The 115343-nt window shown below is 64.5% G+C and carries 103 protein-coding genes, 3 tRNA genes, 3 pseudogenes and 2 other annotated features (1 of these 111 running past the window's edge); of the genes and pseudogenes, 66 read left to right on the forward strand and 43 right to left on the reverse strand.

What is annotated here, in order from left to right; genetic code table 11:
- The first annotated feature begins 100 nt into the window (after window positions 1–100).
- From dnaA to GR168_RS00050, 10 genes are all read left to right on the forward strand, one after another.
- Entirely contained in the window at window positions 101–1609 is a 1509-nt protein-coding gene (gene dnaA / locus GR168_RS00005; RefSeq protein WP_159369717.1) for a chromosomal replication initiator protein DnaA, read from the forward strand.
- Between the two features lie 654 nt (window positions 1610–2263).
- On the forward strand, window positions 2264–3433 hold the full coding sequence (gene dnaN / locus GR168_RS00010) for a DNA polymerase III subunit beta (RefSeq protein ID WP_058252995.1): 1170 nt from the start codon (window positions 2264–2266) through the stop codon (window positions 3431–3433).
- Window positions 3434–3475: 42 nt separating this feature from the next.
- Complete coding sequence (recF, locus tag GR168_RS00015) at window positions 3476–4675, forward strand: DNA replication/repair protein RecF (protein ID WP_159369718.1); 1200 nt, start codon at window positions 3476–3478, stop codon at window positions 4673–4675.
- Complete coding sequence (locus GR168_RS00020) at window positions 4668–5252, forward strand: DUF721 family protein (RefSeq protein WP_159369719.1); 585 nt, start codon at window positions 4668–4670, stop codon at window positions 5250–5252. Before recF ends, GR168_RS00020 begins: the two co-directional genes overlap by 8 nt.
- A gap of 342 nt (window positions 5253–5594) precedes the next feature.
- Entirely contained in the window at window positions 5595–7661 is a 2067-nt protein-coding gene (gene gyrB / locus GR168_RS00025) for a DNA topoisomerase (ATP-hydrolyzing) subunit B (RefSeq protein ID WP_068970742.1), read from the forward strand.
- Between the two features lie 44 nt (window positions 7662–7705).
- Window positions 7706–10195 carry a DNA gyrase subunit A gene (gene gyrA / locus GR168_RS00030; RefSeq protein ID WP_058252999.1) on the forward strand — a complete coding sequence of 830 codons (2490 nt, stop codon included), beginning with the start codon at window positions 7706–7708 and terminating at the stop codon, window positions 10193–10195.
- A 118-nt stretch (window positions 10196–10313) separates the two neighbouring features.
- A complete protein-coding gene (locus tag GR168_RS00035) occupies window positions 10314–11204 on the forward strand; it encodes a DUF3566 domain-containing protein (RefSeq protein ID WP_058253052.1) in 891 nt (296 codons plus the stop codon).
- 66 nt (window positions 11205–11270) lie between these two features.
- A tRNA-Ile gene (locus GR168_RS00040) sits at window positions 11271–11344 on the forward strand.
- Between the two features lie 61 nt (window positions 11345–11405).
- A tRNA-Ala gene (locus tag GR168_RS00045) sits at window positions 11406–11481 on the forward strand.
- A gap of 175 nt (window positions 11482–11656) precedes the next feature.
- Complete coding sequence (locus GR168_RS00050; RefSeq protein WP_159369720.1) at window positions 11657–12589, forward strand: saccharopine dehydrogenase; 933 nt, start codon at window positions 11657–11659, stop codon at window positions 12587–12589.
- An 8-nt stretch (window positions 12590–12597) separates the two neighbouring features.
- On the opposite strand, the gene GR168_RS00055 is transcribed toward GR168_RS00050, so the two are convergent.
- The gene (locus GR168_RS00055; protein WP_159369721.1) at window positions 12598–13164 is read right to left on the reverse strand and encodes a dihydrofolate reductase family protein; all 567 of its coding nucleotides are present in this window, start codon (window positions 13162–13164) and stop codon (window positions 12598–12600) included.
- Window positions 13165–13238: 74 nt separating this feature from the next.
- Between GR168_RS00055 and GR168_RS00060 the strand changes: the two genes are divergently transcribed.
- Both GR168_RS00060 and GR168_RS00065 read left to right on the forward strand, forming a co-directional pair.
- Complete coding sequence (locus tag GR168_RS00060) at window positions 13239–13808, forward strand: TetR/AcrR family transcriptional regulator (protein WP_137809129.1); 570 nt, start codon at window positions 13239–13241, stop codon at window positions 13806–13808.
- A 67-nt stretch (window positions 13809–13875) separates the two neighbouring features.
- On the forward strand, window positions 13876–15156 hold the full coding sequence (locus GR168_RS00065; RefSeq protein ID WP_159369722.1) for a serine/threonine-protein kinase: 1281 nt from the start codon (window positions 13876–13878) through the stop codon (window positions 15154–15156).
- Between the two features lie 19 nt (window positions 15157–15175).
- Here the strand turns inward: GR168_RS00065 and GR168_RS00070 are convergent, their stop codons facing one another.
- Window positions 15176–15436: a type B 50S ribosomal protein L31 gene (locus GR168_RS00070; RefSeq protein WP_058253002.1), complete on the reverse strand. Its 261-nt coding sequence runs from the start codon at window positions 15434–15436 to the stop codon at window positions 15176–15178.
- A gap of 37 nt (window positions 15437–15473) precedes the next feature.
- A complete protein-coding gene (locus GR168_RS00075; RefSeq protein ID WP_159369723.1) occupies window positions 15474–16823 on the reverse strand; it encodes a GTP-binding protein in 1350 nt (449 codons plus the stop codon).
- Window positions 16824–16927: 104 nt separating this feature from the next.
- Here GR168_RS00075 and rpmB point away from each other — a divergent pair, with 104 nt between their 5' ends.
- The 5 genes and pseudogenes from rpmB (at window position 16928) to GR168_RS00100 (ending at window position 19555) form a co-directional block, all read left to right on the forward strand.
- A complete protein-coding gene (rpmB, locus tag GR168_RS00080; RefSeq protein ID WP_004020952.1) occupies window positions 16928–17164 on the forward strand; it encodes a 50S ribosomal protein L28 in 237 nt (78 codons plus the stop codon).
- On the forward strand, window positions 17164–17328 hold the full coding sequence (gene rpmG, locus GR168_RS00085; RefSeq protein WP_159369724.1) for a 50S ribosomal protein L33: 165 nt from the start codon (window positions 17164–17166) through the stop codon (window positions 17326–17328). The genes rpmB and rpmG overlap by 1 nt, the downstream gene beginning before the upstream one ends.
- On the forward strand, window positions 17328–17633 hold the full coding sequence (gene rpsN, locus GR168_RS00090) for a 30S ribosomal protein S14 (RefSeq protein ID WP_159369725.1): 306 nt from the start codon (window positions 17328–17330) through the stop codon (window positions 17631–17633). Before rpmG ends, rpsN begins: the two co-directional genes overlap by 1 nt.
- 28 nt (window positions 17634–17661) lie before the next feature.
- Entirely contained in the window at window positions 17662–17925 is a 264-nt protein-coding gene (gene rpsR, locus GR168_RS00095) for a 30S ribosomal protein S18 (protein ID WP_058253006.1), read from the forward strand.
- A 411-nt stretch (window positions 17926–18336) separates the two neighbouring features.
- Window positions 18337–19555, forward strand: a pseudogene (locus tag GR168_RS00100) (IS110 family transposase).
- 151 nt (window positions 19556–19706) lie between these two features.
- Here the strand turns inward: GR168_RS00100 and GR168_RS00105 are convergent.
- From GR168_RS00105 to GR168_RS00115, 3 genes are all read right to left on the reverse strand, one after another.
- Window positions 19707–20426 (reverse strand): type 1 glutamine amidotransferase domain-containing protein, encoded by a 720-nt coding sequence (locus tag GR168_RS00105; protein ID WP_058253007.1) that lies wholly within the window; start codon window positions 20424–20426, stop codon window positions 19707–19709.
- Between the two features lie 107 nt (window positions 20427–20533).
- Entirely contained in the window at window positions 20534–21382 is an 849-nt protein-coding gene (locus GR168_RS00110) for an SDR family NAD(P)-dependent oxidoreductase (protein ID WP_159369726.1), read from the reverse strand.
- Window positions 21372–21623, reverse strand: a complete 252-nt coding sequence (locus GR168_RS00115) for a hypothetical protein (protein WP_068970751.1) — start codon at window positions 21621–21623, stop codon at window positions 21372–21374. Before GR168_RS00115 ends, GR168_RS00110 begins: the two co-directional genes overlap by 11 nt.
- Window positions 21624–21701: 78 nt before the next feature.
- Here GR168_RS00115 and GR168_RS00120 point away from each other — a divergent pair, with 78 nt between their 5' ends.
- Window positions 21702–23186 (forward strand): DHA2 family efflux MFS transporter permease subunit, encoded by a 1485-nt coding sequence (locus tag GR168_RS00120; RefSeq protein WP_159369727.1) that lies wholly within the window; start codon window positions 21702–21704, stop codon window positions 23184–23186.
- A gap of 131 nt (window positions 23187–23317) precedes the next feature.
- On the opposite strand, the gene GR168_RS00125 is transcribed toward GR168_RS00120, so the two are convergent.
- Window positions 23318–23689: a DUF4190 domain-containing protein gene (locus GR168_RS00125; RefSeq protein ID WP_238994980.1), complete on the reverse strand. Its 372-nt coding sequence runs from the start codon at window positions 23687–23689 to the stop codon at window positions 23318–23320.
- 791 nt (window positions 23690–24480) lie between these two features.
- Window positions 24481–24660: a hypothetical protein gene (locus tag GR168_RS23715; protein ID WP_171011560.1), complete on the reverse strand. Its 180-nt coding sequence runs from the start codon at window positions 24658–24660 to the stop codon at window positions 24481–24483.
- A 110-nt stretch (window positions 24661–24770) separates the two neighbouring features.
- Here GR168_RS23715 and GR168_RS00135 point away from each other — a divergent pair, with 110 nt between their 5' ends.
- Together GR168_RS00135 and GR168_RS00140 are read left to right on the forward strand one after the other, a co-directional pair.
- Window positions 24771–25292 (forward strand): peptidylprolyl isomerase, encoded by a 522-nt coding sequence (locus GR168_RS00135; RefSeq protein ID WP_058253011.1) that lies wholly within the window; start codon window positions 24771–24773, stop codon window positions 25290–25292.
- 209 nt (window positions 25293–25501) lie between these two features.
- A complete protein-coding gene (locus GR168_RS00140) occupies window positions 25502–26215 on the forward strand; it encodes a rhomboid family intramembrane serine protease (protein ID WP_159369728.1) in 714 nt (237 codons plus the stop codon).
- Between the two features lie 13 nt (window positions 26216–26228).
- Here GR168_RS00140 and GR168_RS00145 read toward each other — a convergent pair whose 3' ends face one another.
- Together GR168_RS00145 and crgA are read right to left on the reverse strand one after the other, a co-directional pair.
- Window positions 26229–26732: a PH domain-containing protein gene (locus GR168_RS00145; protein ID WP_159369729.1), complete on the reverse strand. Its 504-nt coding sequence runs from the start codon at window positions 26730–26732 to the stop codon at window positions 26229–26231.
- Between the two features lie 115 nt (window positions 26733–26847).
- Window positions 26848–27138, reverse strand: coding sequence for a cell division protein CrgA (gene crgA, locus GR168_RS00150; protein WP_010843022.1), 291 nt, complete (start codon window positions 27136–27138; stop codon window positions 26848–26850).
- Window positions 27139–27287: 149 nt separating this feature from the next.
- On the opposite strand from crgA, the gene GR168_RS00155 reads away from it, so the two are divergent.
- The gene (locus GR168_RS00155; RefSeq protein WP_159369730.1) at window positions 27288–27947 is read left to right on the forward strand and encodes an aminodeoxychorismate/anthranilate synthase component II; all 660 of its coding nucleotides are present in this window, start codon (window positions 27288–27290) and stop codon (window positions 27945–27947) included.
- 117 nt (window positions 27948–28064) lie between these two features.
- On the opposite strand, the gene pknB is transcribed toward GR168_RS00155, so the two are convergent.
- From pknB to GR168_RS00190, 7 genes are all read right to left on the reverse strand, one after another.
- Window positions 28065–30011: a Stk1 family PASTA domain-containing Ser/Thr kinase gene (gene pknB / locus GR168_RS00160; protein ID WP_159369731.1), complete on the reverse strand. Its 1947-nt coding sequence runs from the start codon at window positions 30009–30011 to the stop codon at window positions 28065–28067.
- Window positions 30012–30103: 92 nt separating this feature from the next.
- Window positions 30104–31474 (reverse strand): protein kinase, encoded by a 1371-nt coding sequence (locus GR168_RS00165; RefSeq protein WP_159369732.1) that lies wholly within the window; start codon window positions 31472–31474, stop codon window positions 30104–30106.
- The gene (locus tag GR168_RS00170) at window positions 31471–32970 is read right to left on the reverse strand and encodes a penicillin-binding protein 2 (RefSeq protein WP_159369733.1); all 1500 of its coding nucleotides are present in this window, start codon (window positions 32968–32970) and stop codon (window positions 31471–31473) included. Before GR168_RS00170 ends, GR168_RS00165 begins: the two co-directional genes overlap by 4 nt.
- A complete protein-coding gene (locus GR168_RS00175) occupies window positions 32967–34400 on the reverse strand; it encodes an FtsW/RodA/SpoVE family cell cycle protein (protein WP_065630650.1) in 1434 nt (477 codons plus the stop codon). The genes GR168_RS00170 and GR168_RS00175 overlap by 4 nt, the downstream gene beginning before the upstream one ends.
- A complete protein-coding gene (locus tag GR168_RS00180) occupies window positions 34397–35905 on the reverse strand; it encodes a PP2C family serine/threonine-protein phosphatase (protein ID WP_078114067.1) in 1509 nt (502 codons plus the stop codon). Before GR168_RS00180 ends, GR168_RS00175 begins: the two co-directional genes overlap by 4 nt.
- Complete coding sequence (locus GR168_RS00185; RefSeq protein ID WP_058253019.1) at window positions 35902–36366, reverse strand: FHA domain-containing protein; 465 nt, start codon at window positions 36364–36366, stop codon at window positions 35902–35904. Before GR168_RS00185 ends, GR168_RS00180 begins: the two co-directional genes overlap by 4 nt.
- A 222-nt stretch (window positions 36367–36588) precedes the next feature.
- Window positions 36589–37923 carry a DUF3662 and FHA domain-containing protein gene (locus GR168_RS00190; RefSeq protein ID WP_058253020.1) on the reverse strand — a complete coding sequence of 445 codons (1335 nt, stop codon included), beginning with the start codon at window positions 37921–37923 and terminating at the stop codon, window positions 36589–36591.
- A 277-nt stretch (window positions 37924–38200) separates the two neighbouring features.
- Between GR168_RS00190 and GR168_RS00195 the strand changes: the two genes are divergently transcribed.
- Window positions 38201–38286, forward strand: a tRNA-Leu gene (locus tag GR168_RS00195).
- 178 nt (window positions 38287–38464) lie between these two features.
- Here GR168_RS00195 and GR168_RS00200 read toward each other — a convergent pair.
- Window positions 38465–39250 carry an abortive infection family protein gene (locus GR168_RS00200; RefSeq protein ID WP_058253021.1) on the reverse strand — a complete coding sequence of 262 codons (786 nt, stop codon included), beginning with the start codon at window positions 39248–39250 and terminating at the stop codon, window positions 38465–38467.
- A 155-nt stretch (window positions 39251–39405) separates the two neighbouring features.
- Between GR168_RS00200 and GR168_RS00205 the strand changes: the two genes are divergently transcribed.
- Genes GR168_RS00205 through GR168_RS00215 form a run of 3 tightly spaced genes read left to right on the forward strand, consistent with a single transcriptional unit; the run spans window position 39406 to window position 48038 of the window.
- Complete coding sequence (locus GR168_RS00205; RefSeq protein ID WP_238994981.1) at window positions 39406–43467, forward strand: hypothetical protein; 4062 nt, start codon at window positions 39406–39408, stop codon at window positions 43465–43467.
- A gap of 12 nt (window positions 43468–43479) precedes the next feature.
- Window positions 43480–46941, forward strand: coding sequence for a helicase-related protein (locus GR168_RS00210; RefSeq protein ID WP_159369734.1), 3462 nt, complete (start codon window positions 43480–43482; stop codon window positions 46939–46941).
- A complete protein-coding gene (locus tag GR168_RS00215; RefSeq protein WP_058253023.1) occupies window positions 46938–48038 on the forward strand; it encodes a Swt1 family HEPN domain-containing protein in 1101 nt (366 codons plus the stop codon). Before GR168_RS00210 ends, GR168_RS00215 begins: the two co-directional genes overlap by 4 nt.
- An 18-nt stretch (window positions 48039–48056) precedes the next feature.
- Here the strand turns inward: GR168_RS00215 and GR168_RS00220 are convergent, their stop codons facing one another.
- The 4 genes from GR168_RS00220 to GR168_RS00235 form a co-directional block, all read right to left on the reverse strand.
- The gene (locus GR168_RS00220) at window positions 48057–50309 is read right to left on the reverse strand and encodes a hypothetical protein (RefSeq protein WP_058253024.1); all 2253 of its coding nucleotides are present in this window, start codon (window positions 50307–50309) and stop codon (window positions 48057–48059) included.
- Window positions 50310–50551: 242 nt separating this feature from the next.
- A complete protein-coding gene (locus GR168_RS00225) occupies window positions 50552–53098 on the reverse strand; it encodes a S8 family peptidase (RefSeq protein ID WP_058253025.1) in 2547 nt (848 codons plus the stop codon).
- Window positions 53091–54059 carry an ATP-binding protein gene (locus tag GR168_RS00230; protein WP_058253026.1) on the reverse strand — a complete coding sequence of 323 codons (969 nt, stop codon included), beginning with the start codon at window positions 54057–54059 and terminating at the stop codon, window positions 53091–53093. Before GR168_RS00230 ends, GR168_RS00225 begins: the two co-directional genes overlap by 8 nt.
- A 187-nt stretch (window positions 54060–54246) precedes the next feature.
- Window positions 54247–54975, reverse strand: coding sequence for a hypothetical protein (locus tag GR168_RS00235; RefSeq protein ID WP_231742561.1), 729 nt, complete (start codon window positions 54973–54975; stop codon window positions 54247–54249).
- A 205-nt stretch (window positions 54976–55180) separates the two neighbouring features.
- On the opposite strand from GR168_RS00235, the gene GR168_RS00240 reads away from it, so the two are divergent.
- On the forward strand, window positions 55181–56776 hold the full coding sequence (locus GR168_RS00240) for a hypothetical protein (protein ID WP_058253027.1): 1596 nt from the start codon (window positions 55181–55183) through the stop codon (window positions 56774–56776).
- 615 nt (window positions 56777–57391) lie between these two features.
- Window positions 57392–57826: a DUF309 domain-containing protein gene (locus GR168_RS00245; RefSeq protein ID WP_058253028.1), complete on the forward strand. Its 435-nt coding sequence runs from the start codon at window positions 57392–57394 to the stop codon at window positions 57824–57826.
- Between the two features lie 4 nt (window positions 57827–57830).
- Here GR168_RS00245 and GR168_RS00250 read toward each other — a convergent pair whose 3' ends face one another.
- Both GR168_RS00250 and GR168_RS00255 read right to left on the reverse strand, forming a co-directional pair.
- Window positions 57831–58379, reverse strand: coding sequence for a dihydrofolate reductase family protein (locus GR168_RS00250; protein ID WP_058253029.1), 549 nt, complete (start codon window positions 58377–58379; stop codon window positions 57831–57833).
- 61 nt (window positions 58380–58440) lie between these two features.
- Complete coding sequence (locus tag GR168_RS00255; protein ID WP_231742562.1) at window positions 58441–59010, reverse strand: TetR/AcrR family transcriptional regulator; 570 nt, start codon at window positions 59008–59010, stop codon at window positions 58441–58443.
- A gap of 37 nt (window positions 59011–59047) precedes the next feature.
- Here GR168_RS00255 and GR168_RS00260 point away from each other — a divergent pair, with 37 nt between their 5' ends.
- Window positions 59048–59740, forward strand: coding sequence for a lysophospholipid acyltransferase family protein (locus GR168_RS00260; protein ID WP_058253031.1), 693 nt, complete (start codon window positions 59048–59050; stop codon window positions 59738–59740).
- Between the two features lie 24 nt (window positions 59741–59764).
- On the opposite strand, the gene GR168_RS00265 is transcribed toward GR168_RS00260, so the two are convergent.
- The 3 genes from GR168_RS00265 to wrbA form a co-directional block, all read right to left on the reverse strand.
- Window positions 59765–60193, reverse strand: coding sequence for a nitroreductase family deazaflavin-dependent oxidoreductase (locus tag GR168_RS00265; protein WP_058253032.1), 429 nt, complete (start codon window positions 60191–60193; stop codon window positions 59765–59767).
- Window positions 60194–60480: 287 nt separating this feature from the next.
- The gene (locus GR168_RS00270) at window positions 60481–61005 is read right to left on the reverse strand and encodes an FBP domain-containing protein (RefSeq protein ID WP_159369735.1); all 525 of its coding nucleotides are present in this window, start codon (window positions 61003–61005) and stop codon (window positions 60481–60483) included.
- Window positions 61006–61291: 286 nt separating this feature from the next.
- Window positions 61292–61891, reverse strand: a complete 600-nt coding sequence (wrbA, locus tag GR168_RS00275) for an NAD(P)H:quinone oxidoreductase (protein WP_058253059.1) — start codon at window positions 61889–61891, stop codon at window positions 61292–61294.
- Between the two features lie 132 nt (window positions 61892–62023).
- Here wrbA and GR168_RS00280 point away from each other — a divergent pair.
- The 7 genes and pseudogenes from GR168_RS00280 to GR168_RS00310 all read left to right on the forward strand — a co-directional run bounded on the left by GR168_RS00280 (window position 62024) and on the right by GR168_RS00310 (window position 66847).
- A pseudogene (locus tag GR168_RS00280) lies at window positions 62024–62777 on the forward strand (DUF72 domain-containing protein).
- A gap of 80 nt (window positions 62778–62857) precedes the next feature.
- Window positions 62858–63112, forward strand: coding sequence for a DUF2510 domain-containing protein (locus GR168_RS00285; protein WP_058253034.1), 255 nt, complete (start codon window positions 62858–62860; stop codon window positions 63110–63112).
- 57 nt (window positions 63113–63169) lie between these two features.
- Window positions 63170–63664 carry an Rrf2 family transcriptional regulator gene (locus GR168_RS00290; protein ID WP_058253035.1) on the forward strand — a complete coding sequence of 165 codons (495 nt, stop codon included), beginning with the start codon at window positions 63170–63172 and terminating at the stop codon, window positions 63662–63664.
- A 160-nt stretch (window positions 63665–63824) separates the two neighbouring features.
- A complete protein-coding gene (locus GR168_RS00295; protein WP_058253036.1) occupies window positions 63825–65006 on the forward strand; it encodes a globin domain-containing protein in 1182 nt (393 codons plus the stop codon).
- Window positions 65003–65437, forward strand: a complete 435-nt coding sequence (locus GR168_RS00300; protein WP_058253037.1) for a hypothetical protein — start codon at window positions 65003–65005, stop codon at window positions 65435–65437. Before GR168_RS00295 ends, GR168_RS00300 begins: the two co-directional genes overlap by 4 nt.
- A 301-nt stretch (window positions 65438–65738) precedes the next feature.
- On the forward strand, window positions 65739–65993 hold the full coding sequence (locus GR168_RS00305; RefSeq protein ID WP_058253038.1) for a hypothetical protein: 255 nt from the start codon (window positions 65739–65741) through the stop codon (window positions 65991–65993).
- Between the two features lie 128 nt (window positions 65994–66121).
- A complete protein-coding gene (locus tag GR168_RS00310; RefSeq protein WP_058253039.1) occupies window positions 66122–66847 on the forward strand; it encodes an FCD domain-containing protein in 726 nt (241 codons plus the stop codon).
- A 21-nt stretch (window positions 66848–66868) separates the two neighbouring features.
- Here the strand turns inward: GR168_RS00310 and GR168_RS00315 are convergent, their stop codons facing one another.
- The 3 genes from GR168_RS00315 to GR168_RS00325 form a co-directional block, all read right to left on the reverse strand.
- The gene (locus GR168_RS00315; protein WP_231742563.1) at window positions 66869–68101 is read right to left on the reverse strand and encodes an amidase; all 1233 of its coding nucleotides are present in this window, start codon (window positions 68099–68101) and stop codon (window positions 66869–66871) included.
- A gap of 68 nt (window positions 68102–68169) precedes the next feature.
- The gene (locus GR168_RS00320) at window positions 68170–69990 is read right to left on the reverse strand and encodes a hydantoinase B/oxoprolinase family protein (protein ID WP_082652975.1); all 1821 of its coding nucleotides are present in this window, start codon (window positions 69988–69990) and stop codon (window positions 68170–68172) included.
- Between the two features lies 1 nt (window position 69991).
- On the reverse strand, window positions 69992–72070 hold the full coding sequence (locus GR168_RS00325) for a hydantoinase/oxoprolinase family protein (RefSeq protein WP_058253040.1): 2079 nt from the start codon (window positions 72068–72070) through the stop codon (window positions 69992–69994).
- A gap of 255 nt (window positions 72071–72325) precedes the next feature.
- Here GR168_RS00325 and GR168_RS00330 point away from each other — a divergent pair, with 255 nt between their 5' ends.
- The 8 genes from GR168_RS00330 (at window position 72326) to GR168_RS00360 (ending at window position 80431) form a co-directional block, all read left to right on the forward strand.
- Entirely contained in the window at window positions 72326–72880 is a 555-nt protein-coding gene (locus GR168_RS00330; protein ID WP_065632054.1) for a MaoC family dehydratase, read from the forward strand.
- On the forward strand, window positions 72877–74118 hold the full coding sequence (locus GR168_RS00335) for a CoA transferase (RefSeq protein WP_065632053.1): 1242 nt from the start codon (window positions 72877–72879) through the stop codon (window positions 74116–74118). Before GR168_RS00330 ends, GR168_RS00335 begins: the two co-directional genes overlap by 4 nt.
- Window positions 74115–75500: an MmgE/PrpD family protein gene (locus tag GR168_RS00340; RefSeq protein ID WP_065632052.1), complete on the forward strand. Its 1386-nt coding sequence runs from the start codon at window positions 74115–74117 to the stop codon at window positions 75498–75500. Before GR168_RS00335 ends, GR168_RS00340 begins: the two co-directional genes overlap by 4 nt.
- A 74-nt stretch (window positions 75501–75574) precedes the next feature.
- Window positions 75575–76738, forward strand: coding sequence for an acyl-CoA dehydrogenase family protein (locus GR168_RS00345; protein WP_004020855.1), 1164 nt, complete (start codon window positions 75575–75577; stop codon window positions 76736–76738).
- Window positions 76735–77574, forward strand: coding sequence for a CoA ester lyase (locus GR168_RS00350; protein WP_064572082.1), 840 nt, complete (start codon window positions 76735–76737; stop codon window positions 77572–77574). Before GR168_RS00345 ends, GR168_RS00350 begins: the two co-directional genes overlap by 4 nt.
- Window positions 77575–77617: 43 nt before the next feature.
- Window positions 77618–77749: a hypothetical protein gene (locus GR168_RS24120; protein ID WP_255220179.1), complete on the forward strand. Its 132-nt coding sequence runs from the start codon at window positions 77618–77620 to the stop codon at window positions 77747–77749.
- Window positions 77750–77906: 157 nt separating this feature from the next.
- Window positions 77907–79478 carry a hypothetical protein gene (locus GR168_RS00355; protein WP_159369736.1) on the forward strand — a complete coding sequence of 524 codons (1572 nt, stop codon included), beginning with the start codon at window positions 77907–77909 and terminating at the stop codon, window positions 79476–79478.
- Window positions 79475–80431, forward strand: coding sequence for a prolyl oligopeptidase family serine peptidase (locus GR168_RS00360; RefSeq protein ID WP_101820400.1), 957 nt, complete (start codon window positions 79475–79477; stop codon window positions 80429–80431). The genes GR168_RS00355 and GR168_RS00360 overlap by 4 nt, the downstream gene beginning before the upstream one ends.
- A gap of 41 nt (window positions 80432–80472) precedes the next feature.
- Here GR168_RS00360 and GR168_RS00365 read toward each other — a convergent pair whose 3' ends face one another.
- Entirely contained in the window at window positions 80473–81516 is a 1044-nt protein-coding gene (locus GR168_RS00365) for a 2Fe-2S iron-sulfur cluster-binding protein (RefSeq protein WP_065632050.1), read from the reverse strand.
- Window position 81517: 1 nt separating this feature from the next.
- The gene (locus GR168_RS00370) at window positions 81518–82729 is read right to left on the reverse strand and encodes a cytochrome P450 (RefSeq protein ID WP_004020850.1); all 1212 of its coding nucleotides are present in this window, start codon (window positions 82727–82729) and stop codon (window positions 81518–81520) included.
- 238 nt (window positions 82730–82967) lie between these two features.
- Here GR168_RS00370 and GR168_RS00375 point away from each other — a divergent pair, with 238 nt between their 5' ends.
- The 3 genes from GR168_RS00375 to GR168_RS00385 all read left to right on the forward strand — a co-directional run bounded on the left by GR168_RS00375 (window position 82968) and on the right by GR168_RS00385 (window position 85180).
- The gene (locus GR168_RS00375) at window positions 82968–83900 is read left to right on the forward strand and encodes an AraC family transcriptional regulator (RefSeq protein WP_058253049.1); all 933 of its coding nucleotides are present in this window, start codon (window positions 82968–82970) and stop codon (window positions 83898–83900) included.
- 120 nt (window positions 83901–84020) lie between these two features.
- The gene (locus GR168_RS00380) at window positions 84021–84734 is read left to right on the forward strand and encodes a TNT domain-containing protein (RefSeq protein ID WP_058253050.1); all 714 of its coding nucleotides are present in this window, start codon (window positions 84021–84023) and stop codon (window positions 84732–84734) included.
- Window positions 84731–85180, forward strand: a complete 450-nt coding sequence (locus GR168_RS00385) for an Imm63 family immunity protein (protein WP_058253051.1) — start codon at window positions 84731–84733, stop codon at window positions 85178–85180. The genes GR168_RS00380 and GR168_RS00385 overlap by 4 nt, the downstream gene beginning before the upstream one ends.
- 181 nt (window positions 85181–85361) lie before the next feature.
- Here the strand turns inward: GR168_RS00385 and GR168_RS00390 are convergent, their stop codons facing one another.
- From GR168_RS00390 to GR168_RS00400, 3 genes are all read right to left on the reverse strand, one after another.
- Window positions 85362–85907: a hypothetical protein gene (locus GR168_RS00390; protein ID WP_238994982.1), complete on the reverse strand. Its 546-nt coding sequence runs from the start codon at window positions 85905–85907 to the stop codon at window positions 85362–85364.
- A gap of 171 nt (window positions 85908–86078) precedes the next feature.
- Window positions 86079–86417 carry a hypothetical protein gene (locus tag GR168_RS00395; RefSeq protein WP_033204248.1) on the reverse strand — a complete coding sequence of 113 codons (339 nt, stop codon included), beginning with the start codon at window positions 86415–86417 and terminating at the stop codon, window positions 86079–86081.
- A 23-nt stretch (window positions 86418–86440) separates the two neighbouring features.
- Window positions 86441–87532: an IS630 family transposase gene (locus GR168_RS00400; RefSeq protein WP_068884350.1), complete on the reverse strand. Its 1092-nt coding sequence runs from the start codon at window positions 87530–87532 to the stop codon at window positions 86441–86443.
- A 135-nt stretch (window positions 87533–87667) separates the two neighbouring features.
- Here GR168_RS00400 and GR168_RS00405 point away from each other — a divergent pair, with 135 nt between their 5' ends.
- Window positions 87668–87931: a helicase associated domain-containing protein gene (locus GR168_RS00405; RefSeq protein WP_004022477.1), complete on the forward strand. Its 264-nt coding sequence runs from the start codon at window positions 87668–87670 to the stop codon at window positions 87929–87931.
- A gap of 133 nt (window positions 87932–88064) precedes the next feature.
- Here the strand turns inward: GR168_RS00405 and GR168_RS00410 are convergent.
- Window positions 88065–89347 (reverse strand): IS3 family transposase gene (locus tag GR168_RS00410; RefSeq protein WP_085949824.1). Its coding sequence is split into 2 segments (ribosomal slippage): window positions 88065–89059 and window positions 89059–89347, totalling 1284 coding nucleotides; the frame shifts between segments, so codons are not numbered across the junction.
- Window positions 88941–89069 (reverse strand) — a sequence feature (AL1L pseudoknot). (Overlaps the previous gene by 129 nt.)
- A 129-nt stretch (window positions 89348–89476) precedes the next feature.
- On the opposite strand from GR168_RS00410, the gene GR168_RS00415 reads away from it, so the two are divergent.
- The gene (locus GR168_RS00415) at window positions 89477–89617 is read left to right on the forward strand and encodes a hypothetical protein (RefSeq protein ID WP_156422439.1); all 141 of its coding nucleotides are present in this window, start codon (window positions 89477–89479) and stop codon (window positions 89615–89617) included.
- Window positions 89618–89752: 135 nt separating this feature from the next.
- On the opposite strand, the gene GR168_RS00420 is transcribed toward GR168_RS00415, so the two are convergent.
- A complete protein-coding gene (locus GR168_RS00420) occupies window positions 89753–90229 on the reverse strand; it encodes a PaaI family thioesterase (RefSeq protein WP_004023289.1) in 477 nt (158 codons plus the stop codon).
- A gap of 258 nt (window positions 90230–90487) precedes the next feature.
- Here GR168_RS00420 and GR168_RS00425 point away from each other — a divergent pair, with 258 nt between their 5' ends.
- From GR168_RS00425 to GR168_RS00470, 10 genes are read left to right on the forward strand one after another with little or no spacing between them, the layout of a single operon-like run.
- Window positions 90488–91222, forward strand: a complete 735-nt coding sequence (locus tag GR168_RS00425; RefSeq protein ID WP_033206584.1) for an ABC transporter permease — start codon at window positions 90488–90490, stop codon at window positions 91220–91222.
- Between the two features lie 10 nt (window positions 91223–91232).
- Window positions 91233–92096 carry an ABC transporter permease gene (locus tag GR168_RS00430; RefSeq protein WP_014928961.1) on the forward strand — a complete coding sequence of 288 codons (864 nt, stop codon included), beginning with the start codon at window positions 91233–91235 and terminating at the stop codon, window positions 92094–92096.
- Window positions 92097–92104: 8 nt separating this feature from the next.
- Complete coding sequence (locus GR168_RS00435) at window positions 92105–93142, forward strand: MlaD family protein (RefSeq protein WP_004023292.1); 1038 nt, start codon at window positions 92105–92107, stop codon at window positions 93140–93142.
- Window positions 93139–94152, forward strand: a complete 1014-nt coding sequence (locus tag GR168_RS00440; protein WP_004023293.1) for an MlaD family protein — start codon at window positions 93139–93141, stop codon at window positions 94150–94152. The genes GR168_RS00435 and GR168_RS00440 overlap by 4 nt, the downstream gene beginning before the upstream one ends.
- Window positions 94149–95144 carry an MlaD family protein gene (locus tag GR168_RS00445; protein WP_004023294.1) on the forward strand — a complete coding sequence of 332 codons (996 nt, stop codon included), beginning with the start codon at window positions 94149–94151 and terminating at the stop codon, window positions 95142–95144. Before GR168_RS00440 ends, GR168_RS00445 begins: the two co-directional genes overlap by 4 nt.
- On the forward strand, window positions 95138–96199 hold the full coding sequence (locus GR168_RS00450; RefSeq protein ID WP_004023295.1) for an MlaD family protein: 1062 nt from the start codon (window positions 95138–95140) through the stop codon (window positions 96197–96199). Before GR168_RS00445 ends, GR168_RS00450 begins: the two co-directional genes overlap by 7 nt.
- Window positions 96196–97239, forward strand: a complete 1044-nt coding sequence (locus GR168_RS00455; RefSeq protein ID WP_004023296.1) for an MlaD family protein — start codon at window positions 96196–96198, stop codon at window positions 97237–97239. Before GR168_RS00450 ends, GR168_RS00455 begins: the two co-directional genes overlap by 4 nt.
- Window positions 97236–98192, forward strand: coding sequence for an MlaD family protein (locus GR168_RS00460; protein WP_004023297.1), 957 nt, complete (start codon window positions 97236–97238; stop codon window positions 98190–98192). Before GR168_RS00455 ends, GR168_RS00460 begins: the two co-directional genes overlap by 4 nt.
- A 6-nt stretch (window positions 98193–98198) precedes the next feature.
- Window positions 98199–98927, forward strand: coding sequence for a hypothetical protein (locus GR168_RS00465; protein WP_223258800.1), 729 nt, complete (start codon window positions 98199–98201; stop codon window positions 98925–98927).
- Window positions 98928–98956: 29 nt separating this feature from the next.
- Window positions 98957–100597 (forward strand): long-chain fatty acid--CoA ligase, encoded by a 1641-nt coding sequence (locus GR168_RS00470; RefSeq protein WP_014928958.1) that lies wholly within the window; start codon window positions 98957–98959, stop codon window positions 100595–100597.
- A gap of 119 nt (window positions 100598–100716) precedes the next feature.
- On the opposite strand, the pseudogene GR168_RS23795 reads toward GR168_RS00470, so the two are convergent.
- The 6 genes and pseudogenes from GR168_RS23795 to GR168_RS00500 all read right to left on the reverse strand — a co-directional run.
- Window positions 100717–101106 (reverse strand): annotated as a pseudogene (locus tag GR168_RS23795) (IS3 family transposase); the annotation flags it as partial.
- Window positions 101012–102211: an IS30 family transposase gene (locus tag GR168_RS00480; protein ID WP_101819295.1), complete on the reverse strand. Its 1200-nt coding sequence runs from the start codon at window positions 102209–102211 to the stop codon at window positions 101012–101014. The gene GR168_RS00480 and the pseudogene GR168_RS23795, both read right to left, overlap by 95 nt.
- Window positions 102212–102380: 169 nt before the next feature.
- Window positions 102381–103121, reverse strand: coding sequence for an IS3 family transposase (locus tag GR168_RS00485; protein ID WP_014928955.1), 741 nt, complete (start codon window positions 103119–103121; stop codon window positions 102381–102383).
- Window positions 103035–103163: a sequence feature (AL1L pseudoknot), on the reverse strand. Its footprint overlaps the gene before it by 87 nt.
- Window positions 103124–103441, reverse strand: a complete 318-nt coding sequence (locus tag GR168_RS00490; protein WP_004022138.1) for a transposase — start codon at window positions 103439–103441, stop codon at window positions 103124–103126. (Overlaps the previous feature by 40 nt.)
- 239 nt (window positions 103442–103680) lie before the next feature.
- Entirely contained in the window at window positions 103681–106713 is a 3033-nt protein-coding gene (locus tag GR168_RS00495; RefSeq protein ID WP_159369737.1) for an RND family transporter, read from the reverse strand.
- Window positions 106714–106795: 82 nt separating this feature from the next.
- Window positions 106796–107134, reverse strand: coding sequence for a DUF4873 domain-containing protein (locus GR168_RS00500; RefSeq protein ID WP_004021766.1), 339 nt, complete (start codon window positions 107132–107134; stop codon window positions 106796–106798).
- Window positions 107135–107267: 133 nt separating this feature from the next.
- Between GR168_RS00500 and GR168_RS00505 the strand changes: the two genes are divergently transcribed.
- From GR168_RS00505 to GR168_RS00540, 8 genes are all read left to right on the forward strand, one after another.
- Complete coding sequence (locus GR168_RS00505; protein WP_004021765.1) at window positions 107268–108236, forward strand: diiron oxygenase; 969 nt, start codon at window positions 107268–107270, stop codon at window positions 108234–108236.
- A 161-nt stretch (window positions 108237–108397) separates the two neighbouring features.
- Window positions 108398–109918, forward strand: coding sequence for an NAD(P)/FAD-dependent oxidoreductase (locus GR168_RS00510; RefSeq protein WP_004021764.1), 1521 nt, complete (start codon window positions 108398–108400; stop codon window positions 109916–109918).
- Between the two features lie 47 nt (window positions 109919–109965).
- Entirely contained in the window at window positions 109966–110835 is an 870-nt protein-coding gene (locus tag GR168_RS00515; RefSeq protein WP_004021763.1) for an SDR family NAD(P)-dependent oxidoreductase, read from the forward strand.
- Window positions 110832–111905 (forward strand): ferredoxin--NADP reductase, encoded by a 1074-nt coding sequence (locus GR168_RS00520; RefSeq protein WP_004021762.1) that lies wholly within the window; start codon window positions 110832–110834, stop codon window positions 111903–111905. The genes GR168_RS00515 and GR168_RS00520 overlap by 4 nt, the downstream gene beginning before the upstream one ends.
- The gene (locus tag GR168_RS00525) at window positions 111895–112800 is read left to right on the forward strand and encodes an alpha/beta hydrolase (RefSeq protein ID WP_004021761.1); all 906 of its coding nucleotides are present in this window, start codon (window positions 111895–111897) and stop codon (window positions 112798–112800) included. Before GR168_RS00520 ends, GR168_RS00525 begins: the two co-directional genes overlap by 11 nt.
- Before the next feature lie 85 nt (window positions 112801–112885).
- A complete protein-coding gene (locus GR168_RS00530; protein WP_004021760.1) occupies window positions 112886–113638 on the forward strand; it encodes a TetR/AcrR family transcriptional regulator in 753 nt (250 codons plus the stop codon).
- Between the two features lie 300 nt (window positions 113639–113938).
- Window positions 113939–114565: a TetR/AcrR family transcriptional regulator gene (locus GR168_RS00535; protein ID WP_004021759.1), complete on the forward strand. Its 627-nt coding sequence runs from the start codon at window positions 113939–113941 to the stop codon at window positions 114563–114565.
- Window positions 114566–114651: 86 nt separating this feature from the next.
- Window positions 114652–115343, forward strand: the 5' end (the start) of a protein-coding gene (locus GR168_RS00540; protein WP_033206569.1) for an MMPL family transporter. Its footprint extends 2350 nt past the window's final position; only the first 692 of its 3042 coding nucleotides appear in the window; its start codon is at window positions 114652–114654; its stop codon lies off the right edge, out of view.

Raw genomic sequence — 115343 nt, forward strand, 5'->3', positions numbered from 1 at the left:
TACACAGGTGTGGATAACCCTGTGGAGAGACGGGGACTCCGGCGCAGATGCCACCGCTCTCGTGATCGCTGGTAGTTTTCCGGACCAGGAGGCCAGCCCCGTGACTTCAGACCGAGACACTTTCGGCGAGGTGTGGCAACAGGTCGTCGCCGAACTCAACGACGACGAAGCCGCACGCGACCACGAACCACTGACACGCCAGCAGAAGGCGTGGCTGTCACTGGTTCGACCCCTGACCCTCACCGAAGGCTTCGCCCTGCTGACCGTGCCGACGGCGCTGGTCCAGGAACAGATCGAACGCAATCTCCGGGAGACCATCCGCTCGGTTCTCAGCCGCCACCTCGACGAACCCGTCGATCTCGGCGTCCGTATCGCCACCCCGCGCAACGACGAGCCGGTGGCAGAAACACCCGTTCCCGACGTACGGCCCATCGCCGGAGCGGCCGCAGCGGTCGACTACACGGCCGCACCCGTGGGCGCGGACCGCGCGCCGTCCCCGATACCGGAGTCGACGCGCCCGTCCGGCGACTGGGCGTCGTACTTCGCCGAGCGGCCGACCTCGACGCCGCCGGCCACCGGCGCAAACCTCAACCCCAAGTACACCTTTGACACCTTCGTCATCGGCGCGTCGAACCGGTTCGCGCACGCCTCGGCGGTGGCGGTCTCGGAAGCCCCCGCCCGGGCCTACAACCCACTGTTCATCTGGGGAGAGTCCGGACTCGGCAAGACGCACCTGCTGCACGCCGCGGGCCATTACGCGCAGCGCCTCTTCCCGGGCATGCGGGTCAAGTACGTGTCCACCGAGGAATTCACCAACGACTTCATCAACTCGCTCCGCGACGACCGGCGGGTGGCGTTCAAGCGCCGGTATCGCGACGTCGATGTGCTGCTGGTCGACGACATCCAGTTCCTCGTGGGCAAAGAAGGTATCCAGGAAGAGTTCTTCCACACCTTCAACACCCTGCACAACGCGAGCAAGCAGATCGTCATCTCCTCTGACCGGCCGCCTAAACAGCTTGCGACACTGGAAGATCGGCTTCGTACGCGGTTCGAGTGGGGCTTGATCACCGATGTCCAGCCGCCCGATCTGGAGACCCGGATCGCGATTCTGCGCAAGAAGGCGCAGATGGACAACATCGCGGTTCCCGACGACGTTCTCGAACTCATCGCGTCGAAGATCGAGCGCAACATCCGTGAACTCGAGGGTGCACTCATCCGCGTGACGGCGTTCGCGTCGCTCAACGACGCCGCTCTCGACAAGTCACTCGCCGACGTCGTCCTGCAGGCCCTGCTCCCCAACTCGGGGACCCTGGAGGTCAGCGCGGCGAGCATCCTCGCGATCACCGCCGAGTACTTCGACATCTCTGTCGAGGAACTACGAGGTCCCGGTAAGACACGGTCGATCGCCCAGGCCCGCCAGATCTCCATGTACCTGTGTCGTGAGCTCACCGACCTCTCGCTGCCGAAGATCGGCGAGACCTTCGACCGCGATCACACGACGGTGATGTACGCCGAACGGAAGATCCGCAAGGAGATGGCCGAGCGCCGCCGGGTGTACGACCACGTCCAGGAACTCACCGCCCGCATCAAGCAGCGCGCCGTGGGCTGACACGCGCACACCTACAGCTCTCCGCACCCCCGAGGCCACGACGGCCCGGGGGTGCGGTCGTCCGGGGGTGTTCCGCCGCCCGCAGTGGCATCCGATGGCGACTGCGATGGCCCCTTCGAATGCCAAGTCTGGTCCTCGGGTCGAGAGTCTTCGCCGCCGTGGACCGCCTTCCCACAGTCGGATTCGGCCGACATCGACCCTGCTCACGATCGATCACCAGCTGTGCACAATCCTTGGGATAACCGGGGTCGGCATGTGCATCGCCGGTGGACGCCGCGCGAACAACATGAGAACTCCACATCCCCGAAGGGATCCGCTCGACGTTGCTCCACCGGTCATGCACACGTCCACACCCGCCCGGACTGGCCCGATGTCATGGTTGTCCACAGATTGCACAACTCCTATTACTGAGATGGATCCCTCTAGAAAGAGATTCTTTTGTAAGAAGGTCTGTGCACAGACCGTCGCCGATCGGGTCGCCCGCGGCCGGCTCCGAAGACGGTCTGACTTGGCCCCAACCACTCCGGCTCGGGCGGCGGCGTTCTACAGTGGGATTCCCGGATGCGGGATCCCACTCCAGGCCGGCCGACCCGCTGCGGCGCCGACCCGGCGATCCAGGCGGGAACGAGAACGAGAGAAGGGCAACCTCCCAGCATGAAGTTTCGTGTCGCGCGTGACGAGTTCGCTGATTCCGTCGCCTGGGTGGCCCGCAGTCTCCCGTCTCGTCCGCCCGTCCCGGTTCTCGGCTGTGTGGTGCTCAACGTCGGCGAAACGGGCCTGACCGTCTCGGGTTTCGACTACGAGGTCTCGGCCCAGGAAAATCTGGGCGCGGAGGTCGCCGAGCCCGGACAGGTCCTGGTCTCCGGTCGGCTCCTCGCCGACATCACCAAGGCCCTGCCGAACAAACCGGTCGATGTGACCCTCGACGGTGCACGCGTCGCGATCACCTGTGGCAGCGCGAAGTTCTCGCTCCCGACGATGCCGGTCGAGGACTACCCGCAGTTGCCCGACGTGCCCTCCGTCACCGGAACGATCCCGTCGCAGCTCTTCGCCGAGGCGATCTCGCAGGTGGCCGTGGCGGCCGGCAAGGACGACACCCTGCCCATGCTCACCGGTGTCCGCGTCGAGATCGAGGGCAACTCCGTCGTCCTCGCCGCGACCGACCGTTTCCGCCTCGCGGTGCGTGAATTGCAGTGGGAGCCTTCCGATCCCGACACCAAGGGGGCCGTCCTGGTGCCCGCGAAGACGCTCTCGGAGAGCGCCAAGACCGCAGGTGCCGAGGGCACCGGCGTCGTCTCGCTGGCGTTCGGTGGTGGCGCGGCCATCGGATCCGACGGCATCCTCGGCATCCTGGGAGAGACCAAGAAGACCACCACCCGCCTTCTCGACGCGGAGTTCCCGAAGTTCCGTCAGCTGCTCCCGGCCAGCCACACCGCCGTCGCCACCATCGACAGCGGCCCGCTGATCGAGGCGATCCGGCGTGTGGCCCTGGTCGCCGAGCGCGGCGCGCAGGTCCGGATGGAGTTCTCCGAGGGATCCGTGCTACTCACCGCGGGCGGCGACGAGGCCGGCAAGGCCGAGGAAGAGCTGCCCGTGTCGTTCCAGGGTGAGCCCCTCACGATCGCGTTCAACCCCGGGTACCTGCAGGACGGATTGTCGGCGATCAACGCCGACGCGGTGGACTTCGGATTCACCACCCCCAGCCGGCCTGCCGTCCTCCGCCCGGCCAGCGGAGAGGATCCGGTCGCGGACGAGTCCGGCGCCTTCGTCGCTCCCGAGAGCGCATTCAGCTACCTGTTGATGCCCGTCCGCCTCCCGGGCTGACGGCCGCCACGGCCTCACCGTCCTCAGGATCGACGCCGACTCGTGTTCGTCCGTGAGCTGCATCTGCGCGATTTCCGATCGTGGCGGTCCGTCGACCTCGATCTGGCACCCGGGCCGACGGTCTTCACCGGCCGCAACGGCTTCGGCAAGACCAATCTGCTCGAGGCGCTGTTCTATCTCTCGACGCTGCGCTCACACCGGGTGAGTTCCGATGCACCGCTCGTACACGCGGGCTCCGCGTCGGCGTCGGTCACCGCGACGGTTGAGAACGACGGCCGTGAGCTGACCGCCGAGCTGCGGATCAATGCCGAGGGCGCCAACAAGGCGACCATCAACCGGAGCCCGGCGCGGCGGCCCCGCGACCTGCTCGGCATCCTCCGTACGGTGCTGTTCGCGCCCGAGGACCTGTCCCTGGTGCGTGGTGACCCGAGCGACCGCCGACGCTTCGTCGACGAACTGGTCGCCCAGCGGGGTCCCCGTTACGCCGCCGCCCGCGCGGACTACGACCGGGTCCTGCGTCAGCGGTCGGCCTTGCTCAAGACTGCCGCCGCGGCGCTGAGACGTGGTGGGCAACAGGCAGATTCGGTGGTCAGCACACTTGATGTCTGGGATGGTCAGCTCGCGGATCTCGGCGGTCAGGTGATCGCCGCACGGTTGTCGGTGCTCGCCGAGCTCGAGCCGCACTTCACCGGCTCATACGCCTCGATCGCGCCGCATTCACGGCCGGCCGTGCTCCGGTATCGTCCCGCCGGCGGTGTCGAGATCGAGGAGCACACACCCGAGGCGATCGCCGACGTGCTGGCACTACGCCTGGCGGAGTTGCGCGACAAGGAGATCGAGCGGGGCCTGTGTCTCGTCGGTCCGCATCGCGACGACATCGACATCGTGCTCGGCAGCGATATCGCGAAAGGCTTTGCCTCTCACGGGGAATCCTGGTCGTTGGCACTGGCTCTGCGCCTCGGCTCCGTCGAGCTCACCCGCGCCGAAGGTGTCGAGCCGGTGATCATGCTCGATGACGTGTTCGCCGAACTCGACGCCAAGCGGCGCGCGCAACTCGTCGATTTCACCGCCGACGCCGAGCAACTCCTCATCACCGCCGCCGTCGCCGAGGACATCCCCGGGCGGATTGGTGGCCGGCGGATCGGCGTCGATGTGGTCGACGACGACGCGGGCCGGCGGTCGCACATCGTCGACGGCGCGCTGGACGATGTGACGGCAGCGGGGGAGGAAGCCCATGAGTGACGATCGACCGTCCGAGTCCCCGGATCCCGCCGACCCCGCACCACGGCCGACACCGCCCGGCGAACTCGGCGGGTACGAACGTGCCCGCAAGGCGCTCGAGGAGGCCCGGGCACAGGCCCGCGCCGCGGGTAAGTCGGTCGGCCGGGGCCGGGCGTCGCCCGTCCGTCGGGTCCCGCGCGGATCCGAGGGGCGTCGACGCTGGTCCGGCTCCGGTCCGGATCAGCGGGATCCGCAGCCCTTCGGCCGGCTGGTCGGCGGGCTGGCGAAGGATCGCGGGTGGCAGGAGAAGATCGGCGAAGGCACCCTGTTCGGGATGTGGGAACAGATCGTCGGTTCGGACATCGCGGCTCATGCGAAGCCGGTTGCGTTGCGCGACAACGTCCTCCACGTGCAGGCCGAGTCGACGGCATGGGCGACGCAACTTCGCTACATCCAATCCCAGATCCTCGCCAAGATCGCGGCCGCCATCGGCAACGGCCAGGTCACCTCGTTGCGGATCAGCGGTCCGAAGGGCCCGTCGTGGCGTAAGGGTGAACGGCATGTGCGCGGGCGCGGCCCACGCGACACCTACGGCTGACGCGCCGCTAGCAGAGTCGACCGCACTTTACTAGTTGCAGAGCCTCGTGGGCCGTTTTCCATCCCCAAGCCACGATCGAACCGGGATCGAGGCAAAAAAATCGTTCTGAGGGCCTGTTAGCGGCCCCGGATGCGCGTTCCAGGGCGAGTCAGGCAGTACACTGTGGAGAGTTGTCCCGACAGGGGTGCACAACAGCAGACAGACAGCGCCTCCAGGTTACCCGGATGTACCCACCGGGTATTCCTGTGCGCGCGACCGCCGTGTGCCCCGTCGAGAAGGATCGACGACGGATCCGGAGACCACCTGATCCGTCGATGAGCAGAACAGGAGCGGACGCACCTCGTGGCCGACACCAACGACACCGGACCGAAGAAGAACAAGAAGAAGCCGTCAGAGTATGGCGCCGATTCGATCAACATCCTCGAAGGTCTGGAAGCCGTCCGCAAACGGCCCGGCATGTACATCGGATCCACCGGTGAGCGAGGGCTGCACCACCTGATCTGGGAGGTCGTCGACAACTCGGTCGACGAGGCGATGGCCGGCTTCGCCTCGCGCGTCGACGTGACCCTCCTGGCCGACGGCGGTGTCCAGGTCGTCGACGACGGCCGCGGCATCCCGACCGGCATGCACCGCACGGGCGTGCCGACGGTCGAGGTCGTCATGACCCAGCTGCACGCCGGCGGCAAGTTCGACTCCGACGCCTATGCGGTGTCCGGTGGTCTGCACGGCGTCGGCATCTCGGTGGTCAACGCGTTGTCCACCAAGGTGGAGCTGGAGATCCAGAACGACGGATTCAACTGGGAGCAGACCTACACCTACGCGACACCCGGCGCCCTCGAGAAGGGGACCCCGACGCGCAAGACCGGCACCACGGTGCGGTTCTGGCCGGACCCCGAGATCTTCACCGAGACCACCCGATTCAACGCCGAGACCGTGGCGCGTCGTCTGCAGGAGATGGCCTTCCTGAACAAGGGGCTCACCATCACGCTGACCGATCAGCGTCCGCAGGCCATCGAGCCGCCGGGTGACGCCGACGGTGACGAGGAGAGCGGCACCACCGAGGCCGCCGAGGTGGTGAAGTCCGAGGAAGAGAAGGCCGCCGCCGCGGCCAAGCCGAAGACCCGTACCTATCACTACCCCGACGGGCTCGTCGACTACATCAAGCACCTCAACCGGACCAAGCAGTCGATCCACACCACCGTCGTCGGCTTCACCGGCCAGGGCACCGGCCACGAGGTCGAGGTCGCGATGCAGTGGAACGCAGGTTATTCCGAATCGGTCCACACCTTCGCCAACACGATCAACACCCACGAGGGTGGTACCCACGAAGAGGGTTTCCGCGCCGCGCTGACCCTCACCGTGAACAAGTACGCGGTGGACAAGAAGCTCATCAAGGACAAGAAGGAAGACCGCCTCTCGGGTGACGACATCCGCGAGGGCCTCGCCGCAGTGATCTCGGTGAAGGTCGGGGATCCGCAGTTCGAGGGCCAGACCAAGACCAAGCTGGGCAACACCGAGGTCAAGGGATTCGTCCAGCGCGTCTGCAGTGAACACCTCGGACACTGGCTGGAGGCCAACCCGGCCGAGGCGAAGACGATCATCAAGAAGATCGTCGAGTCGCAGCGGGCCCGGATGGCAGCGCGCAACGCCCGCGATCTGGTGCGCCGCAAGACCGCCACCGACATCGGTGGCCTCCCCGGCAAGCTCGCCGACTGCCGCAGCAACGATCCCGGCAAGTGCGAGGTCTACATCGTGGAGGGCGACTCGGCCGGCGGCAGCGCCAAGTCGGGCCGCGACTCGATGTACCAGGCGATCCTGCCGCTGCGCGGCAAGATCATCAACGTCGAGAAGGCGCGCATCGACCGTGTGCTCAAGAACACCGAGGTCCAGTCGATCATCACCGCCTTCGGCACGGGCATCCACGACGAGTTCGACATCAGCAAGCTCCGCTATCACAAGATCGTGCTGATGGCCGACGCCGACGTCGACGGTCAGCACATCTCGACCCTCCTGCTCACCCTGCTGTTCCGCTTCATGCGGCCGCTCATCGAGCACGGTCACGTGTTCCTCGCGATGCCGCCGCTGTACAAGCTCAAGTGGCAGAAGTCGGCTCCGGAGTTCGCCTATTCCGACCGCGAGCGGGACGGACTGCTCGAGGCCGGTCGTGCGGCGGGCAAGAAGATCAACACCGACGACGGCATCCAGCGGTACAAGGGCCTCGGCGAGATGAACGCCAAGGAATTGTGGGAGACCACGATGGACCCGGCCGTGCGTGTCCTGCGCCAGGTCACCCTCGACGATGCCGCGGCCGCCGACGAACTGTTCTCCATCCTGATGGGTGAGGACGTCGCCGCCCGACGCAGCTTCATCGCCCGCAACGCGAAAGACGTTCGCTTCCTCGATGTCTGATCGCGGGTTCCTGCGATTCCGCTCCGATCGGAGAAAGTACACACATGACTGACACCACCCTGCCGCCCGCCGGCGGTGAAGGCGATCGCATCGAGCCCGTCGATCTCGGGCAGGAGATGCAGAAGAGCTACATCGACTACGCGATGAGCGTCATCGTGGGCCGTGCGCTCCCCGAGGTCCGCGACGGTCTCAAGCCGGTGCACCGCCGCCTCCTCTACGCGTCCTTCGACGCCGGGTTCCGCCCGGACCGCAGCTACGTCAAATCGGCGAAACCCGTTGCGGAGACGATGGGTAACTACCATCCGCACGGCGACACCGCGATCTACGACGCCCTGGTGCGCCTCGCCCAGCCGTGGTCGATGCGGTACCCGCTCATCGACGGTCAGGGCAACTTCGGCTCGCGAGGCAACGACGGTGCCGCGGCGATGCGTTACACCGAGGCCCGGCTCACCCCGCTGGCCATGGAGATGCTGCGCGACATCGGCGAGGAGACAGTCGATTTCGTCCCCAACTACGACGGCAAGACGAATGAACCGACGGTCCTGCCGTCGCGTATCCCGAACCTGCTGATCAATGGTTCCGGCGGTATCGCCGTCGGTATGGCGACGAACATGCCCCCGCACAACCTCAACGAGGTTGCCGATGCGGTGTTCTGGGCGCTGGAGAACCACGACGCCGACGACGAGACCACCCTCGCCGCGTGCATGGAGTGCATCAAGGGACCCGACTTCCCCACGGCCGGACTGATCGTCGGCAGCCAGGGGATCAAGGACGCCTACACCACCGGGCGCGGCAGCATCCGGATGCGCAGTGTCGTCGACATCGAGGAGAACAAGGGATCCACCACGCTGGTGGTCACCGAGTTGCCCTACCAGGTCAACCCGGACAACCTGATCCAATCGATCGCCGAGCAGGTCAACGAGGGAAAGCTGAAGGGCATCAGCCGGATCGAGGATCAGTCCTCGGACCGCGTCGGCATGCGGATCGTGGTGACGCTGCGTCGCGACGCCGTCGCGAAGGTCGTCCTGAACAACCTGTACAAGCACAGCCAGTTGCAGACCAGCTTCGGTGCGAACATGCTGTCCATCGTCGACGGCGTGCCCCGCACGCTGCGTCTGGACCAGATGATCCGCTACTACGTGGCGCATCAGATCGACGTCATCGTGCGACGGACGCGGTACCGGTTGCGCAAGGCCGAGGAGCGCGCACACATTCTGCGCGGTCTGGTGAAAGCCCTTGACGCGCTTGACGAAGTGATCGCGCTGATCCGCCGTTCGGCCAACACCGAGACCGCGCGTACCGGCCTGATCGACCTCCTCGACATCGACGAGATCCAGGCCGATGCCATCCTCGCGATGCAGTTGCGCCGTCTGTCGGCCCTGGAACGCCAGAAGATCGTCGACGAACTCGCCGAGATCGAACTCGAGATCGCCGATTACAAGGACATCCTCGACCGGCCCGAGCGTCAGCGCGCCATCGTGCGCGACGAGCTCAAGGAGGTCGTCGAGAAGTACGGTGACGAGCGTCGGACCAAGATCATCGCGGCCGACGGCGATGTCAGCGACGAGGATCTGATCGCCCGCGAGGACGTCGTCGTCACGATCACCGAGACCGGATACGCCAAGCGCACGAAAACCGACCTGTACCGCAGTCAGCGTCGCGGCGGCAAGGGTGTGCAGGGTGCCGGGCTCAAGCAGGACGACATCGTCAAACACTTTTTCGTGTGCTCGACCCACGACTGGATCCTGTTCTTCACCACCAAGGGTCGCGTCTACCGCGCCAAGGCCTACGAGCTGCCCGAGGCGAACCGCACCGCCCGTGGTCAGCATGTCGCCAACCTCCTGGCCTTCCAGCCGGAGGAGCGGATCGCCCAGGTCATCCAGCTGAAGACCTACGAGGATGCGCCGTATCTGGTGCTCGCCACCCGCAACGGCCTGGTGAAGAAGTCGCGACTGGTCGACTTCGACTCCAACCGCTCCGGCGGCATCGCGGCGATCAACCTGCGTGGCGAGGACGAGTTGGTCGGCGCCCAATTGTGCAGCGCCGACGACGATCTGCTCCTGGTGTCGCAGAAGGGACAGTCGATCCGGTTCCACGCCGACGACGAAGCCCTGCGGCCGATGGGCCGGCAGACCTCCGGCGTCCAGGGCATGCGGTTCAACACCGACGACACGCTGTTGTCACTGAACGTCGTCCGCGAGGGCACCTACCTGCTGGTCGCCACGTCCGGCGGGTACGCCAAGCGGACCGGTATGGACGACTACCCGGTGCAGGGTCGCGGCGGCAAGGGTGTGCTGACGATCGCCCACGATCGTCGACGCGGTGAACTGATCGGCGCGCTCATCGTCGACGACGACTCCGAGCTCTACGCCATCACCTCGGGGGGCGGCGTCATCCGCACCACGGCGAAATCGGTGCGCAAGGCCGGACGCCAGACCAAGGGTGTCCGTCTGATGAACATCGACGAGGGCACCACGGTCATCGCCATCGCCCGCAACGCCGACGAGCCGGACGAGACAGAGGTCTCTTCCTAGGCGTTAGGGTGAAGGCCACTGTTGCTCGACCCGTCGCGAGTCGACGGGTCGGGGAACGGCGGGCTCGGACCCGGCGCCGAGCGAGCAACGTCAGGAACGCCTGAGTGAGGGAATGTCTGTGAGCACACCGAACGAGCCGCATCAGGACCAGAACGGGCGCCCCGCCGGGGGACCGGCGGGACCCGGAACGGGAACCCCGACCGGGGGACTGGTGCCGCCGTGGCAGCGGGGGCCGGCCGACGATCCGTCAGCCGCCCCGACCGAGACGTTCAACCGCGACGCCGCCCAGCGTCCGAGCACCGGTGAGGGCCCGGCAGGCCCGCCGCTGAACAACCCGGGCGGCCCGCCGCCGCGTGGCGTCGTGACGAACAGCGGCACCGCTGCCGCCAGCATGAGCGGCCAGCAGGCCCCGGTGACCAAGCTGGAGAGTCCGCGCCGATCGGGTACGGCGACGGCGACCGAGGAACCCGGCTTCGTCGAGTCACCCACCAGCACGATCGACCGCGGACACCTTCCGGAGAACGATCTGCCCGACCTCGATCAGATCCACCACACGGCGGACCTGAAGCGACCCGAGACGGCACAGGCGCCGGGATCCAAGCCCTCCGCACCGCGGTCGGCGCCTCGCCAGGTACTCGCCGCCGGGACCGCGCTGCGCGCCTCGGTGCAGGTGCGTCGGATCGACCCGTGGGCGACGTTCAAGGTCGCGGCCGTGCTGTCGGTGGTCGGGTTCTTCATCTGGATGATCTCCGTCGCCGTGCTGTACCTCATCCTCGACGGCATGGGCGTGTGGGATCAGGTGAACAACAGCTTCGGAACGCTCATGGCGGAGGAATCGGCCGCGAGTAACGACGTGATCGGGGCGGGCACCGTCTTCGGCGCCGCGGCGCTCCTGGGCGCCATCAACGCGATCCTGCTGACCGCGCTCGCGACGATCGGCAGCTACATTTACAACATCTGTGCCGACCTCGTCGGCGGCGCCGAGGTGACTCTCGCCGACCTCGATTGAGCGAGCCCCTGACCAGCCGTTTTGTTTGTTGGGGCATCGGTCGGGTAATCTCACTCCTCGGTTCAAGGGCCTATAGCTCAGGCGGTTAGAGCGCTTCGCTGATAACGAAGAGGTCGGAGGTTCAAGTCCTCCTAGGCCCACTGCGACAGATGTTTTCGGACATCGGAATCTCGCATCCCGCCGAACCGATCGGTACGGCACGGGGCCTTAGCTCAGTTGGTAGAGCGCTGCCTTTGCAAGGCAGATGTCAGGAGTTCGAATCTCCTAGGCTCCACCACTTCACCTCGAAGGCGACGAAGCGGCTCGACGAGCCCTCGTCGCCTTTCGTGTTGCCGCGGCCGGGTGTGCCAGCCCCGACCCCAGGTGCGACGCGTACGCGAGGATCACCGTTGAACGAGACGGCTGTCCGCGAGGATGGTCCTCGGCAGTCGGTATCGACGAACTGGGTGAGGATGAACGAATCGAACGAGCACGCGAACCCACGGGTCCTCCTTCTCGGTGGGCGGGGTGCGGTGGGCACCGTCGTTGCCCGCGAACTCGAGCAGGACGGTCACGTCGTGACCGTGACGAGCCGCACGGCGAGCGGGGACGCCCGGATCGATCTGCGCGGCGACCTCGCGACCCTGCGCGACCTCGCTGCCGAACACGATGTCGTCGTCAACGCCTCCGGCATCGAACGCCCGGAGCTGGGAGCCGCGACCGGGCAGACGCCGCTGGTCGACATCTCGGCCTCCGGCGCCTATCTCGACCGACTACGTGCCACGGCCACCGGGCCCGTCGTCCTGGGGGCAGGGTTGGCACCGGGCCTCAGCACCATCCTGACCGCCGCACTCGACTCGCGCCCGGACGACGACCTCGATGTGCTCGTGATGCTGGGGGCCGGGGAGAAGCACGGTCCCGCCGCGGTCGCGTGGACCGTCGGGCTGGTCGGCACCAACGTCCACCGCCCGCCGGAGAATCGGCCGGTGCGGAATCTCCGGGACAGCCGGCAAGCGACCGGACCCGACGGCCGGACCCGGCGCTACCTACGAGCGGACTTCCCCGACCATGTCCTCCTTGGCGACAGACCCGGCGTGGTCCGGTCGTATCTCACCCTCAGTTCGGGGCCGATGACCGCGGCCCTCGGGCTCGTCGGACGGATACCCGCACTGCGAAGCACCCTGACGTGGGCACCCGCCCTCGGCTCGGACGGGTGGCATGTCCTCGCCGAGAATCGGCGCACCGGTGAGCGTCGGCACGCCTCGGGCGCCGGTCAGTCCGAGGCGACGGGCCGGTTGACCGCACTGGCTGCGTCGCGAGCGGCGGCGCAACTCCGCAGCAGCACCAGGACCGTGACGATGGCCGATCTCGTGGCGGCCGACGAGGCGCTCGCGGTGCTGAGCTAGGTCCGTGCCTACGTCGCGGCGTATTCCACGAACGACACCCCGGTGTCGAAGTCGTGTGCGCTGACGCGTCGAAACCTCCTGGGCGCGTACCGGCCGGGCGCCATCAGCGGAATGCCGCTCCCGAACATCACCGGCTGACGCTTGAGGACAAACCGGTCGATCTCGTCGGCCAGTTGAGTCGCGAGATCGCCGCCTCCGCAGAGCCAGATGTCTTTTCCCTTGCGCTGTTTGAGCTCACGCACCACCTCGACCGGGTCGCGATCCGTGAACGTCACGCCGTCCACCGGATCGCGTCGCTGATGGGTGAAGACGTACTGGTCGAGGTGACGATACGGACTTGTCACCTCTGGCAACCCGGCGGCATAGGTACCGGCTCCCATCAGGACGGTGTCGAAGGTGCCGGCGCTCTGGTCGAGCCCCAATGCGGCGGCATAGTCGGTCGGAACGGTGTCGGCAAACCGCTGGTTGATGCCGTCCATGTGATCGCCCTCCATCAGAAAGGCGTCGAACTGACCGTCCGGACCGGCGATGTATCCGTCGAAACTCACGGCCACGTAGTACACGAGCTTACGCATGCAGATCCCCAATCACTTCAGATGTAGTGGTTGAGAAACTACAGCACATGTAGTGGTTACGCTATCGTTTTCTCATGGCCCGCAACGACGACCGTCGACGCGCCCTGGCCGACGCGGGTCTCGAAGTGCTCGCCGACGCCGGCGCGCGGGGGCTCACCCACCGCGCGGTCGATCGTGCGGCCGGCGTGCCCCTCGGTACGACGACGAACTACTTCCGTTCTCGCTCAGCACTTCTCACCGGATTGGTGGAGCGCATCTACGAGCGACTGGCACCGAGCGACGAGTTCATCGCCGAGCGGGCCGGACGCACACCGACGCGGGAGCTCTTCGCCGAGTATCTCCGCAACATCGTCGAGCGTCTGATGGCAAACCGGACCGTCACCATCGCACTGATCGAACTCCGGTTGGAAGGAATTCGACGCCCTGAGGTCGCGGAGATCATCGGCGAATGGCGTCGGACCGGGTTCACCGGGGACGTGGCGTTCAACGAACAAGCCGGCCTGCCGGGGACGGCCCGGGAGATCGCCCTCTTCCACTACGCCGTCGACGGCCTCCTGCTGGACCAGCTGACCGGTCCGCTGCTCCCGGATGTGCCGGTCGACGACATCGTCGATGCGCTGGTCGACGGGTTGCTGCCGGGCTGAGATCACGCCGTCCGACTCCGGCTCCGGGTCGACGATGGCCGGGAATGGCACCCGCTACCGTGAACAAGTGGACCGAGACCTGCTCGACGGACGCTACGAGATCCGGGGAGTTCTCGGACGCGGTGGCATGGCGGTGGTCCACGACGGGTGGGACCGGCGACTCCACCGGTCGGTCGCCATCAAACTACTGCGCTCAGAGCCGGAGACCCCGACGGTCGCACGTGACCGGTTCATCGCAGAGGCGCGGGCGGCCGCCGCGCTCAACCACCCCAACATCGTCGCCGTCCACGATTTCGGCGAGCACGACGGGACGCCGTACATCGTGATGGAACGGCTGAGTGGCACAACGGTCGGCGATCTCATGGTCGGCGGGCCGTTGCCGCCCCACCGCGTCGCCGCGATCCTCGAGGACGTCCTGGCCGCCCTGCACGACGCCCATTCCGCCGGGGTGCTGCACCGCGACATCAAACCCGCGAACTTGCTGATGTTCGGCGACCGGGTGAAGGTGGCCGATCTCGGCATCGCCAAGACGGCCGGGATGGCGCACACGGCGACGGGAGAAGTGGTCGGAACCATCTGTTACCTCAGTCCCGGTCGCGTGTTGGGCCGGGCGGCGACACCGGCCGACGATCTCTACGCGGCTGCGGTCGTCGCGTATGAGGCCCTGACGGGTCGCCGAGCGTACGACCACGACAACCCTGCCGCCGTCGCGCACGCGATCCTGCACGCGCCGCCGCCGCTGCTGGCCGACATCCGGCCGGATGTCGCCCCGACACTGCGCGAGACGATCGACCGGGCCATGCGTCCGGGTGGCACCGTGCCGTTTCCGAGTGCTGCGGCGATGAGTGCGGCGCTGGCCGGACATACCGACAACACGGGCACGGAAGCGGGGACGAGTCGGCTCACGGCGCCGATGCCGACACTGATCCCACCGCCTCGGAACGCCTCGGAAACGGCTCCGCTTCCGGGAGGGCCGAACCGGTCCCGACGTCGAACGTCGATGGCCGTGCTGGGTGGCGCCGCCGCTCTGCTGACCGCCCTGCTCGTCGCGGTCGTCGTCATCGCCACCGGATCCGACGAGGACACACCTGTTCCGGCGAACCCGACCTCCCTGCCGGCCGCCGAGTCCTCGACCACTGAATCCCGGCCGACTCCGCCGCCGAGCACGGTCGACGTGCCCGCGCCGATCCCTGTCCCCACCGGCGCGACGGAGACCGACACGCCCCAGCCCGAGGAGGGACCGGCCGGAAGCGGCGGAAACGGGCGGGGCAACAGCGGCGGTGGCAACGGCGGCGGTGGCAACAGCGAGAACAAGGGGAACGGGAAACCGAAGGACGACAAGAACTGACGTCGTCCGACGATGACCCTCAGTCGCTCTTTTTGTCCAGGTGCGCGTAGCGCCGGCGGAACTTCTCGACCCGGCCGGCGACGTCGGGGATCGTGTTCACCCCGGTGTAGAACGGATGCGAGTCGCTGGTGACATCGACGGTGATGAGCGGGTACTCGTTGCCGTCGGACCAGGTGACGGTCGTCGACGATGTCGCTGTCGATCGGGTGAGGAACTCCTTGCCCGTCGAACCGTCGCGGATGACGACGGGGTGGTAATCGGGGTGGATGCCCTTCTTCATGTGGGTGCCTTCCGGTGAGATGTGGGTCGGTGCGGGTTCAGTTGTCCCGGGGATCAGCGTCGACGCCGGGGATTGCCTCCACGGTCGACTCGCCGACGTCGAGGTCATCGCACGGGTCGGCGTGGAACTGCCCGAACGGATCGTCGAAGGTCGACCAGAACTGTTGTCCGGCAGCGAATTCGACCTCGTTCAGGCAGGCGCTGCGGAGGGCCTCCTCGATCTCGGCGGGGTCGCCCTGATGGACGAGCGCGACGAGTGACGTGTGCCGGTCGCCGAAGGTCTCGTCCCAGCGCAGTGCACCGAGAGCCCGACGCTCGTCGGGTACCTGCGCGAGTTCGTCGTCGGTCATCGAGGCGAGCCAGGGACCTCCGTGCGCGACGCGCAGTCCGCCGCCGGCCGACTCGAGCCAGAGCGCCTCGTCGGGCTGAGTGGCGATCCAGAGTCGCCCGCGGGCACAGACGACCCCGTCGAGGAGGGCGTCGATGGCCTCGTGAAAGCGATCCGGGTGCAGCGGTCGATCACTGTGGAACTCGACCCACGTGACCCCGCAGTCGGATTCCAGTGGAGGTTCGCCCGCCAGGAGAGGGTCGTGCGGACCGTCGATGCGTCCGCGACGTGACCGGGGCGCTACCGCGGCGAGCAGTTGTTCGGCGAGGACGGGTGTGATCGGGCGCTGCGGCAACTCGAACATCATCGGGACGTTCGGCGCGAGCCGTTTGAGGACGGCGACGAGTCGCGCGGACGCCCAGGCGTCGCGGACGGTCGGGTCGCATGCTGCGACCACCAGCGCGTCGGCAAAAGCGACCTGACCGACCGCCACCTGGGCAAGGGTGCGGTCGTCGTCGAGAGCGACATGCCCACCCTCGGCGAGTGAGAGATCGCCGGTCGCCGACGTCAGCCAATCCTCCTCGGCCACACAGGCAACGGTGAGATCGACGCGGACGTCGGCGGCCGCCGGGGCGTCGTCGAACCCCGGCATGTCCGAGACGATGACGTTCTCGATCGATGAGGCGACCTGCTCGGGTTCGAGGACGGGATCGAGTGTGAGGACGATCCGGTTCACCGACGGTCGACGATGCAGCCTCCGCAGCAGAGGGAGCAGGTCTTCGCGAAGGGTGCACGAGATGCAACCGTGGGCCAGTTCCACGATGCAGACGTCATGGTGGCTGCGACCGTCGGGGCCCCGCCAGCTGAGGGTCCGGACGACGCGGCCGTCCTCGACCTGTGTCAGGTCGTGGTGGACCTGGACGCTGCCGACGCCGCCGCACTCCAACGCGTCGCCCACCCGGTGGATCGACGACGCGTCGAGCCCGGTGACCAGCACGACCGGGGTCCGTTGGTTGCCCGGGGCGTCCTGCGGGTGGTTCGCGGATTGATCGTCGAGCACGACTCCACTCCGTTCTATTGAGAATGATTTCCATTTGTGCTTCGACGACGGTACCGTGGCCGCAGAGTTAATGCCAATCATTGTCGATAAGAACAGGAGGCAGCATGTCCAAGAGGTGCCAGGTCACCGGTCGGGTACCCGGCTTCGGCAAGCAGGTGTCGCATTCGCACAAGCGGACGTCGCGCCGATGGGACCCGAACATCCAGCGCCGCCGCTACTACGTGCCCAGCGAGGGGCGGTACGTGACGCTGCGCGTCAGCGCCAAGGGGATCTCGACGATCGACAAGCACGGCATCGAGTCGGTGCTGCGCAAGATCCGTGCCCGAGGGGAGAAGGTCTGATGGCGCGCAACGAGATCCGGCCCATCGTCAAACTGCGGTCCACCGCCGGGACCGGATACACCTATGTGACCCGGAAGAACCGTCGCAACGATCCCGACCGGATGGTGCTGCGCAAGTACGACCCCCTCGCCCGCGCCCACGTCGACTTCCGAGAGGACCGCTGATGGCCAAGAAGTCCAAGATCGTCCGCAACGAACAGCGCCGCGAGGTCGTCGCGCGGTATGCCGACCTCCGCGCCGAACTGAAGCGCGCGAGCGTTGCAGCGAGTTCGACGCCCGAGGAGCGTTCGGAAGCGCTACGACGCCTACAACGGCTGCCGCGCAACGCAAGTCCGACTCGGCTGCGCAACCGGGATGCCGTCGACGGCCGGCCCCGCGGGTACATCGGCAAGGCGGGCCTGTCGCGCGTGCGGTTCCGCGAACTCGTGCACCGCGGCGAACTACCCGGAATCCAGAAGTCCAGCTGGTGATCCGGACCCACGAGAACGAGGAACAGTGATGGCCAACAGAAGACAACGTCAGCGCGAGGAAGTGCCGGCGAAGCGCAAGCGGAACCTTCTCATCGCACAGGGCGTGCGGGTCGACGGGCGGAATCCCGTGGACTACAAGGATGTCGCATTGCTGCGGCAGTTCTTGTCCGACAAGGGCAGAATCCGCAGCCGACGCCTCACGGGGCTGAGCCCGCAGGAGCAGCGCCAGGTCGCCACCGCGATCCGCAACGCGCGAGAGATGGCGTTGCTGCCGTACGACTCTCGGCATTGACAATTGCGCTCGGAGGTGCGAGCGGAGCGCCCCTCACCGCTCGCTGATCCGAGAGAACTACTCACCCACTGGTCCCTGAGGTGCGAGGAGCGCAAGCGACGAGCCACGAAGGGCCTGGTGAGACGCCTTGCGAGACCCTAATGGGGGTGGATCGGCGTCCTGCAGGGGATGCTGGTTTGTGTGAGCCTTCCCGGCCGGTGACCACTCCGAGACCCTGAAACGGTGTCGGATTTCTACACGAAGACCGTGGCCCGGCCGGGTAAGGATCACCCGCTAGAACGCTTCTGGGATGTCGTGCCCCCTGAACCATGTGGGGTGAGCACTGATCCATTAGGCCGCGTCAAGGGTGATCACCCCAAGGTTCACACCGACGATCGATCGAGACGACCGAAGACGAGGTGAACGACCGACATGATCTGTGTGGGCAACGACTGGGCGTCGGATCATCACGACGTGTGCGTGATGGATGAACACGGCACCACCCTGGCCACCCGCCGACTACCCGAGAACGCGGCCGGCGTGACGGCGATGCATGACCTGCTCGCCCGGTTCGCCCACGACCCCTCTGAGGTGGTGGTGGGGATCGAAACCGATCACGGCATGTGGGTCGCCGCCCTGGTCGCCGCGGGCTATCAGGTGTATGCGATCAACCCGTTGTCGGTGTCGCGGTACCGCGACCGCCACCATGTCGGGGGCACCAAATCCGATAAGGCTGACGCGAAAACGCTGGCTGATCTGGTGCGGACCGACCGGCACAATCATCGATTGGTCGCCGCCGACACCGTCGAGGTCAAGGCGATCACGGTGATGGCCCGTACGCATCAGAATCTGGTGTGGGCGCGCTCAGCACAACAGAACGTGTTGCGCGCTCAACTGGGCGCCTACTATCCGGCCGCGGTCGATGCCTTCGGCGGCGACCTCGCCCACAAAGACTGCCTGGCGGTGTTGCGTCGCGCTCCCACCCCACGACAGGGAGCGGCACTGACGGTCGCGGCGATCCGATCAGCTCTGAAAAAGGGTGGCCGCCAACGCAATACCGATACCCGTGCCCGCGAGATCCAGCAGGCCCTGCGTGGGGGCGGTCATCTGAGCGCACCGGAGGCACTTACCGCAGCGTATGCGGCGACCGTGACCGTGACGGTGAACATGCTGACGACGCTCAACACCCAAATTGATCAACTGGAAACCAGTATGGCCCAGTCTTTTAGAGCGCATCGCCGACGCCGAGATCTACCTGTCCATGCCCGGAGTCGGTGACATCACCGGCGCCCGGATGCTTGGCGAGTTCGGGGACGACCCCGAACGCTATGCCACCGCCAAGTCTCGCAGAAACTATGCCGGCACCTCACCACGGACCATCGCCTCAGGCAAAGGGCACGTCGTGCTGGCCCGCCATATCCGCAACACCCGCCTCAACGCCGCCGCCATGGCGATGGCGCAAAGCGCGCTGACCGGCAGTCCCGGCGCCCGCGTCTACTACGACAGCCTGCGAGATCAGAAGAAGTCCCACCCCCAAGCCTTGCGTGCGCTCGCCAACCGGCTCATCGGCATCCTCCACGGCTGCCTCAAACACCGCACCCTCTACAACGAACACACCGCCTGGAACCACCGCGCCAACCTCGCCGCTTGACACCTTGCACCCCTGGGATGTCTTCGTGGCTCGCTTCGCTCGCACCTCAGGGAGCAGGGGTGTGCTCCTCGCACCTCAGGGAGCAGGGGTGTGGTCCTCGCACCTGAGGGAGCAGAGGGTGTGCTCCTCGAACCTCGAGGGGCAAGAGGTGCTACTTGGAACCCTGCGGCACGTTCTCGAGGCGATCCAGCAGGGTGCGTGCCAAGGATTCCGACGACGCGGGATTCTGGCCGGTCAGCAGGTTGCCGTCGGTCTCGATGTGGACCGTCCACGGTTCGGCGAGGGTGACCTTGAAACCTGCCTGGGTGAGCCGATCCTGGAGGAGCCAGGGAGCCTTGTCGGCGAGTCCGGCCTGTTCCTCCTCGGCGTTGCTGAAGCCGGTCACCGTGCGGCCGGCGAACGCGTTGACGCCGTCGGAGTTGTTCGCCGCCAACAGGATCGCCGGACCGTGACAGACGATTCCGAGCGGCAGTTGCGCCTCGTCGGCCGCTATCAGCAGAGCTCCCGCGTCCGCGTCGACGGCCAGGTCCTCCATGGGTCCGTGGCCGCCCGGGACGAACACGGCGTCGTAGTCGGCGATGCGAACGTCGGTGAGCGCGATCGGCTTCTGCAGCTCCGGAGCGGTCTCCACGACATGGCGGATTTCCGCGGCGCGCTCAGGTGTGCCGATGCTCTCGACCGCGAGGCTCGTCTCGTCGACCGGTGGCTTCGCGCCGTTCGGAGTGGCTACGGTCACCTTGTAGCCGGCCGCGCGGAACACTTCCAGCGGCGCGACGGCCTCCTCGGCCCAGAACCCGGTCTTGTGGCTCGAGCCGTCATTCAGCGTCCAGCTGCCGGCGCCGGTCATGATGAAGAGGATGTTGCGTGTCATCTGAACCTCCTGTGTCCAGGTAGACGGTGTCGGTCTCCGACCGCCAACGTAGAGAACAACCGCGGTCTCGGCCACGGCCCAGGTCAGGGCGGGGGAGACGGGTCAGGTCACGTCAAACCGGTGAGTTCCGCCGATCGCAGCCACAACCCGTCGATCAGCTTCTGGTCATGGGCCTGACGGTTCTCCCGACCATTGGCCTTGTGGCGATCGAAGTACACGCCGTTGACCGTCGGGTCGGCGCCGCGCTCGGCCAGGGCGATGAGCGGGGCAGCTCCCTGCTCGGGGGTGATGGTCACCAGGCGCGTCAGCGGAGACCGGTAGGCGAGCCCGACGAAGCGCGAGTCGCGGCCGAAGCTCGTTGCCGCCGGTCCGGGATGCACTGCGGCGGAATAGATCTTGTCACCGGTCCAGCGCTGCGCGATCCCGCGTGTGAACATGATGTTCATCAATTTGGCCGTACCGTAGGGCCGCATCGCGAGGGTCCGGCGCTTCTCGAAATCCAGGTCGTCGAGGTCGACCTTCCCGAAGAGGTTGCCGACGCTGGACGTGTTCAGGACGAGCGATTGTGGGGCCGCGGCCAACCGGTCCCGCACCAGGTGGGTCAGCAGGAACGGTGCGAGATGGTTGATCTGGAAGTTGGGTTCGTGCCCGTCGGACGTGCGGTGCGACGCGTCGAAAGTCCCGCCCGCGTTGTTCATCAGGACGTCGATGGTCCCGACGGCGGAATTGATCTCGGCGGCTAGATCCCGCACCTCCGAGAGCGCGGAGAAGTCGGCGGTGAACTGCCGCGCACCGGTCTCGGCGGCGATCGGCGCAAGCTTCTTCGCCGAGCGTCCGACGAGGACGAGATCGGTGTCGGGTCCGGCCAGGGATCGCGCGGCGATCGCGCCGATCCCGTCGCTGGCGCCGGTGAGGACGATGGTGCGTTTCTGTCCGGACGGGGTGTCACTGGCCATCGGTCGTGCCCTCCGATCCGCCGACCGCGTGACCCTCGTCAGTGTGGTCGGCCGGTGGCTGCGCTCCGTCGTAAGACGCCTTGTCTTCCCGGATTCGGTCGGTCTCGCCGATCTCCGTGTCCCCTGCGGTGGGCAGTGCCGAGGCCGGCCCGCCATTCTCGTCGGGGTCGCTCCGCATGTCGGGGTCGGCCTTCACTTCGTCGTCGGTCGTGGTCCATGTGGGCTTCTCGTTGTCCGGCATCTCTCCACCTTGCCCCAAGACGCGGGATTTCACACCGCCCTTGACTTCAACTGAACTTGAGGTTGTGTGCTCGTCGTCGTGACCACACTCGACCCGGCGAGCCGGCGCATCGGCCTCATCCTCGTCGTCCCGACCCTGATGGTGATGCTCGACGTGACGGTCGTGACCGTCGCGCTGCCGCAACTGACCACCGAATTCGATGCGCCGCTGTCCAGCGTGCAGTGGGTGACCACCGCGTATGCACTGGCCCTTGTCGCGGTCATGCCGCTGTCGGCCTACGCCAGCAACCGCTTCGGCGGCCGACGGGTCTACTGCGCGGCCCTCCTGGTCTTCGTTCTCGGTTCGCTCCTCACCGCCCTGTCCTGGAACATCGGCAGTCTCATCGTGTTTCGTGCGCTCCAGGGGCTCGGTGGTGGGATGCTGCAACCCGTCGGCATGGCCATTGCGCTGCAGGCCGTGCCGGAGGCGTTGCGCGGTCGGATGATGGCCATCCTGGGACTGCCCACCCTCGTCGGTCCCGTGCTCGGTCCGGTGCTGGGCGGCGTTCTCGTCGACCACGGCAGCTGGCGTGTCGTCTTCGCGGTGAACGTGCCCCTCGGCCTGATCGCGGCGGCCCTGGCGTGGCGGTTCTTCCCCCGAACCGCCACGCGCGGCATGCCGCGAATCGACCTGCGAGCCGTGGCGGCGCTGTCACCGGGCGGGGCGTTCCTGGTTCTCGGCCTGTCCCGCGCCGGGGACACCGGGTCGCTGCTCGCGGCATCGATACTTGTCCCGGTCGGTATCGGACTGGTCTTGCTGGGATACTTCGTCCGACGATCGCTGCGCAGCCGCACGCCCGTCCTGGATCTCCGGCTATTGGCGCACGCGCGTCTGCGCGGTGGCGTCGTGGTGATGATCTTCTTCGCCGGGGCGTACTTCGGGTCGATGACGATCCTGCCCATCTACGTCCAGTCGGTCCGGTCCGATTCGGCCACGACCGCCGGCATGCTGTTCGTCCTCCCCGCGCTCCTGAGCGGCATCACTCTCCAGATCGCCACGCGGGTCGCCGATTCCGTGGACCCGCGGCGGGTTGCGATCTGCGGCATCGTGCTGTCGACGACGGCGATGATCCTGATGGCCACGCTGCTCGACGAGTCGCTGCCCTACCCGGCTGTCGTCGCGATCCTCGCTCTCATGGGGATCGGAGTCGGCGCGACGATGCTGCCCACCATGACGGCCGCCACCCGCGACCTCGAGGGCGCAGACACTCCGGGCGGCACGACCATCCTCACGACCTCGAACCAGTTCGCCGTCGCGCTGGCGTCGGCCGCGATCACGGCCACCATTGCGGCCCTGATGAATTCGCGCAGCGCGGCGGTCGACGGTCGGGGAGTGGCGGGTGCGATGTCATTGAGTCCCGCCGAACGCATCGACGCCGCGCCCGAGTTGGCCTCGGCGATCGCCGACACGTACCTCCTCACGGCAGGTCTCCTCGTGTGTTCCCTCCTCGCGGCCGTGTTCGTGATGCCGGCGCGGCGGACCCTTCGAGACGCTCGCAAGCTCGCTCCTCAGGGGGCGGGGTGATGTGCGCGAGCTTGCTGCTCAGGGGGCGGGGTGATGTGCTTGCACGCTCGCCCCTCAGGGGACGGGGTGAGGTGCTCGGAAGCTCGCTCCTCAGGAAACGGATGGGCGACTCACCGCTCGTCAGTCCGGCCTCAGGCGATGAAGAGTATCCATCCGTAGACGAGCAGTCCGAAGACGAAGACCCCGAGGTAGGCCCAGCCGACCCAGATGGCGGCGGTGGCGAACGGGAGGCCCACCTCGCGACGCTGCCGGATCTGGGTGCGCGCACGGTATCCGAGGACCAGTCCCACGATGAAAGTGATCCCGAGGATCGACAACGCCAAGGCCCACAACGCCATCCGATTGACGCGCGGACCGGCACCGGACTGGGGAGCCACGCTGTCCTCCGAACTTCTGGCGGGTTCGACTGCTGAGTAGGCCTGGGTCGCCGGGGAGGCGGGGCCCGAGGTCTCGGTGTCCGGGCGGTCGGCGGCAGGTGCGCCGGCCGTGCCGGGACCGTCCACGACGCGGGTATTAGGGGACGGATCGCCGGACAGACCGACTGCCAGTCCGCCCGCACCCACCACCTGTGTCGCGTGATCGTCCCGGTCGGAATCCCGACCGGAGGAGTCCGGTCGTCCGCCCGGCGCTGGACCCGGCCGGGGCCCGGCGAAGGGTGGACGGGAGGAGCCATCTGTGGGCCTATTGCCTTGCGGCGGAGTGCCTTTGGCGAACGGCGCCCCTCCCGGGCCCGGCCGTTGACCGGGCGGGGGCCGGCGTCCGGGCGGACCCGATGGCATCGGCGGTCGCGGACCCGGGCCGGGCGGATTTCCGCCTGGGCGCTGCACGGTGGGGTTGGCGCCCGCTATCGGGGCCGGCGCGGGCCCGGGGCCATTCGGCCGCGGACGCGGCGCACCGGGCGGGTGCGGTCCCCCGGAGGGACCAGACGTCCCGAACGAGTCACCGCGCGGCGGGGCCGGTCGCCGGCCCGGCGGGGGCCCGGGTCTGGTGGGCGGTCGACCCCCCGGCGGCGGCGCGGAGTCACCGCGGGGCGCCGGCCGGCCGTCGGAACGGTCGGGGGCGTCGGCTCCCTGCGACGAGGTCGGCGAGCCCGCAGGTCGTGCGGGGGACCGTTCCCACGGCGCCGGGTTGCTCGCCGGTGCGGAGCTCTCGGGCGCCGACCAGGACTCGCGGGTCCGATCGGCTGCGCCGCCGGACCCCGGCGGCGGGTTCGGGGAGCGCTCGTCGTCTGAGGTCACGAGACCAAATTACCCGTGCGTGGCGAGCGGCCCGGTGTCGCGTCGGCCGCGGCGGGTCACGAAGCCTGCGTCTCGGTGCTCTCGGCGAGCGCCTCGCGGACCTCCTCGATCCGCGGGACGGTCGGGGACACCGGGGCCACCACGCGTCGGGCGCGACGCAGCGAGCCGACGACGACGGCGGCGGTGACGGACGCGGCGACCACACCCAGCGCGGTCAAGAGGTAGTTCTTGGACATGGGCTCAAGAGTGCCAGCCGGTGTGCGCCGCTGCCACCCCGCCCGGTGCATCTGCGCACCTCGGGGCCGTGTCCCGACCAGCGGATCCGGGTGAGTGGTTGGATGGAGGGATGACTACACCGAAAAGCTCCGCAGTCATCCACACCAATCGCGGCGACATCAAGGTCGACCTGTTCCCGAACCATGCACCCAAGACGGTCGAGAACTTCGTCGGGCTGGCCGACGGCAGCAAGGAATACAGCAAGCCCAACGCGTCCGGCGGCAACTCCGGCCCGTTCTTCGACGGCTCGGTCTTCCACCGCGTCATCTCCGGTTTCATGATCCAGGGCGGCGACCCGACCGGAACCGGCATGGGCGGCCCCGGCTACCAGTTCGGCGACGAGTTCCACCCGGAGCTGCAGTTCGACCGTCCGTACCTGCTCGCGATGGCCAATGCCGGCCCAGGTACCAACGGCTCGCAGTTCTTCATCACCGTCGGCCCGACCCCGCACCTCAACCGTCGCCACACCATCTTCGGTGAGGTCACCGATCCGGCTTCGCAGCAGGTCGTCGACGCGATCGCCACGACGTCGACCGACCGCAGCGACCGCCCGCTCGACGAGGTCGTCATCGAGAAGATCGAGGTCAACTGACCTCTCCGGAGCACACCGCCCCGCAGCGGGCGGTGTGTTACCGGCATCCCGACCGTCCCACCGGCTTGTCCTGCAGCCGGTGCGGACGGCCGGCGTGTCCTGAGTGCCTGCGTCCGGCATCGGTCGGTCAGCACTGTCTCGAATGCCTCCGCAACGACGGCGTGCAACGGTCGCCGTCGCTCGGCGGCCCACGCCGCGGTGTCCCCGTGATGGCGCGCACCCGCACGGCCCCGACGCAGCCCTACGCCACCTACGCGATGATCGCGGTCAACCTGCTGATCTTTGCCCTGTGTGTACTCCAGGCCGGCGTGGGCGATCCCGGCGGTGCGGCGATCTTCGGCGCCGGCGACCTCCTCAAGAGCGACGTCGCGACCGGCGAGTACTGGCGACTCCTCACCGCGGGCTTCCTGCATTTCAGCGTCATGCACGTGGCCGTGAACATGCTGTCGCTCTACATCCTCGGCCGCGATCTCGAACTCGCCCTCGGTATCGGCCGATACCTGGCCGTCTACCTGATCGCACTGCTCGGCGGCAGCGCTGCCGTCATGCTCTTCGAGGACGACCGCGCCCTGACCGCCGGAGCCTCCGGAGCCATCTACGGACTCATGGGCGCGATGCTCGTGATCATCCTCAAGGCCCGCGTGTCCCCGGTCCCGGTTCTGCTCATCATCGGCTTCAACGTGGTGCTGTCGTTCTCACTGCCGGGCATCTCGGTCCTCGGGCATCTCGGCGGGCTCGCCTTGGGAGCGGCCGCCACCGCGGCGATCGTGTACCTCCCCGACGCCGTGCTGCCCGCGGGTCGTCGGACTCCCCAGGCCGCGAGTCGCGTCGGCTGGATCGCGCTCGCCGCACTGTTCCTCGTGGCGCTGGGGCTGGGCATCGGCGCGGGCGTCGCGTACGACGGGCTCGTCTACATCCGCTGAGCTGCGGCGCGACCTACCCCTCGTCGACGACGAAGCCGGCGTCGCGCAGCGCGTCGACCACGGTCGGCAGGTCGGTCCCGAGGTCCCAGCGGCTGAAGACCACGAGTCGGGTGTCGTCGCGAGGGCCGACGCCGCGGTCGTGCGCGGTCGTGCCGGCTGCGTCGTCGTCGAGAACGTCGATCTCCAACTGTCCGACCCGCCGGCCGACCCGACGGATCGACAGCGTCCGAATCCGTTCGATGCGTTCTGGGGGGTACGTCCGTTGGCCTCGCAAGGTCCCGAGGACCAGAGCGGGGTTCGGACCCGATGTGATGGCCAGTCGGGGACGCACCAGCAGGGTGTAGGCGCCGAGCACGAGAAGGAGAATCCCGGCGACGCCCATCAGGACCATGCCGGCCGGATCGGCAGCGGCGACGACCGCCGCCACCACCAACGCGACGCCGCCGAGGCAGCCGGCCAGACCGGCGCCGACGGGGGTCGCCCACGCATGTGTGTAAGAGACCTCGGAGTTATCCACAGGAGTTACTCACAGTGGGGATGACTTACACACATGTGATTTCCACAGTGTGGATAACTTACACGCGCGTGTTTCAGCAGCTCAGCGCATTCGACACGCGAACGACCGCCGGCGTCTACCGCCAACGCATCGTCATCAACAGGCCCGCCACCATCAGCGAGAAACCGATCAGGAAGTTCCACGAGTTGAGCTCGGCCATCCAGTGCAGGACCTGGCCCTCGCCGCCGTACGCGGTGGGCGTGGCGGCCAGGTAGTAGACGACGAGCCAGGCGAGACCCAGCACCATCAGGCCGAGCATGACGCCTACATAGATGGTGCTCGAAGGGCCGGCCTTGACCTTGACCGGCGTCCGGCTGGCCGGGTTGATGGTGTAATCGGTCTTCTTCCGGACTTTTGACTTCGGCATGACTTCCTCCGTTGTGCGGCACCGCCGGGGCGGTCGTACGCGGGCGGGAGAAGGTGAGCTCGTCCCCGCCACTGGCAAACACTCGAGATCTACGGTATCTCACCAGGTCGCCGACGCCGACCACCCGCTTCGGCGGTAGCCTTTCTCGCGTGAGTCGCATTCTGGTGGTCGACAACTACGACAGCTTCGTCTACAACCTGGTCCAGTACTTGGGCCAGCTGGGCGTCGAGGCCGTCGTGTGGCGCAACGACGACCCGCAACTCTCCCCGGCTGATCCCGACCATCTGAGCGAGGCCGTTGCCGGATTCGACGGCGTCCTCCTCAGCCCCGGTCCCGGCACGCCGCAGCGGGCCGGCGCGACGATGCCGATGGTCCGTGTCGCCGCCGAACGGGAACTGCCGCTGCTGGGTGTGTGCCTGGGACACCAGGCGATCGGTGCGGCGTTCGGCGGCACCGTCGACCGCGCACCCGAACTCCTGCATGGCAAGACCTCACTGGTCTTCCACGATGACGCCGGCGTGCTTGAAGGACTGCCGGATCCGTTCACCGCCACGCGCTATCACTCGCTGACGGTGCTGCCCGAGACGATCCCTGATGAACTCGTCGTCACCGGACGCACCGAGTCGGGCATCGTGATGGCGATGGCCCACCGTGAACTACCCATCCACGGCGTGCAGTTCCACCCGGAGAGCGTCCTGACCCAGGGCGGTCACCGGATGCTCGCCAACTGGCTCAAGACATGTGGGATCGAGATCGACGAGACCCGCGTGGCCGCCCTCGAAGCCGAGATGGCGACCGCGGTCGGCTGACTTCGGTGGCGAGGTCACCGAAGTGGTTTCGACTCGGCTCCTCGACCTCGACGCGCTCCTTCGTCGCTTGCTCGGCCCGGCGGCTCCGCTCGGTGCCGGCTCAACCAGCAGAGACGATCAGTTGGGCAGCAGGCTCGCCTGGCCGACGATGATCGTGATCGAACCGCTCTTGCGGGCCTGGGACCCGGGATTCGGCTCCTGGCCGACGACGCGACCGTCGTCGGGGCTGCCGAGCGGCACGTTGCGGGTCTGCCGCGTCAGCGTCGACCGCTCCCAGCCGGCCCGCTTGAGATCGGCCTGGGCCTCGGCGGGCGTCTTGCCCCGGAGGTTCGGGACGGTGAAGAGGTTGCCCCGCGACACGCTGATCTGCACGGTGCTGCCCTGCTCTGTGGTCGACCCGGGACCCGGTGAGGTGCTGATGACCTCTCCGGCCGGACGCTCGGAGTCGGCCGCGACCACGACGACCATCATCCCGAGCTCTTCCAGCACGGCTCGTGCCTGACTCTCGGACATGCCGACGACATCGCGGACCGTCACCTCGCGCGGGCCGTTGCCCACATTGACGACGACCGCACCGTTGACCGGGACCTCGGCGCCGACGGCCGGTGCCGTCGAGACCACCTTGTCCTTCATCTCGGTCGTCGAATCCACGCGGTCGGTTCGCACGTTGGTGAACCCGAGCACCTTGAGCTGGTCCAGCGCCTCGGCCGGCGTCTTGCCCACGAGATCCGACGGCAATCGAACACGCTGAGGACCCGTCGAGACATAGAGCGCGACCTCGGATCCCTCGGCCGCCATCACGCCCTCACCCGGGGTCGACCGCGTGGCGAGACCGACACCGACGTCGAGGCTCGGTTCCTCCAGCACGCGGACTTCGAAGCCGGCCCGTTCCAGCGAGGCCTGCGCGTCGTCGGAGCTGAGTCCGGAGACCGCCGGCACCGACACCTCCGCCGCCGAGCCCGAACCCCACGGCGACCACAGGAAGAGACCTCCGACGAGCACCACGACGGCGAGCAGCGCGCCGGCCATGAGGAGCCGTGAGCGGCGTCGGGGTGTCTCCTCGGTGTCCTCGTCACGCCGGTGGTTTCCGCCGTTGCCGTTCGAGGTGCGGCCCGCGATCGGCCGACGCGGACCGGTCGTCTCCGTCCGGGTGGGCCGGCGCGGTCCGGTGTCGATGAACTCGGTGCGTTCCTCGTCCGAGAGCAGCATCGGCGCCGACGGTTTGCCACCGGCGAGCACCCGGATCAGATCGGCGCGCAGGTCGGCCGCTGATTGATACCGGTTGTCCTTGTTCTTGCTCATCGCCTTGAGGACGACGGAATCGAGTTCGCGCGGGATCTCCGGCCGGACGTGCGACGGCCACGGGGGATCCTCGTGCACGTGCTGGTGTGCGACCGCCACCGGCGAGTCCCCGGTGAACGGTGGCTCGCCGGTGAGCAGTTCGAAGAGCACGCACCCCATCGAGTAGATGTCGCTGCGCGGATCGACCTTGATGCCACGGGCCTGTTCGGGCGACAGGTACTGCGCCGTACCCATGACCGCGGACGTCTGGGTCATCGTCGACGTCGAGTCGCTCATCGCGCGGGCGATGCCGAAGTCCATGACCTTGACGGCGCCGGACTTGTCGATCATCACGTTCGCCGGCTTCATGTCCCGGTGGACGATCCCGTTGCGGTGCGAGAAGTCCATCGCCGCGGCGACATCGGCCATCCACGTCATCGCCTGCCGTGGCGAGATCGGACCGTTGGCGCGCAACACATCCCGCAGGGTGTCACCGTCGACGTACTCCATCACGATGAACGGCAACGGGCCGTCCTCGGTCTCGGCCTCGCCGGTGTCGAAGACCTGCACGATCGTGGGGTGGTTCAGCTTCGCGGCGTTCTGGGCCTCGCGGCGGAACCGGAGATAGAACGACGGGTCACGGGCGAGGTCGGCACGCAGCACCTTAACCGCGACGTCGCGGTGCAGCAGCAGGTCGCGCGCATAGTGCACCTCGGACATGCCACCGAAACCCAGCGTTTCGCCGAGTTCGTAGCGGTCGGAGAGGTGGTGTGGTGTCGACATCGGCCTCGGTGGTTCGCCCCTCAGGATCTGTGGTCAGAACGGGTCATTCGGAAACTATCGGCTCATACCCACGGCTCGCACTCGGTGACCCATCAGCACAGCGGTGAGAACGGTACGCCGGGGAAACACGGGGTCCCGGTGGCGGCACCGGGGTCCGGCGGCGGCTCGGAGGTGTCGGTCTGCTGACGCGGCGTGGTCGTCTCCGTCGTCGTTTCTTCGCTGGACGTCTCTTCGCTGGTGGTCGTACGGGTCGTGCGTCGAGTCGTGGTCGGCTCGTCGGGCTCCTCCGTCGGTTCCACCGCGGTCGTGGTCTCGACGACCGTCGTCGACGGCGGCGGCGGTGTCGCCGCGTCCCCGTTCCCGCTGTTCACCAGATAGAACCCGATGAGCCCGATGGCACCGACGAGAAGGGCGGCCGCGATGCCGGCCAGGACCTTCTGACCGGTGGTCCAGCTATTGTCCGGCGGCGGTGGCGCCACCGCGGTCCGCGACGTCGGCCGAGGAGTGACCGGCCGCGAGGCCGCACCCGTCTGTGGGGTGGCCCCACGAGCGACCGCGGCGCCGAGCGCGGCGGCCCCCGCTGCGCCTGCCGCGGCACCGGCGATCGCACCCGGTCGCGGCGGACGACGCCCGGCACGCACGGCGGCGACCGCGTCGGCGAACTCACCACCGTTGGCGTAACGCTGCCGCGGATCCTTGGCCATCGTGATCTCGATGAGCTCGCGGACCCCGGACGGCAGGTTCGTCGGCAGGGGTGGCGGTGCCTCCCGGATGTGCTTCATCGCGACGGTGATCGCACCGTCGCCGAGGAACGGACGACGCCCGGTGAGGGCCTCGTAGCCGACGACGCCGAGCGAGTAGACGTCCGACGCCGCGGTCGCCTCGTCGCCGGTCGCCTGCTCCGGAGAGATGTACTGCGCGGTACCCATGACCATCCCGGTCTTGGTGACCGGGGCGGAGTCGACGGCCTTGGCGATGCCGAAGTCGGTGATCTTCACCTGGCCGACGGGGGTGATCAGGATGTTGCCGGGTTTGACGTCGCGGTGGACGAGTCCCTGGCTGTGCGCGGCCTGCAGGGCGCGGCCGGTCTGCTCGAGCATGTCGAGGGTGTTGGTCAGCGACAACCGCCCGAGGCGGGAGATCACCGAGTTCAGGGGCTCACCGTCGACGAGTTCCATCACCAGGTACGCGAGCGGGTCGCCGCCGTTGTAATCCGGGGTCTCGCCGTAGTCGAAGACGTTCGCGATCCCGGGGTTGTTCAGCTTCGCGGTGGTCTGGGCCTCCGCGCGGAACCGCGCGATGAACTCCGGATCGCTGGTGTACTCGGCCTTGAGGACCTTCACCGCGACGCGACGATTCAGGCGCGTGTCGAGCGCCTCCCACACCTGGCCCATGCCGCCCGTGGCGATCAGGCGGATGAGTCGATACCGGTCGCCGATGGTGGTGCCGTTCTGCAGGCTCATCGACTGCCACCTCCCACCAGTGAGTTGATCACTTCTCGTCCGATCGGCGCCGCGACGGTCCCTCCGACCGAGTTCGCGCCGAATTGTCCATTCTCCACCACGACGGCCACCGCGATCTGTGCGTTCGACGACGGTCCGAAGGCGATGTACCACGAGAACGGGGTGTCCGTGCTCGATCCGCTCTCCGCCGTACCGGTCTTCGACGCGATCGACACCGGGCCGCCCGCGCCGGCCGTCGACCGCTCCGACTCGATCATCATCGACGTCAGCTCGGCGGCCTGCTCGGGCGTGATCGGCTTGTTGGCCGTCGTCGGCGGTGTGGTCTGCAGGGTCCGCAGGTCCGCGGCCTGCAACTTGTCGACCAGGTACGGCTGCATGCGCACACCTCCGTTGGCCACCGTCGCGGCGATCATCGCGTTCTGTAGCGGGGTGAGCCGGACGTCACGCTGGCCGATGGACGCCTGCGCGAGGACGTCGAGGGACGGGATCTGCCCGACCGTCGAGTCGACGACGGGCATCGGGATGTCCGGGCCGGGCTGGTCGAGGCCGAACAGGCTCGCGGTCTCGGTGAACTTGGGGATCGCGTCGGACATCTTCTCGGTCACCAGTTCGGCGAAGGCGGTGTTGCACGAGTACTTGAACGCCGTCTCGAGCGACACGGTTCCGCCCGACGACCCGGGGCAGGTCTCGCCGCCGTAGTTCGGGAGGGAGACGTCGGTACCCGGCAACGGGAAGGTCGGAGCTGCGGTGAGGCGGATGCCCGGGGTGATGTTGTCGCGCAGGGCCGCGGCCGAGGTGACGACCTTGAAGGTCGAGCCGGGCGGGTAGAGCTGGCTGATCGCGCGGTTGAGCATCGGCTGCGCGGTGTCGCCGGGCCGGTTCCACGCCTCCCAGCTGCTCTCGCGGACCTCCTGGTCGTGGCTTGCGAGCCGGTTGGGGTCATAGCTCGGCGTCGAGACCATCGCCAGGATCTTGCCGGTGTTCGGCTGCAACGCCACGACGGCCCCGCGGCACGGACCGTCGCACGGCCCGTTGAGCATGGCCTGGTACGCGGCCTGCTGCACCTTGGGGTTGATCGTCGTGACGACGTTGCCGCCGCGCGGGTCGCGCCCGGAGAACATGTCCATGAACCGCTGACCGAAGAGCCGGTCGTCGGAGCCGTTCAGGATGCTGTTCTCGTAGTGCTCGATCTGGCTCGCGAGGTACTGGAACGAGTAGAAACCGGTGACCGGGGCGAACGCCTCGGCGCCCTCCCGCGGGTACTGGCGCAAGAACTTCAGGCGGCTCTCGATCGGCACCGACAACGCGATCACCGTGCCGTCGGCGGTCGTGATCAGGCCGCGCTGCCGGGAGTACTCGTCGAGCAGCACCCGATTGTTGCGGGGGTCGGTCTTGAGGGCGTCGGCCTTGAACACCTGCACGTAGGTGGCGTTGGCGAGCAGGGCGATGATCATCACGATCACCGCCATCGACACATTGCGGATCGGCTTGTTCATCGGCGCTTCACCACCTGCGTCGGCAGTGCCTCGACGGGCTTGGCCGCGGGCCGCTTCTTCCCGGGATCGGGTTCCCGCGCGGCGTTCGAGATCCGGATGAGCAACGCGACCAGGATGTAGTTGGCCAGCAGCGACGATCCGCCGTAGGACAGGAACGGCGTCGTGAGACCCGTCAGCGGGATCAACTTGGTGACGCCGCCGACGACGACGAAGATCTGCATCGCGATGGTGAATGCCAGACCGGTCGCCAGGAGTTTGCCGAAGCTGTCGCGGACGGCGATGCCGGTCCGCAGCCCGCGGTGGATGAAGATCATGTACAGCAGCAGGATCGCGGTGAGGCCGGCCAGGCCGAGTTCCTCGCCGATGGTCGAGATGATGAAGTCGGTGTTGGCGAACGGCACGATGTTGGGCCGGCCAGAACCGAGTCCGGTGCCGAACAGTCCGCCCGTGGCCAGACCGAACAGGCTCTGCCCGATCTGGTAGCCCGAGCCGTCGAAGTCCTCGAAGGGGTTCAGCCACACCGAGACCCGGGTCTGCAGGTGCGAGAAGATCGACCACGCGAAGACCGCGCCGATCGCGAAGAGCCCGATGCCCAGCACCAGCCACTCGACGCGCGAGGTGGCCACGTAGAGCATCGTCAGGATGGTCGCGAAGATCAGCAGCGACGTACCCAGGTCTTTCTGGACCACCATGACGGCGATGGCGATGGCCCAGGCAGCCAGCAGCGGACCGAGGTCACGGGCGCGCGGGAGGTCGACACCGAGCACGTGCGGACCGGCGGTGATGAACAGATCACGCTTGGAGACCAGCACCGCGGCCGCGAAGATGATGATCAGGATCTTGGAGAACTCACTGGGCTGGATCGAGAAGAACGGCGTGATGATCCAGTTCTTCGACCCGTTGATCTCCGAGAACGCGCTGGGCAGGATCGCCGGGATGATCAAGAAGACCAGTCCGCCGAGGCCGAGCGTGTAGGCGTACCGCGAGAGTGTCCGGTGGTCGCGGATGAGGATGAGCACCGCGGAAAACGCCACGATGCCCAGCACTGCCCACAGCAACTGCTGATCGGCGTTGCGGGTCGCCTCGGTGGCGTTCACCGACTCCCCGGTGTTGCCCGTGCCGAGGTCGAGACGATGGATCAGGACCAGGCCGAGACCGTTCAGGACGGCCACGACGGGCAGCATGATCGGATCGGCGTGGGGTGCGTAGCGGCGAACCACCAGATGGGCGACCCCGAACAGTGCGGTGTACGCGGCGACGTACTTGAGGATGTCCCAGGTCAGGTTCTGGCCCTGGGCGGCTTGGACGATGAGCAGCGCCACCGTCACCAGGCCGATGGCGAATCCCAGGAGCAGCAGTTCGGCGTTGCGGCCGGTGCTCGTGGCGGGTTGGCGTGGCGGGGCGTGCGGGGCGGGCGCGGCTTGAGTCATCTCACCTGCTGCCGGCAGCTCGTGACGGCGTCCTGGTCAGGTGCGGGCGTGTCGGCCGGCCCGGCGTTGCCGGTGGACGGTGCCACCGATTCGGTGGCGCCCTGCTGCGGGATGCCCGGTGCCGGCGCCGCGGTCGCGCGGGGCGCCGGCGCGGACGGGTCAGTACTCGGTGTGGACTCCGACGGTGCCGGTGCCGGGGGAGTCGGGGTGGGCGACGACGGCGCGTTGTCACAGCGGAAGGTGAGCTCGTCGGTGACGACGCCCTGGATCTGCTGTTCGCTCCTGTTCCGGATCATCACGTTCTTGACCGACTGGGCGGGCCCGGACACCAGGTCGTCGACATTGAGCGGGAACTCGCAGGTGCTGTCGTAGGAGATGAACGTGTAGGTCGGTTCCTCCTGGTCGAGGTTCTCGACGCAGACCCGCTGGACCGGGTTGCTCATCGACAGGAAGAACACCTTCTCCGGCGAACCCTGGTAGACGAGGACGTCCCCGGTGTCGTCGGCGGCTACGTAGTAGTTGCTGCGCACGATGGCGCGGACGACGAAGATGCCGACGACCAGCGCGGCGATCACGGCCAGCGCGACACCGGCGACGATCCAGCGTCGCCACTTGCTCTTCTGCTTGGCCGGGGGCTCGGCGTCGGTCAGCACCGTCGGGCGTTGCGGCTCGGCAGGCGGCGGGCGCAGTGCGGCGGCACGTCCCGCGGCGGTCGCCGGGTCGGGGGTGTAGATCTCCTCGTTGCCGCCCGCGGCGCCACCGACGATCGGGCGCGAGTCACCGTATTCGGTGTCGACGACGTCGGCGAGGACGACGGTCACGTTGTCGGGGCCGCCGCCACGCAGCGCGAGTTCGATGAGTCGGTCTGCGCACTCCTTGGGGTCAGCGATGGAGCCGAGGGTCTCGGCGATGGTGTCCTCGGTCACGACGTCCGACAGGCCGTCGCTGCAGAGCATGTACCGGTCACCCGCGCGCGCTTCCCGCATGGTGAGGGTCGGCTCGACCTCGGTGCCGGTCAGCGCGCGCATGATCAGCGAACGCTGCGGGTGGGTGTGTGCCTGTTCGGCGGTGATCCGACCTTCGTCGACGAGGGTCTGGACGAACGTGTCGTCGCGGGTGATCTGGGTCAGGGCACCGTCGCGATACATGTAGCCGCGAGAATCGCCGATGTGGCACAACCCGATTCGGCTACCGGCGAAGAGAATCGCGGTGAGCGTGGTGCCCATGCCGTCGAGTTCGGGTGACTCCTGCACCTGCGCGGCGATCGCCTCGTTGCCGGCGCGGGTGGCGCTGTCGAGCTGGGTGAGCAGGTCGCCGCCGGGCTCGTCGTCGTCGAGCGTGCTCAGCGCGCGGATGACCAGTTGGCTGGCGACTTCGCCGGCCGCGTGGCCGCCCATGCCGTCGGCGAGTGCGAGCAGGCGCGGACCCGCGTAGAAGGAGTCCTCGTTGTTGGACCGAACGAGACCGCGGTCGCTGCGCGCGATGTAGCGCAACACAAGTGTCACGGGCGCAACTCGATCACGGTCTTGCCGATGCGGATCGGCGTGTTCAGCGGCACCTTGACCGCGGTTGTCACCTTGGAACGATCGAGGTAGGTGCCGTTGGTGGAGCCGAGGTCTTCGACGTACCAGTCGTCGCCGCGTCGCGAGAGCCGCGCGTGCCGCTCGGAGGCGTAGTCGTCGGTGAGCACGAGCGTCGAGTCGTCCGCGCGTCCGAGCAGGACCGGCTGCTGGCCGAGGCTGATCCGAGTGTTCGCCAGTGCTCCGTGGGTCACGACGAGGTAGCGGGCCGCGCCGCGGACGCCACCACCGCGGCGTCGTTTCTCCGAGCCGCCCGAGTACCGGGGCATACGCAGACCGCCTGCCGACGCGATGTCGGCGCGCAGGGTGCGGATCACGGCGAAGACGAACAACCAGAGCAACAACAGGAACCCGATGCGGGTCAGTTGCAGCACCAAGCCCTGCATGTCGTGTTCACCTCCAGCGCGTTCCGTCTCGGTCGGGTCGTACCCGCGGCAGCAGTCGTCGGACCGCCGATCGAAAGGAGCGGACCCGACTGCATCTTATGGGCAGATCCGCCGAACCCGGTCATTCGGATATGACAGTTCAGTATCAACCGGCCGGAGTGGACTCTGGCCGGTGTCGACCGCCGCGCGCCCGCGGTGGGCGTGCGCTCGGCGTATGCGGGTCTACTGGAACCGAACGGTGATGTCGGAGTGTCCGACGCGGATGCGGTCGCCGTCGGCGAGTTCCCAGGTGTTCACCTGGAGATCGTTGACGGTGGTGCCGTTGGTCGAGTTGAGATCGGTGAGCATGGCGGTCGCGCCGTCCCAGCGGATCTCCACGTGCCGGCGCGAAACGCCGGTGTCGGGAAGACGGAACTGTGCGTCCTGTCCGCGGCCGATCACATTGGATCCCTCGTGCAGCTGGAAGGTGCGGTTGCTGCCGTCCTCGAGGAGGAGGGTGATCGACGACGGGGCGTATCCGGCGGCCGGGCGGCCGGCGCCGTAGCCCTGGTCGTACCCGCCCTGGTAGTCGTACCCGGCGGGCTGCTGACCGTACGCCTGCTGGCCGTAGCCCTGCTGCTCATAGCCCTGCTGGCCGTAACCCTGGTCGTAGGCGGGCTGTTGGCCGTAGCCCTGGTCGTATCCCTGCTGTCCGTAGCCGGGCTGCTGGCCATAGCCCTGGTCGTAGCCGGGTTGTTGGCCGTAGCCCTGCTGGTCGTAGCCCTGCTGCTCGTAGCCTTGCTGTCCGTAGCCGGGCTGCTGGCCATAGGACTGCTGGTCGTAGCCCTGCTGGCTGTAACCCTGCTGTCCGTAGCCGGGCTGCTGGCCGTAACCCTGGTCGTACCCTTGCTGGTCGTAGCCCTGCTGGTCGTATCCCTGGTCGTAGCCGGGCTGCTGACCGTACTGGTCGTAGCCCTGTTGGCCGTAACCCTGGTCGCCCTGCTGTCCCGATCCCTGGCCGTACTGGTCGTACGCGGGATCGGCGCCCCTGCGCTGGTCGTATCCGGGATTCTGAGTCATCTTGGGGGCTCCTTGGTCGGGGGCGTCGGTAGGTGGGGGAACGGGGGCCGGGCGTCCGGCCGGCGGGCCGGGGACCGGTGCACCGTGCGGCTGTTCCGAACGTGCTGTCACCGGGCGGGGCCGCGCGTCCGGGTTGACCGTGCCGCGTGCGCGGAAGATCCCCGTGTGCAAGGACGGCGATTGCTCGAACTCTACGACGACCTTGCCGTAGGTCTGCCACCCGTTGTCCTTGATGAAGTTTTCCAAATGCTTCGAGAAAGTCTTGCGGTTCAGCTCGTATTCCGCAGCGATGTGCTGATGATCGGTGGGACTGAACAGCAGCGTGTAGCTGTTGGCCGCAAGGACCGTACCGTCACCGAGGTTCTCGAGCGACTCCTCGGCTTCTCGCTGTAGCCCGTTCTCGATCTCCTGCGGGGCCACCTGACCACCGAAGACACGGGCAAAACCGTCGTCAACTGCACCTTCGAGCTTGCGTTCCAGTCGTTGCAGAATCCCCACCGAGACCTCCTTTCGCGGCAATAGAGCGTGTCGCCGTGCATCTGGCCTTGTTTGATGATAGCGACATCAACGGCCAACTGTGCCACCAAGGCAACTGGTGCACCGTCTGCAACACCTGTCCCATTGGTGTGTATTCGGCATCTGACGTAACCCGACGTACTGCACAAATGCAACGTCGGAGATCGAGTTTTGTTTCGGACGTGGCGTGCTGCTATCGTCGTCCAGTCGCCGGACACACCCAGTTCGACGACATGCACACCGGAGTTCCGGTGGCCACGGGCGAGTGGCGGAATGGCAGACGCGCTGGCTTCAGGTGCCAGTGTCCTTCGGGACGTGGGGGTTCAAGTCCCCCTTCGCCCACCACGAGCGGTTTAGCTCAGAGCGGTACATCAGGTCAGGTTGCGCAAATGCGGCCTGGCCTCTTGTTATGTCTCGGTCGGTTCTGCAGCTCGTCAGAACCTTTGCTTGTCGGGACATGGGGGTGACGTGTCCCGTGCAGTGCGTATGCGGGCGATGAATATGGACCGACGAACTTCGGAGATCACGACTTCCGAGCTGGTTTCTCGATGTGGGTGTCGATCAAGAACCCGGCAATTGCAAACCCCGCGTTGACCGCGAGCTTCGCGTGCCGGGGTGCGGGACCAACGGAACCTTTACCGCGACCGTGAGCATCGCTGAGGGCATTGCGCATTCCGGCAAGACCACTGACGATTGTGGTAGCACCGTTGAGGATCTGCTTGATGATCTGTTCGGAGTGCTGGTCGGGCGAGACCTCCATCGCTGAGGCCGCAGCTTTGTACAGTTTTGCGAGGTCCCAGGAGTTCTCGTACGCAACAGACCTTTCGTCGCAGATGTGCTTGCAGACACTTTCCAACGTTGTGCGAGTAGCGGTGATCGCGCCGTCGGGGTCAGACGTCACCTTGCCCAGCGCCGCCGTCCACGACTTAGTGACTGCCTGCCAGTCCTCAAGCTTTTCCAAGCCTTGGCTGGCTGCTTTGGCGCCCGGCGTCCCATCGGCCAACAGGAGCGAACGGAGCTTCTCGATCTCCTCGTCTGCAGGCATTCCGTACCTGCTGGCACCGTCGTAGCTGCAGAGCTCGAGCAGAAAGGTCTTCTGCTGCTGCAACGGCATTGACTTGAGGCCAGCCTGGAAGATCTGCCACCGTGACATGGCTCCACCACCCCACCCCTGGTACGGGCCAAGCGCATCCGTGTACTCAGCAAAGAGATCGTGGATCTCTGGACCGCTGAATCCGGTGTCGCGCGCGAACATATCGGTGGCTAGCTTCAGGATGCGGTAGGGCAACCCGTTCGTCTTGGATGACACGTGCCCATTGTTGGCTACGAATCACTGGATCGCGTGAAGCTCCGTCGATTCGGTAGATCGGTGCCGCACTTCCCCCATTCCGTCGGCCGACGCCGATAAGGTTTCTGACCGGGCGGCACGAGGGCAGCCCGTAGGTGAGCCGGAGGAGTACAGCTGTGCGTTTGAGCGCCCACAAGACCGTGAAGTGGACTGTAGCGCCCGCGCCAGACGGGGTTGCTCCTGAGAAGGTCTATTTCGGCCCGGACCCGCACCACCTCGGAGGCTTCCAGGTTGCTGTCGCGCGTGCTGCTTCGGCACCGTCCCGGCAAGTGCTTCGAGAAATTTTCAACGCGCGCAAAGGCAAGACGCAGGTCCAGCTCATCATCGCAATACTTCACGACGAAACCGCTCACTTGTTTGGCCCTGACCCTCAGGCGCAGGCCGTTGAACTCCCGATCGAGCAGGCTCAGCGTCAGCTTCAGTCCGTGCTTGCTGAACCTGACGTGCTGGCCGCGACGGAGCGATACGCAGCCTTCCGGAAGGCGAACGACACTACAGGTGTCGTGGGCTTTACCAATAGTGGTCTGTTTGCGACGCATCACATTACGAGCAATGTCCCGAAGCGATCCGACTGGGAGGCTCTCGGCAAGAGCGCCGAGCCACTGCTCAGCAAGCGGGGTAGGCAGCTTGTCGAGGCTCTTGGGTTCGGCACGGCGCCAGGGCCAAACGGAACGATATTGCTTTCGACCGGTGGCCACCCGCCTCGCGCGGTTGCAGTTCTGCTGGACGACTCCGAGCACTTTGACACCAAGACCCAGCGCTTCCAGCTTTCGCCGGTGGCGTTCGGCCTGGCGGTGGCGTCGAGGCAGGGGGTTCCGTGGCTCCTCGTGCTTCGGAAGGACCAGATCAGGCTCTACCCTGGCCGCGACGGTGTCGGCGTTGGGTCCAAGGGCCAGGCCGACACTTTCTTCGAGATTGACTTGTCGACCATCGGTTCCGAACTTGCTGCCCTGCTTCCCCTGGTGTTCTCCGCGAACGCACTTGTCGTCGAGGGCACTGCGGACGAACTGTTGCGCGACAGTGCCCGTTACGCGACAGAGTTGGGCGCGCGCCTTCGGGAGCGAATTTACGGCGAGATCGTTCCTCCTCTCGCGGTCGAAGTCGCACATCGCCTTGCTAAGAACGCGGGTGTGAAACTCGATGCGGATGGACTCGCGCTTGCCTACCGTGTCACTCTTCACATCCTTTTTCGACTGATCTTCCAGGCATACGCCGAGGACCGTGGCCTTCTGCCGTCTGGCCGCAACGAGGCCTTCGACGCAAACAGCCTCAAGACAAACGCCCGACGATTACTCGACGCGGATACTAGCGACTTCGGAGACTCATCCACCATTTGGTTCGATCTCGTGCAGGTATGGAACGCGATCGATCACGGCAATCCGCAGTGGCAGATCCCGTCATACAATGGCGGACTCTTCTCCATCAATCCCGATCGCTCGCCCGAAGGCGCCCTGATAGCGAAGATTGAGTTGCCGGACACGGTGCTTGGTCCTGCGCTCAAGAGTCTTCTCGTTGATATTAACGAAGACGGGATACTCGGAATCGTCGACTTCCGCTCGCTGAGCGTACGGGAGTTCGGAACAATCTACGAAGGTCTCCTGGAGAGCTCACTTTCGCTCGCCGGAGAGGACCTAACCGTCGACAAGAACGGTACGTGGGTGCCGGCCAAAAAGAGCGATGATCTGTGGGCTCGTAAAGGAGAAGTGTATTTCCATACCGCCTCGGGAGAGAGAAAAGCGACAGGCTCTTACTTCACACCCAAAGTGGTTGTTGACCACCTCATAGAGCGATCGATCGTTCCTGCGTTAGATCAACATCTACAGAGGATTGGGGACCATCTCCTCGGCGGTGATTCCGCGGCTGCGGCGCGAGAATTCTTCGACTTCCGCGTTGCTGACCTCGCTATGGGGTCGGGCCACTTCCTTGTAGCAGCGGTAGACAAAATTGAATCACTAATGCGTACTTTCCTCACCGAGCATTCGGTTCCTGGCGTGACCGAGGAGCTGCACCGGCTCAAGACTATCGCGCGAGATGAGCTTGGTACCGACGACGTGGCGAAGAGTGAGGTCGACGAGGTCGGTCTTCTCCGCAGGCAGGTTGCCCGCCGTTGCGTATACGGACTCGATGTCAACCCAATGGCGGTGGAGCTCGCGCGCCTTGCACTATGGATTCACACCTTCGTGCCCGGCCTTCCGATGAGCAACCTGGACCATGGCCTGGTGAATGCCAACAGCCTCACCGGTATCGGGTCAATCGACGAGGCCGTCGACGCTTTGGTGGGCGTGTCGAATTCGTTTGATAGCACTTATCCAGGCTCTCCAGGTCTTGGGGATGGGCTATTCGAGCCTGCTGACTCGCTGTTCGCGGATCGAACGCCGAGAATCGCGAAACGGGGCGGATATCAAGAGTGGTTGCGGGACGTTCTTACGAACTATCTTGATTCAGCGAAACCCCTACTTGTTGATATGGCGAATGCTTCAGAAGCGAATAAGTCTGAGGTCGAGAAAGCTGGCGAACTCCTCGCACGTGCACGCGAAGCGGCCGAGCCAGCAAGGCGGATTTTTGATGCGGCTATAGCAGTGCGTTTAGGAAAATGGTCGACCAGCATCACGAGGCCGGAACATGTCAGCAGATTGACGGAGGCCAGTGAGCCTGGTCAGGTCGTCCGATCTCTCCACCCGGCGCACATGCCATATCTATTCCCGGAGGTGTTTCTCCGCGAGAGGTCTGGCTTCGATGTGATTCTCGGGAATCCGCCCTGGGATAAGGTGAGACATGAGCCAACATCATTCTGGGCGGTTCGCGACCCTGGCTTGAATGCGCTTCCTGATGTGCAGCGGAAACAGCGTATCGAATACCTTCGAGAGGCTCGACCGGTTGAAGCGGCCGAGGAGCGTGCTGAGGCATCCGCGCGTGAGGAACTCCAGGAATACTTCAAGAAGGCGTTCAGCTGGAGAGGCGGAACCCACTTGGAACTCGCACAACTATTTCTTGAGCGTGCGCTCCGATCTGTATCCATGGTCGGAGAGGTTGCTCTGGTCCTTCCTCGTCAATTCTCGGTGCTTGGGGGCTGGAAAAACCTCCGAAAGAAGCTATTTGATCGGCATGATGTCTTAATAGTCCAAGGACGAAACAGAGGAGAATGGCTCTTCGAGGGTGTTGACGCCAGGTACGCGGTGGTTCTTCTGAATGCTTCGCCGCATCGAGGACTTCCGATTTGTGTCGGGGTTGTCGGATCTGAAGTCGGCCTACGGTTGGTCGGAGGTGACACAGTCCTTATGTTCACCCGTGATGAGCTGGCTTCGATGTCGGATTCCAACGCAATTCCATGGTTTAACAACCCTGGTGATCGCCAGGTGTTTGACAAGATGCGCGACTATCCGAGAATTTCAAACCCGGGTTCATGGGTGCAGGGCGTGCACGATGCACGGTGGGACTTCCGCGGGACTGGTCCGGATCGGGCGCTCGCAACGAGAACCGACGAACCCGGGGCATGGAAAGTTATGATGACTCGGCACGCCGACGCATACGAGTTGCGTCCTGCCCCCGTCAAGCAGTTCATCACCGACTTCATGGGACTCGCTAGCAAGGGCCGCGGTATCGATGTCGAACCCAGCGGACCACCGGTTATCGGCGCAGAGCATCCGCTGGTGCTATTCCGTCACCCAAGCCGCTCAGACGATACGCGAACACTCATTGGAACTGCACTTCCGGATGAGGGATGGATCTACAACAAGGGGTATGTCCACGCATTCGCGCATTCGCCCGGTACCTCGGTGGATGCTCGCTTAGCCGTGCTCGGTCTGCTCAACTCGGTGATCGAGGATTGGTGGGCACGAAGGTTTGTTGACCGACACGTGACCGCGCCAGTCATTAATAACCTTCCTCTACCCAACCTGAGCCCGGACGATGTTACAGCGATAGCTGATCGGGTCGCCTCCCTCCTCGCACGATCGGGATACGTTCGGTTGGCCGGTGGCATCGAAGTCGAAGCGCGCGCGAATAGGTCTCCCTTCGGGAAGGCCACCACAGCGAGTCTCATCGCAGGCATCGATGCCTTGGTGGCCCGCGGCTACGGATTGACCACGGCGGATTTCGCGATCATTCGCGAAGACTTCTCTCCCAATGGCTATCCCGACGACGTGTTCTCGCTCGCCTGCATCGACATCGCCAGATAATCGGGAGAAACCATGACGCAGCTACCTGACTTTGCTACCAACCACGCGGCGAATGACGCGTGGTTGACGGTTGCGGACAAGGTAAACGAGTTGTTCTGTCGCTTGCGCGAGAACAGGGTCACAGCTCCACCCATTGCCATCGCGACTGCCTACGTAAACCCTGCGGGTTACGCGCTTCTCGCCGACGAGTTGGAGGCCGCTCCACGAGTGCGGCTGTTGCTCGGCGCTGAACCGGAGGAGGAGTCGGTTCGGGCGATCACCTCTGGTGACTCCGATCAAGATGCGCGTCGGGACGCGGCAATCGAACACCATCAAGCGTGGCTGAAAGCAGAGCGGGACACCATGGGCTTTGCGCGTGTTCCCAACGCTGAGGCGAAGCGCATGGTCGATTGGCTGAAAAGCGTTGATAGTCTGGGTAACTCGAAGGTTGAGGTGCGTCGCTACTCAGGAGGCTTCCTTCACGGCAAGGCGTATCTGGTTGAGGACAACGCAACGCAAGCGGCGATCGCTGGTTCGTCGAACATGACTTACGCTGGCCTAGCCCGCAATGCCGAGTTGAATCTCGGCACCGGTGGCGGGACTGGCGCAGCGGAGAAGGTGCGTGAGTGGTTCGAGCACTACTGGTCGCAAAGCGACTCGTATGACCTTGCTGAGCTGTATGGCCGCCTGTGGGATCCGCATACGCCGTGGGTGGTCTACCTTCGGATGCTTTGGGAACTGTATGGCGAGCATCTCGATTCTGATGAGAACCCTGAACCCCACACGCGCCTTGAGTTGACGCGCTTTCAGGCGGACGGGGTGGTGCGAATGGAGCGCCTTCTCGATGAGCACGGCGGTGTCCTGGTCGCGGATGAGGTTGGCCTGGGAAAGACGTACCTTGCGGGCGAGGTCATCTACCGAACAGCAAACATCAATCGGCAACGGGTGCTCATCGTCGCGCCGGCTGCACTGAAATCGTCGATGTGGGAACCATTTCTGGAATCCTACGACTTCAGCCGCTGGGTGAAGGTCTACTCCTACGAGGAGGTACGCAACCGTCTCGACGCGGACAGAGGACCGATTGACTCATTCCTCCAGGAAGTCGCGGACTATTCACTCGTCGTCATCGACGAGGCACACAACCTGCGCAACTCCGGTGCGCAGCGTTCAGGTGCTGTGGACCGCGTAATCACGGCGGGTGGGGCGAAGCGTGTTGTACTGCTGACTGCGACTCCGGTCAACAACTCCCTCTCCGACCTCGAAACTCTGGTGAAGTACTTCATCCGCGACGATGCCCGCTTTGCGGCCCTGGGTATCCCGAGCATTCGTGAGTACATTAAGCATGCGCAGGCCATGGACCCCGTAAATCTGACACCCGAGCATCTGTTCGATCTGATGGATCAGGTTGCCGTGCGGCGCACCCGAAAGTTCGTCAAGGAGCATTACGCCAATGAGCTGATCCGGGGCGCGGATGGCAAGCTGACCACTCTGAAGTTCCCGCAGCCCAAGGTTCGCCGGATCGACTACGACCTCAACGATGACGGCTTGGCGCTCATTGACGCGATGGTCTACGCGCTCGACGACCCGACCGATCCACACGCCTCACGCGCGTGGGAAGAACGCAGTCGCGATCCGCAGCGGCTGATGCTCGCACGATACCTCTCCAGCATGTACACGGTCGACCACGACTTGCAGGAATACCAGATCACCAACGCAGGCCTGCTTCGGTCCGGCCTCCTCAAGCGACTCGAATCCAGTCCACAGGCGCTCCACGCCTCTCTCGAAAACATGATCGCCTCCCACGAGAGCTTCCTGGAGGCGCTCGGAAAGGGCTTCGTCCTCAAAGGCGAAGCGCTGAGTGATTGGGTCTCCTCCGACTCCGACGACCTCGACGCCTTCGTGGCCGAATTCGACAACGACGAACAGATCGAATCGGTCGACGGCTACCACCTCACCGAACTTCAGGGTGACGTCGAGTCCGACATCGCTTTGCTCTGTGAGCTGCGAGATCTCGCCCACGTTGTGATCGAAGGTGTCGAGCCCAAGGTTGAGCAACTCATCGGGGAACTGACGACGATTGCGGCCGACGCGCAGCGCGTCGACCCGCGCGGTCTCTCGCATGCTGACCGCCGGAAAGTCATCGTATTCTCGGCCTTCACCGACACGATCATCCCCATCCACGACGCCATCGTGGCAGCAATCGAATCAGCGCCCGCAGGATCTCCGTTGGCCGACTACCGTGCTCGCATCGCCCCGCCAATCATGGGCTCCTACGCCAGAACCCACGAACGCGGAGCAACCGGCGGCGTCGACCAAGGAGGCCGAGCGTCAACCATCGCCGGCTTCGCACCCGCGACGGCCGGACCTCGAAACGCAAAGGGCGAGCCAGCGGCGAAGGACGAGTTCGACATCCTCTTCACCACCGATGTGCTCTCCGAGGGTGTGAACCTGCAACAAGCCGGGCAGATGATCAACTATGACCTGCCATGGAACCCCATGCGAATCGTCCAGCGACACGGTCGTGTCGACCGCATCGGCTCCAAACACGACTACGTCCACTTGGGGCTCTTCTTCCCGGCCGAACGCCTCGACGCCCTGCTGGACCTAGAGGCACGTCTTGAAGCAAAGCTGGCGCTAGCCGATGCGGCGGTCGGGGCAGGGAGCGTACTCCCGGGCCGCGGACCAGGTCACGAAGTGAATCTCACCGACGACCAAGTCGTCGACGAGTTCGAGAAGCTGCTCGACGCCGGTGGATCGAGTGCCTCACTGTCCGGCGAGGAGTACCGTCGGCGACTGTCCAGTGCGTTCAACATGGACCCGCTGCTGAAAGCCGACATCCTCAGTCTCCCCTACGGTTCGGGAAGCGGATTCGTGAACCCAGTGGTGAACGGCAACGGCTACGTCTTCTGTATCAAGATCGGAAAGAGCCCGAAGCCCTGGTTCAGATACGTGCCGGTCGACGACGACTGGTCGCTCCGCCACAACGAAGACGGCCAACCATTGATCTCCCCTGACACCCTCCTTTCCCTCCGCGTCGCCGATCCACAAAACGCCAGCGCTGATCGATGGCTCCCCGACGAGGTCTACGACCACGCATTCGACGCGTGGGAGGTCGCGCGCGACAGCGTCTACAACGTCTGGCAGGAGCTAACCGACCCGAACGCGTTCCAACCCGACCTGCCACTGTCCTTCCGGGATGCATACGCACTCGTGTTCCGGAAAGGTGGATATCTCGGTCGAGATGCTCAGATCGCGCTAGCCAATCGCCTACGCAGCGTCCCCTCCGCCAAAGTATCGCGACAGGTTCGTGGGGCCATCAACCAAGGTCGCACGGACGAGGAACGCATCAAGCTGATCACCGAGGTGCTCGACGAGGCCGGAATCAGCGAACCACCGCCACGCGAACCCCTCCCCGATGTCGAGAAGCACGAGGTCCGCCTCGTGACCTGGCTCGCTGTGAAAGGTACACGGGCACTTGAGGAGACAGCACAGTGACCTTCGATGCACGCCACTCCGTCGATCAGAGTCTGCACCACCTCGCGCAGCGACTCGACCCGATCATCGGCACCAAGTTGGCGCCCAGCCTCAGCGGCCTTCCATGGCCGACAGTCCTGAGTGAGCTCGACAAGATGAAGGGCAAACCACCCAAGTCATACTCGGCGGCGGACCTGCAATCGCAACTCAGAATGATCACCGAACGCCTCGGCAAACTCGGGTTCCCGTTCGACGACTACACACGCGTGGTCACCACACTTGGCAACGAACTGCGGATCGTCAGGAACCGGTGGGCACACCATGATGACCTGACGACATTGGATGCTTGGCGCGCAAACGATTTCGCGGTACGACTCCTAGAGCACTTCGGTGACGATCAGGGTGCCGCCGATGCGCGAAAGCTTCGTGACGAAGCCTTCGACGCCTTGGTGGAGGCGAAAGTCATCGCTCAGCACGTCGCACCTACGCTCCCGCAACCGCACACCGAGGCGCCGGAGCCCGGTGCCGAAGCTGAGCCGGACTCGGACGTCGTCCGCCCAGACCCTTCCGTGTTGACGCGCTCCGATTCCGCGAGCACCCCAACCATCGGCTCCGGACGGTCGGAGTTCGAGCCGTGGACAGTCGTCGTGGTCGGTGATGTCGATGTCCTCGACGCCTTGCCGAAAAAGGTCGCCAAGGAACAGGTCCGTGCTGCCGCAACTGAGATCGCCGAGTTCGAAGGCCCAATACACATCAACCGGCTCGCCCAGCTCACAGCCGCATCCTTTGGAGTCCGACGGCTTTGGCCGGCGCGCGAGAAGAAGCTGATCTACCAGATCAAGCAGACCGGGCTGGTCATCGATGATGACAAGTGTGTCTGGCCAACCGATCTCGATCCAGCGACGTGGACAGAGTTCCGGCCCAACGACAGCACTGTCGCCAGGCCCTTCACCGAGATCAGCCCGGCCGAGGTCGCAAACGCGATGCGGCTCCTGCAAGCCAGCACTCCGGGGATCAGCGACGCGGACCTCGACGCAGCCACCCTCCGAACCTTTGGGCGCAAGCGCAAGACGAAACAGTTTGCTGCGCAACTCGCGCGGGCTCGACATCTCCTTTAATGCGGAATGATGACCAACTCACTCCAGGGTCCCGTCGAGTTCCTGGATCGCGTCCTCCACCGCAGCGGCAACCTCCCGGAGGAATCGGTTCTGATCTGGCGAAGCGCTCACCGTCGGGATAGGCGCACCGCGATCGTAGACATCGGTCGCGATGATTTTGGCCCTTTCGAATGTCGATCCCGGCCCCTTCTGCAGGTAGGCAGTCTGCCAACCCTGCCGAACCTCGTCGCGTAGTCGGCGCTGTGTCAGTTCCACAAGCCGACTTGTGATGGCGTGGGACAGCGAGTCGACGATCGCCTGCCTCTCGTCATCGCTTGGCTCCCCGCCGATCCATCGCTCGGGCTGCTGCAGCATTAGGTAGACCTGCATCTGCAAGAAGTAGCGAAGGTTAGCTACCGGTTTCAAGTTCCCGTACTCGTCGTCCCAGCCCTCGGCGAGGCGACGGCTGAGAGCTTTCACCCGAGTCCAATGCTCCTTGGGTGCGTCGGGATTGAAATCAAGCCCCAGAGTGCCGCGCCATCGTGCATGGAACGTCTTGGCAGCCTCCGTTACCGCCAGCGAGAGATTCATACGGTTAAATACCGGCCGGCTAGGACCAGCTTCAGCGGCTAGTTCCGGGTGCCCGAGTAGCTTTAGCGCAGCATCGAGTTGCGCGATCGAGCGCGAGCCAGCTTTCTTGTTTGCATCTAGCTTGCCCTGAATTCCGCCCACGAAGAAGCTGGCCTGGTCAACTCTGAGCCGCAGGATTCGTTCGGCGGCAGGGCCAAGTTCGTCGCCAATGGACTTGAGCACGTTGTCGACCGACGCCAGGACGTGTTGTTTACGATCGGTGAATCCAGGCAGATTGTCGCCTTTGACCTGGTCGAGATGCGTGAAAATGGTGTGGAGCTTGCCGGCGTTGCCGGACACCGCGATTCCTTTGAGAGCGGCCACTGCAGCGGCCTGCATAGGCTGCGCGGCATTGTCGACGAGGAGAATTGCATCGACCTCCTGTAGTCGAGTGGCAACATGAGTAGACAGGGTCGCGACGGACCTAGGCGTATGTCCGAGTCCCTCGCCGTCGACGAGCACTAGTCGAATAGGCTCGGAGACCCAGTCGGGCTGGAAGGGGCCGGACACTCGAATTCCGTTGACCAGTGGGGTCAGAAGGCTTCCAAATAGAGGCGCATAGTTGCTGGAAAACCGCGTCACCTGGGTGATGAAGGCGGACCGATCTGCGGACTCCCATGTCCACGTGGTTGGCCACCCTTGTCGGCTTCGCGTTACCTTGCCGAGCCTTAAGGCAGCGAAACGCTTTTCGATTTCGTCAATGAGTGAGTCGACAATGAGATGGAACTCTTCGGACTGCCGGAGATCGCTGTCGAGTCGTTCCTCGATCACTTCTTCCAGGACTCGCTCATCTTGTTCAGCTTGGGTCTCAATGGAGCGAAGTTGACCTGCGTAGCGGCCAACGACTGACTTCACTGACGAAATAGCCGCAGCCACAACCTTATTAGTTGTTTCAAGATCGACTGAACCAAAGTCACTGGGGTCGAAGGCGAGCTCATGATCGTCGTCGTCATCATCGTCGAAGTCATCAGCGTCTGCCAGCGGCGCGCCCCGCCCGAGTACGTAGCTGAACCGGTACCGCTGATTAATGTGATCTAGGAGGCGCCTTCTGATCTCGTCGTCGGAGCGCTCTCTGAAGGCAGCGAGCGCCGCTTCGGAGACGTTCTCCGTTAGGTAGTCAATCACTTGGTCGCGGGGAACAAAGGTCACGACGGCCTTGTATGTCTCGTCAGCGGTGGTGATCAATTCGGTGTCGGAAACCGTCGTCTTCGCGGTTGACGTCGATGGAAAGCGTTCATTGTCCGGATCGGTTCCCAGCATTTGTCGGACGACGGTCGTCTTTCCGGCACCAGTGGTGCCCAGCAGTTGTACTGTGCGGTAGCCTTCGTCGCTGCCCGGTATTGGCAGCAACTCGTCACGAAGGTTTGCGTAATCGGTTTCTGCGATCTCCATTCCCTCGTAGAAGATGTCAACCACGCGGGAGTCAAAGCGGCTTATCGCAGTGGCACGGGACGTGATCTCCCAGAGTTCCGGATTGCGAAGCAATTCGTTCAACTGTTCGACAAGCTTAGTTGCCTCCAGCTCGTCGCGGGTGCCCAGGCCGCGCCGAACGCGCCGACCTGTCTTGCCCGTCGCAACATCCAGACGCGCAGGATGTCGGAAGATTACGGACCAGGACTCTCTCCCTTGGGTGCGACTCTTGCTTGCGGTGTAAAACTTCATTCGCCCACCTTGTTGTTCCGGTGATGTTCCGGAACTGAGTATTGGCGATGCCCGACGCGCTGTCAAGCCCTACTTGGAACATCACCGGAACAACAGAGACTCACGGGTGGATGGCGGATTGAGCAGTCAGCGGGGCGGTGAGCGCATGCACACCACTGCGTTTCCATCACGCGCGAGGCGCGGTACGCGCGTTGTTCCGGTGGATGACTATCCACCGGTGAGGTACGGCTGTGGGGCCTGAGTCAGTCCGTTGCGATCGCAGTCGCGATCGGAACTTGCAGTTGGGTCGCGATGGGTGTGTACAGGTCAACTCCCTGTTCGGGTGTCCTGAGCGACAGGATCAACGAGTACCGCACCGGCATGTCGATCCGGTCCTGCCGCTTGTTGTTTTTCCACCAGCCGCCAGCCGGGTAAACAGCGACTGAATTACATTGCGCCAATTCACTTCCCGTGCCATGCCACTCGTCTTGGTGCAGCGATCCGAGGTGGCGTTGACGCTCGCCGAGGAGCCATCTTTCGGAGGTTGTTCCTGAGCCTGCGCGACCGGCTTCTTGAGCTTGAGCGTTGCGGTTGATTCGAGAAACGAACTGCTGGCCGCTCTCCAGCGCTCCCTGCAAGTCGAACCGAAGCGAGTGAGACGGATAGGCGTACCGCTGCCGCCATCCGCGTCGCGATGCTGACGGCTCGATGAAGTACGACAGCGTGATCCGAAGCCGGACCGCCGCTGACCCGAGTTCTTCGAGGGCCTCTGTGGGCCATGGGAGCGTGTGTAGCCGGAAGCGGCGCATTGTGTACTTTCTGCCATCGAATGGCACGAACTGGTCCTGCGCGACGAGCGTAACTGCCCGTCGTGATGAGTTGAGGACGGAGTTTTCTGTTGGGACACCCCACCCGTAGCGACGAAGCTGTTCGAGCCGAGCGGCTTTGGGCTGATTGGCCTGGACGTTGCGGGCCATCGCCGGTGTCCATTCGGCCTCGTGCGCAAGTAAACCGCGGATCGTTTCCGGCCAGTAATCGGGGTATCTCTCCATTGCGAGCGCGGCCAAGCGTGCCGCCTGCGCGGTTGCGGCGCTCGTGGCGTTCGCTGAGGTCAGGGCGATGTCACTTGTGTTCCCGGTCGACCGCAGTGAAAGGCCCGGGAGTCTGGTTTCGAACATCTGGCCACCGTCGGTGAGGACATTGCCACCCTCCATGCAAATGTCCGGCTTGATCGGTGCAGTGCGGTGCCGGAACCGCATCGATGTACGGCTGTGTGGCGACAGGCCACCAGCCTCGCCCAACACTGACCACCCCGCGTACTGCGGATGTTGGGGCAATTCGGTCAGGTTGGTAAAGGCACCAACCGTTAGCGCGTTCCATGCTTGGGCGGGATCTTCGATCGCGGCAAGGTCGGAGTGGTCGGCATAGTCCTTCGCGTAGGAGTCGACGTTGCCCGCAGCTACGACGACAAGGCGCGCAATGGTGGGGTCGGGCTCCGAGATTAGCTGGAATCGATTTCCGTCCCTTGTGGTTTCGGTGCCAACCGCAAGGGCATCGACTGTAGCGGACCACAACGTCGGGTCGCCGGGGTTGTCGGACCTTGTGCTCAGTGTGAGGGCGAAAACGCGCCGGCGTTGAGCGGCAATCTCTGGGAGTGCCACTGCCTGGACCGTGGCGCTCCCGTAGTCCAAGGGATCGATCCGGGCTTCGCCTGGACCGGGTTTCATCCGTACGGACTCGAGGCGATGGCGGAGCTGAACAGGCTCGCTACTCTGCAGCGCCGCGTCTAAGTCATCGCCGTACAGCGCAAGGCCAGCCATCGACGTGCCGTGACCCCGGGGGTCCGTGTCCGCTCCTGAAGCGCCGATTATGGTGTGCAGGTCCTCGGGAGCGAGGGACGATTCGATCAGCACGTGGCTGCGCAGCACACCTGTGTCCAGGTGACACACTGCCGGTGCGCTACCGTCGGCCGTGCTCAAGCGTTCGACCAGGTCCTGGACGTATTCGTCCTGTTCAGCAGCGGGTAGGTCTTCGATCGTCTCGATGAATTCCGGCTTTCGGATCTCCGCCAGCGGCACGACCGTGAATGGCAGTGGTTCGAGTTGGCTCCAAGTGGCCTCGACCCACACTACGAAGCGGTCACGTAACTGGATCGACCGAGGCAGCATTCGAAGCTCGTAGGCACTCACGAACCCTTTGATGGCTTCGAAGTCACCGCCCGAAGTGTCGAGCCAAAGCTCCCACCAGTGCTGCCCGTGCACCGGGGGTTCGCCGTCAGACGTCCACAGATCGGCGAGGATGGCTTTGCGGATTCGTGAGATGTTGGCGACGAGGTCTTGATTTGGCGGCTGCCCAGTCTTGGTGCTGCCACTGAGGTAGTCCTCGAACAGCTTCATGAACGCTGCGCGGTCCTCGTCGGCCACCCACACGGTTGCCCGCTCCGGGGTGTCCTTTGTCGCTGGCCTCACTGAAAGTAGCAGCCAGCGAGGCCTTTTCGGAGTCCTTGTGTGGGTAGTCATCCGGTTGAGAGAGTCAAGCTTCAGCGGGTACGACACATTCTCGCCTTCGAGAACGAGGATCGTTCCTTGCGACTCGAGTTCATCGTCGGAAAGCTCGAAGTCGTCGCGGTCGCTATCGAGTTCATCGAATGCGTCAGTCAGCTCTTGCTTGCGGGCAGCGCCGTGCAAGTCCCGATTTACGCTCCGGCGCTTGAATCCGCCACCCCCACCGCCGGAGTAGCGATCGAAGCTCTCAGCTGTGGTGTATCCCTGAACGTAGAGGTGGTCGAGCGGCTGGTCCTGTTCAGCCAATGGTGGCCGATCGCCGAGCAGTGAGTGCCGCGATGAGATCGTCGCGCTCCACCATCGTCTCGCCTCGCATCAGGACCGATTTGGCCGCAGACTCTGCGGCTTTCACCAAGTCTGCGTGACTAAGTCCCTCTGTGTAGTCGCCGAGCTTCGTTAGACTGCCCTTCTGGACCAGGGAGCCTAGCCTGGCTCGCATCACCGCTGTGGCTTGTCGAGCGTCCGGGAGGGTGTAGTCCAGGACCGCGTCGAAGCGCCGAAAGAGCGCTTTGTCGAGGATGGAGCGGTGGTTTGTGGCCGCGATCACGATCGATTCGGGACTCGAGTTCTCGAGGAATACAAGAAAAGAGTTCAGGATTCGGCGAGCCTCGCCGACGTCGTTTCCCGAGCGGTCGGCGCCTAGCGCGTCGAACTCATCGAACAGGTAGACGCCCCGCTCCGCCGCGACGGAGTCGAATACGATGCGTAGCTTCGCTGCGGTCTCACCCATGAACTTGCTGAGCAGACCATCCAGACGAACGGTGAACATCGGCAGCGACAGCTCAGTGGCAAGGACCGATGCGGTCATCGTCTTCCCGGTTCCTGGCGGACCTACAAGGAGTAAACGATGCGCGGGTGCGAACCCATGTTCAAGCAGGTTCTTTCGCTGACGCTGCTCAGCGAGCAGTTGCTTGATCTGTGCAGTTCGCTCTGGTGGAGCTACCAGCTCACGAAGGTGAACCTGAGGGTGTGACGCCTCGACCAGTTCGGCCAACTCGCCACGAACTCGCGGAAGCGAGGTGACGTTTGAGAGGGGCGCGCGTTCACGGGACGCGTCTACCGCTTCCTTGATGTTGGTGGCAAGGACGTGGTGCCCCTGTCGTGCCTCGCGTGCAGCGATCTGCAGTGCGACTGAGTAGAAGGCTGCGTCGTCGCCTGCCGCGTGATTGCGGACCATCGCGGTGATGTGCTCGCCTAGGCCAGCCATGACGCCTCCTTCCTGGCGGAATCTGCCTGCGTAGATCGTACGGTCTTACACGGTGCGCGATACTGATACCTCGCCGAACCGCTGCTTCGGCAGTGAGCCTGACAATTGGGGTATCCGTCGCGTCGATCGAAGGGCACACCGACATGAAGAGCGCCAGTTGGAGGTGGGCACGATACTTGCTCCCGCTCTAGCTCTCCTCGAGCACAGGTTCTGGTGACTCTCCAAACAGGCGGCGCCAGAGCGCTCCGACCTCGTCGGCGAACTGGATGTCGGCGCGGACCTCGACGTCGCCGTCGACCACGTACAGCACACCTGACGACTGGCCTGCCGGAATGACCCGCGGGAACTGGTCGAGCATCTGCTGCTGAACGTGTTGGATCACCTGAGACATCTGAGGGGAGTTCATCAGGTGGCTGGACATCATGGAGCCGTAGCCACCCAGCTGGCCGAGCTGCGACCTTTGGGAGCCGAATCCGAACCCCGGCGGGAGCCCTGAGTACATCGATTCCGCCTGCTGCCCGATGGCGTCGAGACCTCCGCTCAGACTCTCAGATAGGGCATCGCGCATGAGTTCGCGCAGTGAGATGTTCCCTTTGGCGGGTCGACACCGATAGGGCGCGCGGAGACCATCTTCCTCCACGGCGTACACATCGACGTCGAGGTCGGTGATGGGGCCGGCCGGCTGATGGCCTTCGGAGAGTCTCCGGAAGTTGAAAAGAATGCTGTCAACAGGGTCAACGAGAAGCTGAGAGACCGCGGCGTGTCGTGCAGGGTCAATCCATATGCGCTGCGCAACCGGTGGATGGTCACCCAGGCGAAGACGCTCAAGCTCGACGAATTCTGCGCGGTCGCCAACATCATCGACATCCGAGGTGTCCGGGCCATCGTGACCGGCCCCACGCCCTCGCTCACGCACCTCACGAAGGCCATGAGGGACGCACACCATCGAGACAACTCTCACGAAAACAGCTGAGCACTAACCACTTACACGAATCTGGCGCGCGACGTCAGTCGCTCTGCCGACCCATAATCTCTCGAAAGGCTTCACCATGGCAATACATCCTCGGCACTTCGATCCGGCCTGCGCACCTTCTCCTCAGACGTTCGCCACCGCTCTTGCGATGGCCAAAGGATCGGGAATCGCTGAACTGATCACCGGGTGGAACAGGCAACAACGCAGGCCATCGCAAGGAGGGCGGCGTCGCCTGCCCTACACGATCCTGGGCTGGCAGACCGCGCTGATCGTGCGGGGCCTCTTATCCCAGCCGCCCACGATCACCGGTACCTTCCGCACCCTGCTGGACTTCGATGCCGCGCAGCTTGCTGAGGTCGGTATCGACGACAAGGCCCTCGAACCGATGCGCAGCAACTTCGAGCCGGCCTACAAGAGCTTCGCTGGATGGCTCGACGCCGAACTGGAATGTCTCGACTCCGGACCCGACCAACCAGCAAGCCGCATCAGCGTGCCAGAGGCGCGTGCAATAGAACGCAGGCGAACACCCGACCAGTTGGCTGCCTACCAACTCGCTGGCGAGCGCCGCGCCGAAGTCGTTAACGCTATCGTCAGCGCGTGGATCGATCCCAAGTGTCGGCAGGGAAGTCGAGGTGACCTTGTTGTCGACGGCATGGTCGTCGACCTCGCTGGCCCGTCACCTGACTTCACTCGCCACGAGAAGCGGAAACGAGCAGCCACATACTATGGCGCTTACTACCGGCGCGACTCCCGCCACCGACTCGATTCCGAGGGCAACAAGATCGCGAAAAAGCGCGGCTGGGGCATCGAAGTCACGGCAGTGACATCGGTAGGACCGACCGGCGCCCTACACAGCGTTCCGCCACTATTCACGGGCCTCTCGATCCACAAACCGACTTCTGGGTCGCTGGAAGGTCTTGACGAGGCGGTTCGCTTCCACCGGAAGGCTGGCTTCGATACCCGGGCCAAGGCTGCAAACGCCCGCCGTCCACTACTCGTCGCCGACATGGGATATCTCAAAAAAGGTTCGGGCACATGGCAAATCGCCAATGGATACGCGGCGATCTTCCGCTATCCGGAGAACTGGAAGTCGCTGGTCTTGCCTGCCGTCGACCCGACCGATGCGAACCGGAAGATCGCCCCCGGACCGACGCAAATCGAAGGCAACTTCTACTGTCCGGCCGCGGTCGAACTGTACAACGGTCGGCGCATGATTCGACCCCTGCGCACCATCCTCGACAAGGACGCGTGGGAGGCCCATGACGTGCGTCTCAAGCGGATGATGCCGATGGTGATGGGAGTCAATCGCAGAGCTTACGAAGCCGGGGAGCGTCGGGGCCGACCGACTCGAGGTAGTGACGGCAAGCGGGTGATGGTAAAGAAGTTCACGTGCCCAGCTGCGCTCGGAAACGTCCGATGCGCACGCTGGCTCAACCCGGCGACGGACGGTCGTGACGATCTGCCATTCATTGACCCGGGCCCCGAGGTACCCGTATACCGGTGCTGCCGACAGAAAGCGACCGTCGTCACCCTGACCGACGACCAGGTTCAGCGGCAACAGCACTCCCAGTACGTTCCGGGATCGTGGATGCACGCCATCACCTACGAGGCCTATCGCGCGCTCACCGAGCAGCGGTTCGACCTCGTCCGACGGCGCCCATCCACCGGCTTGGAGCACCTCAAGTACGGGCCCGGCGTGAGCCCGTCGTGTGCATTACCATCGCGGTCGCATTCGCGGTCGTGAACTGGCTTACGATCCAGGGCTTCAAACACCGGGGCATCCCAGACTTCGAGTCCATCGACGAACGGTGGCAGCAACTCGCCGACGACCTAGGGCAGGACCCGGCTACGGAGCCGCCCGCAGCTAGGGGCACGTCAACAACTTCACACCCACGAGGGGTGGTCTCCACCGGAGACCACCCCTCGTGGCGTCTCCACCACGCGGCAATTCTCCGAACATTCCGGCACCTCAACTGCGATGACCTCGTGAGATCAGCGCGGAGCGCCCGAAGAGCCGTAGGTACTTGGGTGTGCGAGCGCCCGTGACCAGTTCTCAGCAAGCTACTCAGCGAGCATGCGATGCGATCGGGTGTCCGTCGTCGACTGCCGAAAATTCTCCGGACGTCAGGGACAAATTCCCCGGACACCCATCGCTGGCTTGGTGGCTGGCCAGCCAGCACGGACTGCACACCACACCACGAGTTATTTCAAAGGTCAGGTTGCGCACAGCGACCTGACCTTTCTCGTTTCCGACGTAGGAAGTTGGGTATCGTCCGGCTGTCCGCTCGTCGTTACGCAGTCTCACAGCCGAGGCGTTGGGCTTACCGGCACAAGCGAGCACATGTCAGAGAGGTGCGCCGTGTCCGACGACCGTGACCGCGACCCCGACGGTCGCGCCCGCCAGGCCCGGCCGCGTGACGAGCTGGGACGGCCGCTGCCGTATGGCGCACAGGGCGTCGAACCGGTGTCCGAAGAACCGTTGCCGCCCGACGAGACGATCGCTTACGCGTGGCAGCTGCTCGAGGAGGGTCGGCCGTTCTCCGCGCATGAGGTGTTCGAGACCCGGTGGAAGTCGTGTCCGCCGGACGAACGTCCGTTGTGGCAGGGACTTGCGCAGCTCTGCGTCGGTCTCACGCACCATCGTCGGGGCAACGCCGTCGGGGCTCGACGCCTCTACGATCGCGCCGCTGCGCACCTGGACGAATACGAGCGGTCGCACGGACCGACCTACGGGATGGATCTCGCGGCGATCCGCGACCGTGCTCTCGCGGAGATCGAATCCGATCCGGCGTGACGCGTCACACCGTCCGGTAGCGCAACAGTGAGACACCCTGTTCGAAGCTCTTGGTCTCCATCAGTTGCAGCGCGGGGATCTCCATCCCGTCCGGGAACAGGCGACGACCCGATCCCTGCACGGTCGGATAGACGAACAGCCGGTATTCGTCGACCAGCCCGGCGCTGATCAGCCTGTGGCACAAGCTGATACTCCCGGTCACGACGATGTCCTTACCGTCGGCCTCCTTCAGCGCGGTCACCTCGTCGACGACGTCACCGGACAGCACCGTCGAGTTCTGCCACTCCGGGTCGGTCATCGTGCTCGACACCACGTACTTGTCCACGGTGTTGAGATAGTCGGTGATCCCGGTGGCGTCGTCGGTCTGGTGCGGCCAGAAGCCGCGGAAGTCCTCGAAGGTCTGCCGGCCGACGAGCAGCGCATCGGCCTCGGCGTCCTGTCGGTGCGATTCGGCCATGAGGTCCGGCGCCTCGACGGTCGGGTCGAACCAGTTGGTCAGCATCTCGATCGAACCGTCGAGTGTCATGTTCTGGGTGATCGCCAGCGTTCGCATGCTTCTCCTGAAGTGTCGTCGCGATGTCCTCCCAGATACCGACCGGCGGGCCGGGCGAATGTTATCGGTCCGGATCGCCGGGAGAAGGTCGGAGGCTGTTCGCGACGATGCGTTCGACGAGCTCGGCGTCGTCGATCCCGGGCGCGGCAAGTCCCAGTGATCCCGTCGAGGACAGCATCGCGATCCCGTGTATCCCGACCCACAGCTCGGCCGCGCGTAACTCGGGATAGACGACAGAGCCGCTCTGCTCGATCAGCGAGACCAGCCAGGTGAACAGCGGCTGCGACGTGGAGCGAAGGTCGGCGCCACCGCCTTCGAGGAGGTCGTGACGAAAGATGAGGGCGAACATCGCAGGTCGACGGCGGGCGAATGCGACGTACGCGAATGCGACGTCGTGAATGCTCGCAGGGGCCTCGGCCGCGCGCATCAGTTCCGACGACAGGTCCTCCAGGCCTTCGCGGGCGATGGCTGCCAGAAGTGAGCGATGCGTCGGGAACCATCGGCGGGGAGCGCCGTGGGACACGCCGGCACGGCGTGCGATCTCGCGTAACCCGACATCCGGTGAACCGGTCTCTTCCAGCAGCTCGACGCCGGCGTGAACCAACGCGTTTCTGGTTTTGACGGACTCCACGTAGACAGTGTCACCCATAGTCGCGTAGACAGTGTCTATGCGACTGCGAACCAAGGCGATGTACGTGGTGTGTCGTTACGTTCTGATCGGCCCGGCCTTGGTCCTGTGGCGGCGACCGCAGATCACCGGCCGTCATCACCTTCCGGCGATCGGGCCGGTCATCCTGGCTGCCAATCACCTCTCGGTGCTCGACTCCTTCTATCTGGCGCTGGCGGCAGGGCGACCGGTGACATTCCTCGCCAAGCGCGAGTACTTCGACCGGCGCGGCCTCATCGGCCGCCTACAGCGCTGGTTCTTTTTCGCTATGGGGCAGATTCCCGTCGACCGGCGTGGGGGCCTGGGTGCGGCAACGGCGCTTCGGCAGGCAGCGACGGTTCTGGATGACGGCGGGGTCTGGGGGATTCACCCCGAAGGCACCAGATCGCCGGATGGTCGGATGTATCGCGGCCGGACCGGGGCCGTTCGGGTAGCGCTGGCCACCGGTGCGCCGCTGGTGCCGGTCGCGATCACCGGGACCGGGCGGACGGATGGCCGATCACGCGGACGACGCAGGGTGACGATCGACATCCTTCCGCCGCTCGACCTCGGGTCCGGGGACCTCACCGAGGGCCGAGTACGCGTCCTCACAGACGAACTGATGGCGACGATCTGTGAGCGGTCCGGACAGAGCTACATCGATGAATACGCGCGGCTGTGGGTCCGCGGCGCAGACCGTCCCGGTGCTGCATGAATCATCGGATCGCCACGCAAGCCCCTACCGAGGCGTCAGATCGACGATGGCCAGCGGGCGCGTCGTCTTCTTCTGGTAGCCGGCGTAGCGACCGCGGTTCACCTCGTCGACGAGGACGAAGCGCCGGGCGTAGTCCGGGTCGTCGGGGTAGGTCGCCCGCGCGGTGACCTGGATGCGGCGTCGACCCACCTGGACCTCGACGTTCGGGTGGGCCTTGAGGTTGGCGAGCCACCCCGGGGGTCGCGGCGATCCGCCGTTCGACGCGACCACCAGGTAGGCCTCGCCATCGCGCGCATAGGTGAGCGCATTGCACCGCGCCTCGCCCGTCCGGCGGCCGATCGTCCGGAGCAGCAGTGTGGGGTTGCCCATGAGCAGTCGGTGGCCGACGAGACCGCCGGAATGCTCGTAGAGCCATTGATGGGTCTGCAGTGCTCGGATGAACAGCGACGTCATGGGTCCACTATCGCCGATGTAAAGCCGAGTGAGTGCTCTACGAAGCGCGTCGGCCTCGACGACCTCCGTCGAGTGCCCGGCCCGGCGGGTTTCGCACCTGCAGCACCTGCAGCACCTGCAGCATCTGCGGCCTGTCGGCCGTCGTGGGCTACGAAGGAACATTCGTGAGCGTCGAAATCTCCGCTCCCCGAGGTGCGAGCGAAGCGAGCCACGAAGGGTTTGGCAACGTGTCGCACCAGGCCCTTCGTGGCTCGTCGCAGCGCTCCTCGCACCTCAGGGACCAGGGGTTATGTGGGTTCTTCGGATGAGGGGTCCAAGGGGCTGTCTCCGCTCGCCACGCGCTGGGCGAAGCCGGCGAGGTGGGTGCGTAACGCCTGAATCCGCTGCTGGCGCACGGTCTCGACGTCATCGGAGGCGAAGATGGCCGACGGCTTCGCGCGGACATTCGTCGAACATTCGAAGTTCGAGCAGATGAGTGTCCCGACGGTGTTGCCCTTGCGGCCCGCCGCTCCGGCGAACTTCGCGCTGAAGAACGCCACCTCGTTCGGCAGCTGTACGTCTTCGCAGAACGAACACAACGGACGGTTGCGAGGCTGTCGGCCGCCCAGTCGCAGCATGATCCCGACGACACCATCGTCGGTCGGGATGACCAGATAGCCGACCATCGGGAGTTTCGGATCGCGCCAGCCGACGAAATCCAACCGCTCCCAATCCAACTCGTCGAAGTCGGGTGGGAGCGTCACGCTCTTGCGTTCGCGCAGCGAGGCGTTGACGAACGATGAACGGATCTGGGAATCGGAAAGGGAATGCATGGATGTGTACACCTCAGGTGTCGGAGGAGAAATGAAGAGAGCACGAGTCGACCGGCGCGGTCCGTGATGGGACGCGCGCCGATCGGGGCGGGCTGCTCAATCGTCGGCGCGCACGACGCCGACGACCTCCTCACGCCCGGAGGGCGACACACTGACAGACACGAGCACCGATGGTGAACCGCCGAACCTTCGCTGTCAACTCGATTACGGCGACCGCGCGCTCACAAGATCCGTCCCCGCCCGAACCAAACGGCTGAGCGGGAACGGATCTCGTGAGCGACGACTATCAGGCAGCGAGGAGGCCCGCGATCCGCACCACCCGCTGCGCCATGTGTTCGAGCGCGGCCTTCGTCGCGTCGTCGAGCTCGTTCTTGTTCTCCGGACCCGTGACATGGGAGACGCCGTACGGGTTGCCGTCGGCGAACTTCAGTCCGTCCGTGTACCCGGGCGGGACGAGGATGCCGCCGAAGTGCATCAGCGATGTGTAGAGAGCGGTGAGGGTAGTCTCTTGCCCGCCGTGGGCGGTGTTGCTGGAGGTGTAGGCGGCGTAGGCCTTGTCGGCGAGCTTGCCCTCGGCCCACAGTCCCCCGAGAGAGTCGATGTATGTCTGGAACGGCGAAGCCGTGCTGCCGAACCGCGTCGGACTCCCGAAGATGACGCCGTCTGCCCAGACGATGTCGTCGCCGGTCGCGGCGGGTAGGTCCTTGGTGGCCTCGTAGTTGGCCGACCAGGCCGGGTTCTCGGCGAACGTCTGCGGGTCCCGGGTTTCGGCAATGTGGCGGACTCGGACCTCGGCACCGGCGGATTCAGCGGCATCCGACAGCACCTGTGCCATCGCAGTGCCGTGTCCGGTGGCCGAGTAGTAGATGATCGCCAGCTTGGTCATGTGTACTCCCGTCTCGGTGATTGGCATGTGCCACCGACGGGTACCCACGAGCCGTGAGTCGACACCCACGCGCATACCGGGTACTCGTCGTGGACGGGATTCGTAGCCCCGTCCCGAACGGATAGTTGCGCGATGCTGTTCATCGGCACCTCCGGCTGGCAGTACCGGGACTGGCGCGGTGCCTTCTATCCCGAGAAGCTCCCGCAACGGTTGTGGTTGGACTACTACGCGCAGCGGTTCCCGACCGCCGAGGTCAACAACACCTTCTACCGGTTGCCCGAGCGGAAGGCGTTCGAGCGCTGGGCCGAGACGGTCCCCGCCGACTTCCGGATGGCCGCGAAGATGAGTCGCTATCTGGGGCACATCAAACGGCTCAACGAGCCGGCCGAACCGGTCCAGCGGTTCCTCGATCGGTCGGCCGGGCTCGACGGCCGGCTGGGACCGGTGCTCCTCGGAGTTGCCGCCCACTCTCCGCGCCATCCCCGACGCCCTCGACGAGACGCTCGCGAGGTTTCCGACGTCGGTGCAGGTCGCCGTCGAACCCCGGCGCGAGTCCTGGTGGTGCGACGAGACAAGGACGGTCCTCGAGCGGCACAACGCGGCGCTGTGCTGGGCCGACCGGAAGAACCGAATCCTCAACCCTCTTTGGCGCACAGCCGATTTCGGATACCTGCGCCTTCACGACGGGACGTCTCGACGACCGATGAGCTATGGAACCCGGGCGATCGACAGTTGGTTACGCCGTCTGTCGGAGTCCTTCGACGATTCGTGTGACGTCTACGTCTACTTCAACAACGACCCGGGATGCGCCGCGATCGACAACGCCGCCATCATGATCCGCCGCGCGCGACGCATGGGCACGACGGTGAAGACCGTCGGAGACTGACCCCATTGGCGGTCCGTCATTCGACGGAATCGGAGCGTCGGCCCGGTGGCGCCGCCCGCCGGTCTCGGTACGGTACGTGCATGTCGATCATCCTGATGCTCGCCGTCCTGCTCGTGCTGCTGGCGGTTCTCGGTGCCGGGATCGTCGGCATCGTCGTACTGGTGTCCCGTAAGTCGAAGAACTCGGCTGTCGACGCCGGACGGAATGGGATGGGTGGCTGGTACCCGGACCCGCAGTATCCGGACGTGGACCGGTACCACGACGGCCACGCCTGGACCGCTCACACGCGGCCCGCATCGGCGCAGACTAGTAGCCGGCCGGCTCACCTCGCGTGACCGGCGTCACCTCATTTAATTGGCATCTAAGGTGCCAATTTGTGTTCTACTTACGACATGCAACTGACGCGCTTCACCGACATCGGCCTCCGGGTCGTGATGCGGCTGGCCGTCTCGGGTCAACATGACTCTGTTGCAACAGCTCTCACCACCAAGGATCTCGCCCGCGAACTCGCGGTCCCATACACACACGTCGCCAAGGTCGTCGGAAGGCTGTCGGAACTCGGCGTCGTACACGCTCGGCGCGGTCGAACCGGCGGGCTGACGATCACCGAACTCGGCCGCGATGCCCGCGTCGGGTGGCTCGCCCGTTCGCTCGAAGGTGACGGCGAGGTCGTGGAATGCGAAGGCGCACAGCCCTGCCCGTTGCGCCACGCCTGCCGGCTCCGGGGGTCCCTCGCCCGAGCGGTCGCCGCATTCTATGAGAGTCTCGACTCCGAGACGGTCGCCGATCTCGCCCGCGAGCCGACGACCGCGGTGTTGCTGTCGCTGTCGTCCCGGCCGCCGCGGGACGGACCGGTATCCGAAGCTGCCGCACCCACAGCGACCTGACGCTGTAACCGCCTGCTGCGGTGGTGGTTTCGACAAGCTCAACCAGCGGGGGCGGCGCTCAACCAGCGGGGGCGGCGCTCAACCAGCGGGGGCGGCGCTCGACCCGTCACACATTCTTCCTGCGCACCAACCCGATGAGCAGATGAACAAAGGAGTTCTCATGCTGTCTGACACCCAACGCGCGACGATCGCCGCCACGCTTCCCGCCGTCGAAGGGTCGCTTGCGGAGATCACCCCGCGCTTCTATCGCGGACTGTTCGCCGCGCATCCCGATCTGCTCGACAATCTCTTCAACCGCACGCACCAGAAGTCGGGTGATCAGCCGCAGGCCCTTGCCGGTTCGATAGCCGCGTTCGCTCGTCTCCAGCTCGAGCCCGACGTCCGTCGCCAGCGTTTCATCCTCGACCGCATCGCACACAAGCATGCCTCACTCGGGGTCACAGCCGATCAGTATGCCGTTGTGCACGAGCATCTTTTCGCTGCGATCGTCGAAGTGCTCGGCGCTGCGGTCACTCCCGACGTCGCGGATGCCTGGGATCAGCTGTACTGGGACATGGCCGACCTGCTCATCGCATCGGAAGCCGAACTGTATGCCGCCGCCGACGTCGGTCCCGGGCAGGTCTGGCGTGAGGTCCGGGTCACCGACCGCGTGCAGGTCTCTCCCGACACGATCGCGCTGACCGTCGATGCAGTCGACGGTGATCTGCCGAGATTCCGACCTGGACAATACATATCCCTGCAGGTCCCCCTGGCCGACGGCGCCCGGCAGATCCGCCAGTACAGCCTCACGGGCTCGCCGGCGGAGTCGCGATGGCGGTTCAGTGTCAAACTCGCCGGCGAGGTGTCGGCGCATTTGCACGAGCACGTCTTCGAAGGTGACCTCCTCGATGTCAGCACGCCCTTCGGTGACCTGGTGCTGCCCGACGACGACGCTCCGCTCCTGCTCGCTTCGGCCGGGATCGGCTGCACACCTGTGATCGGGCTGCTCACCGCCCTGTCGGAGAAGCGCGACACCCGGCCGGTGACCGTCCTCCACGCCGACCGTTCGCGGGATCGTCAGCCGCACCGCGGCATGCTGGCTGCGCTGGTCGACTCGCTCCCGTCGGGCCGGCTGATCCAGTGGTACGAGAGCGCCTCGCCGCACGTCGTCTCGGACGCGATCCGCATCGGACAGATGACCCTCGACAACCTCGACGTCGAGAGGGATGCTCACATCATGCTCTGCGGTCCCACCGGATTCCTGTCGTCGATGCGTGAGGCCTTCGTCGGTCGCGACGTCGACGAGAGCCGGATTCACTACGAGACATTCGGACCGGAACTGCTCCGGACCGGCGCCCGATGAGCACCGCGGGCTCGGTGGTGACCGCGCTGACCTTCTTGTGGCTCGGAATGGTGTTCGCCATCTCGTTCATCGAGGCGCCGCTCAAGTTCCGTGCCCCCGGGGTGACTCTGCCCATCGGTCTCGGCATCGGCCGGTTGGTGTTCCGGGCGCTGAATGCGGCTGAGATCGTCTGGGCGGTCGGCATTCTGATCGCGGTTGTGTGGGGCTCGTGGTCCGGCGCTGCCGTGCCGATCACCGCCGGTGTGGCGATTGCCGCGCTCGCCGTTCAGTTGGTGGCCGTCCGACCGGCACTGACCAAGCGGTCCGACGCAGTGCTCGCCGGACACGACGGACCTCGAAGTCACGCCCACCTCGTCTACGTCGGCTTCGAGGTCCTGAAGGTCGTCGCGCTCGTCTGGCTTGGTACCGCCGTGCTGATCGGTGCTGGCTGATCCCTCCCCAATCCGGAAGAACGACATGACCATTGATCCCTGAGGTGCGAGGAGCGCAAGCGACCCACCCCCTGCTCCCTGAGGTGCGAGGAGCGCAAGCGACCCACCCCCTGCTCCCTGAGGTGCGAGGAGCGATAGCGACGAGCCACGAAGGGCCTGGTGAGACGCCTTGCGAGACCCTTCGTGGCTCGCTTCGCTCGCACCTCAGGGAGCAGACGTTGGCTCGCTTCGCTCGCACCTCAGAATTGTCGTACCCACGGCATAGCGTGTGCACGACTGACACCGGGACGAGGGGACTTCGATGCCGAGCAGGATCGCTGCATTTCAGAACCACGACGCTGCGACGCTCGCCGGTTATCTCGAAGTGTGTGAGGACCAGTGGGAGAACTGGCAGAGCCGAGCAAACGGCGCCCGGTTGGTAGCAGCCGATTCGCGGACCATCCGGTTCTACGACGACGAGGCCGCGTACTGGAGCCACTTCGCGGAGATGCTCCGTTCCGCGATTGCCGAGGTGGAGGCGTCGACTCGACGAGCAGGGCGCCGACGACCGGCGTGACGTACCGGAGCTGACCACGCCGGGGTCCACCCCCGCCAGGCCGCATCCGAAAACCCTTGGCGCAGCGTCGTCTCCGCCTCGCCGATCTGGTAAGTTGGATCACACCCCATCCACGATCGGAAGATGTTGTGACGGAAGCGAATAAGTCGGCCCGGCGACCGGCGTACCAGGTCGTGGCCGACGCGCTTCGCGTACGTATCCTGGCGGGTGAACTGACCCCCGGTACCCGGCTGCCACCCGACACAGAGTTGCGGGCCGAGTTCGGCGTGGGACAGAGCACCGTCCGCGAGGCCATCCGCTCGCTCGCCAGCGAGAACCTGGTCCACACCACGCGCGGGGTCACCGGTGGAACGTTTGTCGCCACCCCCGACATCAGTCAACTGAGCGCTCACCTCGAAGCCGGGGTCACGCTGCTCGCGGCGGCCGAGGGCGTGACTGTCGACCAACTGATGGAGGTCCGGCAGCTCACCGAGGTCCCGGCCGCCGGCGTGGCCGCGTACCGCCACACCGACGCACACCTGGAAGAGTTGCGCGCCACCATCTTCGACGCCTCGGGCGAGATCGGTCCGGAGGTGTATGCGAACAACCAGGAGTTCCACCGCGTGCTGCTCCGGGCCGCGGACAATCCGCTTCTCGACCTGATCACCGTGCCGGTCTTCCGCGTCATCGGCAGTCGATTCAGCCGCGACGCCGCGCCCGAGGACTTCTGGAAGTGCGTCGACGAGGACCACCGCGCCATCCTCGATGCGGTAGAGAAGCGGGACTCCATGACGGCGATGACCCTCATGCGACGCCACCTCGACCACCTGGGTGACGTCTACAAGCAGATGGACCTGCTCAGACGCCAGGGCTGAGCAGGCCCGCCCCGCCCGAGTTCAGCCCACACCGACCCGGACCGGCGGGAGCCGTCGATGCCAGTCCGTCTGCGCCTGGAACTGCTCGGCGAGAGCGAACAGCGTTCCCTCGCCACCCTTCACCGCGGTCAACTGCGCCCCGATCGGCATGCCGGACGGATGGGTACCCACCGGCAGGGCGAGCGTCGGTCCGTCGTGCAGGGACCACGGGTACGTGAGCTGTCCCATCCGACGCGCCTGCGCCACAACGGCGTCGCCGCCGCCGAGGTGTGGGACGTCGCCCGGCATCGCCGGTGTGAGCACCACATCGACCTCGTCGAACAACTCAGCAGTCCCGGCGCGGAACACATCACGCTGTTGCCGAGCAGCGACGACCTGGTCGTGGGAGATGCTGAGGCCGAGCCGAATTCGCTCACGAGTGGCCGGCTGAAAGCGTTCCGGCTCGTCCCGCAAGCGTTCGGCGTGGGTCTTCGCCAGGTCCGAGTAGATGAGGGTGTACACGACGTCCTGCGCCGATTCGCTGTGACGGACCGGTACGTCGACGACGCTGTGGCCCAGTTCGCGAAGCAGTTCCGCGGCAACTCTCACCGCGTCCCGCACCGCCGGATCCACGTCATCGGTGACGAACGGCCACGGCATCGAGATCCGCAGCGGACCGGTCCGCAGCGGAACCGGATCAGCGCCCGCGAGCACCGCGAACGTCTCCCGAACCTGAACGGCCGATCGTGCCAGTGGACCGACGGTGTCGAAATCCGCACTGACCGGGAAGATCCCGGACATGTCGAGTAGTCCGACCGACGGCCGGAGACCGGTCACGCCGCAGCACGCGGCGGGCAGGCGGATGGACCCGCCGGTGTCGGTACCGAGCGCGACGTCGACGACTCCCGCAGCCACCGCGACACCCGACCCGCCGCTCGAACCGCCCGGCACCCGCGACGGGCTCCACGGGTTCACCGCACCACCCGCCGCCGAGTTCTGACTCGTCACCCCGACAGCGAACTCGGCGAGATTCAACGTCGATGTGATCACCCCGCCCGCACGCTTCAGCGCGCCCACACAGGCGGCGTCGGACTCGGCCACCCGGTCGGCGAAATACTCCGACCCACAGGTGGACAGCACTCCGCCGACCTCGATGTTGTCCTTGACGCCGATCCGCACCCCGGACAGCGGACCCGGCGCCGCAGCCGGATCGGAACGCAACTCGTCGGGGACCCAGGAGATGACCGTGTTCAAGCGCTCGGCGACGGAAAGCACGTCGGCAGAACAGCTTTCGGACACGCCGGAAGGGCCGGCAGTGTTGCCGGCCCTTCCGATGTCACTGTTCAGGACGCCACCCGCGACGAACGCAGCTGCTCGGTGGCCGCTGCGTCGACCGTCCAGTCGTCGGTGTTCACGACGACACCGTAGTCCTGGCGTGCCTCTTCGGCGGTGAGGTACTCGTCCCACACGTCCGAGAGGACGGCGAACGGGTCGCGCAGGAACGGCTCGCCGAAGCCGCCGCCCGACGGCATCCGGATCTCGAGACGCTCGCCCTCGCGGATGACCTCCTGGGTCACCTTGGAGAACAGCACCTCTTCTTCTGGAGTGCCGGGGTTGCGGATGAACGATCCGGACGCGCCGTCGCCGCCACCGAGGGCGCCCGCCGGCGGGTCGGTGCGGTTGTCGGCTTCCGAGCCCAGGAAGGTGTCGGTCTGCATGTACCAGGTCCGCACGCTGCCGATGCCGCCGCGCCACTGACCGGGAGCAGGCGCCTCGTCGCGGAGTTCGTACCGTTCCGCGCGCATGGCGTGGTTGAGCTCGAGTTCCTCGATCGGGTTGTTGCGCGTGTTGGCCATCAGGGCGTCGACGGCGTCCATGCCGTCCTTGCCGTTGCGCGCACCGTACGAGCCCTCGTTGATCTCGATGTACACCCAGTACGATTCGCCGTCCTCGGCGAGTCCCGAGTAGGCGATGGCGCACAGAGCCGCCGACGACCCGGCGATCGCACGCTCGGGCAGCACCGGCGCGAGCGCCAGGTTGATCGAGTCGAAGATGCGGTTGACCTGGGAGAAGCGCGCGAAGCACGACGCCGGGAAGTCCGGGTTGAAGATCGTGCCCTCCGGCGCGTAGGCGCGCACCGGACGGAAGCAACCGTCGTTCTGCGGGACGAACTCCTCGGTGAGGTGCTCGTCGAGCAGGATCGTGCGGATCGCGCTGACCGCGACCGGCAGCACCGAACCCTCGAACGGCACGTTGAACGCCGTCGGCACCTGGTCGTTGGAACCGGTGAGGTCGATGAGGACGTCTTCGTCCTCGACCTGCACGCGCACCGCGACCTTCAGCGGCACACCGCGGTTCTTGCCGTCGTCGTCGAGGTAGCCGATCGGTGCTTCGTAGCTCCCGTTGGGGATCTGCCGGATCCGGCTGCGGAGCATCTCTTCCGAGTAGTCCATCCAGCGGTCGGCGGCACTCATGACGGTGTCGAGCCCGTGCTTCTCCAGCAGTTCGACGAACCGCTTCTCACCGATGCGCGAGCAGGCGATCAGCGCCTCGAGGTCACCGCGGTTCTGCTCCGGGGTGCGCACGTTGTCCAGGATGTGCTGGATCAGCATGTCGTTGCGGACGCCGCCGTCGTAGATCTTCATCGAGTCCATCAGCTTGCCCTCGGCCCAGACGTCGACGACGTCCATGCACAGACCGGGGAAGTTGCCGCCGATGTCGGAGACGTGACCGGTGCAGCCGGCGAAGCCGATGTGCTCACCCTCCCAGAAGATCGGGATGATCACGCCGTAGTCGGGGGAGTGCGCGGCACCGTGATACGGGTGGTTGTGCAGGATCACGTCGCCCGGCTTGTAGGTCCCGGCGAGCTTGCGGTTGACGCCGCGGATGTAGGCGGGAATCGAACCACAGTGCATCGGAGTCGAATCCGACTCGCACAGTTCCCGGCCGTTGACGTCGAAGATGCCGGCACCGAGATCCTCGGACTCGCGGATCAGGCTCGAGTACGCCATCCGGTACAGGACCTGGGCCATCTCCTTGGCCATCGAGTTGAGCGCACCACCGATGACGCGCAGCGTGATCGGATCGACCTCGACGGTGTTCCAGGTCCGGTTGGCCTCGGCGGCAAGCGAAACGCCGTCGGTGGGCATCAGAGCTTTCGCCATGTCAGGCGCTCCTCTCGATGATGATGTGGCCCACGGCGTCGACCGTGGCCTTCTGTCCGATGCCGACGATGGTCGTCGAGTCGAACTGCTGGACGATCGCGGGGCCGTCGAAGGTGTTGCCGGCCTTGAAGAGTGCGCGGTCGTAGATGGGGGTGTCGACCCATTCCGGGTCGGCCGAGTCGTTCTTCCAGAACAGCGCCCGGGTGGTGGCCTTGACGGCTCCCGAGGCGTCGGCGCCGCCCTTCTCGATCTCGGCGATGCGGATGTGTTCGACTGCCCCCACCCCGGTCACGCGGATGTTGACCAGCTGGACCGGCTTGTCGTCGAAGCGCTGCGAGTAGGTACGACCGTGGACCTCGTGGAAGGTGGCCGCGGTCTGCTCGACCCATTCGTCGGTGATGTCGCCGGCGGGTGCGGGGACCCGGAGCTCGTAACCCTGTCCGACATAACGACAGTCGACGCTGCGCTCGAGGGTGATCGCGTCCTCGGCGATGCCGTCGGCCCGAAGCTGGGCGACGGCCTGCTCGGACAGCCGGTCCATCTCGCGACGCAGCAGCTCCAGGTCCGGTTCGGCCGACGAGGTCCACACGGTGGTCGGGACCTCGTAGCGGACGTCGGTGGTCAGCAGGCCGACCGCCGAGGTGATCCCCGGGTGCCCGGGCACGATGACGCGCGGGATGCCCAGATGCTCGGCGATCTGCCAGGCGTAGAGCGGCCCGGCGCCACCCTCGGCGACGAGCGAGAACTCGCGGGGGTCATAGCCTTTGCGGACCGAGTGCAGCGAGATGGCCTCGGTCATCGAGTGTGCGAGGATCTGGAAGATGCCCATCGCGGCGTGTTCGAGATCGGCGCCGAGCTTGTCCGCGATGTGGGTCTTGACGGCCTCGGTGGCGAGCTCGGTCTTGACCTCCATGGTGCCGGACAGGAAGCTGTCCTCCCGGAGCCAGCCCATGACCACCATGGCGTCGGTCGAGGTGGGTTCGGTGCCGCCGCGGTTGTAGCAGGCCGGTCCGGGCATCGCGCCCGCACTGCGCGGGCCGACGCGGAACATGCCGCCCTCGTCGATGCTGGCGATCGAGCCGCCGCCGGCGCCGATGGTGTCGACCTCGGCCATCGGGACCATCGCGTGGTAGTCGCCGATGCGGGTGTCGAGCAGGTGCTTCATCCGGAGCTTGCCATCGGGCGCGACGCCGATGTCGGCGGAGGTGCCACCCACGTCGAGGGTGATGACGCTGGGATATCCCGAGGCCTTGCCGATGAAGCAGCCGCCGAGCAGACCCGCGACGACGCCACTGGTCAGCAGCGAGACGGGGACCTCGCTGGCACTGCGGGAGGTGACGAGACCGCCGGCGGAGGTCATGAGGTGGACGTCCTCACCGACCTGCGCGTCTTTGGCCTTGCCTGCCAGGTTCTCGATGTAGCGGGAGGTCTTGGGACCGACGAAGGCGTTGAGGGCCGTGGTGGAGAACCGCTCGTACTCGCGGTACTGCGAGGCGACGTCGCTCGAGAGCGAGACGAACACACCGGGGTACTCCTCGGCGATGATCTCGCGGACCCGCTGCTCGTGCGCCGGGTTGCGGTAGGCGTGCAGGAACGCGACCGCGATGGCCTCGACCCCACGCTCGCGGAGCAGGCCGACCTCGCGGCGAACGGCGTCCTCGTCGAGCGGCGTCAGCACGTTGCCGGCCGCATCCATCCGCTCGGCGACGGTGCGCCGGTTGCGACGGGGCACCAGCTGCCACTTCTGCCACGGCAGATCCTGGTAGTTGGAGTAGTTCAGGGGGCGCTTCTTGCGCGCGATGTGCAGGATGTCCCGGAAGCCGTCGGTGGTGATCATGCCGACGTCACTGCCGTTGTGCTCCAGCACGATGTTGGTGGCCACGGTCGTGCCGTGGAAGAACATCTCGATGTCCGCGACGTCGATGCCCGCGCGTTCGGCGAGCACCCCGATCCCGTCCATCGTGCCGATCGAGGGATCGTGGTTGGTCGACGGCGTCTTGTGCACCGTGACCGTCCCGTCGTCGTCCCACAGGACCAGGTCGGTGAACGTGCCGCCCACATCCACGCCGATTCGCTTCATCGAAACTCGCTTCCTCTGTACATGCCGTCACCCCGACGTCTTCAGCTGTGTCCCCGATGACGGGAGTGATCTGAGCCATAGCTGCGCTCCGGAGCATCATGCAATACATCGGAGGGTTTCGGCAACACCTGCGGCGAAACTCAGGGTATTGCCAGGATGACGAGATCCTTGACGTTCTAAAGATCAGATGTTTATGGTGGTCCGCGTCACGGCTCGTTGTGTGCATTCCACGACGCCGCACCCTGAGGAGGACCATTGACCACCCATCCCGCCACTCTCGGACGCTTCTTCGAGGACTACGTCGTGGGCGACGTCTACCAACACCCGATGGGCCGCACCATCACCGACACCGACAACGCGTGGATCACATGCCTGTCGATGAACACCAACCAGAACCACTTCAACTCCCACCTCGCCGCGACGAATCCCATCACCGACGGCAAGGTCATCGTGAACTCGGGTCTGACCATCGCCCTGGTCCTCGGACTCTCGGTCATCGACATGAGCCAGAACGCGGTCGCGAACCTGCAGTTCACCGACGTCAAACTGGCCCACCCGGTCTACGTCGGCGACACCATCTACGCCGAGAGCATCTGCACCGACCTGCGCCTGTCCCAGTCCCGTCCCTACGCGGGGATCGTGTCGATGGTGACCCGCGGGATCAACCAGGACGGCGAGGTCGTCATCTCCTGGAAGCGTTCGGTGATGGTCGCGACCCGCGAGAGCGGCATCGGACAGAACTACTTCCCCGAGGTCAAGGCCCCGTCCCTGACCGAGCTGACCGGAACCACCGAGGGGAGCGTCGGATGAAGCCGCTCGAGGACGTCCGCATCATCGCCATCGAGCAGTACGGCGCCGGCCCGTTCGGCAGCGTCCACCTCGCCGACCTCGGCGCGGACGTGCTGAAGATCGAGGAGCCGCAGTCCGGCGGCGACGTCGGAAGGTATGTCCCCCCGTACAACTCGGGCGAGGATTCCCTGTTCTTCGAGGCCTTCAATCGCAACAAGCGCAGTCTCTCACTGGATCTCGCGACCCCCGGCGGCCGCAAGGTGTTCGAGGACCTCGTCCGGACCAGCGACGCGGTCTACTCCAATCTGCGCGGCGACGTCCCGGCGAAGATCAAGATCACCTACGACGATCTCAAACACCTCAACCCGGCGATCGTCTGCTGCAGCCTGACCGGCTTCGGCATGACCGGTCCGCGCGCCAAGCAGCCCGGTTACGACTACATCCTGCAGGGCCTGGCCGGCTGGATGGACCTCACCGGCGATCCGGACGGACCGCCCACGAAATCCGGTCTGTCCCTTGTGGATTTCTCCGGCGGATTCGTCGCCGCCCTGAGCCTGATGGCCGGTCTGCACGCCGCGCGCCGCGATGGTGTCGGCGGCGACTGCGACGTCTCGCTGTACGACACCGCGGTCTCCATGCTCACCTACCCGGCCGCATGGCATCTCAATGCCGGTTACCGTCCGGGTCGCACCAAGAACTCGGCGCATCCGTCGCTGGTGCCGTTCCAGGCCTTCGAGGCCACCGACGGTTGGTTCGTCGTCGGCTGCGCCAAGGAGAAGTTCTGGGTGCGCCTCGCCGAGGCCATCGGTCTGGCCGAGCTGCTCGACGATCCGCGGTTCACCGACTTCGCCGCCCGCGGACAGCACAAGGACGAGCTGCTGCCGATCCTGGAGAAGCGATTCGCCGAGTCGACCGTCGACCACTGGGTGTCGCTGCTTACCGACGCGGGGGTTCCCACCGGGCCGATCAACGACGTCGAGCAGGCGCTCACCGAGGAGCACACGCTCGCACGCGGTCTCATCGCCACCACCGAACACGAGGTGTGGGGTGAGGTCCGGCAGGTGACCTCGCCGGTGCGTTTCGGCACGGACAAGACGGAGTATCGTCGGGCACCGCATCGCAACGAGAACTTCGACGAGGTGATGGGTCTGCTGGGCTACAGCGCGGACGACGTCCGTGGTCTCGTCGACGGCGGCGCCTTCGGCGCGGTCGCCCAGACTCCCTCCGGTCAGGCCCCCTCCGGTCAGGCCCCGTCGTGACCGCCCGCCGACTCGCGAGCTGGGCCGCCGGCCTGAGCATCGACGCCATCCCCGAGACCACCCGCCGCGCCGCACTCCGACACCTGCTCGACGGCATCGGCAACGGGATCGGGGCCCGGCGCCTCGACCAGGGCGGACCGGGGTTGACGGTGGCTCGCGCGCTCGGCGGTCCCGCCCAGGCCCACCCGCTCGGAGATGCCGAGGCGATCTCGTCCCCCGCGGCGGCGTTCGCCAACGGCGTGCTGATGCATGCGCTCGACTTCGACGACACGCACGCCGGCGCGCTGGTGCACCCGACGACGGTCGTGGCCCCGGCGGTGCTGGCGGTCGCCGAGGAGGTCGACGCGACCGGCGCCGACACCGTCGTCGCGCTGGTGGCCGGGCTCGAGGTCGCGTGCCGTCTCGGCGCGGCCGCGCCCCACGGATTCCATGCGCGCGGACTGCACGCCACCGCCGTCGTCGGTCCGCTCGCCGGTGCCGTCGCCGCCGGATTGCTGTACGGCGCCGGGACCGATGTGCTCACCAACGCGATCGGCATCGCCGCGTCGTCGTCGGGTGGGCTCCTCGAGTTCCTCGACACCGGCGCGAACACCAAGACCCTGCACCCCGGGAACGCGGGCTTCAGCGGTGTCCTGGCCGCGCGGCTCGCGGTGGCCGGGGCGAGCGGACCCGAGTCGGTGCTCGAAGGCCGCCGCGGTCTGTACCGTGCGCTGGCCGATCGCGAGATAGATCCCGACACCATCGTGGCCGACCTCGGAACCCGCTGGGAGAGTGCCAGTATCGGCATCAAGCCGTACCCGAGCTGCCAGCTGATGCATGCCGCGCTCGACGCGGTCGGCGCCGCACTGGTCACGGCCGGTGAGCAGGGTCGCGAGATCACGCCGGGGAACATCACGAGCATCGCCGTCGACGTCCACCCCGACAGCGTCGAGATCGTCTGCGGCCCGGGCACCGGTACCCGCAGCCCGCGCAGCGCCTACGACGCCAAGTTCGATCTGCCGTGGAGCGTCGCCGCCCTCGTGCACGACGGTGCCGTCACCGTGGACACCTACGCTGTGGACTCGATCGGGCGCCCCGAGGTCGCGACCACCGCGGGACTCGTCGAGGTCACCACCGTGCCCGATGACCGCCCGGCCGCCGACGCCGCCGGCCGGGCGGTCATCACCTTCGCCGACGGCTCCCGGGTCGTCGGCGAGGTGCCGTGCAGCCGTGGCACTTCGGGCCGACCGATGGACGACGCCGCCGTGGCCGCGAAGTTCCGCGGGAACAGCGGTGGCGAAGATGCCTCCGATGACCTCGTCGACGCGGTGTTCGGTCTCCCGAACGCATCGTCGGTCGTACCGATCACCACCCTCGCGACGACCATCGTCGCCGCCGGCTGACGCACACCACGCCCATCTCGCCGTGGGTTTGCCGCCGCGAACCCGTCCGGTCACGCCTGAGAGCAAGGATCACAATGGATTTCAGTTTCAACTCCGAACAGCGCGACTTCCGCGCCGCCCTGCGCCAGCTCGTCGACAAGGAGATCATCCCGGTCGCCAACGAGTGGGAGCGCACCGGCCGGTATCCCACCGAGATCGTCGACCGGTTGCGGGAGATGGGTCTGTTCGGGATCACCACGCCGGAGGAATTCGGCGGACTCGAACTCGACATGGTGTCCTTCACCCTCGTCTACGAGGAGCTCGCACGCGGTTGGATGGGGATCGCCGGAATCCTCGGCAGTCACAACCTGTCCTGCTGGATGATCGCGCGCCACGGCACCGACGAACAGAAGGCACAGTGGCTCCCGCGCCTGGCAAGTGGTGAGTGCCGCACCGGAATCGGCCTCACCGAGCCGGGGGCCGGAACGGATCTACAGGGCATCAAGACGACCGCCACCAAGGACGGCGACGACTACGTCATCCGCGGCACCAAGACCTGGATCACCAACGCGCGCCACGCGAATGTGCTTCCGGTACTGGTGAAGACCGACCCGTCGGCCACTCCGGCGCACAAGGGCATGAGCATCCTGCTGGTGGACACCACCACGCCCGGCTTCGAGGTCCAGCGGGACATGGGCAAGCTCGGCTACAAGGGCACCGAGTCGTGCGAGATCTTCCTCGATGAGGTGCGCGTCCCGCAGTCGACGCTGCTCGGCGGCGTCGAGGGCCGGGGCATGCAGCAGGCGCTGTCGGGCCTCGAGATCGGTCGGTTGAACATCGCCGGCCGTAGCGTCGGCATCGCGCAGGCGTCGTACGACGCCGCGCTCAACTATTCACGTGAGCGGACGGCATTCGGCAAGCCGATCTCGGACTTCCAGGCCATCCAGCTCAAGCTCGCCGACATCGCCACCCAGCTGCAGGCGGCGCGTCTGATGACGTACTGGGCAGCGGCCAAGGCGGATTCGGGTGCCCGCGTCGACGGCGAGGCCGGCATGGCGAAGTACTTCGCGTCGGAGACCGCGATCACCGCGAGCCTCGAGGCGATGCGCATCCACGGCGGATACGGCTACTCGACCGAGTTCAACGTCGAGCGCTACTACCGGGACGCGCCGCTGATGTCGATCGGCGAGGGAACCAACGACATCATGCGCACGGTCATCGCCAAGGCGCTCGTCAACGGCACCGTCACGGTCGGATGACGCAGACGCTGGTCTTCCTGTACGTCCCGGGCGACCGGCCCGAGCGCTTCGACAAGGCGGTCGGGTCGGGGACCGATGCCGTGGTCCTCGACCTGGAGGACGCGGTGCCGTTGTCGGGCAAGGACACCGCACGCATCGCCGTCGGCGCGTGGCTGGAGAATCGCGACCGGGACGGCGTCCCCGTCTGGGTGCGGGTCAACCCCGGAGCCGAACTCCTCGACGACCTCACCATGGCGGTGCGGGCCGGCGCCGACGGCGTCTGGCTGCCCAAGGTCGACGACGCGGCGACGCTCGAGCGGGTGGACACCATGCTGGCCGAGCTCGAGGCCGAGTGGGGACGACCCCGCACACCGGTGTCGCCGCTGATCGAGACCGGGGCCGGACTCTGCAACGCGGCGTCGATCGCGGCCGGACCGCGGGTCGAGTTCGTCCAGATCGGGGAAGTCGATCTCGCCGCCGACCTCGGGGTCACCTCGGTGGTCGGCAATGAACTGCTGTGGGCACGCTCGCAGGTGGTCGCCGCGTCGGCGGCGGCGCGGATCGGTCCACCGCTCGGCGCGGCGTCGCCGGTCATCGACGACCCGGACGGCTTCGCCGACGAGACCCGACGGCTGACCGCCCTCGGGTTCCTCGGGCGCGCCTGCATCCACCCGCGACAGATCGCCCCTGCCCGAGCAGGGATGGCGCCGACCGACGCCGAGGTCGCCTCCGCCCGCGACGTCCTGACCGCCTTCGACGCCGCGGGAGGCGCCGCGGCCACCGACAGTGCGGGCCGTCTGATCGACGAGGCGGTCGCGCGGATCGCCCGGCGAACTCTCGCCCGGCAGTCGACGTAGGATCGACAGCGCCGGGGCGGGGCGACCCACGGTTTCCTGCTCGGTGCCGGACCCGACCCCTCACGCGAACATCGAAACGGAGACGAACATGGTGGACAACATCCTGTGGCAGGCGATCCAGGACAACGAACTGGCACTGGCCGTACTGCAGTACGTGTTCTCGGGCGTCAAGTAGGGGAATCCCGAAACAACCCGCAATCACGTTGCGGCAGCTCGGTCCGAATTGCGGGCCGAACTGCCGCAACAAACATTTTGGGACGTATTTCAGAAATCGATCCGGTGAATTCACCGGCTACTCGGGCGGTGTCTGAATTGTCCGCTAGTGTTTAGCGATGCTCACAGGCACGCGCGGTAATCGATGGCTGGTGCGTCTCTCGGTGACGGCACTTGTGCTGGCGGTGGCCGCAGGTTTGGCGATCGTCGCCCCCGGTCCGTCGCAGGCGGCGCCCGTGGTGAACCCCAAGGCCGGAAAGCTCGTCGCGCAGGCCGACTTCCAGGTCAAACGGGACGGTTTCTCGTTCGAGAACTGGGGACCGAATGATGCGCTGCACACCCGCGGCCTGAGCATCGAGGGCATGCGTGCCGTCTTCGGTGACGAGGTCTGCGCCCGCATCGTGCTCGGGGTGTGTTCGCCGACGACGGTGGCCGAACTCGTGCAGCAGGAATTCAACGAGTCGATGGCGGGCGGGCACTGTTTCGGAATGGCCGCACTCGCCGGACTGTATGCCACCAAGCGTCTGAACCCGTTCCCGTTGGCGATGCCATGGCAGTCCGTCTACAGCATCCGACCGACGGCACCGCTCGACGAACTCATCGCGCGGATGTTCATCACCCAGGGGTTCCCGCCCACCGACCTGGCGCAGTCCGAGGTCACGGTCACCCAGGCACTGTCCCGTCTGCGGTCGGCGTGGGCGCGCAACGACAACTACGTCTTGGCGATCTACACCGACGAGGAACAGAGCGCCGGACACGCCATCAACCCGATCGCGATCCGCGACCTTGGGCAGGGCAAGCGCGGCATCGTCGTGTACGACAACAACTTCCCCGGTGTCGAGAAAATGATCGTCGCCGACCCCGCCGCGAACAGCTGGTACTACTCGACCGCGACCAATCCGTCGGAGCCGACCCTGCTGTTCCAGGGCTCCCCGCTCAACAAGATGATGCTGGTCCCGTTGGCGCCGATCCTGGCACGTCATCAGGATCCGGAGCTGCGCAACGACGAGACGGTCGTGATGGTGTCGGACAACAACGGCGGTGCGCGCGGTGTCGGCGACGTCGACTGGGATGTGCGGGTCACCGATCCCGCCGGTCGTGCGATCCCTGGTGTCGACAAGAAGATCTTGTTCAACAACGACAACTCCGCGACGTTCACAGTGCCCGCGAACCGGAAGTTCCGGATCGTCGTGGACGGGGTGGAAGCGGGTCGGACCGCGGACATCGACGCCACAGTGCTCAGCGCGGGCGGCGTGGTCGCGATGGGTGATCTCGAGGTGCCCGCGGGTGCGGTCGCGGTCATCGACGCCGATCCGGCCCGGCACGGGATGCGGGTGACCTCGTCGGCACCGTCGACCGCGGAGTTCGAAGTCGCGACCGAGAATTCGCTGCGATCACTGTCGACCGAGACCACGCAGTTGGCGATCGGCCCGGGCTCGGCGGTCTCGGTGGGGGCCACCTCTCCGTCGGGAGTGACCGTTCGATCCGAAGGACGGGCACAGCGGCTCCGACTGGAGGTCGAACGAAGCGACACCTTCACCGATCGCGTCGCGGTCAGCCCGACGTCGATCTCGCTGCCCGCGGGCGCGACGGTCACGGTGCCGGTGAATCTGTGGCCCGGGTTCGGACCGCTGCCGGCGACCCTGCGTAGCGGCGCGTCGATCACGCCTGTACCGCTGAGCGTGCGGTGACGGCCACGTCGCGTCGCGTCCGCATCGCACTGGGGGTCGTCGTCGCCGGCGTGTTGGGACTGTCCGCGTGCTCCACGGGAACCACGCCGACCCCGACCCCCAGCAGCAGTGCCACAGCCGCCCCGGTCGAGTACCTCGACGAGGTGACCGTCCACCGGTTCGACTACCCGACGCCGGACGATGGTGACTCCGAACAGAATTGGGCCGAGCTGTACCTGCCCGCGGGTGAGCAACGGGTCGACACGATCCCGCTGGTGGTCCTCATCCACGGCGGTGCCTGGCAGAGCGCCCTCGGGGCCGACGTCTTCGAGCCGCTGGCACGAGACCTGGCCGATCGGGGCATGGCCGTGTACAACATCGAATACCGCCGCGTCGGATCGGGCGGTGGTTGGCCGACGACGTTCCGGGACGTCGCGAGCGCCCTGGACCACGTCGTCGTGGTGGACCGGCAGTTCCCGCAGATCGACACCGACGACGAGCTGGTTGTCGGGCACAGTGCCGGAGCGCAACTCGCGGTCTGGGGCGGCACCCGGCACAAACTGGACGACGACGAGGTCGGTGCGCGGCCGCTGTTTCGCCCGACGCGGGTCGTCTCGCTCGCCGGTCCACTCGACATGACCTATGCGGCCACGCATGGCGACGACCGGATCGTGACCGCCCTCGGCGGCACCCCGGCGCAGGTCCCGCAGCGGTACACGATGGTCGATCCCATCCAGAACATCGATCCCGACACCCCCGTGGTCGCCGTTCACGGAACCGCCGATCGGATGGTCGCGCCGGCCAATTCGCAACGCTACGTCGCCGCCGTCGTGCGTGACGGCGGTGACGCCGAGGCCGTTCTCATCCGTGGCGGCAACCACGGGTCGGTGGTCACCTCGACTGCGCCCGAGTACCCGCGGGTCCTCGACATCATCTCCGGAGCGTCGGCGGCGGATGTGCAGGACGTGGCCTGAGCTGGTCGTCGGCACCGGAACAACAGTGCCTCCGGGCCGGCTCAGAGGGTCACGAGACTCGCTGCGGGCGTGTACTTCTCCCGCTTGATCCGCCGGGGCGGCATGCGTCGTCGCTTGAGGGCCCGGACCCCCGCCTCGACCATCGCGGGCGGGCCGCAGAGGTATGCCGAGTGGTTGCGGCAGGAGTCGAAGTCGGCCATCATCGCGTCACCGACGTAACCGGTACGGCCGCTCCACTCTTCGCGGCTGAGGCAGGGCGTGTACCGGACATTCGGGTGCTCGGTCTCGAGTGCGCGCCAGAAGTCGACGTCGTACAGCTCGGCCTCGGTGCGGACGCCGTGGTAGACGTGGATCTCACGATCGGGGTCGGCGTCGAGTACTGCTCTCGCGATCGACTTCAGCGGCGCGAGACCGGTGCCCCCGGCGAGCAGGATGAGCCCGACGTCGGGTTCGCCCGGCTGATGGCAGAAGTCGCCCCACGGTCCCGTCATGGACACCGCCGCCCCGACCGTCAGGGAATCGAAGATCCACCGGTCGGTGGCGAGACCGTCTGGCTGCCTTCGGACGTGGAACTCGAGAGTGTCGGATTCGCTGGGCGGGTTGGCCATCGAGTACGGCCGGGTCTGGCCGGTGCCCGGGATCGACAACTCGACGTATTGGCCGGCCGTGAACTCGAACGGTTCGTCGAGTGACACCGTGATGGACACGGTGTCATCGGCCACCGCGGTGATCGAACCGACCGTTCCGGCGACATCGCGCAACAGGTGATGGCGCTCGCCGCACTCGGCGGCTGGCGGTTCGACGGCGATGTCGGTGATGGGTGTCGACTGACACGACAGCACGTATCCCTGCTGCTGCTCGGCGTCGGACAGGACACTGTCGGGGGCAGGCGGGGCGGTCACCATGCCGTCGATCACCCGGACCTTGCAGGTGCCGCAGGTGCCCTGGTTGCAGGAGTTGGGAATCCACACCCCCTGGCGCAACAGGGCATCGAGAACTCGCTGTCCGTCACCGCAGGTCACCGAGGTGTTGCCGGCGTCGATTCGGAAGGTCGTCGGGCCGGGCCGGGTCGTCGGGTCGGACACGTCACACCTCCCACACCGTGTGCAGTGACGTCGGCCCGCGGAAACCCCAACCCCAGAACTCGACGTCGCTGCTGTTGTCGCGCTCGAGGTTCGGGATGGACTCGAACAGCTCCTCGAGTCCGATCCGGCACACGTGATTGGCGAAGTAGATTCCTGCGCAGGCGTGGTTGCCGGCACCGAATGCGAGATGCGGCAACGGCGGTCGGGTGATGTCGTAGTCCGACGGTGCCTCGTAGACGGAGTGGTCATGATTGGCCGAACCGTACGACATCAGGACCACTGAGCCCTCCGGTAGGTCGACGCCCGCGACCTCGACGTCCTTCGTACTGATCCGGGCCGTGGCCGACCAGATCGGTGACGTCCACCGCATGCCCTCCGAGATCGCGCGCGGGATCAGGTTCGGCTCGTCGACGACCTGCTCGAATTGGTCCGGCCGGCTGAAGAGGCCGACCAGTGTGGAGGCCATGGCGTGGCCAGGCTCCTGCATCGCTCCGAGGAGGTATACGTACAGCGTCGGGTAGATGTAGTCGCGGTCGCGCGTCTGTCCCTCGGGCATACCGTCGTGCAACCAGTGGGAGATCGCGCTGTCGTCGGGATTCTCGATCCAGTTGTCGATCAGCGGATTGACGATCGACTGGATCTCCAGCTTCGCGGCGTCGGCCTCGGCGAAGCCGTCCGGGTTGGTGAACTCGCCGTTCTCGTCGACTCCCGCGTTGGTGAACGACGCCGACAGTTTGTGGAACCATTCGCGCAACTTGTCCGAACTCACCGACTGAAGGCCGAGAAGGTCGCCGAGCGCGCGCACGCTGACGGGTTCGCAGTACTGGGCGACGAGTTCGGCGCGCCCCACGTCCTCGAAGTCGCTCAGGTACCGGCGGGCGATCGGCCGGACGAGGTCGTCGATCCACCGGTCGACCTCCTGGGGTTGCAGGGCTGGATCGACCATCGACCGTAGGTCGTCGTGGATCGCACCGTTCACCCCGATCACTGCCGGGTGTCCGAAGGTACGGCCGCCGGCCTTGGTGATCACCGCCTCGAAGTCGGGGCTGGTGGCGATCGACCGGCAGATGTCCGCGGTCGTCGCGACATACGACCCGAGAACCGGGACATAGGCGAGCGGCGCCTCGGCGCGAAGCCGTTCGTAGACGGGGTAGGGGTTGCGTTCGAGTTCGGTCATCGTGATGTCGTCGATCCACGACATGGTGCTGGTCATGGGTTCCTCCGCTGTGTTCGTCTCGAGAGCCGGGGGCGGCGGCCGGCAGGTTGTCGGCGACCCGGTGCGAGGTGACATTAGGGACCGCCGACCGGGCGGTCGATACGCTTCGCGCGTCGGCGGCACCGATCGCGCGGCAATGTGATCGCAGTCTCCGAACCGGGTGGCGAGTGTCGTGTGTCACCGGGTTGAATCGAGATGCACGACCCTGCGCGACCGGAGTACGAGGAAGAAGTCCATGCGGAGCACGACATCGACCAGCGACTGGGAGACGGCGCATCGTGCCGTCGAAGAGGTGTACTTCCCGCATGAGCTGACCGCGCTGTCGTCGCCGGATCAGCTGAATCTGAACCTGCAGACCGTCGAGCTGGGACCGGTCACGATCGGCAAGCTCAACTGGGGGACCGATGTCTCCATCTCCTGCGACTATCCGGGCGCCTACGAGATCAACATCCCGGTCCGCGGCGTCCTGGACTCGCGCGCCGGATCGGTGCAGACGACGTCCGAGGAGGGGACGGCCACGGTCTTCACCGCGGACCGCCCGTCGACGATCACCCGGTGGTCGGCGGACTGCGTCGTGGTCGGGGTGAAGTTCGACGCCGAGTACCTCGAACGTGAGGCCGACCGGGTCCGGGCGTCGGCGCTGCGTTCACAGTTGCGGCTGCCGGATCAGCTGGATCTCGCCGGACCCGACCAACAGGCATGGTTCGGGCTCGTGCGTGCATTGTCGGCTCAGGTGCGCGAACCCGCCGACCTCCTGTCGAACCCGCTGGTCGGACCGCAGCTGGCGAGCGCGATCAGCAGCGCGTTCCTCCTCGCTGTCTCTCCGGAAGAGGCGGGTACCGGTCTGCGCCCGCGGATGGTCAAGCGCGTGCTCGACGCGTTGCACGACGATCCCGGACGCGACTGGCGTCTGGCGGACATGGCCGAACTGAGCGGCTCGAGCCTCCGACGACTGCAGGAGGGCTTCGCCGAACACGTCGGTGCGAGTCCGACCCAGACGCTGCGGGACATCCGACTCGACCGGGCTCACCACGACCTCACCGAACCGGACAACACCGACACGGTGGCCGAAGTTGCTGCGCGATGGGGCTTTTCGAGCCCCAGTCGGCTGGCGGCCGCGTACAAGAAGCGCTACGGCATCCCGCCGTCGGAACACCGTCGGCGGTAGCCCTTTGGGACGTCCGGTCGAATCTGAGTCGGACCTTTGCAGTTCAGGCCCCATCGTGTCGTCGATCGGTTAGTTTCCGCACTGCGTGACCTCCGGACGTACCCATCGAAAGGCGCGGCCATGAAACGTCGCCATGCTCTGCTCGCCATCTTCTTCAGTCTTGCGCTGGCGGTGTCCGGGGGAGGGGTCGCGGCGGCCGCACCGAATCCCCTGAGATCGTTGGACTTCGGATCGCTGGGCGGGCCGGAGGCGGGTGGATGTTCCGCACAGTTGTTGTACAACGACGAACTGTTCGGTCCGAAGATTCTGGCGACCGATGCCCCGGTGGGTCCGCAGTTGAGGGGTTACGACCGGCTCGCGGGTCTGAGTCCGAGCGAGTTCCTGCAGACGTATCGGAAAGGGGACAAGTGGGACTATCCGGACCACGACGGATACACGCTGAACCCCGACGGGTCCGCCAAGAAGTCGGTGACCACCCTCAACCCGAACAAGCGGATAGATCGCTATGGTCCCGCCAATGGTCGCTTCCTGGCCCCCGCGGGCACGCACTACAAGAGGCGGGCGCTTCCGCCGGAGAACCTCGTCGACAAAGACAACCCTCAGTTCTGCAACTATCACGTGTACGTGGTCATGCGCCCGGTGAAGGTGTGGATCGGACGTATCGCCAAGGGCTTCGGTCAGCCGGGCGGCGGCATTCAATATCAGATCGACCAGCAGCTCCTCGATCCCGGGTTGATCGAGGACCATCGCGGATGTTTCAACGAGACAAGCGGTTTCGTCAACACCCAGTGGTTGCTGTGTTCGGGTGTGCTCGAGAGCGTCTTCCCCGGATGACGTCGGGCGCCGACGACCAGCTCGACCCCGAGATGCGCAGCCGGATAGCCGATCTCGCGGCGACGATGTCGGCGGAGCCGTCCGATGTGCCTCGCCTGGGTCACATCCCCGACGACGCGACGCCCTCGTGCGTGCGTGACTCGGACGGTGTGTGGCACTTGATCATCCGCGAACGCGGCACGGTGATGTTCGACCGGCAGTCCAGCGATCCAGAGGAGTTTCTGAGCTGGGTTGCGGTGGCGATCGCCGAAGCGGCGTCGTATCGGCTGCACTCGCCCGGCGCGCCCGACTATCTGCGCCGCATATGGGCAGAACAGTATCGGATGCTGACCGCGGCCGACCCGGAGTGGGCCCGTGCGTGGTTGGAGCGGACCCGGACAAGGTTGGTCGACCAGGGAGCCGACGATCGTGAACTGGCGCAACTGCCGGGCCGGCATCCCGGCTGAGACGAGGTTGGGAATCGGCGTCCACCGGTGTGGGCGGCGTAGCGGTGCAGGTTCGCTATCCCGAACTTGAAGACGATCGTAGGACCACCACGGTTGGTCGAGCTATCCTCATGCTCGTTCGACGATGCGGCACAGCCTGTTTCAGGCCGGTTATGTGGAGTCCACTCGAGTCCGAAGAGGGTCAGGGCGCGGGCCAGTTGTGGATCCGCGGCGTCAATGGGGGAGTGGTCGAGAACGCCGGAGTGGGGCTGATGTCGGGGTCGGCGGCGCGTTCATAGAGCGCCCACATGCGCAGCTGGTCGCCGTGTCGGGAGTCGAACTCGATCGCGTCGACCGCTGCATGGCCGTGGTCGGTGAGGGCGTAAATCCAGCGGGAGATGGCCTGGGTGAGCCCGCGGGGCCGGCCGTCCCGCAACGCGGCGGTGTCGAGGTCATCGAGCCCGTAGCGGATCGCGAGCGGCCGAAACACCGTCCGGAGGGTGGCGAGGCTGTCCGGGTCGGCGGGCACCGCGAACCGTCCGGTCAGGGTGCCGTGACCGATCATCCGTAGATCGCACCACGATCGCGGAACGTGGCCGGGCGGCAGCGCGGGGTAGTCCTGCTCGTCTTCCTCGTCGACGACGATGTCGTCGAGCTCGGCGATCAGTTGTGGGCTGGGTCGGGCGAAGGCGAGGACTTCGAGGTAGCAGGCCAGGGGAGTGTCGGCGCAGTACAAGGTGCGCCACACCCCCGTCGGGGTCGTCCCAGCGGCCGGCGAAGCGGTCGTCGGTGGCGTACTCCCATGGTGTCCACTCCCACGGGCTGGGCGCGTATCCGACTCGATATATGGGCGTGGCAGTCCGGATGCTGGTGGTGATCGGGCCGTGCGGGGTGCTGATCGTCGAAGGCTGTGGTTGGTTCATCCCACCGCGGCGAATTGGCGGGCGGCGGCGAGTACTTGCGGTCCGACGTCGGCGAGCTCGCCGTCGCGCAACAGCAATGCCGGCGCCCGGTCGTCGAGGACCGGGTTGAGGCCCTGGAACCAGGCTTGTGCGACGGCGGGGGTGTCGCGTTCGGTGATCAGGCGGGCGGCGCGGTAGGCGATCCGGAGCCGTTCGACGTCCTCGGGGTTGGCGATGGTGCGGGTGCCGTCAGCCCATTGCCGCACCGCCCGGGTCTCGCTCACCCGACCCAGGTAGGCGACCAGCCGCGCGCCGAGCAGATCTCGCAACGCAGCCACCAGTTCGGGCTGCGACATACGAGCCGCCTCGGCGTAGGCAGCTAGTGTTCTGAGTCATTAATTCGTGTGCAGTAGTGGGCGATGGAGTCGAGGATCTGGTCAGCGGTCTTGACCCACACGTAGGGGCGGGGGTTGTCGTTCCAGGTCTCGATCCATGCTCTGATGTCGGCGTTGAGCGCTCTCACGGTGCGGTGGGGGGAGCGTTGGAGCTTCTTGGTGGTCAGTTCGGCGAACCAGCGTTCGACGAGGTTCATCCAGGATGAGCTCGTCGGGGTGAAGTGGACAACGAATCGTGGGTGCGAGGTCAGCCATCGTTTGACCGCGGGCGTCTTGTGGGTAGAGGCGTTGTCCATGACCAGGTGGACGTCGAGCTCGTCGGGCACCTCGGCGTCGATCTTGCGGAGAAACCCGATGAATTCTGTTGCCCGATGCCGTGAGTGAAGCGAACCGATCACTTTTCCCGACGCGATGTCCAACGCCGCGTACAGACTGGAGGTGCCGTTGCGCACATAGTCGTGGCTGGCCCGTTGCGGGGTGCCCGGGAGCATGGGAAAGATCGGCTGGGTGCGATCGAGAGCTTGGATCTGGGTCTTCTCGTCAACGCAAAGCACCAGGGCACGTTCGGGTGGGTTCATATAGAGCCCGACGACATCGCGGACCTTCTCGGTGAACAAGGGATCTCTCGACAGCTTCCACGAATCCTGTTTGTGCGGAGCCAATCCGAACGCCCGCCACACACGCGACACGGTTGACTGTGACATGTCGAGATGCTCGGCCATCGCCCGCGTCGACCAGTGTGTCGCATTCTTCGGAGTGGTCTCGAGAGTCGCGGTGATCAAGTTTTTGATCTGCTCGTCGTCGACGGTGCGAGGTCGCCCAGGCCGGGGTTCGTCGAGCAACCCCTCGCAGCGGTGCTCGACGAACCGGCCTCGCCAGCGCCGCACGGTACTGCGATTGAGGCCGAGTCGTTGTGCCACTTCAGTATTCGAACCGCCATCAGCGGCGGCGAGAACGATTCGTGAGCGCATCGCCAAACCCGAGGCCGTCGTTCGCCGACGCGCCCACCCTTCGAGCTCACGGCGCTCGTCATCAGTCAGAACAATATCCACTGCTCGCGGACCCCGGGTTGCCATTCCCTAGCCTAACAACCGAACGGAAATTAATGACTCAGGACACTAGGTGGGGTTCGCCGCGCTACATTCCAGTGATGACCGCACTTGAGCGCGGTCTTCCCGTTACGGCAACGTCGAACACACTCGTGAGCTGTCGTGGCTGAATCTATTGGCGATGGGCGGTTCGAGGCCGGGCTCGAGCACCTGCACCGCTACGTCGCGGTGTACGGCACCAGCAACGCCCGCCGGCGCGATGTCATTGACGGATTCGCGATCGGCACCTGGGTGCAGAGCCGCAGCGCTGACTACCGCAAGGGCCGGTTGTCGGCCGAGCGGATCGAACGGCTCGAGACCGAGTTCCCGGACTGGCGGTGGACCATCCGGACTAATCAGGGATGCGTCAATGCATCGCGACCGTAAGATGGCGAGCAGCCACCGCTCACGGAAGCGGAGCTTGAGAAACTGTTCCTCGCACTGGCCTAAACAGTCGGCCAACCTAGTACTACCGCGAGTCGTAGCGACTTGAATCGCCCCGGGTTTGCTGGAGGCTCGGTTAGTTGGTTCCAGCGTTTGCGGGGACCGGGTTCTCACGGTAGCTGGTGACGGTTTGGGTCGACCAGTAGGCGCTCTCGTACTCGACGGGTGGGACGTGTCCGATCTCGCCGTGCAGGCGGCGGTGGTTGAACCATTCGACGTACTCAGCGACGGCGATCTCGACCTCGCCCACACCTGCCCAGCCGCCTCGCGGGCGCATCACGGGGTTACGGATGCACTCGGCTTTGAACAGCGAGTTGAACGCCTCAGCCATCGCGTTGTCGTATGAATCCCCTTTGGAGCCAACAGATGTCACCGCTTCGGCTTCGGCCAGTCGTTCGGTGTAGCGGATGGCTCGGTATTGCACTCCGCGGTCGGAGTGGTGGATCAGCCCGGCCACGTCGTGGCCGGCACGCGACCGTGCCCACAATCCCATGTTCAGGGCGTCGAGGGCGAGGTCGGTGTGCATGGTGGTCGAGACCTGCCAGCCGACGACCATCCGCGAGAACACGTCCAGGACGAACGCCGCGTACACCCAGCCCGAGTGGGTGCGGATGTAGGTCAGGTCCGCCACCCACAACGCGTTCGGTGCCGCCGCGGTGAACTGACGGTTGACCCGGTCAGCCGGCCGGGGTGTTTCAGCTCCCTCGCTGCGCGTGGTCTTGCGTGTCTTGAGTCTCGCTATCCCTTGCAGCCCATCGGCTTTCATCAATCGCTCGACGGTGCAGCGGGCAGCACTATGGCCCTGTCTGCGCAATTGGGCATGCACCTTGCGGGCACCGTAGACGCCGAGGTTGTCGGCATGCACCGCGCGGACCTGGGTAAGGAGCTCCCGGTCACGCACCACACGAGGCGCCTCGGTCTTCTGGGGGCTCAGGTGGGCTCGTACCGTGGACGGAGCGATCTGGGCGGACGTATCGCGCAATGCCGCACAGATCGGATCGACTCCGTGTTCATCGCGGTGAGCCGCGACGAACTCCACGATCAGCGCTGTGGGCGGTCGATCTCCGCCGCAAAGAAAGCCGAAGCCTGCTTCAAGATCGTGTTCGCTCGCCGCAGTTCACGGTTCTCCCGCTCCAACGCCGCGATGCGGTCAGCGTCCTCACTCGTGGTGCCCGGGCGGACCCCGCCGTCGATCTCGGCCTGACGAACCCAATTGCGCAACGCCTCGGGATGGACTCCGAGCTGATCGGCGATCCGCTTGATCGCACCTCTCGACGAATCGGGATCTCGTCGCGCTTCACATGCCATCCGGGTGGCCCGGTCCTTGAGTTCCTCACTGTACTTGCGTGGTGCTGCCATGCTCTCCATCCTTCACAGGTTCGAGAGCCTCCGACAGACCCGGGGCGGTTCAACTGTAGCCAGGACGGAAGGAAGAGAGCTGCACATTCGAGGGAGCTCGCCGCCCTCCCCTCCAATCCTGTGAGAACAGTGCTGCCGGTGACCGTTATGGTTCAGCCGCTGTGTACGAGCCTGATGCTGCAGCGCCGCGACTGGTGGGCGGGCAATCCGCTCGGCCTGACCCTCGCGGTCAAGCCGGTCCTTGCGGTGTTGTTTTCCTGTCGCTACTGAACCGGCAGTGGAAGGCCGAGCGTTTGCAGTTCCAGCCCTGTTGACCGTCGCAGCCTGACCGCTGGCGGTGGATCGCCGAACGTGGTCGCGTACCTCGCAGAGTTGGCGGCGCGCAGAACGGAGACGCGTGCGGCGTCAGTCTGACCGCGTGAAGTTGGCGAAGAAGTCATCGATTGTTGATACGTCGGCATAACGTCGAAAGTGAGCAACGTCGACCTTGACGAAAACACCGCTAGAGGTGAAGTACGTTTGCTCATCGAACGATCCGGCGGCCGCGATGTGCAGTAGGCGATCCGACTCGTGGTCAATCCAGGCAGTGAGACGTATGGGAGTGTGCAGCGGGACCGGCCGGCGGTATTCGACGGTCAGGGTGCGGGTCACCGCGGGGGTCCGCGCGATCCACAGGGTGAAACCCATGATGTCGTCGCAGGCGGCCGAGATCGCGCCACCGTGCGCCAACCCGGGCGCGCCGAGGTGTTTCTCGTCGAAGGTGTGATCGGCGTACACCCGCTCGCCGCTCCGGTAGACCTCAAGTTGAAGTCCGTGGGGGTTGCTGCTTCCGCAGCCCATGCACTGGGACGAGTGTGCCGGCAGTCTTGCTTCGGGGGTCATCTCTGATCGTTGTCCTTAACTCAGCCCGCCACCTACGCAACAGGGTGCGGGGGGATCGATGAGGTGTGGGAACCGGTCCCGAACACGGTCTGTGCTCACCACTATAGGTAATACTGCCAGTACCTGATACTGTCCATTACGCACACGCGAATGGAGTGGCGCACACCACGCGCACTAGGGGGGGAGATGGCCATCACCACCGGCACAGGCGTCAACCGTCTGCTAGACGGCGCTGCCACTTTTGGTAACACCGTCGGCTTGGCTGGTCAGGCCCTGCGGTGGGTAGCAGTAGACATTGCTACAGGACGATTTCCGTTTCGCGAAGCCGTATCGCAGACCTGGTTCGTCATCGTCGTGACAACTCTGCCGGCGATTCTCGTAGCTGTGCCATTCGGTGTCATCGTGTCAGTACAGGTGGGTAGCCTCACTCAGCAAGTTGGGGCCACGTCAATAGCTGGCGCCGCTGGTGGCCTCGGGATTATTCAACAGGGAGCGCCCATCGTTACCGCCCTCCTACTCGGGGGCGCGGCCGGATCAGCGATTGCCTCTGATTTGGGTGCTCGAACGATTCGCGAAGAAATTGCTGCCATGGAGACACTCGGACTCAATCCGATCAGGCGAGTCGTAGCGCCCCGGTTCGTATCTGTGTTGATCACCGCGCCGCTGCTCTGCATGCTAATCGTCTTCACCGGGCTGCTGGCGGGCTACGCCATCAGCGTCGACGTCCAAGGCATCACACCAGGCAGCTACGTCGCCTCGTTCGCTTCGTTCGCATCGATAACAGACATCGTTGTCGCTCTATGCAAATCGCTTGTGTTCGGACTTGTAGTGGTGACGATTGCTTGTCACCGCGGCCTGTCGACGAAAGGCGGCCCTAAAGGCGTCGCAACCTCAGTAAATGCCACCGTAGTACTGGGCGTCGTCGCATGCTTCGTGATCAATGTCTTTATCACGCAATTAACAACCATGTTCGTCCCCCAAACTATTGGATGAGAAACGCCTCGTGACCACCGTTCCCTCCCGGAGGTTCTCCGCCGCCACCCGCCCTGTCGAAGCCGTGATCGCGCCAGTTGTACACGTACCTGAACGCTTGGGGCACGTCGCGACCTTTGTGATCGCCGCGGTCCTCGGCATCCGCCATGTGATCACCACCTACCGACGCCAAACCCTGCTCTACATACAAGAATTCGCCTGGGGTAGAGGTGCAGTCTTGGTCGGTGGTGGAACGGCCATCGTCCTCGCCATCCTCGGCATCGCCGTCGGCGCCTCAATCGGTATCCAGGGTTACGCCTCTCTGGACCTCGTAGGGATGGGTTCACTGACGGGGTTCATCTCTTCCTATGCCAACACCCGAGAGCTTGCGCCAATGATCGCGGCGATCGGGTTCGCAGCACAAGCCGGCTGCCGGTTGACAGCTGAGATCGGCTCGATGCGCATTTCCGAGGAGATCGACGCTCTCGAGGCTATGGCGGTACGTCCTATTCCATTCGTCGTCAGCACTCGCGTAGTTGCGTCGATCACGACCGTGATTCCTTTGTACATCGTCGCGCTTATTCTCGGATTCGGGGCCGCCAAACTCGTCGTCACACAAGTTCACGGCCAATCCGGCGGCACTTACGATTTCTATTTCGACCAGTTCCTCAAACCTCAGGATCTTGCCTTCTCGCTTATCAAAGTTCTTGTATTTGTCATTTCTGTAGTGATTATCCATAGCTATCAGGGCTACTTCGCCACAGGCGGAGCTGAGGGGGTGGGTCGAGCGTCCGGTCGAGCGATCCGCACGAGCCTCATAGTCATCGTCGTGGAGGACATGATCTTGACCCTTCTGATGTGGGGATTCGATTCCGGCGTACGGATTTCAGGGTAGGGGGTTCAGTGGCTGTCTTTCATGATCCGTCCGGACGCGAGCCGTCGCACGGGAACCTGGCCCTTCGGGGGGTCGCCCTATTGATCCTCGGCGCGATAGCTGCCTACTTACTGATAAGTGACGCTAACGGCGACTTCAGCGATCACACGTCGTTGACCATCAACACCGACGCGATAGGCGACGGATTGAAGGGGGGATCGGATGTGAAGTACCTTGGGTTCACCGTGGGGGAGGTCTCGAGCATCGCGGTTCGAGACCGTGGCGCGGCGGTCAAAATCAACCTCACCGGTTCCGGTAACGACCTAGTTCTCCGGCAGGGCATGACGGTGAACTACACCTCGTCAAACGCATTGGGACCAACTGCACTGGAGATCGTAGATCCTGGACAAGGACCACCCATCGGTTCCGGCGGGAGTGTCTACGTGAGCAGGTTGCAATCTGAACAGACCTCGGTGTCAACGCTTGTTCGCAAGATCTCCACGCTGGTCGAGGCACTGGACCAGCCCTCATTTGAAGCGGTAGTGAGGTTCATCGTTGAGGACTCGCAGGCAATGGCTGATAGCGGAAGACTCGTTCTCCAGATTGCGCAACTCACGCGAGATGTCCAGAAACGGCCGGTCGGGGAGGACCTAGGAATTGCGGCTAACCTGTCCACCGGAGTCGCCGACTTCATGACGCCGTTTGTCCCTGGCGTCTTGAAGAACGTCGATATCGCTGACTTTTTCGCCACCCAACAAAACATCGACCGCACGAAGAGTAATCTCGGCGACACGGGAAAGGTTCTTTTCGGTGGGCTCGGCGGCCTGCTCGATAAGAATTACCCAGCCCTGAGTTCGCTGTTAGACGTCGGCCTTGACCTAGCGCGGCCCGTCGCCAGATCCGCCTCGGGGCTAGTTCGCACGGTGTACACGATCCCGCAGATCCTCGATGGCATCGACAAAGCCTTGCCGAAATTCAACGAACGGGTCCAGCTCCAGCTAGCACTGGTGGTCCAGACGTCGCCTGCCCTACAAGGCGCATTGAGAATGGGGGGTGCCACGCGATGACTCTGAGGTCGCTAACACCCACAATCATTAAAATCGTCGCTTTCATCGCTCTCATCGGAGTCCTTTCATATGTCATCATCGCGATTCTGCAGCCGACCAACGAAGGGTCACCCAGTTCGCAGCGTTCCGCGGTGTTTGCCGACGCTTCCGGACTCAAGCCCCGCGACGGGGTACGACTCGCTGGAGTGAAAGTGGGATATGTAACGGCTGTCGATCTCGAGGGCTCAACAGCGATCGTCCGTTTCCAACTGGATGACGGTGTCGCGATTACCCCCGCGACGACTGCCGCTGTGCGTTACCAAAATCTGCTGGGGCAGCGGTATGTGGAACTCATCAATGCCGGACAAGGCGCCGACCAGGACTCGATCACACAGGTGGCACTCGAGAAGACCGTCCCGTCCTTCGACGTATCGACACTATTCAACAGTTTCAAACCAGTATTCGATACATTGAATACTGCGGAAATCAACGAGCTTCAGTCGAACCTTCTACGGGTTGCCCAGGGAGACGGTCGAGGTATCGCACCAGTCATGAAGCAAGTCGCGAACATCACTGATTACGGGAACCAGCGTTCAGAGATCATCACCAATATTGTGACGAGCCTGGGGCAGGTGTCCGACCAGTTGATGGGGCGCTCCGCTGAACTGGTTGAGTTGATAGACAAATTGGGGTCAATCGTCGATGCGTTCAGCCGCGTGAGCGATCGACTGCGGGCCTCGCTGCGAGAGGTCAACCGTTCGATGGCAAAGACTGTACTCGCCGGTGAGCAGATCGAGTCGACCTACGACACCAGCTTCGCGGCTATCTTTCAGAGATTAGTGCGGGAGCCAGGGGATACAGAAGGCCTACTGAATGGTGCCGTTCTCCTGAAGCCGCTCCTGGACGCCCTGGCCGCAACATCCAACGCGACTCCCCCGCCCTCGGCGGCAGGGTGTGCCCGAGGGGTGCTCGACCTACCGAGAACAGTGCAGATCGCCCTGATGGGTCAACGACTGGTGGTGTGCCAGTGACCCGTTTCTTCGGCAAGCGTCCGCATCACCGCCCGCAGCGTCGGCGGGACCTCATCCTGGCGGGGGTCGTAACGATGGTCACGGTGGCCGGTCTCGTCGCCGCCGGAGCTGTGTATATCTCGCCGCCCGGACAAACTATCTACAGCGCGGAGTTAGTCAATACCGGCGGATTGGAAGCTGGCGACCAGGTACGTATCGCCGGGATCAGGAAAGGCAAGGTAGCGTCGGTCGACCTGACCGGAACGTTCATCACCGTGCGGTTCCGGCTGGATGACTCGATTGCCGTTCGGTCGGACGCGACGGCGAACGTCCGTCTCCTCACCCCTATCGGTGGACGTGTATTGGACCTCGACCCAGGTTCAGGCCCGTCGGCCATTGACGGCGCGATCCCACTGGTGCAGACAGGCAGCACCTATGATATTTCCAGCACCCTGGAGACATCTACACCGGTGTTCCGTGACGTGCGTGGTGTTGATCTACGGCGCACGGCGGCGTTGCTACAGGATGCCTTTTCCGACGGAAACACCAATATCCCTGATGCCCTGCAAAACGCGAGCAGCCTGATGGACTTGCTGGAGCGTCAGTACGCACAACTCGACAAGACGGTGGCTTTGTCCGACGAGTATGTCGCTGCCCTCGCAAACCGCAAGCAGGTACTCGTGGACTTCCTACGCCAGCTCAGCTTCCTTGCCCGCACCCTTGGACCAGACATCGCCAACGTCCAGAGCGGGTTCGATTATCTACGTCGTCTTTTTAAGTTGCTGACCCGGCCGCTTGTCGCGTACCGCGACGGTATAGAACCATCGGTACAGCAGTTTAAGATCCTTCTAAACAAGGTGTCGGCCCAGATGCCCGCCTACCAAGACGCGCTGGCCCAGGTCGATCAGATCACCAGAAGACTGAGCATTCTCCTCAATGCTCCGCAGGTCGGACCTGCGAGTCCTGAACCGACCGTCCGCGTCTGTATCCCGATTGGTGATAACAAATGTTGACGGAGCGGATGCGTCGGCATCTGATCCCGATCGCCACCATTGTCACACTGGCAGTAGTGATCGGCGGCGTCGGAATCGACTATGCGACAGCCGACGACGACACGCGATCACTATGTGCGGAGTTTTCTGACGCATCAGGTCTGTACGAAGGCAATTCCGTCGCGATGCTCGGCAAGAAGGTGGGCAGGGTCGTAGGCATTCACGAGGAGGGACAGAAAGGTGTGCGTGTCGATATGCGGATCGACAAGACCGTGCCGCTTCCCGCAGATGTGGGTGCGACCCTGGTGTCCACCTCGATTGTCACCGAAAGACAAATCGAGTTCACCCATCCCTATCGTGGCGGAGAATATTACAAGTCGGCTGAGTGTATCCCACTGGAAAAGACCAGGACTCCACTGGGGATTAGTCAAACGCTCGACGCGATCAGCACTCTTTCAGACGAACTCGTCAAGGACGACGGACGTAACACGGATGCGATTCTTCAGGCACTTACACTCGTCTCGAAAAACATGGAAGGGACCCAGGGTGATATATCCGGCATTCTCCAGGACTCGGCCACGCTAATCAACGATCCGACCCGGCGTGATAGCCAGATACGCAGGATTGTAGCCAATCTCGCCACCTTAACCGGTGTTGCCACCGAAAACAGTACTGAGGTGACCCAGCTATTCGACAACTTCGTAGGCGCAATTGAGGTGATTGTTGCTTTCGGTCAAACATTCGGCGCCGCAACAGAGTACGCAGGCACCTTCGTCCCTATCCTGTCGCGCCTATCGTCTGACTTCGGGCCACCTATTTTCTCACTTGGAGATGCTGCGGTTCCCCTCCTCTCGCAAGCGGGCAAGCAAGAAAACATACTTGCGTCCGTCGCCGCTCGAACAGCTGACCTCATCGTTGAGCATCCAGATGCGAAGTCGATCCTGCGGGCATTCGCAATATCTGTACCACTGCAGGCCCTCAAGAACGCGTGCGCTCCTCCTTCCGTCAAGGACGTTTGCGCGACGGGTAACGAAGCGGCGACGATCGCCAACTTGATCGGAGGGCAACCTCGATGATGATCTACGGCTACCTTCGTCGTGTCACGGCCGCGATCGTGACGCTGTTCGTAGCGACTATCGCCCTCGCCGCCTGCAGCATCAGTGCTGACAACCCGCCGACCATCGGTGGATCATCCGCCCGAGACGGCTACGACATCGAGATCGAGTTCACGAGTGCTCTGAACTTGCCTGCCCGTGCCAAAGTCCTCTCTCGAGGGATTGACGTCGGTGCCGTCACCAGCGTCGCTTACGACGGAGGCCACGCGCTGGTTGCTGCCCGAATTGATAAAGACGCCCAGCTGCCGGAAGATTCGCGCGCGGAACTCCGCCAAGACACTCTCCTGGGCGAGATTTATGTGGCCATCCTTCCCCCTGCACAGCAGTCCACCCAAGGCTTGCTGCGCGCGGGATCGGTAATACCTCTCTCACGCACCGAACCGGCTGCCAACGTCGAGGACGTGATGCGGGGTATGGCTAACGTATTGGGCGGGGGTGAACTCGATAAAATCCATACCGCGATATCGACGCTGAACTCGACTTTTCCGAGTGACCCCGCCCAGTTCGATGCGCTCTACCGCACGACCTTGCGCACCGTGTCTGAGGTGTCTGCCAACACCGACAAACTCGACGTAATCCTGCAGTCAGCCGATCGCACACTCAAAGTGATCCTGGCCGACCCGTCAGGTACAGACCGAATGTTGACCAAGGGGGGAGTGAACTTTTATGGTCTGGGCTACTCGCTAATTGACGTAGCGCTACTCATCGCTAATCTGCGCGACTTCGCGGTATCCGCAGGCCGTATCGTCGACCCTGAGTATTCCCGCATCAAGGAAACGGTGGGCGCGATCGCGCCAGTGGTCGCGTCCATCGCGTACTCGGACATCTACTCCAAGGATGTTTCCGACAAGGCGGCTCGTGTAATACGCGAAAGGCTCATCCCATTCGTCAGCTCGCCAGATATCAACGTCTCCGATGTGTCTATCGATGGCCGAGAACTGGCGCGGCGTGATGCCGAGTCGTTCATAACCGTCTTGCGAGCGATCGGAATGATGCCATGATCCGCAGCACCCTCGTATCGCTGGTTGCCCTTGTCCTCGTTCTCCTCGTCGGAGCGACATACTTGATCATCGACGTGGCACGGGTAAACCCGTTCCGCACCGACTACGCGATCTCGGCCATACTCGAGAGCTCGGGCGGCCTTCTAGACACATCACCGGTAATGTTAGAGGGGGTGCCGGTGGGAAAAGTGACATCTATTCGCGTCACAGGTAATCAGCTCGCCGTCGACATGTCCATCGACTCCGACTATAAGATTCCTCGCGGCAGTGTCATGACGATTCAGAACCTCTCGGTCGCGGGAGAACAATACATCAATTTCATCCCACCGGGCACAACCACCAGTGAGTACTTGCGTAGTGGGGACCTAGTGCCCGCCGGCGCCATCCGCGTGTCGCAATCCGTTCCCCAGGTGCTCCCGAAAATGTCGGCAGTGGCGGACGCGCTCGATCCAGCATCGATTCAGTCCATCAACGAAACGATCTCGGCGGCAGTCGACGGCCGGCAAAAGGACCTCGACACGATCGGAGACATGATGCACCGCCTCGTGGACTTCGTCGGTGACGACGGTGCCGTCCGTACCACTGCGGACAATGCCGAGTTCCTCCTGGGCCTTATGTCGAACGTGGGCGGTGTGCTCAGCACCGCGTCGGTCCGGACCCCGGATGCCGTCGACGGTTTGGCGAGGATCCAACGTGCGTTCATCGTTTTCACTTCTACGTCCTACGACAAATGGCCACCGATCCTGAAGCTAGTGGAAAAGCTCAGCGGCTACATCCAGATACTCCAGCCCGATATTGTCGCCATTACCCGCGCGGTGAAGCCGGCGACGGCGAAAGTCGCAGACACATACATCGACTTCGGATCGATCGGTGATCTTCTGGCTCGAACATTCCCAGCGTCACATCGGGGGCAGGCGCAGATTCCGATCGCCGTCACGCCATCACCTCGCTGACGCCCGATGGATACCTCCTACACCAGCATTCACAGAAGGCAGCAAATGACGGCACAAGACAACGGACCAGAATCCAAGGACAGCAGCGCTGAGGATAAGCTGACTGCGGCTTCCGACAAAGCAGATCGCAGCGACGCCACTGGTGCTACAGAATCTGCGACGTCCCAAGACGGTCCCGCCCCGGACGAGGCAAGCCCCCCGACGTCCGATGCCAGGCACCGATGGAGATCAGCACGCGTCCAGGCGGTGGCCGCCGGCGCTTTCGTGGTGGCACTCGCGGTGCTGGCCGGCCTCTTTGCTTACCTCTACATTGACATGAGGGAAGCAAAGACGTCCGCGGAGAACGCTGCCACACAACGAGCGCAGGCAGCGCAGGCAGCATCGGACTACACCACAAAGTCGCTCACCTACAGCTACCAAAACACCGGCGCATTCTTTACCGAAGTGAAAGAGAATGCCAGCGATGCGTTGGTCAAGCGATACGACGATGTCGAACCCACCCTGACCCAAATCATGGAACAGGCCAAGGTCCAAGCGTCGGGACGCGTACTGGCGACCAGTGTCACCGGCAGCGCCAGCGAGAACCGGGGGGAATACACGGTGCTGGTCTTCGCCACCCAGAAGACCCAGAATGTTCAGAACCCTCAGCCGAGCGAACTCCCCACACTGTTGAAAGTAGTCGTGCTGAAGACCGAGAACGGCTGGCAGATCCAGGATTACGGACCTGCCGAATGATCCAGCGTCCGCCGCGAAAGGAGAATTTGATGAAAAGCACCATGCAGGAGGTGCCGATGACAGTGTCATCGATACTGCGTCACGTCGCAACCAATCATACTGATAGGCAGGTGATTACTTATTCCGCGAGCGACTCTGCCCGGTACGCAACCTACGGCGATCTCGAAGAGCGATGCGCACGTCTGGCGAATGCTCTGCGCCGGGTCGGCGTGGTCGGCGACGACCGCGTGGCAACCATGCTGTGGAACAACCAGGAGCACCTCGAAGCGTACGCTGCGGTACCCGCGATGGGCGCGGTGCTGCATACGCTGAACATCCGGTTGTCACCGGCTCAGCTGCAGTTCATCGCGAACCACGCCGAAGACAAGGTCATCATTGTGGACGGGTCGCTGGTGCCGTTGTTGGCGGCGGTCTTACCGGGCTTGGCGACGGTTCGGGTTGTGTTCGTTACCGGCGACGGCGACACCTCCCCGCTCGACGGCCACGGCGTGACCGTGATGCGATACCATGACGCGCTCGCAGCAGAATCACCAATGTTCTCTTGGGTCGATCCCGACGAGCGGTCGGCTGCGGGTATGTGTTACACGAGCGGCACTACAGGCGATCCCAAGGGGGTCGTCTACAGTCATCGCTCGGTGTTTCTGCACTCCATTGCAGCGTGTACTGGTAACGCTCTGGCGATCGCAGAAGCCGATCGTGTACTTCCCGTCGTGCCGATGTTTCATGCCAGCGCCTGGGGTCTGCCCTACGCGTCGCTGATGGCCGGCGCGGACTTGCTCATGCCTGATCGATACCTTCAAGCGGCGCCGCTCGCCGACTTGATCCAACAGCATCGCCCCACGAAGGCAGGAGCAGTACCGACAATCTGGAACGATCTTCTTCAGTACGGTATCGCGAATCCGGGTGTCGACTTGTCATCAATCGACCTTGTCGCCTGTGGTGGAGCTCCTGTCCCGCAGTCGTTGATCGAAGGGTTTGCGGACCGCTTCGGCGTACAGATTATCCAGGCGTGGGGCATGACTGAGACGTCCCCGCTTGCAGCGGTAAGTCGGCCTCCCGCCGGGATCAGCCCCACAAAGGAAATGTCGTACCGCAAGCGACAGGGACGGGCAATTTGCGGGGTGGAGATGCGCCTCATCGACGAGGGCGGCCTGCCGGTTCCCCGTGACGACAAGTCCGTCGGCGAACTCGAAGTGCGGGGTCCGTGGGTCACAGGCAGCTACTACCGGCTCGAGGACGCCGAGAGGTTTCGGGATGGCTGGTTGCGGACCGGAGACGTGGGACACATCAGCCCGGACGGGTACCTGACGCTGACCGACAGGTCCAAGGACGTCATCAAGTCAGGGGGCGAATGGATCTCGTCAGTGGAGCTCGAGAACTGGATCATGTCGCACCCAGATGTCGCCGAGGCCGCGGTTGTCGCGATGCCCGACCCCCGGTGGCAGGAAACAGCTCTCGCCGTGGTGGTTCCGGTACCGGGTCGCAAGGTGTCGGCTGACACGCTTCACGAGTGGTGCCTAAGAAATTGCCCGGAGGAGATCCCACACTGGTGGATCCCGAAGAACTGGACGTTCGTGGAGCAGGTACCGCGTACGAGCGTGGGCAAGTTCGATAAGAAGGTGTTACGCGCGAAGCATGAGCAGGGCGAGCTGCCGGTTGTATCGAATTAGCGCCGCTATAGGGCGCAAGTGTGCCCACCGAACGTCGTCAGCGTTCGGTGGGCACACTTCTATAGAAGCAATGCATTTGCCGATGGGGACTGCTGCACGGATAGGTGACAGTTTGGGTGTCATGCCGCGGCAGCGGCGGTGTTGATCATTGCTTCGAACTCGACAGGCGTCAACCGACCGAGGCGGGCTTGCCGGCGCCGGCGGCGGTAGGTCCGTTCGATCCAGGTGACGATCGCGATCCGAAGCTGCTCGCGGGTGTCCCAGCGTTGGCGGTCGAGCACGTTGCGTTGCAGGAGTGCGAAGAAACTCTCCATCGCTGCGTTGTCCCCGCACGCTCCGACTTTGCCCATCGACCCCGTGAGTCCATGAGTGTTCAAGGCGTGTACGAATTTTCGCGATCGGAATTGGGCGCGTTCAATCGGTCGATGCAACACTGGGTTGTTGTAGCGAGTGTAGTTGTTCGCCAAAGACTTCGGCGGGAGTTTTCCATCCAAGGACTTTTCTAGGACGGTTGTTGAGGGTGTAGGCGATGGCCTCGAGGTCCTCAGCTGACCACCGCGACAGATCAGTTCCCTTAGGAAAATATTGGCGCAGAACACCATTGGTGTTCTCGTTGGATGGTCGCTGCCACGGTGAGTGCGGATCGGCGAAGAACACCTGCGTTCCGGTGTCCATCGCGAACTGGGCGTGAGCGGACAGTTCCTTGCCGCGATCCCACGTCAACGTTTTGCGCAACTGCTGCGGCAGCGCGGCGATCGACGCTGTCAGTCCTGCATTCATCGCGATGGCACCGTAGCCACCGAGTGCGGGCCCGTTCTTCACAGGCGGCTGCTCACCCCAGCCCTGCTGGCGTGGCAGATGCACCAGAAGTGTTGCACGACTACGACGTTCAACGATCGTGCCGATCGCCGATCTCCCAGTTCCGATAATCAGATCACCCTCCCAGTGCCCGGGGACGGCACGGTCCTCGGCCTCGGCAGGGCGCTGACTGAACACGACATCGGAGGTGACGTGACCCTGCGGCTTGTTGCGCGAGCGGGCCCGCGGCTCCCTCAGTGCACGTCCGGTGCGCAGGCACGCGACCAGCTCACGTTTGAGCGCGCCGCGGCCCTCGATGAACAGGGACTGGTAGATCGCCTCGTGACTGATACGCATGGATTCATCATCGGGGAAGTCGACCTTCAAACGCTGGGAGATCTGCTCTGGACTCCACGCCAGCGACCACCGCCGGTTGGCCCGGTGCGGTTTGTTAAGCCCCTTCCATGGCGGTGGCGTGGGGCCCGCAGCGATCGTGCCATCGGGACGGCGGACAACGCCGGCCAGGCGGTCCTGTACGTACTCCCGCAACTCGACGTGGGCCACGAGCTTCGCTGTTTTCGGGCGCTTGGCGGCCTGCTGGGCTTTCCACTGCGCCACCAACGCCCGATACTCGAGCTTCCCGCTCCTGGTTGCGGCGTTGCGCCGTAGCTCACGCGAGATCGTGGCCGGACTCCGCCCGATCCACCGTGCGATCTCACGCACCCCACGATCCTGGGCGCGTAGCAGCGCGATCTCTTCCCGTTCGGCGAAGGATAGATAGCGGCCCGAAGGCTCATCCAGACTCAGCGGCCTCATGCCGCCAGCGTGGCGGAACCAGCGTGTACCCACCGGCACCGACACACCGACAGCGATCGATGCCTGTGCCGTGCTCACCCCCGTCGCGACCACCCGCCAAAACTCACGTTGCACCTGCCGCGACGGCTCCGGCCGCCCCGGCGATCGCATCGCCGGCCGAAGTGCACGATCAGCACGCCACTGCCGACGAACACCTACCGCCACATCGCTGGTCCTCCGACTCCAGTCCGCCGTAGCCACCGCAAACACCTCCATGATCATGGTGTTGCGACGACCAGTTGAATCCGCCTTGCACTCCGCGGTCGGAGTGGTGGATCAGCCCGGCCACGTCGTGGCCGGCACGCGACCGTGCCCACAATCCCATGTTCAGGGCGTCGAGGGCGAGGTCGGTGTGCATGGTGGTCGAGACCTGCCAGCCGACGACCATCCGCGAGAACACGTCCAGGACGAACGCCGCGTACACCCAGCCCGAGTGGGTGCGGATGTAGGTCAGGTCCGCCACCCACAACGCGTTCGGTGCCGCCGCGGTGAACTGACGGTTGACCCGGTCAGCCGGCCGGGGTGTTTCAGCTCCCTCGCTGCGCGTGGTCTTGCGTGTCTTGAGTCTCGCTATCCCTTGCAGCCCATCGGCTTTCATCAATCGCTCGACGGTGCAGCGGGCAGCACTATGGCCCTGTCTGCGCAATTGGGCATGCACCTTGCGGGCACCGTAGACGCCGAGGTTGTCGGCATGCACCGCGCGGACCTGGGTAAGGAGCTCCCGGTCACGCACCACACGAGGCGCCTCGGTCTTCTGGGGGCTCAGGTGGGCTCGTACCGTGGACGGAGCGATCTGGGCGGACGTATCGCGCAATGCCGCACAGATCGGATCGACTCCGTGTTCATCGCGGTGAGCCGCGACGAACTCCACGATCAGCGCTGTGGGCGGTCGATCTCCGCCGCAAAGAAAGCCGAAGCCTGCTTCAAGATCGTGTTCGCTCGCCGCAGTTCACGGTTCTCCCGCTCCAACGCCGCGATGCGGTCAGCGTCCTCACTCGTGGTGCCCGGGCGGACCCCGCCGTCGATCTCGGCCTGACGAACCCAATTGCGCAACGCCTCGGGATGGACTCCGAGCTGATCGGCGATCCGCTTGATCGCACCTCTCGACGAATCGGGATCTCGTCGCGCTTCACATGCCATCCGGGTGGCCCGGTCCTTGAGTTCCTCACTGTACTTGCGTGGTGCTGCCATGCTCTCCATCCTTCACAGGTTCGAGAGCCTCCGACAGACCCGGGGCGGTTCAACCACCAGCCAGCCGCGTACCAAGGTCAGTGCAGCTAGCGTTTGAATTAGGACGCAACTCATCTATCACGGGCGACGGTGCTGCGTCATGCTTATGCCCCTCCTACCTGTTGACGGAATGGTCGGGATATTCAGCGACCGACGCTTGTCAGATCCCCATGGGTCCGTCCGCGTGACTTTTGCGATGGTCAAGGGGCGAGCCGGAAACGGTCGATGTCACCCGGCCACCAGCTCGCAGTGCCCAGCAGCACCGCTAGCGCCGGGACTACTAAGGTCCGCACCAGGAACGTGTCGAGCAGCAAACCGACACCGATGATGAACCCGATTTGCACCATCACATCGATGGACCCGACCATCAGCCCAAACATGCTGGCCGCGAATATCAACCCAGCCGAGGTGATGACCGACCCGGTGTAAGCGACGGTACGCATTACGCCGACCCGCACGCTCCACCTCGTTTCCTCTCTCAGCCGTGACACCAGCAGCATGTTGTAGTCGGCGCCCACCGCCACCAAGACAATGAACGACACCAGTGGCACGGGCCAGGCGATCCCGGCACCGAGGATGTGTTGAAGTACGAGCACACCAATACCGAGAGCCGCCATGTAGTTCAAGACGACGGTTGCAAGGAGATAGACAGGTGCAACGACGGCCCGCAACAGCAGCATCAGGATCAGACCCACGATGAGAAGGGTGGCTATGCCGAGCAGTTTGAAATCGTACGACAACAGTCGCTGGACGTCGGCATTGATCGCAGGAAAGCCCGCAACAGAAGCACGTCCGCCCTCCAGAGTGGTGTTCGGCATCGCGTTCTCGGCGACGCTGGACAGCTCGTTCGCCAGCGTCATTGCATCGGCAGAGTATGGGTCGTAGGCGGTCTGTACCGCATAGCGCACGGTTTTCCCGTCGGACGAGATGAACTGTCGAGCGACCTGACTGAACTGCTGGTCCTTGAACGCATCCGCGGGGAGATAGAAGCCGGTTGCCGAGTCAGAATCGCCGACCTCCCGTGCGGGAGCCCGAAGCTGTGCGGCGACCTGTGCCAGTCCACTGAGTAGCTGAAGGTTGCTGTCCACCAGAGCACCGACTCCGTTCGACAACTGACGCGCGCCGTCGGCAAGTGCGCCGACGCCGGATTCGAGTTGCGAGAGCCTGTTCCCGAGGTCCTGTCCGCCGATGGCTTGTAGTGCAGAATCCAGCGTTTGAAGAGAACGCTGCAGCTGTGCAATGTTGGTCGAGCCTGGCGCACTCACGCGGCCGAGCTGCGCGGCAAAGTCAGCCACCCTCCCAAGCGACTGATCATCCGCGAGTGCCCGGATGTCGGCCATTTGCGCGCGCAGTGCCGAGCACTGCGCGATCTGCTGGCACCACGGATTGTCTAACGCGGACAACGCCGGCGCGACCGCATCTGCCGCAGACTGGGCCCGACGTGCGAGTTGAGACAGCTCGGGCGCTTGCTTGGAAAACTGTCTAAGCCTTGGGGCAGCGTCCGCCAGTTGGTTCACAAGCGGCCGATACTCGTCGAGCTGCGGGCCAAATGACGACACCTCGTCGAGCAACCCCGACAGCGGAGCGAGGTTGGAGGATATCTGGTCTTCTAACAGTGCCAGGCCTCCGGCGAGCTGCTCTGACCCCGTCTTCAGGACGGCCAGATCACCCTTGCGGGCCTGTCCATCACCGGTCTCCTCGGTGATCTTGGTACCGATCTGATCATTCTGCCAAGATAATTGCGCCTGCTCTAGCTTCTCACCGGTCGGCCGCGTCACGCCAATGACCCTGGTCACGCCGGGAATCTGCGCGACGCGGGAGGCTAGCTGGTCGAGGTCGGCAAGGCCTTGAGCCGTGCGCATGTCGTTCTCGGACTCCACCACCAAGAATTCTGAGATGATGATGTCTTTCGGGAAGTGGCGGTTGAGAAGCGCGTATCCTTCGTTGCTCCCTGTGTCAGGTGGCTGCCCCTCGCGATCGTCGTAGGTGATCTGAATTGTTGCGGCGACCATGGCGAGGCCGATCAACACGACCACACTGATCGCGAGCAGAGGGACCGGCCGCCGGATAACCATGACTCCGACTCTTCTCCAGTAATCCCGCGTCAGGTCACGGCGGGGAAGGCCGGCGCCTTTCTTGGCAGCGAAAGAGAGTACGAGGGGCAGCAATGTCACCGTCGCCAAGAATGCGAAAGCTATGGCGATTGCGCAGGCCGGACCCAAAGTGTTAAACACACTGAGCTTGGCGAAGGCCATAGCCAGGAACGCTAGGGCCACAGTGCCCGCCGACGCTAGAACCACGCGGCCGATAGTTGCATTCGCGTGGGCGATAGCGACATCAGGAGAGTAACCCGCTCGAATACCTTCATGATAGCGGCTGATGAGGAACACCGAATAGTCAACTCCGGCACCAAAGATGATGACGGTCATGAACATTGACGTGAACTGGGATACCGGCATGCCCAGCTCGCCCAGTCCAGATAGAACTCCGCGACCCACAGCCAAGCTCATGCCCACGACAAGCAGCGGCATCAGCGCGGTGAAGACCGAACGATAGACGATCAGGAGGATCACGGCGATCAGCAGCACGGTGGCAACAGTGATCAGGACCAGATCCGACTCGCCCACGGCGAGTTGGTCGCTAAAGGTCGCGGGCGGGCCTGTCACACGGACTGTCGTCCCACTGTCACGAAAGATACTCTCAGCGATCTCACGCACCGCTGCGACCGCCTCCGCGGTATCGGGTCCCCCGAGTGTGCCGGCCACTCCCACGGGCAGATACCAGGCTTGCTTGTCTTTGCTGAGAGCCTGACTTGCGGTGAGGGGATCGCTCAGCAGGTCCCGGACAGCGATGACGTGCCTGTCGTCCGCCCGCAGGGTGTCGACAAGCACGTGATATCGATCGCGGGTGTTGTCGGACAGGCCTGCACTGTTCTCCATCACAACGAATACTGTGGTCTTGGCGCCGCGCTCGTCGAAAGATGCACCCATACGGTCCAAGGTCTGAAAAGACGGGACTCCGGCCGGGATCGGATCCACAGATTGTTCCCGTATCACTGACTCCAGTTGAGGAAAGAGAAGGCCTAAGCCGATGGCGGCGCCGAGCCAGACCAGCGTCACAATTCCCTTGCGGCGGAGGGTAAACCATGCAACCCGCTCAAGGGTCGGACTGTACTCGCCGAGTTTCTCGCCCCCTCTCGACGGGCGGGTTCGAATGGGAGACGAACTCACCATGTGCAATATCCTCTCGACCTGAAGTGGGCGACCCAATCGTGCGGACCCGTTTCGCGAATGTCCGTGCGGCGGTGGATGGTTGTCACTTGTGGTGGTGCTCGACCATGTTCTCGACTTCCTCGAGAGTGGTGGGCAGGTGGTATGGCGGAGTGCTCTTGCCTGAGATGCGGTATCGGCCCCAGAAGTCGGGATCCCCGACGACACACTCCGCTCGGCCCTCGGGGGTCGTAAATACAGCGATCGCGCGGGCGCCTTTCAGGAGCCCGTCGAGCTCATCATTCTTCTGAATCCGGCCATACCAGGTGTACAGGCCGTTCAGCGGCTGGAAATAGCCTTTGATCTTCGCTTCGACATGGATCTCCGCCCCGCGGCACACCAGGGTTCCTTCGCCGGAGTAGTCGAGGTCATGGTCGTCAGACATGCAGTCCTACCTTCTTCGCACTGAGCGTTGACAAATATCGCAGTTCGTGGATACTAGCAGTACCAGATACTATGAGTAATGGGTACTGGGCGCCAGGCCCCGACTCCCAGCCTTGAACGACCGAGGAGAAGACATGACCGTGCAGGATGTCCAGATGAACCCCGACTTTTCGAAGGAGGGCATGGCTCGGGTGAACGGGCGTAAGCCCGTCGACATGGAACGATCTGCGGGTCGATTGCTGCGGTCTTCCGCGGAGAAGTTCTACGACGCGGAGATCGACATCGACTGGGAGTCGCCCTGGGAGGAAGGCAAGTGCTTTCTGCCAGAGCATCGAGTGTCGCTATACGGCACCAGGCTGTGGGACAAGATGACTGAGGAGCAGCGTCGCGAGTTGGGGCGCCATGAGATCGTGAGCATCCTCAGTTTCGGCATCTACGCAGAGAATCTGTTGAGTTCAGCGCTTCTGCGCATGTCGGCGAAGGGGGCTTTAACCGATCAGAAGTCTCTATACGCGTTGACAGAGATCGGCGATGAGTCCCGCCATTCCACTATGTTCGCGCGCCTCATCAACAAGACGGGCGTGCCCCCCTACAAGCTTCCTAAGGGCTTCTTGAGCTTCGCGAAGATCCTGCATTTCGTCCCTCTCGGGCCGTCGGTGTCTGGAGCTACGCTGTTGATCGAGGAAATCCTGGACCGCGCCCAGCGCGAGGCGATGAACGACCCCAGTATGCAGCCTCAGCTTCGCCAGCTCATGAAGATCCACGTCCTTGAGGAAGCCCGTCACATTACCTTTGCGCGACTGGAGATGATCGAAGGCATGCAGCGTCGTCGTAAGGCGACGCGCGCTTGGCACCGAGGGGTGCTTGCCGTCATCGCGAACCTGGCGTACCCGCTGCTCATTAATCCGAAAGTGTACCCCGCAGTGGGAATTAGTCGCTGGCGTGGCGTGTGGGCGCAGCAGACCAGCCCAAACTATCGGACCAACCTGCAATTTATGTCGGAGCCCATGATTCGGTTCTTCCATGAGGCGGGAATGTTGGAAGGCAAGTTCACAATGGCCATGTGGCGTGCGACGCGGAGCCTTCCCGACGATCTTCGCTGATCTCCGTTCACGCGGCCGAGCCGTCGTGATCGACATCAGTTAGACCTGTGCGGAGCATTCTCGATGGCTTCGCGATCACTTCCGCCTCAACAGATCACCTGCCGCCACTGTGCGCAGGTGATGTGTTGTGCGATCCAACCTACGAGGGAGAAAGCATAAACATGGCATCATCGACTACCCGGCGCGCCTCGCGCGCAACCGCCAAGACGGATTCAACCAACGACCCGATTTCGACCAAGATTCTGATTATTGGAAGCGGGTTCTCTGGTCTCGGGATGGCCGCGCAGCTTAGACGTCGCGGGTATAGCGATTTTCTGATTCTGGAGAAGGCAAGCTCCGTCGGTGGGACCTGGCGCGACAATACCTATCCGGGCTGTGCATGTGACGTTCCGTCGCTGATGTACTCGTACTCATTCGAGAGTCGAGGTAGCTGGTCGAAGGTGTGGTCGTCACAGCCAGAAATTGAGCGGTATCTACAGGATGTCGCGGATAAGCGTGGCGTGACACAAAAGATTCATTTCGGTCAGAAGTTGGTTTCTGGATACTGGAGCGAGTCGGAGTCGCGGTGGCACCTGCGTACTGAGTCCGGACGTGAGTACATTGCTCAGTTCGTGGTGTCAGGAGTCGGTGCGCTGCATATCCCCAATTTTCCCGAAATTTCGGGGATTGAGGACTTTAAAGGCGAAGCGTTTCACTCCGCACAGTGGGATCATTCGGTGGATCTGGAGGGCAAGCGTGTCGCCGTGATCGGCACTGGTGCCAGCGCTATCCAGTTTGTACCTTTCGTGCAGAAGGAGGCCATGTCCCTCAAGGTCTTCCAGCGAACCCCTGCCTGGGTCCTACCCCGCAAGAATTTCTCCGTTCCGCCGGCCCTGCGGACTCTTCTGAGTAAACTCCCGATTGCACGTCGTATCGCCAGGTGGTCGGTGTACTGGGGTGCGGAGAGCCTGGCCTTCGGCCTCAACGGTCACTCTAACCTCATGCGGCCAATTGAAAAGGTCGCTCGGTGGAACATTGAACGCTCCATCTCTGATCCGGCATTGCGCAAGAAACTGACCCCGTCGTATCGTATCGGCTGTAAGCGGATTCTGGGGTCAAACGACTATTACCCGGCGCTTGCGGCACCTAACACCACTGTCATCAGCGATCGGATTGAGAAGGTGACCGCTGATTCCATCATTTCTTCAGACGGTGTCGAGCATCTCGTGGACGTTATAATTTATGCGACCGGTTTTCACGTGACTGATGGTTTCGATCAGCTCGCCCTGAAAGGTGCCACTGGCGAGGATCTCCCGTCCCACTGGCATCAGACGGGGATTAACACGCACCTGGGCATCACGACCGAGGGTTTTCCCAACCTGTTTTTCCTCCTCGGACCCAACACGGGCCTCGGCCACAACTCAGTGGTGTTCATGATCGAGCAACAGATCAAATACATCATGAAGGCCATCGACACAGTAGAAAGCCGAGGCGCTGAGAAGGTTGACGTACGCCCGTCCGTGCAAGAACAGTTCAACACCGACATCCAGCGGAAGCTGGCCAAGGGAGTGTGGACCAACGGCGGCTGCACGAGTTGGTATCTCGACTCGCAGGGCGTCAACCGGACCGTGTGGCCGGGCTTCACATGGCAGTACTGGCGCGCCACGAAAGATTTCGAGCCCGCCGAGTACGACATCGCCTGAGCCCGAACGCACGGAGAGACACGATTCGAAGAGATGGTGGGACGACGGTGAGCAGTTCTAATCGGCATGACTATACCGGCAAGGTGGCAGTGATCACCGGTGCCGCGTCAGGGATCGGTCGGTCTCTGGCACTCCAGTTGGCGGAGCGAGGTGCCGCACTGGCACTGTCCGACATTGATGAGATGCACTTGAAGGAGACTGCAGAACTTTGCCGCACCACGCATGGGGCAACGGTAACCGCCGCCGTACTAGACGTTGCGGACCGCGCTGCTTTTCAGGACTATGCCGACGGAGTGCGGTCAGAGTCGGGCCACGTCGACATGGTGTTCAACAACGCCGGCGTGGCCTTGGGCGTCGACGTGGTCGACATGAGCTGGGAAGACTTCGACTGGCTCATGGGCATCAACTTTGGCGGAGTCGTTAACGGGTCGAAGGCGTTTCTGCCTCACCTGATCGCGTCCGGGGACGGACATCTCATTAACACGTCGAGCGTCTTCGGCTTGATCGGAATCCCCAGCCAAAGCGCCTATAATGCCGCGAAATTCGGCGTCAGAGGCTTCACCGAGGCGCTCCGACAGGAGATGAAAATCAGTCGATACCCGGTCACAGTGACATGTGTGCACCCGGGGGGTGTAAAAACCAACATCGTCAACAATGCCCGAGGCGTTTCCGCCATGGGGGCAGACACCGCGACTGTCGCCTCGCTGTTCGACAGGATCGCACGAAGCACCCCGGATAAAGCAGCGGCGACAATCCTCAAAGGTATGGACAAGAAGAGAGCGCGAGTGCTGATCGGTGCGGACGCCCGCGGTTTCGACTTCGTGGCACGGGTGATCGGTCCCCGCTACCAGGACATCGCGGCGCCACTGACACGAGCGGGTTACGCGGTCGCACGTAGACAGGGGATCCTCAAGTGACCGTCGAACCCGATTCACGTCCGGCTGCCGCGGCGGCCCGCTCACGCACCTTAACCGTCTCGGAAGTGATCCAGGAAACGAAAGACTCCGTTACCATTTCGTTCGAAATCCCCGACGCCATGGTCGAGGAATTCAAGCATACCCCAGGGCAATTCATCACCGTCAAGATCCCATCTGATCGGACCGGTCATGTCGCACGGTGCTACTCATTGAGCAGCTCGCCTCACGTCGACGACTTCCGTCTCGAGATCGGCATCAAGCGGACCGAGAACGGTTACGCATCGAACTGGCTGTGCGATAACGCGATTACGGGAATGGAATTGACCGTCCTCCCGCCGTCAGGGCATTTCACGGCGAAGAATCTCGACGTTGATTTTCTATTCTTCGCAGGAGGAAGTGGGATCACTCCGGTCTTTTCGCTGATTAAGTCGGCACTTGTGTGCGGCGGGGGCGAGGTCACACTATTCTACGCGAACCGCGATGCCGAGTCGATCATGTACGGGGGGCAACTGACGCAGATCGTCTCCGAGTTTCCTGAGCGTTTCACCGTCTTCCATTGGTTGGAGTCGGCTATGGGTATTCCGACGCCTCAGAATGTCGAGTCCGCCATACGTGAGCACCGCGGTGCACAGATCTTCACCTGTGGTCCGGCGCCGTTCATGGATCTGGTGCAGAAGTCGGCGGAGGCCTGCGGTGTCGAGCACTCCTCGGTACATCGAGAAGTCTTCCAGTCACTGACCGGGGATCCGTTCGATACAGCCACGATGCGTCAGCTTGGTGACGACGACGGTGTGGCGACCGCTACGGTCTATCTGAATGGGCAGTCCATCACGACTGAGTGGCCGCGCAACACGCCGTTGCTCGACGTGCTACTGGCCCAAGGCCACAATGCCCCGTACTCCTGCCGAGAAGGAGCCTGCAGCGCGTGTGTATGCAAGCTGGTCGAGGGTGATGTAGAAATGGCCCAGAACCACATCCTCGTTGAGGGTGATGTTGCCGACGGTGAACGGCTCGCATGCCAGGCACTTCCGCTGACGGATTCTGTCACGGTGAGCTTCGATGACCTCTGAGTTTGCGAGTGCGTCGCGAGGATCGCGTGACCTCGAGGTCCTTTCCTCCGACGGGACCAAGTTGTTCGCTCAGGAATTCGGTCCGGGCCGGGATGCTCCGCTCCTAGTCTTTAGTCACGGCTGGGCTTGTCAGGGACGTTTCTGGCGTCCGCAGGTCGAGCAGTTCGCGGCGACGCATCGGGTGGTGGTCTACGACCAACGCGGACACGGGTTGAGCGACCGGGGCCGGGTACCGTTCTCGGCGAAGCTCTTGGCCGATGATATGGAGGCCGTAGTCCGGGCAGTGGCGACTCCCGCCGACAAGGCTGTCGTGGTCGGACACAGCATGGGAGGCATGTCCATCATGAGTTGGGCGGCTGAGTACCCCGCCTCGGTTTCGGAGCTGGCCCGCGGAGTAGTACTGGCAAGCACCGGGCCATCACAGTTGGTGGATCGGTCTACATTGCTCAAGGTTCCCCGACAGCTACGACCGAGACTTGAGCGGGCCTTCGCGGCCAGTCTTGCAGTCGCCGGACCCGAGATGCAGGGGACGCGTTTGTCTCGCCGCCTGATTCGTTACGGAACCCTGGGCCCGGGCGCGACTGCCGAGGTAGTCGACGAGTGCGCCGACATCGTGTTGCGATGCCCACCACAGGTGCGCGGGATGTGGGGTTCAGTGTTGGCGACAATCGACGTCAGTAAGGGGGTTGACTCGCTGGAGGTGCCGGCGACGGTCATCGTAGGTGATGCCGACAGACTGACCCCAGCGACCCATTCAGTGGATCTCGCAGCGCGCCTGGGTCGGAAGGGCGTTCTATTTGAATTCACTCTTCTTGACAAAGTCGGTCACATGTCCAACCTAGAGGCCGTCGAAGACTTCAATTCAGCCGTGGCCAGATTAGACAAATCCGCCTGACGCGGGTCTCGTCGACCCAACCCATGTTCACTGGCTAGTGCGTCACTGGCGCGACAAGTCAGCCATCCTGATAACGTAGGAGGTCATGTCTGTAGTCCGTCGCATCTCCGCGGCCCCGGTGAAAGTGCAGCGACGTGTGCGCGACGCTCGAAGCACGCGCTGGGACGACCACCGCGCCGTCGTCAAAGCTGAACTCGTCGATGCAGCGATACGCGCGATCGAAAAGTTCGGCGATGCCGTGAGCATGGACGATTTTGCGGAAGAGGCTGGTGCGTCGAAGCCTAAGCTCTACCGCCATTTCGGTGACAGGGCTGGGCTCTACTCCGCCGTGGCAGCCCGTCTGGGTTCTATGATGTGGGAGTCAGCGCAGTCAACTCTGCTCTCCGGACAGGCAGACAGCACCGTCGACGAACTTTTCCGTTCAGCGGTGTCCGCATACGTATCCTTGGTTGATGAACATCCAGCGGTCGTCCGTTTCCTCATGACGAACCACATGTTCCAGTACTCTGAGTCCGGCGAGGGTGGGGCCGCAGATCAGCTGAGATCGGCAATGGAGATTATTTCCGACGAGTTCGCTCGTGGCCTCCGAGAGGTCGATGCCGAGGAGTCCCCCGTCGCCGTAGCAGTAGCCTCCATTCTGGGGGCTGGCCTATCAGCGACCCAGTGGTGGATCGATCACGGTCGGCAGAATGGAATGAGCAGGGACATGTTTGCCGCGCACCTGTGCCAGACCTCGTGGGGGATCATAGACGGCGCTGCAGCCACAGTAGGCGTTCGATTCCATAGGGACAGGCCCTTAGGCGACCCTGGATTCGCCACTCGCCTCGACGCCGTCTGATCCCCTTCGTACGGGTGGTCCGCCCTGTGTCACGCACGCGGCAGAACTGCTCACACAAACGGAGCGCATTTCACAATCCTGACTGCTGGCTGTCATGGGGGATCATCCTTGGTCGCCGCTCATCTTAGTAGCGGAGCGCTACAGACGGTACTGTTGACGACAGTGCCACAGTCGTGGCGGCACTCATAAGGCCCCCCTCGAGCCTTCCATCGGTACCGCCACTGGCAGTTTCGTTCTGTTACCGACGGTATTGGTGTGCAGTCAGAGGTTCTTGATTTGGTTTCGTAGGGAGTGGCCAGGGTGGAAACCATCGATTTCGACGATGTTGACCCGAGGCGGGTTCGGTCGCGTCAGCGTTTGTTGGATGCTGCGGTGACCTTGCTGAACAGTGGCGGGGTCGAAGCCGTTACCGTGGAGGCGGTCACTCGACTGTCTCGTGTTGCTCGCACCACCTTGTATCGTCACTTCGAGAGCTCCACAGATCTGGTGGCGGCTGCCTTCGAGCGATTGTTGCCTCAGGCCGAGACCCCCGAGACGACGACGTCGATCCGTGATGACCTGCTGAAGCTGATGCAGCGGCAGGCTGAGCTTATTGAGCATGCACCGCTGCAGTTGACGACGCTGGCATGGTTGGCAATGCTTCCCGAGCAGCCCCGGCAATCCGGGCAATCCGACGGGGATCAGAACGCGCTCGCGCCACTGCGTCGTCGAGTCGTCGAGCAGTATCGAGAACCATTCGATCGAGTTTTGACGAGTGACGTGGCCACGGCTGAGCTCGACAACTTCGATTTGACCATGGCTGTCACCCAGCTCGCGGGCCCGCTGATCTTTGCCAAGCTCACGGGCATTCGGTCGATGACCGTTGGCGATCTCGAACAGCTTGTCGACGATTTCCTCATGGCCCACCGGCGACACCAAACCTCCTGACCTCCTTCCCCATCTACGGTACTGCTAGTACCGTAACGATACCGTCGGTTTCGTAGACGGGCTGGGTCGAGGGTGAGGTGCTGCATATGGTGGTCCAACGTCCAAGTGGTGGGCGCTTGGCGGCGCGCCGGTTGGCGGAACGCAGCGAGTACAGCACGACATTGGGGCGGTTGGCACGGTTCACCTTGGCGCACAGATTCCTCGTCATCGGGGCGTGGGTGGCTGTGGGTATCGTCTTGGCGATTCTGTTTCCCCAGCTGGAGACGGTGGTGCGGCAGCAGTCTGTTGATCCGATCCCTGCTGGGGTTCCATCGTTTCAAGCACTCGATCAGATGGGTGGTGCGTTCGGTGAGAAGGGCGCCAAGACCACTGTTTTCGTGACCATGGAGAACCCGAACGGGTTCACCGACGTGGCGCGGGAACGCTACGACATGCTCGTTCTGCAGCTGCGCGAAAATTTCGACGATGTGCAGTCAGTGCGGGATTTGCTTTCCGATCCGACGACGGCCGGCCAAGCCTTGAGTGAGGACGGGCAAGCCTGGTACCTGCCTGTCGGGGTCACCGGAACATTGGGAGGGCCAACGGCCACGCATGCTGTGGAGACCGTGCGCCAAACCGCGCAGCGCGTGTTTGACGGTACGGGCACCACTGTCCATGTCACCGGGCCGACAGCCACTTTCAGTGACCAGATCGTCAGTGCTGAAAGCGATTTAGTCGTGATCACTCTGGCGACGGTGGCGCTTATCGCGATCATTCTGTTGATCGTTTACCGATCGCT

It is taken from the genome of Gordonia sp. JH63 (assembly GCF_009856645.1).
GTDB classification, from domain to species: domain Bacteria; phylum Actinomycetota; class Actinomycetes; order Mycobacteriales; family Mycobacteriaceae; genus Gordonia; species Gordonia hongkongensis.

Excerpts from the sequence above, each read along its gene's own strand:
- GR168_RS00305 (WP_058253038.1), top strand. The coding sequence starts at position 65,739 with ATGCCGAGCAGGATCGCTGCATTTCAGAACCACGACGCTGCGACGCTC.
- GR168_RS00240 (WP_058253027.1), top strand. The coding sequence starts at position 55,181 with ATGGCCAAAGGATCGGGAATCGCTGAACTGATCACCGGGTGGAACAGG.
- rpmB (WP_004020952.1), top strand. The coding sequence starts at position 16,928 with ATGTCCAAGAGGTGCCAGGTCACCGGTCGGGTACCCGGCTTCGGCAAG.
- GR168_RS00285 (WP_058253034.1), top strand. The coding sequence starts at position 62,858 with ATGTCGATCATCCTGATGCTCGCCGTCCTGCTCGTGCTGCTGGCGGTT.
- GR168_RS00395 (WP_033204248.1), bottom strand. The coding sequence starts at position 86,417 with ATGTCGCAGCCCGAACTGGTGGCTGCGTTGCGAGATCTGCTCGGCGCG.
- rpsR (WP_058253006.1), top strand. The coding sequence starts at position 17,662 with ATGGCCAACAGAAGACAACGTCAGCGCGAGGAAGTGCCGGCGAAGCGC.
- GR168_RS00325 (WP_058253040.1), bottom strand. The coding sequence starts at position 72,070 with ATGAAGCGAATCGGCGTGGATGTGGGCGGCACGTTCACCGACCTGGTC.
- GR168_RS00480 (WP_101819295.1), bottom strand. The coding sequence starts at position 102,211 with ATGAGGCCGCTGAGTCTGGATGAGCCTTCGGGCCGCTATCTATCCTTC.
- GR168_RS00170 (WP_159369733.1), bottom strand. The coding sequence starts at position 32,970 with ATGAACAAGCCGATCCGCAATGTGTCGATGGCGGTGATCGTGATGATC.
- GR168_RS00385 (WP_058253051.1), top strand. The coding sequence starts at position 84,731 with ATGACGTCGGGCGCCGACGACCAGCTCGACCCCGAGATGCGCAGCCGG.
- GR168_RS00505 (WP_004021765.1), top strand. The coding sequence starts at position 107,268 with ATGACCGTGCAGGATGTCCAGATGAACCCCGACTTTTCGAAGGAGGGC.
- rpmG (WP_159369724.1), top strand. The coding sequence starts at position 17,164 with ATGGCGCGCAACGAGATCCGGCCCATCGTCAAACTGCGGTCCACCGCC.
- crgA (WP_010843022.1), bottom strand. The coding sequence starts at position 27,138 with ATGCCGAAGTCAAAAGTCCGGAAGAAGACCGATTACACCATCAACCCG.
- GR168_RS00055 (WP_159369721.1), bottom strand. The coding sequence starts at position 13,164 with ATGCGTAAGCTCGTGTACTACGTGGCCGTGAGTTTCGACGGATACATC.
- GR168_RS00525 (WP_004021761.1), top strand. The coding sequence starts at position 111,895 with ATGACCTCTGAGTTTGCGAGTGCGTCGCGAGGATCGCGTGACCTCGAG.
- GR168_RS00400 (WP_068884350.1), bottom strand. The coding sequence starts at position 87,532 with ATGGCAACCCGGGGTCCGCGAGCAGTGGATATTGTTCTGACTGATGAC.
- GR168_RS00185 (WP_058253019.1), bottom strand. The coding sequence starts at position 36,366 with ATGCAGGGCTTGGTGCTGCAACTGACCCGCATCGGGTTCCTGTTGTTG.
- GR168_RS00460 (WP_004023297.1), top strand. The coding sequence starts at position 97,236 with ATGATCCGCAGCACCCTCGTATCGCTGGTTGCCCTTGTCCTCGTTCTC.
- GR168_RS00270 (WP_159369735.1), bottom strand. The coding sequence starts at position 61,005 with ATGCATTCCCTTTCCGATTCCCAGATCCGTTCATCGTTCGTCAACGCC.
- GR168_RS00295 (WP_058253036.1), top strand. The coding sequence starts at position 63,825 with ATGCTGTCTGACACCCAACGCGCGACGATCGCCGCCACGCTTCCCGCC.
- GR168_RS00050 (WP_159369720.1), top strand. The coding sequence starts at position 11,657 with ATGAACGAATCGAACGAGCACGCGAACCCACGGGTCCTCCTTCTCGGT.
- GR168_RS00250 (WP_058253029.1), bottom strand. The coding sequence starts at position 58,379 with ATGCGAACGCTGGCGATCACCCAGAACATGACACTCGACGGTTCGATC.
- GR168_RS00220 (WP_058253024.1), bottom strand. The coding sequence starts at position 50,309 with ATGAAGTTTTACACCGCAAGCAAGAGTCGCACCCAAGGGAGAGAGTCC.
- GR168_RS00140 (WP_159369728.1), top strand. The coding sequence starts at position 25,502 with ATGGCGCGCACCCGCACGGCCCCGACGCAGCCCTACGCCACCTACGCG.
- GR168_RS00350 (WP_064572082.1), top strand. The coding sequence starts at position 76,735 with ATGACGCAGACGCTGGTCTTCCTGTACGTCCCGGGCGACCGGCCCGAG.
- GR168_RS00320 (WP_082652975.1), bottom strand. The coding sequence starts at position 69,990 with ATGGCGAAAGCTCTGATGCCCACCGACGGCGTTTCGCTTGCCGCCGAG.
- GR168_RS00165 (WP_159369732.1), bottom strand. The coding sequence starts at position 31,474 with ATGAGCCTGCAGAACGGCACCACCATCGGCGACCGGTATCGACTCATC.
- GR168_RS00510 (WP_004021764.1), top strand. The coding sequence starts at position 108,398 with ATGGCATCATCGACTACCCGGCGCGCCTCGCGCGCAACCGCCAAGACG.
- GR168_RS00070 (WP_058253002.1), bottom strand. The coding sequence starts at position 15,436 with ATGAAGAAGGGCATCCACCCCGATTACCACCCCGTCGTCATCCGCGAC.
- GR168_RS00470 (WP_014928958.1), top strand. The coding sequence starts at position 98,957 with ATGAAAAGCACCATGCAGGAGGTGCCGATGACAGTGTCATCGATACTG.
- GR168_RS00300 (WP_058253037.1), top strand. The coding sequence starts at position 65,003 with ATGAGCACCGCGGGCTCGGTGGTGACCGCGCTGACCTTCTTGTGGCTC.
- GR168_RS00455 (WP_004023296.1), top strand. The coding sequence starts at position 96,196 with ATGATGATCTACGGCTACCTTCGTCGTGTCACGGCCGCGATCGTGACG.
- GR168_RS00440 (WP_004023293.1), top strand. The coding sequence starts at position 93,139 with ATGACTCTGAGGTCGCTAACACCCACAATCATTAAAATCGTCGCTTTC.
- wrbA (WP_058253059.1), bottom strand. The coding sequence starts at position 61,891 with ATGACCAAGCTGGCGATCATCTACTACTCGGCCACCGGACACGGCACT.
- gyrA (WP_058252999.1), top strand. The coding sequence starts at position 7,706 with ATGACTGACACCACCCTGCCGCCCGCCGGCGGTGAAGGCGATCGCATC.
- GR168_RS00450 (WP_004023295.1), top strand. The coding sequence starts at position 95,138 with ATGTTGACGGAGCGGATGCGTCGGCATCTGATCCCGATCGCCACCATT.
- GR168_RS00345 (WP_004020855.1), top strand. The coding sequence starts at position 75,575 with ATGGATTTCAGTTTCAACTCCGAACAGCGCGACTTCCGCGCCGCCCTG.
- GR168_RS00115 (WP_068970751.1), bottom strand. The coding sequence starts at position 21,623 with ATGCCGGACAACGAGAAGCCCACATGGACCACGACCGACGACGAAGTG.
- GR168_RS00230 (WP_058253026.1), bottom strand. The coding sequence starts at position 54,059 with ATGGCTGGCCTAGGCGAGCACATCACCGCGATGGTCCGCAATCACGCG.
- GR168_RS23715 (WP_171011560.1), bottom strand. The coding sequence starts at position 24,660 with ATGTCCAAGAACTACCTCTTGACCGCGCTGGGTGTGGTCGCCGCGTCC.
- GR168_RS00210 (WP_159369734.1), top strand. The coding sequence starts at position 43,480 with ATGACGCAGCTACCTGACTTTGCTACCAACCACGCGGCGAATGACGCG.
- GR168_RS00465 (WP_223258800.1), top strand. The coding sequence starts at position 98,199 with ATGGATACCTCCTACACCAGCATTCACAGAAGGCAGCAAATGACGGCA.
- dnaN (WP_058252995.1), top strand. The coding sequence starts at position 2,264 with ATGAAGTTTCGTGTCGCGCGTGACGAGTTCGCTGATTCCGTCGCCTGG.
- GR168_RS00495 (WP_159369737.1), bottom strand. The coding sequence starts at position 106,713 with ATGGTGAGTTCGTCTCCCATTCGAACCCGCCCGTCGAGAGGGGGCGAG.
- GR168_RS00335 (WP_065632053.1), top strand. The coding sequence starts at position 72,877 with ATGAAGCCGCTCGAGGACGTCCGCATCATCGCCATCGAGCAGTACGGC.
- GR168_RS00020 (WP_159369719.1), top strand. The coding sequence starts at position 4,668 with ATGAGTGACGATCGACCGTCCGAGTCCCCGGATCCCGCCGACCCCGCA.
- GR168_RS00110 (WP_159369726.1), bottom strand. The coding sequence starts at position 21,382 with ATGGCCAGTGACACCCCGTCCGGACAGAAACGCACCATCGTCCTCACC.
- GR168_RS00490 (WP_004022138.1), bottom strand. The coding sequence starts at position 103,441 with ATGGCAGCACCACGCAAGTACAGTGAGGAACTCAAGGACCGGGCCACC.
- GR168_RS00175 (WP_065630650.1), bottom strand. The coding sequence starts at position 34,400 with ATGACTCAAGCCGCGCCCGCCCCGCACGCCCCGCCACGCCAACCCGCC.
- GR168_RS00260 (WP_058253031.1), top strand. The coding sequence starts at position 59,048 with ATGCGACTGCGAACCAAGGCGATGTACGTGGTGTGTCGTTACGTTCTG.
- GR168_RS00355 (WP_159369736.1), top strand. The coding sequence starts at position 77,907 with ATGCTCACAGGCACGCGCGGTAATCGATGGCTGGTGCGTCTCTCGGTG.
- GR168_RS00500 (WP_004021766.1), bottom strand. The coding sequence starts at position 107,134 with ATGTCTGACGACCATGACCTCGACTACTCCGGCGAAGGAACCCTGGTG.
- GR168_RS00135 (WP_058253011.1), top strand. The coding sequence starts at position 24,771 with ATGACTACACCGAAAAGCTCCGCAGTCATCCACACCAATCGCGGCGAC.
- rpsN (WP_159369725.1), top strand. The coding sequence starts at position 17,328 with ATGGCCAAGAAGTCCAAGATCGTCCGCAACGAACAGCGCCGCGAGGTC.
- GR168_RS00290 (WP_058253035.1), top strand. The coding sequence starts at position 63,170 with ATGCAACTGACGCGCTTCACCGACATCGGCCTCCGGGTCGTGATGCGG.
- pknB (WP_159369731.1), bottom strand. The coding sequence starts at position 30,011 with ATGTCGACACCACACCACCTCTCCGACCGCTACGAACTCGGCGAAACG.
- GR168_RS00060 (WP_137809129.1), top strand. The coding sequence starts at position 13,239 with ATGGCCCGCAACGACGACCGTCGACGCGCCCTGGCCGACGCGGGTCTC.
- GR168_RS00370 (WP_004020850.1), bottom strand. The coding sequence starts at position 82,729 with ATGACCAGCACCATGTCGTGGATCGACGACATCACGATGACCGAACTC.
- GR168_RS00420 (WP_004023289.1), bottom strand. The coding sequence starts at position 90,229 with ATGACCCCCGAAGCAAGACTGCCGGCACACTCGTCCCAGTGCATGGGC.
- GR168_RS00380 (WP_058253050.1), top strand. The coding sequence starts at position 84,021 with ATGAAACGTCGCCATGCTCTGCTCGCCATCTTCTTCAGTCTTGCGCTG.
- GR168_RS00530 (WP_004021760.1), top strand. The coding sequence starts at position 112,886 with ATGTCTGTAGTCCGTCGCATCTCCGCGGCCCCGGTGAAAGTGCAGCGA.
- GR168_RS00375 (WP_058253049.1), top strand. The coding sequence starts at position 82,968 with ATGCGGAGCACGACATCGACCAGCGACTGGGAGACGGCGCATCGTGCC.
- GR168_RS00265 (WP_058253032.1), bottom strand. The coding sequence starts at position 60,193 with ATGACGTCGCTGTTCATCCGAGCACTGCAGACCCATCAATGGCTCTAC.
- GR168_RS00105 (WP_058253007.1), bottom strand. The coding sequence starts at position 20,426 with ATGACACGCAACATCCTCTTCATCATGACCGGCGCCGGCAGCTGGACG.